The 110,356-nt window shown below is 72.0% G+C and carries 110 protein-coding genes, 1 tRNA gene, 2 pseudogenes and 1 riboswitch (1 of these 114 running past the window's edge); of the genes and pseudogenes, 55 read left to right on the top strand and 58 right to left on the bottom strand.

Features of this window, described 5'->3' with window-relative positions; translation table 11 throughout:
• From ACIA6T_RS14055 to ACIA6T_RS14110, 12 genes are all read right to left on the bottom strand, one after another.
• Nucleotides 1-45 carry the beginning of a hypothetical protein gene (locus ACIA6T_RS14055; RefSeq protein WP_399446755.1) on the bottom strand. 537 nt of this gene lie to the left of the window's left edge, so only the first 45 of its 582 coding nucleotides appear in the window; its start codon is at nt 43-45; its stop codon lies beyond the left edge, outside the window.
• A 34-nt stretch (nt 46-79) separates the two neighbouring features.
• Nucleotides 80-694 (bottom strand): TetR/AcrR family transcriptional regulator, encoded by a 615-nt coding sequence (locus tag ACIA6T_RS14060; protein ID WP_073934461.1) that lies wholly within the window; start codon nt 692-694, stop codon nt 80-82.
• Nucleotides 682-1,416, bottom strand: coding sequence for an enoyl-CoA hydratase family protein (locus ACIA6T_RS14065; protein ID WP_399446756.1), 735 nt, complete (start codon nt 1,414-1,416; stop codon nt 682-684). Before ACIA6T_RS14065 ends, ACIA6T_RS14060 begins: the two co-directional genes overlap by 13 nt.
• On the bottom strand, nt 1,413-2,993 hold the full coding sequence (locus ACIA6T_RS14070) for a 4-coumarate--CoA ligase family protein (RefSeq protein WP_399446757.1): 1,581 nt from the start codon (nt 2,991-2,993) through the stop codon (nt 1,413-1,415). The genes ACIA6T_RS14065 and ACIA6T_RS14070 overlap by 4 nt, the downstream gene beginning before the upstream one ends.
• 34 nt (nt 2,994-3,027) lie before the next feature.
• A complete protein-coding gene (locus ACIA6T_RS14075) occupies nt 3,028-4,167 on the bottom strand; it encodes an acyl-CoA dehydrogenase family protein (protein WP_399446758.1) in 1,140 nt (379 codons plus the stop codon).
• 108 nt (nt 4,168-4,275) lie between these two features.
• A complete protein-coding gene (locus ACIA6T_RS14080) occupies nt 4,276-6,126 on the bottom strand; it encodes an acetyl/propionyl/methylcrotonyl-CoA carboxylase subunit alpha (RefSeq protein ID WP_399446759.1) in 1,851 nt (616 codons plus the stop codon).
• Nucleotides 6,127-6,133: 7 nt separating this feature from the next.
• Entirely contained in the window at nt 6,134-7,732 is a 1,599-nt protein-coding gene (locus ACIA6T_RS14085) for an acyl-CoA carboxylase subunit beta (protein WP_399446760.1), read from the bottom strand.
• Nucleotides 7,729-9,414 carry an acyclic terpene utilization AtuA family protein gene (locus tag ACIA6T_RS14090; RefSeq protein ID WP_399446761.1) on the bottom strand — a complete coding sequence of 562 codons (1,686 nt, stop codon included), beginning with the start codon at nt 9,412-9,414 and terminating at the stop codon, nt 7,729-7,731. Before ACIA6T_RS14090 ends, ACIA6T_RS14085 begins: the two co-directional genes overlap by 4 nt.
• Complete coding sequence (locus tag ACIA6T_RS14095; RefSeq protein WP_399446762.1) at nt 9,411-10,205, bottom strand: TIGR03084 family metal-binding protein; 795 nt, start codon at nt 10,203-10,205, stop codon at nt 9,411-9,413. Before ACIA6T_RS14095 ends, ACIA6T_RS14090 begins: the two co-directional genes overlap by 4 nt.
• A 140-nt stretch (nt 10,206-10,345) precedes the next feature.
• Nucleotides 10,346-10,606 carry a hypothetical protein gene (locus ACIA6T_RS14100; protein ID WP_399446763.1) on the bottom strand — a complete coding sequence of 87 codons (261 nt, stop codon included), beginning with the start codon at nt 10,604-10,606 and terminating at the stop codon, nt 10,346-10,348.
• On the bottom strand, nt 10,603-10,965 hold the full coding sequence (locus tag ACIA6T_RS14105; protein WP_399446764.1) for a DUF6247 family protein: 363 nt from the start codon (nt 10,963-10,965) through the stop codon (nt 10,603-10,605). The genes ACIA6T_RS14100 and ACIA6T_RS14105 overlap by 4 nt, the downstream gene beginning before the upstream one ends.
• Before the next feature lie 112 nt (nt 10,966-11,077).
• Nucleotides 11,078-12,034 carry an EamA family transporter gene (locus ACIA6T_RS14110; protein WP_399446765.1) on the bottom strand — a complete coding sequence of 319 codons (957 nt, stop codon included), beginning with the start codon at nt 12,032-12,034 and terminating at the stop codon, nt 11,078-11,080.
• A 225-nt stretch (nt 12,035-12,259) separates the two neighbouring features.
• On the opposite strand from ACIA6T_RS14110, the gene ACIA6T_RS14115 reads away from it, so the two are divergent.
• Entirely contained in the window at nt 12,260-12,712 is a 453-nt protein-coding gene (locus tag ACIA6T_RS14115; protein ID WP_399446766.1) for an NUDIX hydrolase, read from the top strand.
• 25 nt (nt 12,713-12,737) lie between these two features.
• On the opposite strand, the gene ACIA6T_RS14120 is transcribed toward ACIA6T_RS14115, so the two are convergent.
• Nucleotides 12,738-12,977, bottom strand: a complete 240-nt coding sequence (locus tag ACIA6T_RS14120) for a GntR family transcriptional regulator (protein WP_399446767.1) — start codon at nt 12,975-12,977, stop codon at nt 12,738-12,740.
• Nucleotides 12,978-13,118: 141 nt separating this feature from the next.
• Here ACIA6T_RS14120 and ACIA6T_RS14125 point away from each other — a divergent pair, with 141 nt between their 5' ends.
• Together ACIA6T_RS14125 and ACIA6T_RS14130 are read left to right on the top strand one after the other, a co-directional pair.
• Nucleotides 13,119-13,370, top strand: coding sequence for a hypothetical protein (locus ACIA6T_RS14125; RefSeq protein WP_399446768.1), 252 nt, complete (start codon nt 13,119-13,121; stop codon nt 13,368-13,370).
• Nucleotides 13,367-13,651, top strand: coding sequence for a hypothetical protein (locus ACIA6T_RS14130; protein ID WP_399446769.1), 285 nt, complete (start codon nt 13,367-13,369; stop codon nt 13,649-13,651). Before ACIA6T_RS14125 ends, ACIA6T_RS14130 begins: the two co-directional genes overlap by 4 nt.
• A gap of 34 nt (nt 13,652-13,685) precedes the next feature.
• Here the strand turns inward: ACIA6T_RS14130 and ACIA6T_RS14135 are convergent, their stop codons facing one another.
• Nucleotides 13,686-16,550, bottom strand: coding sequence for an FAD-binding and (Fe-S)-binding domain-containing protein (locus ACIA6T_RS14135; protein WP_399446770.1), 2,865 nt, complete (start codon nt 16,548-16,550; stop codon nt 13,686-13,688).
• 300 nt (nt 16,551-16,850) lie between these two features.
• Between ACIA6T_RS14135 and ACIA6T_RS14140 the strand changes: the two genes are divergently transcribed.
• The 7 genes from ACIA6T_RS14140 to serC all read left to right on the top strand — a co-directional run bounded on the left by ACIA6T_RS14140 (nt 16,851) and on the right by serC (nt 24,094).
• Nucleotides 16,851-19,001: an ATP-binding protein gene (locus ACIA6T_RS14140; RefSeq protein ID WP_399446771.1), complete on the top strand. Its 2,151-nt coding sequence runs from the start codon at nt 16,851-16,853 to the stop codon at nt 18,999-19,001.
• Nucleotides 18,998-19,405, top strand: coding sequence for a roadblock/LC7 domain-containing protein (locus ACIA6T_RS14145; RefSeq protein ID WP_385054428.1), 408 nt, complete (start codon nt 18,998-19,000; stop codon nt 19,403-19,405). The genes ACIA6T_RS14140 and ACIA6T_RS14145 overlap by 4 nt, the downstream gene beginning before the upstream one ends.
• Nucleotides 19,402-19,749, top strand: a complete 348-nt coding sequence (locus ACIA6T_RS14150) for a DUF742 domain-containing protein (protein ID WP_030835307.1) — start codon at nt 19,402-19,404, stop codon at nt 19,747-19,749. The genes ACIA6T_RS14145 and ACIA6T_RS14150 overlap by 4 nt, the downstream gene beginning before the upstream one ends.
• Nucleotides 19,730-20,347 (top strand): GTP-binding protein, encoded by a 618-nt coding sequence (locus tag ACIA6T_RS14155; protein WP_399446772.1) that lies wholly within the window; start codon nt 19,730-19,732, stop codon nt 20,345-20,347. Before ACIA6T_RS14150 ends, ACIA6T_RS14155 begins: the two co-directional genes overlap by 20 nt.
• Nucleotides 20,344-21,579 (top strand): cytochrome P450, encoded by a 1,236-nt coding sequence (locus ACIA6T_RS14160; RefSeq protein ID WP_399446773.1) that lies wholly within the window; start codon nt 20,344-20,346, stop codon nt 21,577-21,579. Before ACIA6T_RS14155 ends, ACIA6T_RS14160 begins: the two co-directional genes overlap by 4 nt.
• Nucleotides 21,576-22,826, top strand: a complete 1,251-nt coding sequence (locus tag ACIA6T_RS14165) for a cytochrome P450 (RefSeq protein ID WP_399446774.1) — start codon at nt 21,576-21,578, stop codon at nt 22,824-22,826. Before ACIA6T_RS14160 ends, ACIA6T_RS14165 begins: the two co-directional genes overlap by 4 nt.
• A 149-nt stretch (nt 22,827-22,975) precedes the next feature.
• Nucleotides 22,976-24,094: a phosphoserine transaminase gene (gene serC / locus ACIA6T_RS14170; protein WP_399446775.1), complete on the top strand. Its 1,119-nt coding sequence runs from the start codon at nt 22,976-22,978 to the stop codon at nt 24,092-24,094.
• A 60-nt stretch (nt 24,095-24,154) separates the two neighbouring features.
• On the opposite strand, the gene ACIA6T_RS14175 is transcribed toward serC, so the two are convergent.
• Genes ACIA6T_RS14175 through ACIA6T_RS14185 form a run of 3 tightly spaced genes read right to left on the bottom strand, consistent with a single transcriptional unit; the run spans nt 24,155 to nt 26,662 of the window.
• Nucleotides 24,155-24,853: a hypothetical protein gene (locus ACIA6T_RS14175; RefSeq protein ID WP_399446776.1), complete on the bottom strand. Its 699-nt coding sequence runs from the start codon at nt 24,851-24,853 to the stop codon at nt 24,155-24,157.
• Nucleotides 24,854-24,881: 28 nt separating this feature from the next.
• Nucleotides 24,882-25,703 (bottom strand): ABC transporter permease, encoded by an 822-nt coding sequence (locus ACIA6T_RS14180; RefSeq protein WP_399446777.1) that lies wholly within the window; start codon nt 25,701-25,703, stop codon nt 24,882-24,884.
• Nucleotides 25,700-26,662, bottom strand: coding sequence for an ATP-binding cassette domain-containing protein (locus ACIA6T_RS14185; RefSeq protein ID WP_399446778.1), 963 nt, complete (start codon nt 26,660-26,662; stop codon nt 25,700-25,702). The genes ACIA6T_RS14180 and ACIA6T_RS14185 overlap by 4 nt, the downstream gene beginning before the upstream one ends.
• Nucleotides 26,663-26,748: 86 nt before the next feature.
• On the opposite strand from ACIA6T_RS14185, the gene ACIA6T_RS14190 reads away from it, so the two are divergent.
• Nucleotides 26,749-27,528, top strand: a complete 780-nt coding sequence (locus tag ACIA6T_RS14190) for a TetR/AcrR family transcriptional regulator (protein WP_399446779.1) — start codon at nt 26,749-26,751, stop codon at nt 27,526-27,528.
• Here the strand turns inward: ACIA6T_RS14190 and ACIA6T_RS14195 are convergent, their stop codons facing one another.
• Nucleotides 27,529-28,503 carry a WD40 repeat domain-containing protein gene (locus tag ACIA6T_RS14195; protein ID WP_399446780.1) on the bottom strand — a complete coding sequence of 325 codons (975 nt, stop codon included), beginning with the start codon at nt 28,501-28,503 and terminating at the stop codon, nt 27,529-27,531.
• A gap of 88 nt (nt 28,504-28,591) precedes the next feature.
• Between ACIA6T_RS14195 and ACIA6T_RS14200 the strand changes: the two genes are divergently transcribed.
• From ACIA6T_RS14200 to ACIA6T_RS14210, 3 genes are all read left to right on the top strand, one after another.
• The gene (locus ACIA6T_RS14200; RefSeq protein ID WP_399446781.1) at nt 28,592-29,269 is read left to right on the top strand and encodes a GDSL-type esterase/lipase family protein; all 678 of its coding nucleotides are present in this window, start codon (nt 28,592-28,594) and stop codon (nt 29,267-29,269) included.
• 109 nt (nt 29,270-29,378) lie between these two features.
• Complete coding sequence (locus tag ACIA6T_RS14205; protein ID WP_399446782.1) at nt 29,379-29,981, top strand: Uma2 family endonuclease; 603 nt, start codon at nt 29,379-29,381, stop codon at nt 29,979-29,981.
• Between the two features lie 30 nt (nt 29,982-30,011).
• Nucleotides 30,012-31,004: an aldo/keto reductase gene (locus ACIA6T_RS14210; RefSeq protein ID WP_399446783.1), complete on the top strand. Its 993-nt coding sequence runs from the start codon at nt 30,012-30,014 to the stop codon at nt 31,002-31,004.
• A 133-nt stretch (nt 31,005-31,137) separates the two neighbouring features.
• Here ACIA6T_RS14210 and thpR read toward each other — a convergent pair whose 3' ends face one another.
• From thpR to ACIA6T_RS14225, 3 genes are read right to left on the bottom strand one after another with little or no spacing between them, the layout of a single operon-like run.
• On the bottom strand, nt 31,138-31,710 hold the full coding sequence (gene thpR / locus ACIA6T_RS14215) for an RNA 2',3'-cyclic phosphodiesterase (RefSeq protein WP_399446784.1): 573 nt from the start codon (nt 31,708-31,710) through the stop codon (nt 31,138-31,140).
• Between the two features lie 15 nt (nt 31,711-31,725).
• Nucleotides 31,726-33,090, bottom strand: coding sequence for an MFS transporter (locus ACIA6T_RS14220; RefSeq protein ID WP_399446785.1), 1,365 nt, complete (start codon nt 33,088-33,090; stop codon nt 31,726-31,728).
• A gap of 46 nt (nt 33,091-33,136) precedes the next feature.
• The gene (locus ACIA6T_RS14225) at nt 33,137-33,574 is read right to left on the bottom strand and encodes a MarR family winged helix-turn-helix transcriptional regulator (RefSeq protein WP_399446786.1); all 438 of its coding nucleotides are present in this window, start codon (nt 33,572-33,574) and stop codon (nt 33,137-33,139) included.
• Nucleotides 33,575-33,729: 155 nt separating this feature from the next.
• Between ACIA6T_RS14225 and ACIA6T_RS14230 the strand changes: the two genes are divergently transcribed.
• Nucleotides 33,730-33,912 (top strand): ribbon-helix-helix protein, CopG family, encoded by a 183-nt coding sequence (locus tag ACIA6T_RS14230; protein WP_344555332.1) that lies wholly within the window; start codon nt 33,730-33,732, stop codon nt 33,910-33,912.
• A gap of 16 nt (nt 33,913-33,928) precedes the next feature.
• On the opposite strand, the gene ACIA6T_RS14235 is transcribed toward ACIA6T_RS14230, so the two are convergent.
• Nucleotides 33,929-35,380, bottom strand: a complete 1,452-nt coding sequence (locus tag ACIA6T_RS14235) for an NCS2 family permease (RefSeq protein WP_399446787.1) — start codon at nt 35,378-35,380, stop codon at nt 33,929-33,931.
• A 227-nt stretch (nt 35,381-35,607) separates the two neighbouring features.
• Here ACIA6T_RS14235 and ACIA6T_RS14240 point away from each other — a divergent pair, with 227 nt between their 5' ends.
• Both ACIA6T_RS14240 and ACIA6T_RS14245 read left to right on the top strand, forming a co-directional pair.
• On the top strand, nt 35,608-35,943 hold the full coding sequence (locus tag ACIA6T_RS14240) for a DUF2530 domain-containing protein (RefSeq protein WP_399446788.1): 336 nt from the start codon (nt 35,608-35,610) through the stop codon (nt 35,941-35,943).
• A 118-nt stretch (nt 35,944-36,061) separates the two neighbouring features.
• A complete protein-coding gene (locus ACIA6T_RS14245; RefSeq protein WP_399446789.1) occupies nt 36,062-38,464 on the top strand; it encodes an HAD-IC family P-type ATPase in 2,403 nt (800 codons plus the stop codon).
• A 14-nt stretch (nt 38,465-38,478) separates the two neighbouring features.
• Here ACIA6T_RS14245 and ACIA6T_RS14250 read toward each other — a convergent pair whose 3' ends face one another.
• Nucleotides 38,479-38,748 carry a hypothetical protein gene (locus ACIA6T_RS14250; protein ID WP_399446790.1) on the bottom strand — a complete coding sequence of 90 codons (270 nt, stop codon included), beginning with the start codon at nt 38,746-38,748 and terminating at the stop codon, nt 38,479-38,481.
• 752 nt (nt 38,749-39,500) lie between these two features.
• Between ACIA6T_RS14250 and ACIA6T_RS14255 the strand changes: the two genes are divergently transcribed.
• Nucleotides 39,501-40,622 (top strand): glycosyltransferase, encoded by a 1,122-nt coding sequence (locus ACIA6T_RS14255; RefSeq protein ID WP_399446791.1) that lies wholly within the window; start codon nt 39,501-39,503, stop codon nt 40,620-40,622.
• Between the two features lie 39 nt (nt 40,623-40,661).
• Here the strand turns inward: ACIA6T_RS14255 and ACIA6T_RS14260 are convergent, their stop codons facing one another.
• Nucleotides 40,662-41,441 carry a calcium-binding protein gene (locus ACIA6T_RS14260; protein ID WP_399446792.1) on the bottom strand — a complete coding sequence of 260 codons (780 nt, stop codon included), beginning with the start codon at nt 41,439-41,441 and terminating at the stop codon, nt 40,662-40,664.
• A gap of 167 nt (nt 41,442-41,608) precedes the next feature.
• Nucleotides 41,609-44,734, bottom strand: a complete 3,126-nt coding sequence (locus tag ACIA6T_RS14265) for a sacsin N-terminal ATP-binding-like domain-containing protein (protein ID WP_399446793.1) — start codon at nt 44,732-44,734, stop codon at nt 41,609-41,611.
• 458 nt (nt 44,735-45,192) lie between these two features.
• Between ACIA6T_RS14265 and ACIA6T_RS14270 the strand changes: the two genes are divergently transcribed.
• Complete coding sequence (locus ACIA6T_RS14270; RefSeq protein ID WP_399446794.1) at nt 45,193-45,798, top strand: M23 family metallopeptidase; 606 nt, start codon at nt 45,193-45,195, stop codon at nt 45,796-45,798.
• Nucleotides 45,799-45,872: 74 nt separating this feature from the next.
• Here the strand turns inward: ACIA6T_RS14270 and ACIA6T_RS14275 are convergent, their stop codons facing one another.
• The gene (locus ACIA6T_RS14275) at nt 45,873-46,082 is read right to left on the bottom strand and encodes a DUF397 domain-containing protein (protein ID WP_399446795.1); all 210 of its coding nucleotides are present in this window, start codon (nt 46,080-46,082) and stop codon (nt 45,873-45,875) included.
• Nucleotides 46,079-46,963, bottom strand: coding sequence for a helix-turn-helix domain-containing protein (locus ACIA6T_RS14280; protein ID WP_399446796.1), 885 nt, complete (start codon nt 46,961-46,963; stop codon nt 46,079-46,081). Before ACIA6T_RS14280 ends, ACIA6T_RS14275 begins: the two co-directional genes overlap by 4 nt.
• Nucleotides 46,964-47,122: 159 nt before the next feature.
• On the opposite strand from ACIA6T_RS14280, the gene ACIA6T_RS14285 reads away from it, so the two are divergent.
• The 3 genes from ACIA6T_RS14285 (at nt 47,123) to ACIA6T_RS14295 (ending at nt 49,758) form a co-directional block, all read left to right on the top strand.
• On the top strand, nt 47,123-47,542 hold the full coding sequence (locus tag ACIA6T_RS14285) for an ATP-binding protein (RefSeq protein WP_399446797.1): 420 nt from the start codon (nt 47,123-47,125) through the stop codon (nt 47,540-47,542).
• Nucleotides 47,543-47,941: 399 nt separating this feature from the next.
• Nucleotides 47,942-48,829: a helix-turn-helix domain-containing protein gene (locus ACIA6T_RS14290; RefSeq protein WP_399446798.1), complete on the top strand. Its 888-nt coding sequence runs from the start codon at nt 47,942-47,944 to the stop codon at nt 48,827-48,829.
• 8 nt (nt 48,830-48,837) lie between these two features.
• A complete protein-coding gene (locus ACIA6T_RS14295) occupies nt 48,838-49,758 on the top strand; it encodes a hypothetical protein (RefSeq protein ID WP_399446799.1) in 921 nt (306 codons plus the stop codon).
• Between the two features lie 114 nt (nt 49,759-49,872).
• Here the strand turns inward: ACIA6T_RS14295 and ACIA6T_RS14300 are convergent, their stop codons facing one another.
• Nucleotides 49,873-50,799, bottom strand: coding sequence for a DUF3027 domain-containing protein (locus ACIA6T_RS14300; RefSeq protein WP_399446800.1), 927 nt, complete (start codon nt 50,797-50,799; stop codon nt 49,873-49,875).
• 342 nt (nt 50,800-51,141) lie between these two features.
• Here ACIA6T_RS14300 and ACIA6T_RS14305 point away from each other — a divergent pair, with 342 nt between their 5' ends.
• The 4 genes from ACIA6T_RS14305 (at nt 51,142) to ACIA6T_RS14320 (ending at nt 54,718) form a co-directional block, all read left to right on the top strand.
• Nucleotides 51,142-52,575 (top strand): MFS transporter, encoded by a 1,434-nt coding sequence (locus ACIA6T_RS14305; protein ID WP_399446801.1) that lies wholly within the window; start codon nt 51,142-51,144, stop codon nt 52,573-52,575.
• A gap of 64 nt (nt 52,576-52,639) precedes the next feature.
• On the top strand, nt 52,640-53,140 hold the full coding sequence (locus ACIA6T_RS14310) for a DUF2771 domain-containing protein (protein ID WP_399446802.1): 501 nt from the start codon (nt 52,640-52,642) through the stop codon (nt 53,138-53,140).
• A gap of 8 nt (nt 53,141-53,148) precedes the next feature.
• Nucleotides 53,149-53,871, top strand: coding sequence for a futalosine hydrolase (locus ACIA6T_RS14315; RefSeq protein WP_399446962.1), 723 nt, complete (start codon nt 53,149-53,151; stop codon nt 53,869-53,871).
• Nucleotides 53,858-54,718, top strand: coding sequence for a 1,4-dihydroxy-6-naphthoate synthase (locus ACIA6T_RS14320; RefSeq protein ID WP_399446803.1), 861 nt, complete (start codon nt 53,858-53,860; stop codon nt 54,716-54,718). The genes ACIA6T_RS14315 and ACIA6T_RS14320 overlap by 14 nt, the downstream gene beginning before the upstream one ends.
• A 4-nt stretch (nt 54,719-54,722) precedes the next feature.
• Here ACIA6T_RS14320 and ACIA6T_RS14325 read toward each other — a convergent pair whose 3' ends face one another.
• On the bottom strand, nt 54,723-55,106 hold the full coding sequence (locus ACIA6T_RS14325; protein ID WP_030864536.1) for a cold-shock protein: 384 nt from the start codon (nt 55,104-55,106) through the stop codon (nt 54,723-54,725).
• A 164-nt stretch (nt 55,107-55,270) separates the two neighbouring features.
• Here ACIA6T_RS14325 and ACIA6T_RS14330 point away from each other — a divergent pair, with 164 nt between their 5' ends.
• A complete protein-coding gene (locus tag ACIA6T_RS14330; RefSeq protein ID WP_399446804.1) occupies nt 55,271-55,549 on the top strand; it encodes a hypothetical protein in 279 nt (92 codons plus the stop codon).
• An 11-nt stretch (nt 55,550-55,560) separates the two neighbouring features.
• Here the strand turns inward: ACIA6T_RS14330 and ACIA6T_RS14335 are convergent, their stop codons facing one another.
• The gene (locus tag ACIA6T_RS14335) at nt 55,561-56,226 is read right to left on the bottom strand and encodes an HAD family hydrolase (protein WP_399446805.1); all 666 of its coding nucleotides are present in this window, start codon (nt 56,224-56,226) and stop codon (nt 55,561-55,563) included.
• A gap of 343 nt (nt 56,227-56,569) precedes the next feature.
• Nucleotides 56,570-57,760 (bottom strand): hypothetical protein, encoded by a 1,191-nt coding sequence (locus tag ACIA6T_RS14340; protein WP_399446806.1) that lies wholly within the window; start codon nt 57,758-57,760, stop codon nt 56,570-56,572.
• A gap of 117 nt (nt 57,761-57,877) precedes the next feature.
• On the opposite strand from ACIA6T_RS14340, the gene ACIA6T_RS14345 reads away from it, so the two are divergent.
• From ACIA6T_RS14345 to ACIA6T_RS14355, 3 genes are all read left to right on the top strand, one after another.
• A complete protein-coding gene (locus tag ACIA6T_RS14345) occupies nt 57,878-60,697 on the top strand; it encodes a helicase-associated domain-containing protein (RefSeq protein ID WP_399446807.1) in 2,820 nt (939 codons plus the stop codon).
• Between the two features lie 452 nt (nt 60,698-61,149).
• On the top strand, nt 61,150-61,335 hold the full coding sequence (locus tag ACIA6T_RS14350; protein ID WP_399446808.1) for a hypothetical protein: 186 nt from the start codon (nt 61,150-61,152) through the stop codon (nt 61,333-61,335).
• A 96-nt stretch (nt 61,336-61,431) separates the two neighbouring features.
• Entirely contained in the window at nt 61,432-63,075 is a 1,644-nt protein-coding gene (locus ACIA6T_RS14355; RefSeq protein ID WP_399446809.1) for a DNA repair helicase XPB, read from the top strand.
• A gap of 4 nt (nt 63,076-63,079) precedes the next feature.
• On the opposite strand, the gene ACIA6T_RS14360 is transcribed toward ACIA6T_RS14355, so the two are convergent.
• The 4 genes from ACIA6T_RS14360 to ACIA6T_RS14375 all read right to left on the bottom strand — a co-directional run bounded on the left by ACIA6T_RS14360 (nt 63,080) and on the right by ACIA6T_RS14375 (nt 66,069).
• Complete coding sequence (locus ACIA6T_RS14360; protein WP_399446810.1) at nt 63,080-63,463, bottom strand: hypothetical protein; 384 nt, start codon at nt 63,461-63,463, stop codon at nt 63,080-63,082.
• 165 nt (nt 63,464-63,628) lie between these two features.
• The gene (locus ACIA6T_RS14365; RefSeq protein ID WP_399446811.1) at nt 63,629-64,420 is read right to left on the bottom strand and encodes an ABC transporter permease; all 792 of its coding nucleotides are present in this window, start codon (nt 64,418-64,420) and stop codon (nt 63,629-63,631) included.
• A complete protein-coding gene (locus ACIA6T_RS14370; protein ID WP_399446812.1) occupies nt 64,417-65,373 on the bottom strand; it encodes an ATP-binding cassette domain-containing protein in 957 nt (318 codons plus the stop codon). The genes ACIA6T_RS14365 and ACIA6T_RS14370 overlap by 4 nt, the downstream gene beginning before the upstream one ends.
• A 30-nt stretch (nt 65,374-65,403) precedes the next feature.
• Nucleotides 65,404-66,069 carry a DUF4097 family beta strand repeat-containing protein gene (locus tag ACIA6T_RS14375; protein ID WP_399446813.1) on the bottom strand — a complete coding sequence of 222 codons (666 nt, stop codon included), beginning with the start codon at nt 66,067-66,069 and terminating at the stop codon, nt 65,404-65,406.
• Between the two features lie 221 nt (nt 66,070-66,290).
• On the opposite strand from ACIA6T_RS14375, the gene ACIA6T_RS14380 reads away from it, so the two are divergent.
• Nucleotides 66,291-67,046 (top strand): helix-turn-helix domain-containing protein, encoded by a 756-nt coding sequence (locus tag ACIA6T_RS14380; RefSeq protein ID WP_399446814.1) that lies wholly within the window; start codon nt 66,291-66,293, stop codon nt 67,044-67,046.
• 51 nt (nt 67,047-67,097) lie between these two features.
• Here the strand turns inward: ACIA6T_RS14380 and ACIA6T_RS14385 are convergent, their stop codons facing one another.
• Nucleotides 67,098-67,283, bottom strand: a complete 186-nt coding sequence (locus ACIA6T_RS14385) for a hypothetical protein (protein WP_399446815.1) — start codon at nt 67,281-67,283, stop codon at nt 67,098-67,100.
• 271 nt (nt 67,284-67,554) lie between these two features.
• Here ACIA6T_RS14385 and ACIA6T_RS14390 point away from each other — a divergent pair, with 271 nt between their 5' ends.
• Nucleotides 67,555-69,636, top strand: a complete 2,082-nt coding sequence (locus ACIA6T_RS14390; RefSeq protein WP_399446816.1) for a HelD family protein — start codon at nt 67,555-67,557, stop codon at nt 69,634-69,636.
• Between the two features lie 289 nt (nt 69,637-69,925).
• On the opposite strand, the gene ACIA6T_RS14395 is transcribed toward ACIA6T_RS14390, so the two are convergent.
• From ACIA6T_RS14395 to ACIA6T_RS14415, 5 genes and pseudogenes are all read right to left on the bottom strand, one after another.
• Nucleotides 69,926-70,615 (bottom strand): copper homeostasis protein CutC, encoded by a 690-nt coding sequence (locus ACIA6T_RS14395; protein WP_399446817.1) that lies wholly within the window; start codon nt 70,613-70,615, stop codon nt 69,926-69,928.
• Nucleotides 70,616-70,710: 95 nt separating this feature from the next.
• The gene (locus ACIA6T_RS14400; RefSeq protein WP_399446818.1) at nt 70,711-71,391 is read right to left on the bottom strand and encodes a maleylpyruvate isomerase family mycothiol-dependent enzyme; all 681 of its coding nucleotides are present in this window, start codon (nt 71,389-71,391) and stop codon (nt 70,711-70,713) included.
• 87 nt (nt 71,392-71,478) lie between these two features.
• A complete protein-coding gene (locus ACIA6T_RS14405; RefSeq protein ID WP_399446819.1) occupies nt 71,479-71,895 on the bottom strand; it encodes a DUF3800 domain-containing protein in 417 nt (138 codons plus the stop codon).
• Between the two features lie 243 nt (nt 71,896-72,138).
• Nucleotides 72,139-72,342: a DUF397 domain-containing protein gene (locus tag ACIA6T_RS14410; protein WP_399446820.1), complete on the bottom strand. Its 204-nt coding sequence runs from the start codon at nt 72,340-72,342 to the stop codon at nt 72,139-72,141.
• Nucleotides 72,339-73,185 (bottom strand): annotated as a pseudogene (locus ACIA6T_RS14415) (Scr1 family TA system antitoxin-like transcriptional regulator). The gene ACIA6T_RS14410 and the pseudogene ACIA6T_RS14415 overlap by 4 nt, the downstream one beginning before the upstream one ends.
• Nucleotides 73,186-73,294: 109 nt before the next feature.
• Between ACIA6T_RS14415 and ACIA6T_RS14420 the strand changes: the two are divergent.
• The 5 genes and pseudogenes from ACIA6T_RS14420 to ACIA6T_RS14440 all read left to right on the top strand — a co-directional run bounded on the left by ACIA6T_RS14420 (nt 73,295) and on the right by ACIA6T_RS14440 (nt 77,033).
• Complete coding sequence (locus ACIA6T_RS14420) at nt 73,295-73,795, top strand: ATP-binding protein (protein ID WP_399446821.1); 501 nt, start codon at nt 73,295-73,297, stop codon at nt 73,793-73,795.
• Between the two features lie 175 nt (nt 73,796-73,970).
• Nucleotides 73,971-74,942 (top strand): annotated as a pseudogene (locus ACIA6T_RS14425) (MerR family transcriptional regulator).
• The gene (locus ACIA6T_RS14430; protein WP_399446822.1) at nt 74,939-75,166 is read left to right on the top strand and encodes a hypothetical protein; all 228 of its coding nucleotides are present in this window, start codon (nt 74,939-74,941) and stop codon (nt 75,164-75,166) included. The pseudogene ACIA6T_RS14425 and the gene ACIA6T_RS14430 overlap by 4 nt, the downstream one beginning before the upstream one ends.
• Before the next feature lie 108 nt (nt 75,167-75,274).
• Complete coding sequence (locus ACIA6T_RS14435; RefSeq protein WP_399446823.1) at nt 75,275-75,937, top strand: hypothetical protein; 663 nt, start codon at nt 75,275-75,277, stop codon at nt 75,935-75,937.
• Between the two features lie 10 nt (nt 75,938-75,947).
• Nucleotides 75,948-77,033: a GNAT family N-acetyltransferase gene (locus ACIA6T_RS14440; RefSeq protein ID WP_399446824.1), complete on the top strand. Its 1,086-nt coding sequence runs from the start codon at nt 75,948-75,950 to the stop codon at nt 77,031-77,033.
• Here the strand turns inward: ACIA6T_RS14440 and ACIA6T_RS14445 are convergent.
• Both ACIA6T_RS14445 and ACIA6T_RS14450 read right to left on the bottom strand, forming a co-directional pair.
• The gene (locus ACIA6T_RS14445) at nt 77,015-77,293 is read right to left on the bottom strand and encodes a DUF4031 domain-containing protein (RefSeq protein WP_399446825.1); all 279 of its coding nucleotides are present in this window, start codon (nt 77,291-77,293) and stop codon (nt 77,015-77,017) included. The two genes, ACIA6T_RS14440 and ACIA6T_RS14445, sit on opposite strands and share 19 nt — an antisense overlap.
• Nucleotides 77,290-77,703: a hypothetical protein gene (locus ACIA6T_RS14450; RefSeq protein WP_399446826.1), complete on the bottom strand. Its 414-nt coding sequence runs from the start codon at nt 77,701-77,703 to the stop codon at nt 77,290-77,292. Before ACIA6T_RS14450 ends, ACIA6T_RS14445 begins: the two co-directional genes overlap by 4 nt.
• Before the next feature lie 57 nt (nt 77,704-77,760).
• Here ACIA6T_RS14450 and ACIA6T_RS14455 point away from each other — a divergent pair, with 57 nt between their 5' ends.
• The 3 genes from ACIA6T_RS14455 (at nt 77,761) to ACIA6T_RS14465 (ending at nt 80,376) form a co-directional block, all read left to right on the top strand.
• Nucleotides 77,761-78,702: a MurR/RpiR family transcriptional regulator gene (locus tag ACIA6T_RS14455; protein WP_399446827.1), complete on the top strand. Its 942-nt coding sequence runs from the start codon at nt 77,761-77,763 to the stop codon at nt 78,700-78,702.
• Nucleotides 78,703-78,818: 116 nt separating this feature from the next.
• On the top strand, nt 78,819-79,754 hold the full coding sequence (gene murQ / locus ACIA6T_RS14460) for an N-acetylmuramic acid 6-phosphate etherase (RefSeq protein WP_399446828.1): 936 nt from the start codon (nt 78,819-78,821) through the stop codon (nt 79,752-79,754).
• A gap of 49 nt (nt 79,755-79,803) precedes the next feature.
• Nucleotides 79,804-80,376 carry a hypothetical protein gene (locus tag ACIA6T_RS14465; protein ID WP_399446829.1) on the top strand — a complete coding sequence of 191 codons (573 nt, stop codon included), beginning with the start codon at nt 79,804-79,806 and terminating at the stop codon, nt 80,374-80,376.
• A 181-nt stretch (nt 80,377-80,557) separates the two neighbouring features.
• On the opposite strand, the gene ACIA6T_RS14470 is transcribed toward ACIA6T_RS14465, so the two are convergent.
• Nucleotides 80,558-82,030 (bottom strand): MFS transporter, encoded by a 1,473-nt coding sequence (locus ACIA6T_RS14470; protein WP_399446830.1) that lies wholly within the window; start codon nt 82,028-82,030, stop codon nt 80,558-80,560.
• A gap of 284 nt (nt 82,031-82,314) precedes the next feature.
• Nucleotides 82,315-83,445, bottom strand: a complete 1,131-nt coding sequence (locus ACIA6T_RS14475; protein ID WP_399446831.1) for an NADH:flavin oxidoreductase — start codon at nt 83,443-83,445, stop codon at nt 82,315-82,317.
• Nucleotides 83,446-83,602: 157 nt separating this feature from the next.
• On the opposite strand from ACIA6T_RS14475, the gene ACIA6T_RS14480 reads away from it, so the two are divergent.
• On the top strand, nt 83,603-83,959 hold the full coding sequence (locus ACIA6T_RS14480) for a hypothetical protein (RefSeq protein ID WP_399446832.1): 357 nt from the start codon (nt 83,603-83,605) through the stop codon (nt 83,957-83,959).
• Nucleotides 83,960-84,042: 83 nt separating this feature from the next.
• Here the strand turns inward: ACIA6T_RS14480 and groL are convergent, their stop codons facing one another.
• From groL to thrC, 4 genes are all read right to left on the bottom strand, one after another.
• Nucleotides 84,043-85,665, bottom strand: a complete 1,623-nt coding sequence (groL, locus tag ACIA6T_RS14485; RefSeq protein ID WP_399446833.1) for a chaperonin GroEL — start codon at nt 85,663-85,665, stop codon at nt 84,043-84,045.
• A 337-nt stretch (nt 85,666-86,002) separates the two neighbouring features.
• Nucleotides 86,003-86,206 (bottom strand): cold-shock protein, encoded by a 204-nt coding sequence (locus tag ACIA6T_RS14490; RefSeq protein ID WP_004929928.1) that lies wholly within the window; start codon nt 86,204-86,206, stop codon nt 86,003-86,005.
• 430 nt (nt 86,207-86,636) lie between these two features.
• Nucleotides 86,637-86,912 carry a ubiquitin-like small modifier protein 1 gene (locus tag ACIA6T_RS14495; protein ID WP_030864454.1) on the bottom strand — a complete coding sequence of 92 codons (276 nt, stop codon included), beginning with the start codon at nt 86,910-86,912 and terminating at the stop codon, nt 86,637-86,639.
• An 81-nt stretch (nt 86,913-86,993) separates the two neighbouring features.
• Nucleotides 86,994-88,283, bottom strand: a complete 1,290-nt coding sequence (thrC, locus tag ACIA6T_RS14500; protein ID WP_399446834.1) for a threonine synthase — start codon at nt 88,281-88,283, stop codon at nt 86,994-86,996.
• Nucleotides 88,284-88,300: 17 nt separating this feature from the next.
• Nucleotides 88,301-88,448: riboswitch (SAM riboswitch) on the bottom strand.
• A gap of 140 nt (nt 88,449-88,588) precedes the next feature.
• On the opposite strand from thrC, the gene ACIA6T_RS14505 reads away from it, so the two are divergent.
• From ACIA6T_RS14505 to otsB, 3 genes are read left to right on the top strand one after another with little or no spacing between them, the layout of a single operon-like run.
• Nucleotides 88,589-89,533, top strand: coding sequence for a glucosyl-3-phosphoglycerate synthase (locus ACIA6T_RS14505; RefSeq protein ID WP_399446835.1), 945 nt, complete (start codon nt 88,589-88,591; stop codon nt 89,531-89,533).
• 58 nt (nt 89,534-89,591) lie between these two features.
• Nucleotides 89,592-90,989: a trehalose-6-phosphate synthase gene (locus tag ACIA6T_RS14510; RefSeq protein ID WP_399446836.1), complete on the top strand. Its 1,398-nt coding sequence runs from the start codon at nt 89,592-89,594 to the stop codon at nt 90,987-90,989.
• A 60-nt stretch (nt 90,990-91,049) separates the two neighbouring features.
• A complete protein-coding gene (gene otsB, locus ACIA6T_RS14515; RefSeq protein ID WP_399446837.1) occupies nt 91,050-91,913 on the top strand; it encodes a trehalose-phosphatase in 864 nt (287 codons plus the stop codon).
• Between the two features lie 171 nt (nt 91,914-92,084).
• Here otsB and ACIA6T_RS14520 read toward each other — a convergent pair whose 3' ends face one another.
• Nucleotides 92,085-92,339 (bottom strand): DUF3263 domain-containing protein, encoded by a 255-nt coding sequence (locus ACIA6T_RS14520; protein ID WP_399446838.1) that lies wholly within the window; start codon nt 92,337-92,339, stop codon nt 92,085-92,087.
• 10 nt (nt 92,340-92,349) lie between these two features.
• Nucleotides 92,350-93,618, bottom strand: coding sequence for an extracellular solute-binding protein (locus ACIA6T_RS14525; RefSeq protein WP_399446839.1), 1,269 nt, complete (start codon nt 93,616-93,618; stop codon nt 92,350-92,352).
• Between the two features lie 120 nt (nt 93,619-93,738).
• On the opposite strand from ACIA6T_RS14525, the gene ACIA6T_RS14530 reads away from it, so the two are divergent.
• The 3 genes from ACIA6T_RS14530 (at nt 93,739) to ACIA6T_RS14540 (ending at nt 96,882) form a co-directional block, all read left to right on the top strand.
• Complete coding sequence (locus tag ACIA6T_RS14530) at nt 93,739-94,692, top strand: ROK family protein (protein WP_399446840.1); 954 nt, start codon at nt 93,739-93,741, stop codon at nt 94,690-94,692.
• Complete coding sequence (nagA, locus tag ACIA6T_RS14535) at nt 94,692-95,837, top strand: N-acetylglucosamine-6-phosphate deacetylase (RefSeq protein ID WP_399446841.1); 1,146 nt, start codon at nt 94,692-94,694, stop codon at nt 95,835-95,837. The genes ACIA6T_RS14530 and nagA overlap by 1 nt, the downstream gene beginning before the upstream one ends.
• A 115-nt stretch (nt 95,838-95,952) precedes the next feature.
• Nucleotides 95,953-96,882: a 1-phosphofructokinase family hexose kinase gene (locus ACIA6T_RS14540; RefSeq protein ID WP_399446963.1), complete on the top strand. Its 930-nt coding sequence runs from the start codon at nt 95,953-95,955 to the stop codon at nt 96,880-96,882.
• A 6-nt stretch (nt 96,883-96,888) separates the two neighbouring features.
• Here the strand turns inward: ACIA6T_RS14540 and ACIA6T_RS14545 are convergent, their stop codons facing one another.
• Complete coding sequence (locus ACIA6T_RS14545; RefSeq protein ID WP_399446842.1) at nt 96,889-97,824, bottom strand: carbohydrate-binding protein; 936 nt, start codon at nt 97,822-97,824, stop codon at nt 96,889-96,891.
• Nucleotides 97,825-97,941: 117 nt separating this feature from the next.
• Complete coding sequence (gene cdgB, locus ACIA6T_RS14550; protein WP_399446843.1) at nt 97,942-99,651, bottom strand: diguanylate cyclase CdgB; 1,710 nt, start codon at nt 99,649-99,651, stop codon at nt 97,942-97,944.
• 316 nt (nt 99,652-99,967) lie between these two features.
• Here cdgB and ACIA6T_RS14555 point away from each other — a divergent pair, with 316 nt between their 5' ends.
• Both ACIA6T_RS14555 and ACIA6T_RS14560 read left to right on the top strand, forming a co-directional pair.
• On the top strand, nt 99,968-100,549 hold the full coding sequence (locus ACIA6T_RS14555; protein WP_399446844.1) for a flavin reductase family protein: 582 nt from the start codon (nt 99,968-99,970) through the stop codon (nt 100,547-100,549).
• 64 nt (nt 100,550-100,613) lie between these two features.
• Complete coding sequence (locus tag ACIA6T_RS14560; RefSeq protein WP_399446845.1) at nt 100,614-101,093, top strand: GNAT family N-acetyltransferase; 480 nt, start codon at nt 100,614-100,616, stop codon at nt 101,091-101,093.
• 233 nt (nt 101,094-101,326) lie between these two features.
• On the opposite strand, the gene arfB is transcribed toward ACIA6T_RS14560, so the two are convergent.
• Nucleotides 101,327-101,755 (bottom strand): alternative ribosome rescue aminoacyl-tRNA hydrolase ArfB, encoded by a 429-nt coding sequence (gene arfB / locus ACIA6T_RS14565; protein ID WP_399446846.1) that lies wholly within the window; start codon nt 101,753-101,755, stop codon nt 101,327-101,329.
• 168 nt (nt 101,756-101,923) lie between these two features.
• Between arfB and ACIA6T_RS14570 the strand changes: the two genes are divergently transcribed.
• The gene (locus tag ACIA6T_RS14570; protein WP_073934377.1) at nt 101,924-102,499 is read left to right on the top strand and encodes a TerD family protein; all 576 of its coding nucleotides are present in this window, start codon (nt 101,924-101,926) and stop codon (nt 102,497-102,499) included.
• Nucleotides 102,500-102,568: 69 nt separating this feature from the next.
• On the opposite strand, the gene ACIA6T_RS14575 is transcribed toward ACIA6T_RS14570, so the two are convergent.
• Nucleotides 102,569-103,972, bottom strand: a complete 1,404-nt coding sequence (locus tag ACIA6T_RS14575; protein ID WP_399446847.1) for a M1 family metallopeptidase — start codon at nt 103,970-103,972, stop codon at nt 102,569-102,571.
• Between the two features lie 50 nt (nt 103,973-104,022).
• Here ACIA6T_RS14575 and ACIA6T_RS14580 point away from each other — a divergent pair, with 50 nt between their 5' ends.
• Nucleotides 104,023-104,523 (top strand): hypothetical protein, encoded by a 501-nt coding sequence (locus ACIA6T_RS14580; RefSeq protein ID WP_399446848.1) that lies wholly within the window; start codon nt 104,023-104,025, stop codon nt 104,521-104,523.
• A gap of 7 nt (nt 104,524-104,530) precedes the next feature.
• On the opposite strand, the gene ACIA6T_RS14585 is transcribed toward ACIA6T_RS14580, so the two are convergent.
• On the bottom strand, nt 104,531-105,208 hold the full coding sequence (locus ACIA6T_RS14585; protein ID WP_399446849.1) for a pentapeptide repeat-containing protein: 678 nt from the start codon (nt 105,206-105,208) through the stop codon (nt 104,531-104,533).
• Nucleotides 105,209-105,340: 132 nt separating this feature from the next.
• Between ACIA6T_RS14585 and ACIA6T_RS14590 the strand changes: the two genes are divergently transcribed.
• From ACIA6T_RS14590 to ACIA6T_RS14600, 3 genes are read left to right on the top strand one after another with little or no spacing between them, the layout of a single operon-like run.
• A complete protein-coding gene (locus ACIA6T_RS14590; RefSeq protein WP_399446850.1) occupies nt 105,341-106,501 on the top strand; it encodes an FAD-dependent oxidoreductase in 1,161 nt (386 codons plus the stop codon).
• Between the two features lie 55 nt (nt 106,502-106,556).
• The gene (locus ACIA6T_RS14595) at nt 106,557-107,531 is read left to right on the top strand and encodes a zinc-binding dehydrogenase (RefSeq protein ID WP_399446851.1); all 975 of its coding nucleotides are present in this window, start codon (nt 106,557-106,559) and stop codon (nt 107,529-107,531) included.
• Between the two features lie 14 nt (nt 107,532-107,545).
• Nucleotides 107,546-108,442: an aminoglycoside phosphotransferase family protein gene (locus ACIA6T_RS14600; protein ID WP_399446852.1), complete on the top strand. Its 897-nt coding sequence runs from the start codon at nt 107,546-107,548 to the stop codon at nt 108,440-108,442.
• Nucleotides 108,443-108,484: 42 nt separating this feature from the next.
• On the opposite strand, the gene ACIA6T_RS14605 is transcribed toward ACIA6T_RS14600, so the two are convergent.
• Nucleotides 108,485-108,558: transfer RNA gene (locus tag ACIA6T_RS14605), tRNA-Thr, on the bottom strand.
• An 86-nt stretch (nt 108,559-108,644) separates the two neighbouring features.
• Nucleotides 108,645-109,055 carry a DUF3224 domain-containing protein gene (locus ACIA6T_RS14610; protein ID WP_399446853.1) on the bottom strand — a complete coding sequence of 137 codons (411 nt, stop codon included), beginning with the start codon at nt 109,053-109,055 and terminating at the stop codon, nt 108,645-108,647.
• A 93-nt stretch (nt 109,056-109,148) separates the two neighbouring features.
• Between ACIA6T_RS14610 and ACIA6T_RS14615 the strand changes: the two genes are divergently transcribed.
• A complete protein-coding gene (locus ACIA6T_RS14615) occupies nt 109,149-110,120 on the top strand; it encodes a helix-turn-helix transcriptional regulator (protein WP_399446854.1) in 972 nt (323 codons plus the stop codon).
• Nucleotides 110,121-110,356: the final 236 nt, after the last annotated feature.

Consider the following 110,356-nt stretch of genomic DNA (forward strand, 5'->3'; position numbering starts at 1 on the left):
GGGGCCGGCGTCGAGGTCGACGATCGTCTGGAAGTGATCACCCATGCGGAAACCGTAGACCCCGCCACCGACAACGCCCTCAGCCCAGCGCCTCGTCCAGCAGCACCGCCCACTGCGCCACCACCCGTTCCCGGCGGGCCCCGTCGTCGGTGAGGAGGGTGGCGAGGCCCAGGCCCCGGGCCATGTCGAGGAGGCCCTGGACGGTTTCGCGGACGCCGGGGCGGGACTCGTCGGCGCCGAGGAGTTCCACGGCGGTGCGGTGGGACTCGCGGCCGACGCGCAGCTCCAGCTCGGTCACGCGCGGGCGCAGCTGTTCCTCGTTGGAGGCGGCGACCCAGAGGTGGAGCGCCGCGCGGAAGACGGGGCCGGTGTAGAGGTCGACGAGGGCCGCGATCACCGCGCGGCGGTCGCCGGCCGCGGCGCCCTCCGGGAAGAGGGCGCGCAGGGCGGTGGAGCGCTCCTCGGCGACGTACTCGACGGCGGCCGTGAAGAGGTCCTCACGGGTCGGGAAGTGGTGCTGGGCGGCCCCTCGGGAGACGCCCGCGCGTTCGGCGACGACGGAGACCGTGGAGCCCGCCCAGCCGTGTTCGGCGAGGCAGGCCACGGCGGCCTCCAGGAGCCGCTGCCGGGTGGCCCGGCTGCGGTCCTGCTTGGGGACTCGTTCCGCACGGTCGGCCGTGCTCACACCACCCATTCCGGATCCCGTCGTTCGAGGAAGGCCGTCATTCCCTCGCGCGCGTGGGCGGAGGCGAAGAGGCGTGCCGAGAGCGCGGTCAGGTCGGCCGCGTCCCGGTCGAAGGTCTCCAGCACCCTAGCCGTGAGCAGCCGTTTCGTCTCGGCCAGGGCTTCGGGGGCGGATCTGCGCAGGCCGTCGAGGATCGGCGCGAGGACCTCGTCCACGTCGTCTCCGGCGGCGGTGAGCAGGCCGATGCGGGTGGCCTCGGCGGTGTCGAGGCGTTCGCCGGTGAGGTAGTAGCGGGCCAGGGCGCGCGGGTCGGTGCGGGGCAGCAGCGGCAGTGAGATCACGGCGGGTGCGACCCCGATACGGACCTCGGTGAAGGCGAACGTCGCCGCGCGGGACGCGACGGCGACGTCACAGGCGGCGAGCAGACCGAGGCCGCCCGCGCGGACGTGCCCGGTGACCCGCGCGAGGACCGGTTTGGGCAGCTCGACGATCCCCCGCAACAGGCCCACCAACGCCTCGGGGGCGGGCGGGTCCCGCAGGTCGGCGCCCGCGCTGAAGGTGTTGCCGGTGTGGGTGAGGACCACCGCGCGGACGCCGGTGTCCCCGCCCGCGTCGGTGAGCGCGTCGGCCAGTTCGCCGACGAGGGCGGCGGACAGGGCGTTGCGGCGCTCCGGGGCGTCGAGGGAGAGCGTTTCGACGCCCCGCGCGCGGGTGCGGCCGATCAGGGTCACGAGGGCTCCTCGTGCGCCGCGCGGAGTTCACGGCGCAGGATCTTTCCGGAGGCGGCGCGCGGGACGCCGTCGATGAAGGTGACGTGCCGGATGCGCTTGTACGGGGCGACGTGCTCGGCGACGTACATCATGACCTCGCCCGCGGAGAGCTCCGGGGCGGACGGCTGACGGACGACGTGGGCGTGCGGGACCTCGTTGCCGTCCTCGTCGTAGACGCCGATGACGGCGGCGTCCGCGATACCGGGGTGGGTGAGGAGCAGCGCCTCGAGTTCGGCGGGGGCGACCTGGAAGCCCTTGTACTTGATCAGTTCCTTCACGCGGTCCACGACGAAGAGCCAGCCTCCCTCGTCGACGTGGCCGACGTCGCCGGTGTGCAGCCAGCCGTCCTCGTCGATCATCGCGGCGGTGGCGTCGGGGCGGCCGAGGTAGCCCTTCATGATCTGCGGCCCGCGGATGAGGATCTCGCCGGACTCGCCGGGGCCGAGGTCCTTGCCGGGGTCGTCGAGGGAGACGATCCGCATCTCGGTGCCGGCGATGAGCTTGCCGACGGTGCCGGGTGGCGCGTCGCTCATGGCGTCCAGGGGGACGACGTGGGTGCCGGGCGACAGTTCCGTCATGCCGTACGCCTGGCCGACGGGCGGCAGCCCGAGCCGCCGCGAGCAGGCGGCGGCGAGGCTCGCGTCCAGGGGTGCGGCTGCGCTGACGACGTGCTTCAGGGACGACAGGTCGTACCGGTCGACCAGCGGGTGCTTGGCGAGGGCCAGCACGATCGGCGGGGCCACGTACAGGCCGGTGATGCGGTGGTTCTGGATGGCCGCGAGGAACGTCTCCAGGTCGAAGCGCGGCAGGACGACGACGGTGGCGCCCTGACGGAGCGGGGCGTTCATCAGGGCGGTGAGCCCGTAGATGTGGAAGAACGGGAGGACGGCGAGGACGCGGTCGCCGGGGCCCGCCGTGATCAGCGGCTGGAGCTGGGCGAGGTTGGTGGCGATCTGCCGGTGGGTGAGCATCACGCCCTTGGGGACGCCGGTGGTGCCGGAGGAGTACGGCAGGGCGGCGACGTCCTCGGTGGGGTCGATGACGACCGCCGGCTCGGGCGCGGTGGAGGCCAGCATGTCGATCAGGGAACGGTGTCCGGGCGCGCTGTCGCAGACGAAGATCTCCTCGATCCCGCCGGCCAGCTCGGCGGCCCTCCGCGCGGTCTCCAGCAGCGGTGAGACGGTGACGATCCAGCGGGCCGCGCAGTCCCCCAGCTGCTTGCCGAACTCCTCGGCGGTCGCGAGGGGGTGCACGGTGGTGACGGAGGCACCCGCGCGGGTGGCCGCGTAGAACGCGAGGGGGAAGGCGACCGTGTTGGGGCTGTGCAGGGCGAGCACGTCCCCCTTGCGCACGCCCGCCTCGGCGAGGGCGGCGGCGACCCGCCGGTGGAACCGGTCCACCTGCTCGTAGGTGAGGGTGGTGCCGTCGGTGCCGTCGATCAGCGCCGGGGTGCTCCCGAACTCGGCGGCCCGCGCGAGCACCGCGTCGTGGATGGGGAGTTCTACCGGCGGGACGTCTGCGTACTCGCTTCGGAACATGGTTCCTCCAGGACGGGCGAGAAGCCGAGCGGGCCTAGTACGACTTGGGCAGGCCCAGGGTCTGGTGGGAGACGTAGTTGAGGATCATCTCCCGGCTCACCGGGGCGATACGGGACACGCGCGCGGCGGTTATCAGTGAGGCGAGCCCGTACTCGCGCGTGAGGCCGTTCCCGCCGAGGGTGTGCACGGCCTGGTCGACGGCCTTCACACAGGCCTCGGCCGCCGCGTACTTGGCCATGTTGGCGGCCTCGCCCGCGCCCATGTCGTCACCGGCGTCGTAGAGGTGGGCGGCCTTCCGCATCATCAGGCGGGCCAGTTCGAGGTCGATGTGCGCCTGGGCGAGGGGGTGGGCGATCGCCTGGTGGGAGCCTATGGGGGCGTTCCACACCGTGCGCTCACGCGCGTACTCGACGGCGCGGGCGAGCGCGTGGCGGCCCATGCCGATCGCGAAGGCGGCCGTCATGACGCGTTCGGGGTTGAGGCCGGCGAAGAGCTGGAGCAGGCCCGCGTCCTCGTCGCCGACGAGCGCGTCGGCGGGCAGCCGTACGTCGTCGAGGACCAGCTCGAACTGCTTCTCCACGGCGGTGAGTTCCATGTCGATGGGGCGCCGCTGGAAGCCCTCGGCGTCGCGCGGGACGATGAACAGGCAGGGCTTGAGCTTCCCGGTGCGGGCGTCCTCGGTGCGGCCCACGATGAGGGTGGCGTCGGCGATGTCGACCCCGGAGACGAACACCTTGCGACCGGTGAGCAGCCAGTCGGTGCCGTCGCGGCGTGCCGTCGTGGTGATGCGGTGGCTGTTGGAGCCGGCGTCGGGTTCGGTGATTCCGAAGGCCATCAGGCGGCTGCCGTCGGCCAGGGCGGGCAGCCACTCCCGTTTCTGGGCATCGGTGCCGAAGCGGGAGATGACGGTGCCGCAGATCGCCGGGGAGACGATCATCATCAGCAGGGGGTTGCCTGCGGCGCCCATCTCTTCGAGGACGAGGGAGAGTTCCGTGATGCCGCCGCCGCCACCGCCGTATGCCTCCGGCAGGTTGACGCCGATGTAGCCGAGCTTGGCGGCGTTCTGCCAGAACTGTTTGCTGTCCGTACCGGAGATGGTGCGGGGGTGGTTGTTCGCGAACGCGGCGACCGCTTCGCGGAGAGCCTTGTGTTCCTCGGATTCGATCACGGGCATGAGCGCTCCTAAGGGGGAGGTGCTTCGCGTCGTGTGGAGGGTGCGGGTCCGTTGTGGTTTCTCGCGCCCACGCGGCGGTAGCCGCATATCGGGCACAGCCCCGCGCCCCTAGGTGGGTTGCACCACGGCCAGCAACACGCCGGGCTCCACCTGTTGTCCCGTTACGGCGTGGAGGGCGCTCAGCGTCCCCGTGACCGGGGCTGTGATCTTGTGTTGCATCTTCATCGCCTCCAGCCACAGCAGGGGCTGTCCGGCCTCCACCGCTGTCCCCTCGGTCAGGTTCTCCGCGATGCGGACGACCGTGCCCGGCATGGGGGCCAGGAGGGAGCCGGGGGCGTGCTGGGCGGTGGGGGCGGGGAAGCGGGGCAGGGCGGTGAGGGTGGTGGTGCCGACGTACACGCGGTCGCCGTAGCGGCTGACCTCGTAGCGGCGTCGCACGCCGTCCACGTCCAGGATCACCAGCCCCGCGTCGGCGTGCACGACGTGCACCCCGTCGGCTGCGAGGCCGCCGCGCGTGTGCCGGTAGCGGACCTCGTGTTCCTCGCCCCCCATGGCGTACCGCTTGACCTGTGGCTGTGAGGCGACGTTGCGCCAGCCGCCGAAGCGGGAACGGCCGTGGGCGTCGGCGAGGGCGGCGGCGAGCGGGGCGTACCGGTCGGGGGCCGGGGCGGTCAGTCCGGGCAGGTGACGGTCGTAGAAGCCGGTGTCCATGCGGGCCTCCGCGAACTCCTCGTGCCGCAGGGAGCGGACGAGGAGGTCCCGGTTGGTGACGGGGCCGTGGATCACCGCGCGGTCCAGCGCCGAGGCCAGCTTGCGGACCGCCTCCGCGCGGGTGGGGGCGTGGGCGACGACCTTGGCGAGCATGGGGTCGTAGTGGACGCCGATGTCGTCGCCGTCCGTGTAGCCGGTGTCCAGGCGCACGGCGCCGGGAACGGCGAGGCGGTGCAGGCGGCCGGTCTGCGGTGCCCACTCCTGGGACGGGTCCTCGGCGTAGAGGCGGGCCTCGACGGCGTGTCCACGCGCGCGTGGGGGGTCGTCCGGGAGGGCGTGCCCCTCGGCGACGCGGATCTGCTCGGCGACGAGATCCACACCGAACACGGCTTCCGTCACCGGGTGCTCCACCTGGAGGCGGGTGTTCATCTCCAGGAAGTGCGCCCGGCCGTCGGCGACGAGGAACTCGACGGTCCCGGCACCGACGTAGGAGACGGCACGTGCGGCGCGTACGGCGAGGGCGTGGAGCTCCTCGGTGAGCGGGCCGGTGAGACCGGGTGCCGGGGCCTCCTCGATCACCTTCTGGTGGCGGCGCTGGAGGGAGCAGTCACGGGTGCCCAGCGCCCACACGGTGCCGTGCGTGTCGGCGAGCACCTGCACCTCGACGTGCCGGCCGCCCGCGTCACCGCCGAGGTACCGCTCGACGAACACCTCGCCGTCACCGAAGGCGCTCGCGGCCTCCGCGCGGGCGGCGGCCAGTTCGCCGTCCAGGTCCGCGAGGCGCCGTACGACGCGCATCCCGCGCCCGCCGCCGCCCGCCGCCGCCTTCACCAGCACCGGCAGGTCGGACTCGGTGACGTCCCGCAGGGGCTCGATGCCCATCAGCTCCTTGGCGCGCGTCTTGGACGCCATCGCCTCGATCGCCTCCGGGGGCGGCCCGATCCACACCAGGCCCGCGTCCTGGACGGCCCGCGCGAAGTCGGCGTTCTCGGAGAGGAAGCCGTAGCCGGGGTGCACGGCGTCCGCGCCGGACGCGAGGGCGGCCTTCACGATCAGGTCGCCGCGCAGGTAGGTGTCGGCGGGCGCCGACCCCGGCAGTCGTACCGCCGTGTCCGCCACGCGCGCGTGGCGGGCGCCCTCGTCGGCGTCCGAGTGCACGGCGACCGTCCGGATTCCCAACTCGGTGCAGGTGCGGGCGACGCGGCAGGCGATCTCGCCCCGGTTCGCGATCAGCAGGGAAGTGATCATCGGTCCCTCACATCCGGAAGACGCCGAAGCCACCGCGCGCGCCCTCGTAGGGCGCGGTGTGGACGGCCGACAGGCACAGACCGAGGACGGTGCGGGTGTCGCGCGGGTCGATGACGCCGTCGTCGTAGAGCCGCCCGGACAGGAACATGGGCAGCGACTCGGACTCGATCTGCTGCTCCACCATGGCGCGCAGCGCCGCGTCCGCCTCGTCGTCGTACGGCCGTCCCTTCGCCGCCGCCGACTGCCGCGCGACGATCGACAGCACGCCGGCGAGCTGCTGCGGGCCCATGACGGCGGACTTGGCGCTGGGCCAGGCGAAGAGGAAGCGGGGGTCGTAGGCGCGGCCGCACATGCCGTAGTGGCCGGCGCCGTAGGAGGCGCCCATGAGGACGGACAGGTGGGGGACGCGGGAGTTGGAGACCGCGTTGATCATCATCGCGCCGTGCTTGATGATGCCGCCCTGCTCGTACTCCTTGCCGACCATGTAGCCGGTGGTGTTGTGCAGGAACAGCAGGGGGATGTCGCGCTGGTTGGCGAGCTGGACGAACTGGGCGGCCTTCTGGGACTCCTCGCTGAAGAGGACCCCTCGGGCGTTGGCGAGGATGCCGACGGGATAGCCGTGGAGAGCCGCCCAGCCGGTGGTGAGGCTGGTGCCGTAGAGGGGTTTGAACTCGTCGAAGTCGGAGGAGTCGACGATCCGCGCGATGACCTCGCGCGGGTCGAAGGGGATCCTGAGGTCGCCCGGGACGATGCCCAGCAGCTCGTCCTCGTCGTACTGGGGCGGTGCGGCCGGTCCCGGGTCGTCGTAGGCCTTGCGGTGGTTGAGGCGGGCGACGACCCGGCGGGCCTGGCGGAGCGCGTCCGGTTCGTCGACGGCGAAGTGGTCGGCGAGGCCCGACACGCGCGCGTGCATCTCGGCGCCGCCCAGGGACTCGTCGTCGCTCTCCTCCCCCGTCGCCATCTTCACCAGCGGCGGACCGCCGAGGAACACCTTCGCCCGTTCCTTCACCATGATCACGTGGTCGGACATGCCGGGGATGTACGCGCCCCCGGCGGTGGAGTTGCCGAAGACGACGGCGACGGTGGGGATCCCGGCCGCCGAGAGCCGGGTGAGGTCCCGGAAGATCGCGCCGCCGGGGATGAAGATCTCCTTCTGGGAGGGCAGGTCGGCGCCGCCGGACTCGACGAGGCTGATGCAGGGCAGCCGGTTGGCGAGCGCGATGTCGTTGGCGCGCAGGGCCTTCTTCAGCGACCAGGGGTTGCTCGCGCCGCCGCGCACGGTCGGGTCGTTGGCGGTGATCAGGCACTCCACGCCCTCGACGACCCCGATGCCGGTGACGAGCGAGGCGCCGACGGTGTGGTCGCTCCCCCACGCGGCCAGCGGGGAGAGCTCCAGGAAGGGTGTGTCCGGGTCGAGGAGCAGCTCGACGCGTTCGCGGGCGAGCAGCTTGCCGCGCTTCCGGTGCCGTTCGACGTACTTGTCGCCGCCGCCCGCGAGGGCCTTGGCGTGTTCGGCGTCGAGTTCGGCCAGCTTGGCGAGCATGGCGTCGCGGTGTGCCCGGTACTCCGGGTCGGCCGTGTCCAGGGCGGATTCGAGGACCGTCACAGGAGGACCTCCGGGATGTCGAGGTGCCGGGAGCGCAGCCATTCGCCGAGCGCCTTGGCCTGCGGATCGAAACGGGCCTGCGCGGCGACGCCCTCGCCGAGGATCCCCTCGACGAGGAAGTTCAGGGCGCGCAGGCGGGGCAGTACGTGCCGGGTGACCGGCAGGTCGCGGGCCTCGGGGATCAGCTCCCGGAACCGCTCGACGGTCAGCTCGTGCGCCAGCCACCGCCAGGCGTCGTCGGAGCGGACCCAGACGCCGACGTTGGCGTTCCCGCCCTTGTCGCCGCTGCGGGCGCCGGCGACGAGGCCGAGGGGGGCTCTTGTCGTGGGCCCTGTGGACAGCGGCTCGGGGAGCGCGGGGTGGTCCGGTACATCGGCGAGTACGGCGGTGTCGCGAGGTGCGTCCATGGCGATACGGCGTCCGTCGTGGAGGACGGCCACATGGCCGACGTCACCCTGGGGGACGTACACATCCTCGAAGACCCCATACGGTGAACCCTTCCCGGGTGGCGCCATGACATGGAACCCGGGATAGCTCGCCAGTGCCAGCTCGATGGCGGCCCCGCTCAGCACCCGCCCGACCGCTTCCCGCGCCGGATCCCGTACGACGAGCCGCAGCAGCGCGCTCGCGGTCTCCTCGGTGCCGGCGTCGGTCCGGTCGGTGCGGGCCAGCTCCCAGCGCACGTCGGCGGGCGGCGACTTGGCGAGCGCGTCGCCCATCTGCTCCTTCACGAGGTCGGCCTTGGCCTCGATGTCGAGCCCGGTGAGCACGAACACGACCTCGTTGCGGAAGCCGCCGAGCCGGTTGCGCCCGACCTTGAGCGTGGGCGGCGGGGCTTCTCCCCGGACGCCTTCGACGCGCACCCGGTCGGGCCCGTCCTGCCGCAACCGCACGGTGTCGAGGCGCGCGGTGACGTCCGGCCCGGCGTACCGGGCCCCGCCGGTCTCGTACAGCAGTTGCGCGGTGACCGTGCCGACGTCGACGAAGCCGCCGGTTCCGGGGTGCTTGGTGATGACGCTGCTGCCGTCGGCGTGGATCTCGGCGAGCGGGAATCCGGGCCGCCGGAGGTCACCGGGGCGGCGCTCGCCGAAGAAGGCGTAGTTCCCGCCGGTCGCCTGTGTCCCGCACTCCAGCACGTGGCCGGCGACGACGGCCCCCGCGAGCCGGTCGTACTCCGTCGGTGCCCAGCCGAAGTGCGCGGCGGCGGGCCCGGTGACGAGGGCCGCGTCGGTGACCCGCCCGGTGACGACCACGTCGGCGCCCGCGCGGAGGCACTCCGCGATCCCGGAGCCGCCGAGGTAGGCGTGGGCGGCGAGGCTGCCGGGGTACCGCGCGGTGAGGTCGTCGCCCTCGACGTGGGCGACCCGTACGGGGATGCCGAGCCGGTCGGCGAGGGCGCGTACGGCGTCGGCGAGCCCGGCGGGGTTCAGCCCGCCGGCGTTGGTGACGATCCTGACGCCCCGCTCGTGGGCGAGCCCGAGGGTCTCCTCCAGTTGCCGCGGGAAGGTGCGGGCGTACCCGGCGGAGGGGTCCTTCAGCCGGTCGCGGGCGAGGATGAGCATGGTCAGCTCGGCGAGGTAGTCGCCGGTGAGGACGTCGACCTCGCCGCCGGCGAGCATCTCGCGCGGGGCGTCGAAGCGGTCGCCGTAGAAGCCGGAGAAGTTCCCGACGCGCAGGGTCACCGGGTGCCCTCCTTCGACGGGCGTCCACCGCCGGGGGGCCCGGCGAAGGCCTGGGCGATGTCCAGCCAGCGGTCGGCGTCGGGGCCGTCGGCGGTGAGGGCGAGGTCCGCGCGGTGGGCGCGCTGGGTGACGAGGAGGCAGAAGTCGAGCGCGGGGCCGGTGACCCGCTGGGGCGCGTCCTCGGGACCGTACGCCCACACCTCGCCCCCCGGCCCGACGAGCTCGACCCGGAAGGGATCGGCCGGCGGGGTGAGCCCGTGCGCCCCATGGGCGAAGTCCCGCGTCCGCACCCCGAGCCAGGCCACATGCCTGAGCCGGTCGCTGGGTGGCCGCATCACACCGATCGTGTCGGCCACGTCCTGTCCGTGGGCCCAGGTCTCCATGAGACGGGCGGTGGCCATGGAGGCGGCGGACATGGGCGGCCCGTACCAGGGGAACCGCGCCCCGGCCGGCGCCTCCCGCAGCGCCTTCTCCAGCGCCGCGCGTCCCTCCCGCCACCGCGCGAGCAGTTCGGCGGGCGCGGACCTGGCGTACTCCTCGGCACCCTCGTCCACGAAGGTGTGCGGTGCGGCGAGGGCCTTCTCCACCAGCGCCCGGAACCCGTCCGGGTCGGTGACGGCGAGCAGCGCGGAGCGGTCGGTCCAGGCGAGGTGGGCGATCTGATGGGCCAGGGTCCAGCCGGCGGCGGGCGTCTGCAGCGCCCACTGCCCGGTGTCGAGTCCGGCCACCAGCCGGTCGAGGTCGTCGCTCTCCTCACGCAGATCGTCGATCACGGGCGTCGGATCGGACACGAGGCGCTCCCCTCGGGACACGGACACGGCGGTATGCGGCACGGTTGCGTGGAGCATCGCAGCGGGGTCTTAAACAAGCAAGCATGCTTGCATGAATTTTCCGGCCGACCGAACACCGGCCGCCCTCTCCCACCGAGCCGTCAGGCGAGAGGATCGGGCGTGACCTGCCAGATGGTGACCAGCTCCGAACGTGGCGTGATCATGTAGACGAAGAATCCGCCGGAGACGAAGGCGTGCTTCGCCCCTTCGTCCATTCCCTGGTACGCGGGCCCGTGAAGGTAGAGCGCTTCCGCCGCTCTGACCAGTTCGTCAGCCGCCTTCTTCACCTCGACAAGGAATTCCGTCGGAGCACCGTCCGCGACGGTCTCCTCGTCGGGGACGTATTCCCAACGCCAGGTCACTCCGCGTGCACCGCCTTGGCGGCGGCGCGGTACAGGGAACTCGCCGTTGCCAGATGTGTGCGTGCCTCGTCCGCCGTAGTGGCGATCCGGGCGAGGTACTCGGCGCGGTGGTAGGCCTGGGCCATGGCCGGGTGTCGCTCGATCTCGATCAGAGCGGCCCAATGACTGAGGTAAGCATGCACCGGCTTGAGCGAACCGTGCTCCACTGCCTCCGCGAGCGCTTGATCCTTCGCCTGGTCGTACGCCGCCAGGAGGCCGGGAGCGACGACCGTGCAGGCGGCCCGCAGGGCACCCGGTGTCCGCTCGGGACGAGGGATCAGTGGACGATCACCGGCGGTCTCATTGTGCTGCACACTCATGGCGGTGTTCCCTTCGTGTCTCCGGAGACGTGCCGGTCACGCAACGAGGCCGGTTGCTTCGAGAGACGAGAGCGACTCTAGCCCTGACGCGCCTCGCCGCGCCCGGCGTTCGTCAGGAGACAGCCCCCGCCCCCTTCGCCCTCCCCCGCCCCACCTGCGTCCGCACCGCCCCCATGCTCGCCGCGATGACCAGGGCGATGGCGGCGGCCTCGGCGGTGGAGAGGGCCTGGTCGAGGATGAGGAAGCCGGCGGCCGCGGCGAGGGCCGGTTCCAGGCTCATCAGGATCGCGAAGGTGGAGGCGGGCAGGCGGCGCAGGGCGAGGAGTTCGAGGGTGTACGGGAGGACGGAGGACAGCACCGCGACCGCCGCGCCCAGGCCGAGAACCGTCGGGTCGAGGAGCTTCGTACCGGACTCGACGACACCCAGCGGCAGGAAGAGGACCGCCGCCACGGCCATGGCGAGGGCGAGACCGTCCGCCTGGGGGAAGCGGCGCCCCGTACGCGCACTGAAGACGATGTACGCCGCCCACATGGCGCCGGCGCCCAGTGCGAAGACCACACCGAGCGGGTCGAGGCTGCTGAAGCCGCCGCCACCCAGGAGGAACACACCGGCGAGGGCCAGGGCGGCCCACACGAGGTTGACCGCCCGCCGAGAGGCCAGCACGGACAGCGTGAGCGGGCCGAGGACCTCCAGCGTGACCGCCGGGCCCAGCGGGATGCGGGCGACGGACTGGTAGAACAGCCCGTTCATCGCCGCCATGGCGACGCCGAAGACGATCACCGTGCCCCAGTCGGCGCGCGCGTGTCCGCGCAGCTTCGGCCGGCACAGCACCATCAGCACGAGCGCCGCCACCAGCAGCCGCAGCGTCACGACCCCGAGCGCACCGGCCCGCGGCATCAGCGTCACGGCCAGCGCCCCGCCGAACTGCACGGAGACCCCACCGGCGAGGACCAGCCCGACCGGCCCGAGGGAACCCCGTCCGCGCGGGGCGCCGGCCGGGGTGGGCGCGTGGCCGTGTTGTCCCGTCCCTGCTGTGGTGGACGGGGTGGCGGCGCTGGGGGTGGTCACGGAGCCTTCCAGGGACGTCGGAGCGGACACTTGCCTGTACCGAGTGTGCATCCTGGTGAACTCTCCAGTCCATAGTATTGGACTGAGTCAGCACCGTGGAGCACTTACATACCTGACCATGCGGTCCCCGCACCGCTCAGGTCAACTCCGTTCACTCCATGGACCCGGCGGGTACCGTTCCCACTGGTGATCACCCGCGTCCGCCCCCACACCGTCCGAGGTCCCGTGCGCCGACTCATTGCCCGTCTCTGGCGACTCCTGCGCCCCCTGCAGAGCCGCATCATGTGGTTGCTGCACGCCAAGTTCGTGGTGGGCGTGACCGGCGTGGTGCGCGACGACGAGGGGCGGGTGCTGCTGCTCCGGCACCGGATGTGGCCGCCGGGCCGTCAGTGGGGTCTGCCGAGCGGTTTCGCCCGCAAGGGCGAGGACTTCCGGGCGACGGTGGTGCGCGAGGTCAAGGAGGAGACGAACCTCGACGTGGAGGTGGGCCGCCTGGTCATGCTGAACAGCGGCCTGCGGACCCGCATGGAGGTGGCCTACGAGGCCCGCCTGCTGGGCGGCGAACTGCGCCTGGACCCCTTCGAGATCCTGGAGGCCCGCTGGTGCCGGCCGGACGGCCTCCCGGAGGGCGTCCAGCCGGTGTGCCACCCGCTGGTGCGGGGCGAGACGGCTCCCTGAGGGCGCCGGCCCGTACGCGCGGACCTTACGTCCCGGGCCGCTCGGCGACGAAGGAGCCGAGGCCGGGTTCCGTGTAGGTCAGTCCTTCCTCACGCAACGCCCGGAGCACCTTGTGTGCTGTCGCGTTGGCGATCCCGAACTCCGCCGTGAGTTGCACGACGGAGGGGACGCGCGTACGCGGCGGGTAGGTGCCGTCGGCGATGCGACCACGCACCACCTCGGCAACCTGGCGCCAGCGGGGGATGTCCGGAGCGAACTCGATCACCGATTCAGGATGAGCATACTTAGCGCGATAGGCGATCCATGGCACCCCTAGCATGCCTAGAATGCCTCACAGAAGGCCCCCGCGACGGATGCCGCCGTCCGGGGGCGTGGCCACCAGTGAGTACTGATCGGAGCTGATGACATGACCGACCCTATCGGCCGCCTCATCACATGGGTGAGCGTGCTGCTCCGCCCGCGCGGGATGCACCGCCGTACCGGCCCCCACGCGGTTTTCGCGCCCGTGTCGTTCCCGCCTCCTCCGGCGGCGACCCGGCGGTCCCGCCCCTCCCACCGCAGCCCCTACGGCCTGCCCTCCGTACTGGACGGAGCCGAGACCGTCGCCGTACGCCCGTACGTCACCGCGTCCTGGTTCCGGGAGAGGCAGGCGGCATGAGGGAACCGCGCGAGCCGCGTCTGCTGCCCTGGACCGGGGACGGGGGCAAGGCCTGCCATCTGATCGGCGACGGTCACGGCGGACCCGTCTCCCGGCTGGCCGACACCACCGAGGCCGTGCAGCTCGGGATGGGCCGGGAGCTGCTCGCCCACGCCCGGGAACTCCTCCCGGGCGCACCGCGCGGTGAACTCCGCCATCTCGCCGAGTGCCTCACCGACGCCCTCGCCGACGCGCTGCGGGTGGCGGAGAACCGGGGACGGAGGCTGGGGAGGCTCAATTGAGCGCGTCAAGGACACCGAGGCGGCGACTGCTCACCTATTTCTCCAGAGCAGCCGCCAGGACCTCCGCCAGGTGCCGTCCCCGTACGCCCGCCAGTTGCTCCAGCTGCGTCCGGCAGGAGAAGCCGTCGGCCAGGACCACCGCGTCCTCCGGGGCCTCGCGCACCGACGGGAGGAGCCGGTCCTCCGCGCAGGCCCTGGAGACCTCGTAGTGGCCCTCCTCGAAGCCGAAGTTGCCCGCCAGGCCGCAGCAGCCGCCGGCCAGTTCACCGGTGAGGCCGGCCGCCGCGCGGAGTCGGCGGTCGGGGTCCTCGCCCAGGACCGCGTGCTGGTGGCAGTGGGTCTGGCCGGTGACCGGGCGGTTCAGCGCGGGTGGGGTCCAGTCCGGGGCGTGCCGCTCCAGCGTCTCCGCGAAGGTCAGTACGCGTGCGGCGAGCCGCGCCGCGCGGGGGTCGTCGTGGAGGAGTTCCGGCGCGTCCGTGCGCAGGGCCGCCGCGCAGCTCGGTTCCAGGACGACCAGGGGCGCGTCCGTGGCCAGGACCGGTTCCAGGAGGTCGAGGGTGCGGCGCAACACCGCGCGGGCGCGGTCCAGCTGGCCCGTGGAGATGTACGTCAGGCCGCAGCAGACCCGGCCCCTGCGGGCCGTCAGCAGGGACAGGGCCGAGCGGCTGCGGGCGTCGCCCACCGGGCGGCTCCCCGGCCGCAGTGTGGGCGGCAGCGCCACCCGCAGGCCCGCCGCCTCCAGCACGCGTACCGCCGCACGGCCCACCGACGGCGACAGGTGCTCGGTGAACGTGTCCGGCCAGAGGACCACCAGTTTTCCCTCACCGGAGGGCCCTCCCCGCCTCCGCCACCACCGCGTGAACGTCTCCCCCGCCACCCGGGGGATCTCCCGCTCCCGCGCGATCCCGCCCAGCCGTTTCGCCGCGCTCGCGAGCGGGCCCACCGACGCCAGGGCGTTCACCGCCCCCGCGGCCCGCGTCCGCGCGACCCAGCCCAGCCACACCGGCAGCCACCCCATCGCGTAGTGCGCGGCCGGGCGGCGACGGCCCGCGTAGTGGTGGTGCAGGAACTCCGCCTTGTACGTGGCCATGTCGACCTCGACCGGGCAGTCGGACCGGCAGCCCTTGCAGGACAGGCACAGGTCCAGCGCGTCCCGCACCTCCGTGGAGCGCCAGCCGTCGGTCACCAGCTCACCCGCGAGCATCTCGTGCAGCAGGCGGGCGCGCCCCCGCGTGGAGTGCTGTTCCTCGCCCGTCGCGCGGAACGACGGGCACATCACCGCCGGCCCCGACACGGACGTCGTACGGCACTTGGCGACGCCCACGCAGCGTCGTACCGCCGCCGGGAAGTCACCGCCGTCGGCGGGGTAGCCGAAGGCGACGTCGACCGGTTCGCGCGGGAGGACGGAGAAGCGGAGGCCGGCGTCCAGCGGCGCGGGGCGGACCAGCATGCCGGGGTTGAGGAGGTCGTCCGGGTCCCAGACGGCCTTCACGCGTTCGAAGAGGGCGACCGTGTCCGCGCCGTACATGCGCGGGAGGAGCTCCGCGCGGGCCCGGCCGTCGCCGTGCTCGCCGGAGAGCGAGCCGCCGTGCGCCACGACCAGGTCGGCCAGGTCCTCCGAGAAGCGCCGGAAGCGGGCGATGCCCGGCCCGGTCAGCAGGTCGAAGTCGATACGGACGTGGATGCAGCCGTCCCCGAAGTGCCCGTACGGGGTGCCGCGCAGCCCGTGGTCCGCCATGAGGGACCGGAAGTCCCACAGGTAGGCGCCGAGCCGGGCGGGCGGCACCGCGCAGTCCTCCCAGCCGGGCCAGGCCTCCGTCCCGTCCGGCATGCGCGTCGCCGTACCGCTCGCGTCCTCCCTGATGCGCCACAGCGCGCGCTGCCGCGCCGGGTCGGTGACCACCAGGGCGTCCGTGACGTCCGCCGCGCGGACGATCGTCTCCGCACGCGCGCGTGCCTCCGCCTCCGTGTCCCCGCCGGTCTCCACGAACAGCCAGGCGCCCCCGCGCGGAAGGTCCGCCGCGGACGGCACGAGGTCCGCCGCCATGCCCTCCACGGTCAGCGGGCCGTGCTCCAGCAGCCCCGCCGCCGCCTCCGCGGCCCCGCCCTCGTCCGCGTACGCCAGCACGGCGAGCGCACGCGCGCGTGGAGCCCGTACGAGATCCACGACCGCCTCCGTGAGCACGCCCAGGGTGCCCTCCGAGCCGCAGAGGGAGCGGGCGACGTCCGCACCCTTCTCGGGCAGCAGGGCGTCCACGGCGTATCCGGAGATACGGCGGGGGAGGTCGGGGAAAGCCGTGCGCAGGCGGGCCAGTTCGCCGTCCACCAGGTCCCGCAGCCCGGCCGGGGCGCCCGCCCACGCCCGTCCCGGCCGCAGCCGGTCCCCGCGCGGGGTGACGACCGCGAGCTCTCGCACACTGTCGGCCGTCGTGCCCCAGGCCACCGAGTGGGAGCCGCAGGAGTTGTTGCCGATCATGCCGCCGAGCGTGCAGCGGCTGTGGGTGGAGGGGTCCGGGCCGAAGCGCAGGCCGTGCGGGGCGGCGGCCTCCTGGAGGCGGTCGAGGACGAGGCCCGGCTGGACGACGGCCGTGCGCGCCTCGGGGTCGAGGGAGAGCAGGCGGTTCATGTGGCGGGTGAAGTCGAGCACCACACCGGTGCCGGTCGCCTGCCCCGCGATCGACGTGCCGCCGCCGCGCGGCACCACGGGGACGCCGTACGTCCGGCACACCGACAGCGCCGCCGCCACGTCGTCGGCGTCCCGCGGGGCCACCACACCGAGCGGTACCCGGCGGTAGTTGGAGGCGTCCATCGTGGTCAGCGCGCGTGCGGTCACGGTGAAGTCGACCTCGCCGCGCACGGCCGTCCGCAGTCCGGCCAGCAGTTCCCGGTGATCCGTCATGCCCTCAGGATGCCTCCGCGAAGGCCGGGCGCGGGCGACGGCGCCCGCATGTCCCACGGCGCCGCGGAAGCCCCCGACGCACGCCCGGGATGGGGTGATTGACGAAAACGGAAGCGGAATCTTCCCAAGTCGAACACGAACTCTCATATAGTGACCGCGAGTTGCGCGCAGTTGTCGGCCTCGTTCGAAAGTGACCCCGAAAACCGAGTCCGGCATTCCCGTGAAACCGCCCGAGGGCCGCGCAGACACGACGACGCACGCCCGCGGACCGACCGAGGACCCGAACGAGGACCCTGATTGATGACCTCCCCCCTGCTCCCCGGCGACCGTCCCACCCCCCGCAGCATGCTGCCCGTTCCCGTGCTCACCGCGGCAGTCGCCGCGACCGGGGTCCTCGCCGCCCTCTTCCTCGTCCCGGACGACGCGATCGGCTCCGTCGTCGTGGTCGGGACGATCGCCGCCGTGCTGCTGTGCGCGGCGGCCACGGTGGCCACGTACGCCGTCCTGTCGGCGCGGGCCGCCCGGGCACGGCTGGACGCCGTCACCCAGGACGTCGGCCGGCTGCTCCAGGAACGCGCCCGGCTGGCGGAGGAGTCCCGCCGCCAGCACGAGCGGCTGACCGGTGAACTCACCCGTGAACGCGCCCGGTTGTCCGCCGAACTGGACCAGGAGCGCAACCACCTCGCCGAGACCCTGGCCGCGGAGCGCGACCGTCTCGCCGAGACCCTGGCCGCGGAGCGCGACCGTCTCACCGAGCAGCACGCCGCCGACACCGCCCGCCTGACGCGGGAGCACGCCGACGAGCGGGCCCGGCTCACGGACGACCACACCGCCGTACTGAAGCGGCTCGCCGAGGAACACGCCGGGAAACTGCGCCTCATCACCGAGGAACACGGCGCCCACACCGCCCGGTCGGCCCGCGACCACGCGGAGGAGCGCGACCGGCTGGCCGAGGAGCGGGACCGGATCAGGGCCGACCGGGACCGGCTCACCGCGGAGAACGCGCGGCTGACCACCCGGCTGCGCGAGGCCGACGGCGCCCGGGCCGCCGCGCTGTCCGCGACCGCCAACGCGGCCGGACGCATGCAGGCCCTGGCCACCGGCATGCTCGCCGACCTGCGCGCGATGGAGGAGAAGCACCACGACGAGGAGGTCCTCGCCGACCTGCTCCACCTCGACCACCGCACCGCGCAGGCGGGCAGGCTCGCCGACTCCGTCGCCGTCCTCACCGGCGCCCGCTCCGGCCGCCGCTGGGCCCGGCCCATCGCCATGGAGTCCATCCTGCGCGGCGCCATGGGCCGGATCAGCGGCTACCAGCGCGTCAGGGTCCACTCCGCCAGCGACACCGCGGTCGCCGGGCACGCCGCCGAGGGCGTCATGCACGCGCTCGCCGAACTCCTCGACAACGCAGCGAACTTCTCGCCGCCGACCGCCGAGGTCCACGTGTACGTCGAGGAGGTCCCGGCCGGGGTCATCGTCTCCGTCGAGGACAGCGGGCTCGTCATGGGCGAGGCGCAGCTGCGTCGCGCCGAGCGCGCGGTCTCCGGCGAGTCCGCCGAACTCGGGGGCCTCACCGGCACCCGGCTCGGGCTCGGCGTGGTCGGCCGGCTGGCCCGGCGGTACGGGCTCCGGGTCTCCTACCGGCCCTCGGCCCGCGGCGGCACGGGCGTCCTGATGCTCGTCCCGCAGGACATCCTCGTACCGCCGGACGGGCCCACGGCCCCGTCGGCGGGCACCCCGACGACCGGCATCGCCGCCGCGCCGACGGCCCGCACGACGACACCGGCCACCGCTCCGTCCGCCACCGCCACCCCGGCGACGGGCACCGCGCCGACGGCCCGCAGCGCCACCCCGGCCGGCACACCGTCCGTCCCCGCCACCCCGGCCGGCCTCACCGAAACGCCGGAGCACGTCCTGCCCCAGCGCCGGAGCGACCGCCCGAAGACCGACCCGGCCTCCACCACCGACCGGCCGGAATCGGAGACGAGCCACGTCACCGCGCACGACGGCGACACCGCGGGCGGCAGCAGGGGCGACGGCGGCACCGGCACCGCCGCGGCGGACCGGACGACACCCTCCGGGAGCACCCGTCCCGCCCCCTCCTACGCGGCCTCCCGCGCGGGCGCCGACCTCGACCCCGACCCGGTGCCGACACACGAGTCCCCGGACCGGACCGCCGACGCCCCGCCCCTCGTGCTGCCCCGCCGCCGCCGGGGCCGGACCCTCGCCGAGGCGGAGCGCACGCGTCCGGGCGGACGTGGCACCACGCCCCGGCCCGCCCCGACCGCCGAGGAGACCAAGGCGCGCACCGCCCGCTTCAGCAGCTTCCGCCAGGCCGTACGCCCGCCCACCCCGGACGACACGGCCGACCCGGACACCGGCACCACCGCCGACCCGACCCCTGAAGCACACCCCACCCCCGCTACCCCGGAAGGCGACACCACCTCATGACCGGCACGACGACCGCCGACGAGAAGCTCACCTGGCTGATAGAGGGCCTGCTGGAGCGCACGCCGGGCGCACGGCACGCGCTCGTGCTCTCCCGTGACGGCCTGAAACTGTGCCGCACCCCGGAGCTGTCCGCCGACCAGGCCGACCAGCTCGCCGCGATCGCCGCCGGCATCCAGTCGCTGTCGCACGGCGCCTCCGTCGAGTTCGGCGACGGCAGCGGCGGCGTGCGCTCGGCGATGACCGAGTTCTACGGCGGTGTGCTGTTCATCGTGGAGGCCGGCGAGGGCGCGCACCTGGCCGTGATCACCACCGAGGACGCGGACGCCGGGCTCATCGGTCACAACATGAGCGAGCTCGTGGAGCAGCTCGGCGAGCACCTGACCGCGCAACCGCGCACCTCATGAGCAGGCCCGGCAGGGACGACTCCCCCGACCGGCTCTACACCCTCACCGGGGGGCGCAGCCGGTCCGGTCCCGACAACCCCTTCGACCTGGTGACCCTGGTCGTCGCCGAGTGCGATCCGGTGCCCGGCATGCAGTCCGAGCACGCGGCGATCCTGCGGCTGACCGAACGCCCCACGGCGGTCGTGGAGATCGCGGCCGAGCTGAAGCTGCCCGTGAGCATCACCCGGATCCTGCTCTCCGACCTACAGGCGGCGGGCCGGGTCAGCGCCCGTCACCCCCGCAAGGCCGCCGTACCCGACCCCGACATCCTGGAGCAGGTGCTCGTTGGACTCCGCAACCTCTGAGACGCGTACGCCGCTGGGCGCGTCGGCCGACAACGGCCTGAAGATCGTGGTCGTGGGCGGCTTCGGCGCCGGCAAGACGACGATGGTCCGCTCGGTCAGCGAGATCCGTCCCCTCAACACCGAGGAGACGATGACCCAGGCCGGGGAGGCCGTCGACGACACCAGCGGGGTGAGCGGCAAGACCGCGACCACCGTCGCCTTCGACTTCGGCCGCATCACCCTCGACACCCACAACGTGCTGTACCTGTTCGGGGCGCCCGGACAGGAGCGCTTCTGGTTCCTGTGGGACCGGCTGTTCTCCGGCACGCTCGGCGCCGTCGTGCTGGTCGACACCCGGCGCATCGACGACTCCTGGTACGCCATCGACCGCCTGGAGAAGCACGGCACGCCGTTCATCGTGGCGTGCAACGACTTCGGCGGCGCCACCTTCACCCCCCAGCAGATCCGCGAGGCCCTCGACCTCGATCCGCACGTGCCGCTGGTCAACTGCGACGCGCGCTCCCGGGAGTCCAGCAAGATCGTGCTGATCACACTGGTGGAGCACATCCAGGCCCTGTACGCCGACCCGGCCCGAGCCCCCCGTCAGGAGCTGGTGTGAGTCCCGCCTCCGTCCCCAAGGCCGTCCGTTTCCAGGGGTCCCTGCTCCAGGACGACCCGTCCCGCGTGTACCGGGAGATGCGGCGCGAGCACGGCAGCGTCGTCCCGGTGGTGCTGGACGGGGACGCGCCGGCGTGGCTGGTGCTCGGCTACCGCGAGCTGCACCAGATCACCGGCGACCCGGTGCTGTTCAGCCGCGACTCCGACCTGTGGAACCAGTGGGAGAACATCCCCGACGACTGGCCGCTGCTGCCGATGATCGGCCGCAGGCAGCCGTCGATCCTCTACACCGTCGGCGAGCGGCACCGCGAGCGGGCCGGGATGCTGGGGAACGCGCTGGAGGCGGTCGACCCGTTCGAACTGCGCGGGTACGCCGAGAAGTTCGCGGACGAGCTGATCGACGGCATCTGCCCCAAGGGCACCGCCGACCTGATCGGCGAGTTCGCGATGCTGCTGCCGGTGCGGGTGCTGGCCCGGCTCTTCGGCTTCTCCGACGAGGAGGGCCCGGCCCTGGTCACCGCCCTCAACGACATGATCGACGGGCGGGAGCGGGCCCTCGCGGGCCAGAGCCACCTGTTCACGTCGATGACGGAGCTGGTGACCGCCCGCAAGAGCGCGCCCGCCGAGGACGTCGCGTCCCGGATGCTCGCCGACCCCTCCGGCTTCACCGAGGAGGAGATCCTCCAGGACCTGATGGTGATGCTGGCGGCCGGGCACCAGCCGACCGCCGACTGGATCGGCAACTCGCTGCACCTGATGCTCACCGACAGCCGCTTCGCGGCCTCCCTGTTCGGGGGCCGCAACAGCATCGCCGAGGCGATGAACGAGGTGCTGTGGGAGGACACGCCGTCCCAGGTCGTCGCCGCGCGCTGGGCGTCCCGTGACACCCAGCTCGGCGGTCGCCGCGTCCGCGCCGGCGACATGCTGCTGCTCGGCCTGCAGGGCGCCAACTCCGACCCGCAGGTGCGGACCGACGGCTCGGCGCTGACCGGCGGCAACAGCGCGCACTTCTCCTTCGGTCACGGGGAGCACCGCTGCCCGTTCCCGGCGCAGGAGATCGCCGAGGTGATCGCCCGGACCGGCATCGAGGTCGTACTGGACCGGCTGCCGGACATCGACCTCGCGGTGCCGGCCTCGAAGCTGGCCCGCCGCCCGTCGCCGTGGCTGCGCGGACTGTCCGAACTCCCGGTCACGTTCACACCCACTCCCGCCCTTGGAGGCTCGCTCGCATGACGGCTGGTACGGACACCACGACGACCGACACCGGACAGACCCGTATCCCCCTCGACCCCTTCGTCTCCGACCTGGACGGGGAGAGCGCGGCGCTGCGGGCCGCCGGGCCGCTGGCCGCCGTGACGCTGCCGGGTGGTGTGCCGGTGTGGGCGGTCACCCACCACGCCGAGGCGAAGAGGCTGCTCACCGACCCGCGCGTGGTGAAGGACATCAACGTCTGGACCGCCTGGCAGCGCGGCGAGATCGCCCCCGACTGGCCGCTGATCGGGCTGGCCAACCCGCCCCGCTCCATGCTCACCGTGGACGGCTCCGACCACCGCCGGCTGCGCACGCTGGTCGCGCAGGCGCTCACGCCGCGCCGGGTGGAGCGGATGCGGGAGCGGATCACGGAGCTGACCGAGGGCCTGCTGGACCAGGTGGCCGCGCAACCCGGCGACACGGTGGACCTGAAGGCGGCGTTCGCCTACCCGCTGCCGATGTACGTCATCGCCGACCTGATGGGGCTTGCGGAGGAGCGGCTGCCGCGGCTGAAGGAGCTCTTCGAGAAGTTCTTCTCCACGCAGACCCCGCCCGAGGAGGTCATCGCGACGCTGACCGAGCTGGCCGGGATCATGGCCGAGACGGTGGCGCACAAGCGCGAGAACCCGGGCGACGACCTGACCTCCGCGCTCATCCAGGCGTCGGAGGACGGCGACAGCCTCACCGACGAGGAGATCGTCGCCACGCTCCAGCTGATGGTGGCGGCCGGCCACGAGACGACGATCTCCCTCATCGTCAACGCGGTGGCCAACCTGTCCCTCCACCCCGAGCAGCGGGAACTGGTGCTGTCCGGTGAGGCGGACTGGTCGGCGGTGGTCGAGGAGACGCTGCGGTACGCCACGCCGACGTCCCACGTGCTGATCCGGTTCGCGACCGAGGACATACCGGTGGGCGACAAGGTCCTCCCGGCGGGTGACGCGCTGATCGTGTCGTACGCCGCGATCGGCCGCGACGAGCAGGCGCACGGCCCGACGGCCGGCGACTTCGACATCACCCGCGAGATCACCAACCGGCACATCTCCTTCGGCCACGGCCCGCACGTGTGCCCCGGCGCGGCCCTGTCCCGCCTGGAGGCGGGCGTGGCCCTCCCGGCCCTGTACGCCCGCTTCCCGAAGCTGGACCTGGCGGTCCCGGCGAGCGAACTGCGCAACAAGCCGGTGGTCACCCAGAACGACCTGTTCGAGCTCCCGGTGAAGCTCGGCGGGTGAACGACGCGGGTGGTGGACGGACCTCCCCCCGGTCCGCCCACCACCCGTCCCCCTTCCGTCCCGGCGCCAGTCTCACTCCCGTCCCCCCGCTCGTCTCAGCGGACGGACGATGTTTCGCCGGGGTTTCCCGCAGCCGCTAGGCTCCGGTCGTGGCTGAGATCCGGATTCCTGCTGACATCAAGCCCGCCGACGGTCGTTTCGGTGCGGGTCCCTCCAAGGTGCGGACGGAGGCGCTGGACGCCCTGGCCGCGACCGGCACGTCCCTGCTCGGCACCTCCCACCGCCAGGCCCCGGTGAAGAACCTGGTCGGCAAGGTGCGCGAGGGCATCCGCGAGCTGTTCCAGCTCCCCGACGGCTACGAGGTCGTCCTCGGCAACGGCGGCTCCACCGCGTTCTGGGACGTCGCGACCCACGGCCTGATCGAGAACAAGTCGCAGCACCTCACCTTCGGCGAGTTCAGCTCCAAGTTCGCCAAGGCGTCGAAGCTCGCCCCCTGGCTCGCCGACCCCACGGTCATCTCCGCCGACCCGGGCACGCACCCCGAGGCCGCCGCCGAGGCGGGCGTGGACGTCTACGCCTTCACCCACAACGAGACCTCCACCGGCGTCGCCATGCCGGTCAAGCGCGTCGCCGGCGCCGACGAGGGCTCCCTCGTCCTGGTGGACGCCACCTCCGGCGCGGGCGGCCTCCCGGTCGACATCGCCGAGACGGACGTCTACTACTTCGCCCCGCAGAAGTCCTTCGCCTCCGACGGCGGCCTGTGGATCGGCGTGTTCTCCCCGGCCGCGATCGAGCGCGCCGAGCGGATCCACGCCTCCGGCCGCCACGTCCCGGAGTTCTTCAGTCTCCCCACGGCGATCGACAACTCCCGCAAGAACCAGACGTACAACACCCCGGCGCTGGCCACCCTGTTCCTGCTCAACGAGCAGCTGGAGTGGATCAACGGCCAGGGCGGCCTCGCCTGGTCCGCGGCCCGTACGAAGGACTCCTCGACCCGCCTGTACACCTGGGCGGACGAGTCCAAGCACGCCACCCCGTTCGTCACCGACCCGGCCAAGCGCTCCCAGGTCATCGGCACGATCGACTTCACGGACGAGGTCGACGCCGCCGCCGTCGCCAAGGCCCTGCGCGCCAACGGCATCGTCGACACCGAGCCCTACCGCAAGCTCGGCCGCAACCAGCTCCGCGTCGCGATGTTCCCGGCGATCGACCCGGCGGACGTCGAGGCCCTGACGAAGTGCGTGGACTACGTCATCGAGCAGCTGTAGTCACGCCTCGCACGACACGGAAGAGGGTGCCCGGCGAACCGGGCGCCCTCTTCCGTCGTCTCACCCGCGGTGCGCCGCGCGCCAGGCCTCCGCCAGCGCGTCGTACCGCCGGCGCTGCTCCTCACGCGCGTCCCGCGCCTCTTCGGTGGCGGGGTCGAGGAGGTACCCCAACGGCCGGGGGCGGCGCCGGAAACCGATGGACCCGCACAGGGCCGTGATCTTCTCGTTGGCCCGGTCCCACTCCTCCGCCGACAGCCGGCGCCCCTCGTCGCCGACCACGGGTGCCGTCGTCGCGGCGGCCACCGCGCCGCACCCGGCGCCCAGGGTCCACAGCGCCCGGGAGGCGAGCACGGGGCCCAGGCCGACCCCGCGCCACTCCGGGTCCAGCCGAACGTCCCACAGGACGAGCAGGTCGCCGTCGGCGGACGTCACGCTGTCCCGGAACTCCTGCCGGTAGCCGCCCCGCCCGAGGTCGTAGCAGCCCATGACCACGTGGAAGAGACCGCGGTCGTACCCCTCCGCGTCCCCACAGGGGGACGGGCTGAACCGCTCGTCCTGCCGCAGCCGGAAGAGGGTCAGGGAGCCGACGACACCGCCGACGGTGCGGTTCCGGAACCGCTCCACCCGCACGGACACGCTCCACTCGTCGAGACCGTCCTGGTCCTCGACGCCGCTCAGCGGCTGCCGCTGGTGGTACTCCAGCGACAACCGCCACGGGTCACCGGGCAGTTCCTCGATCGGACGTCCGTACGGTTCCATGTGACCGCATGCTGGCCGCGGCCGCCCCTCACCTACTGAGCCGCTGGAACCTGCGTACCGCGAGCGGCAGGAAGACCGCCGTCAGGATCACCGGCCACACCCCCGCCATCAGCAGCGCGTGCTGCTCGACCCAGGAGTCGCCGCCGCCGACCGGCGTGCCGAACAGATCGCGGGCCGCGGCGGCCGTGGAGGAGATCGGGTTCCAGGCCGCCACCCAGCCCAGCCAGTTGGGCATGAGCTGCGGGGCGACGAAGATGCTGGAGATCATCGTCAACGGGAACGCGACCGCGAACAGCCCGCCCGCCGCCTCCGGGTTGGGCACCAGCAGCCCCAGCCAGACCCCGGTCCAGATCAGCGCGAACCGCAGCCACAGCAGCAGCCCGAACGCCGCCAGGAAGCCCCAGCCGCCGTCCGGCCGCCAGCCCATGGCCAGCGCGGTCAGCATCATGATGGCCAGCTCCGCGCAGGCGACGACCAGATCGGTCACCCCGCGCCCGGCCACCACCGCGGACGACGCCATCGGCATGGAGCGGAACCGGTCGATGACCCCCTTGGTGGAGTCGTACACCACCACGGTCGCCGTGTTGATGAAGCCGAACGCCATGGTCATCACGAACATGCCCGGCATCAGGAAGTCCTTGTAGTCCCCACCGCCGGGCACGGTCATCGCGCTGCCGAAGACATAGCCGTAGAGGAGGACCGACAGGATCGGAAAGCCGAGCTGCCAGGCGATGTTGACGGGCTGACGCCGGTAGTGGGTGAGGCCGCGGCGGACGATGTTCCAGCAGTCCGCGAGCATCCAGTACGTACGGCCGTGCTCGGCCGGTCCGGTCAGTTCGGCCGTGCTCATGCCGCCGCCTCCTTCTCCGCGCGGTGTCCGGTCAGGCGCAGGAACACGTCGTCGAGGCTGGGCCTGCGCAGTCCGAGGTCCTCCACCCGTACGCCCTCGTCCTGGAGGGTGCGCGCCACCTCGGTGAGCGCGGCCACCCGGTCGGTCACGGGCGCGTGCACCCGCAACTCGGTTTCGTCCGACTCGGGTTCGCCCTCGGCGACCCGCGCGACGACCTTCACCGCGCGCGGGATGTCGGAGCGCTCGGCGACCACGACCTCGACGCGGTCGCCGCCGACCAGGTTCTTCAGCCCGTCCGGGCTGTCGTCGGCGATGGCCCGCCCCTGGTCGATGACGGTGATCCGGGAGGCCAGCCTGTCGGCCTCCTCCAGGTACTGCGTGGTCAGCAGCACGGTCGTACCGTCCGCCACCAACGCCCGCACCGAATCCCAGACCTCGCCGCGGCTACGGGGGTCGAGTCCCGTGGTCGGCTCGTCCAGGAAGAGCACGGCCGGGGCGAGGATCATCGAGGCGGCGAGGTCGAGGCGCCGGCGCATGCCGCCGCTGTAACCGCCCACACCCTTGTCGGCGGCGTCGGTCAGGTCGAACCGCGCCAGCAGCTCGACCGCACGCGCCGCGGCCCGTTTGCCGCCGAGGTGGAACAGCCTGCCGAACATCTCCAGGTTCTGCCGCCCGGTGAGCACCTCGTCCACCGCCGCGTACTGCCCGGTGAGCCCGATCCGCGCCCGCACCTCACGCGCCCGCCGGGTGACGTCGAGCCCGGCGACCGTGGCACGGCCGCCGTCGGGCCGGACCAGCGTCGACAGGATGCGTACGGCGGTGGTCTTGCCGGCGCCGTTCGGCCCGAGGAGTCCGTGCACCGTGCCCTCGCGGACGGCGAGGTCGAAGCCGTCGAGGGCGCGCTTCTCGCCGTACCGCTTCTCCAGGCCCTCCGCCCGGACCGCGTAGCCGTCGTCCATGAGTCCCCCTTCCAAGAACTGAGTACACCGTACTCGATTGCGCGTACACCGTACCCAGTTTTTTCGGGCGGAATTAAACTGCCCTCATGAGCAGCGGTTCGGGCGGTACGGAGACCAGTGGCGGCGGCGACATCGCCCGCACCCTCGACCTGCTGTGGGACACCGGCCCGCGGCCCAGCCGGGGGCCGAAGCCGGGGCTGACGCTGGACCGCATCGTGGAGACCGCCGTCGGGGTCGCCGACCGGGACGGGCTCGGCGCGCTGTCGATGCGCCGGATCGCCACGGAGCTCGGCACCGGCACGATGTCCCTGTACCGCTACGTCCCCGGCAAGGCCGAGCTGCTCGACCTGATGCTGGACCGGGTGCAGCGGCCCTCGGAGGACCCCGCGGACCTCGGTGACGGCGGCTGGCGCGCGGCGCTGGAGGCCCTCGGTCACGCCACCCTCGCCCTGTACCGCCGGCACCCGTGGCTGATGGAGGTCAACCAGTCCCGTCCGGTCCTCGGCCCGGGCGCGCTGGACGGCATGGAGAAGGTGCTCTCCCGGATCAGGCCGATGGGCCTGTCCGACCCCGAGCTGCTGTCGGCGATCATCATGATCGACGGATATGTCGTCGGGGCCGCCCGGACCCAGCTCTACCAGGAGCAGGCCGAGCGCGGCTCCGGGCTGACGGACGCGCAGTTCTGGGAGGCGCAGCGGCCGGCCCTGGAGAAGGCCATGCTCAGCGGGCGCTACCCCGTCCTGGCCGGGCTGTCCGAGGACACCTTCGGCACCGGCTTCGACCACTTCGAGTTCGGGTTGCAGCGCATCCTGGACGGCCTCGAGGTGTTCGTCGCCGGGCGGGCCCCGGAGGGACAGGGCGGCTGATCAGCGGTCGCGGCGGCGCAGCAGCCGGAAGAGGAGCACGCAGAGGAGGGCCGCCGCGGCGGCGGCGCCGATCTTGATGTCGCTCCCGGTGCCGTCGGCGGCGGTGCCGCCGCTCCCGCTCTTCCCGCCCTCGGCGCCCGCACCCGGCTCTCCGCCGCCCCCGGGCGCGTCCTCGGCCTCGACGGGGCTCTCGACCCCTTCCATGCCGAGCAGCAGCTTCCTGCCGTCGGTGGTGTAGGTGGCGGACTCGCCCTGCCCCAGGGGCACGCTGATCCGCCCCCCGCGCCGGATCTCGCCGCCGTTCCAGTCGTACCAGATGCCTCCGAGGTAGCCGCGCACGGCGAGCCGCTCGCCGTCCGGGGAGAACGCGGCGTCGGTGGCCCAGAGTTCGACGGGGACGGTGGGCCGGAAAACGTTCGTCCCGGAGGCCGAGAGCTTCGCCGGGCCCTCGTACAGGTGTCCGCCGTCCTCGTTCTTGTCGATGATGTAGACCCGTCCGGTCTTCGGGTGGACGACCATCGACTCCGCGTCGCGGGCACCGTCCTCGTACTTCACGACGTACTGCGTCGCCCGGACCGTCTGGTCCTTCAGCTCCGTCGGCTCGGGCAGCTCGTAGATCCACACGTGGGGCCAGGTACCGCCGAGGTTGTCCCCGATGTCACCGACGAGGATCCGGTTGCCCGGTCCGACGGCGATCGCCTCGACGTCACGGGGCGTGCCGACGCCGGAGAGCGCGACGCGCGCGACCGTCTCGCCGGTGCCGCCGTCGACGGCGTACAGGTAGGGCCCGTCGTCCTGGTCGTTGTGGGTCCAGTAGACGCCGGGGTGGAGGCGGGAGGCGGCGAGTCCGCTGGACTCGGTGATGCGCGGGTCCTTGATGGTGAAGCCCTCGTCGCCGTCGACGGCGGAGGCGGCGGGCACGGCGAGCGCGCCCGTGAGGAGGGTCGCGGCGATCAGGGCGAAGGGTCGGCGCATGTGCCAAGAGTGCCATCGATCAACGCACTTCAGGGCGGGTGTCCGGACTCACATCGCGGCGGCCGGGCCGATCGTCCATGATGATCGGGTGCTCAGGTTCATGCCCGTAGGTGACTCGATGACGATCGGGAGCGCGGGTGAACACACCTGGCGCTACCGGCTGTGGCAGCACCTGTGCACGGCGTACGGCGGTCCCTTCACGCTGGTCGGCCCGCGCGAGACGCTGCACGACCCGGTGACGGACGCCCCCACCTCACACGCGTACGCCGACCCCGACTTCCCCCGCGCCCACCTGGCCGGCTGGGGCGAGGGCTGGCAGCACATGGTCCCGCTGATCGGCGAGGCCGTGCGCTCCTGCCGCGCGGACGTGCTGCTGGTGTCGCTGGGCCTGATCGACCTGGGCTTCTACACGAACGCCGAGCAGACGGCGGAGAACGTCCGCGCGTTCGTCGCCGGGGCGAGGGCGGCCGACCCGCGCGTCCGCGTGGCCGTGCTGCCGGTGGTCCGCAACATCCGGGTGGAGGCCGACCCGGCCTTCGCCGAACAGGTCGCCCACTTCAACGAACTCCTGGCGAAGACCGTCGCCGACCTGGACGAGGCGGACTCGCCGCTGCTGCTGGTCCCGCCGCCGGCGTCGTACGACTTCCACACGGACACGTACGACGGCACGCATCCCAACGAGAGCGGCGAGCACAAGCTCGCGGGGGCGTTCGCGGAGGCGATGTGGCGGGGGTGGGGGCTGGGCGGGCCGTACGGGGCGGCGTAGCGGCCGGGGAGTTCTGGCATATGCGCCCCGTCCCGTGTCCTGCTCACCGTGCGTATCGTTGTACCGCGCGGCCGCACTCGTCCGTGGGCGGCCGGGGAGGAGCGCCACGATGACCGTCCTTGAAGACAGGATCGCCATGGCCGACGTCAACACTCAGCGCTTGGACGAGTGGTTCGAGCGGCTGGAGCGGATGCCCGTCCCCGAAGGATTCAGGGTCGAGATCGTCGGGGGCAACGTCTACATGACACCGCAGCGGGACACCCATTGGGCCATCATCTTCAAGCTCGCAATGGCTGTTGAAGCCCGGTTCGGAGAGGACGTCAAGGTGTTCTCGGACGTCCGCATCGACTTCCCCGGCCACGAGAACGGTCTCTGCCCGGACGTCGCCGTACTCCGCGCCTCCGCCGAGAAGGACGACGAGGGCCACTGGCGCTACGAGGACGTCGAGTTCGTCTTCGAGGTCATCTCCGAGGGCACGGCCGCCAACGACTACGGTCCGAAGAAGGCCGCCTACGCGACCGCCGAAGTGCCCCTCTACGTCATCGCCGACCCCTACCAGGGCCGCTGCTACGTCTACACCGACCCCAAGAACGGCGACTACGTCACGCGGACGCGGGTGGACTTCGGCGACGACATCGACCTGACGGGCACGGTGGCCGACCTGACCGTGAGCACCGGCGCCTTCCCCCGGGACCGGTCTCCTCTTGCATAGAGCGCACTCCAAGCCGTTGGCTTGATGACCATGAAGTACACGCAGCTCGGACGCACGGGACTCAAGGTCAGCCGGCTCGTCCTCGGGACGATGAACTTCGGTCCGCAGACCGACGAGGCCGACAGCCACGCCATCATGGACGCCGCGCTGGACGCGGGTCTGAACTTCTTCGACACGGCCAACGTCTACGGCTGGGGCGAGAACAAGGGCCGTACCGAGAGCATCATCGGGAACTGGTTCGCGAAGGGCGGCGAGCGCCGCGACAAGGTGGTCCTCGCCACCAAGGTGTACGGCAACATGGCCGCCGACGGCGAGGCATGGCCCAACCACGACAAGCTGTCCGCCGTGAACATCCGCCGGGCCGTCGACGCCAGCCTGAAGCGGCTCCGGACGGACTACATCGACGTCTACCAGTTCCACCACGTCGACCGGAACACCCCGTTCGAGGAGATCTGGCAGGCGATCGACGTCCTGGTCCAGCAGGGCAAGATCCTCTACGTCGGTTCCTCGAACTTCCCCGGCTACAAGATCGCCCAGGCCAACGAGATCGCCGCCCGGCGCGGCGGCACCATCGGCCTGGTCAGCGAGCAGTGCCTGTACAACCTCGCCGAGCGCCGCGCCGAGATGGAGGTCATCCCGGCCGCGCAGGAGTACGGGCTCGGGGTCATCCCGTGGTCGCCGCTGCACGGCGGACTGCTGGGCGGTGTGATCAAGAAGGAGGTCCAGGGCGGCCGGCGCGCCTCCGGACGGGCCGCCGACACGCTCGCCGATCCGTCGTCCCGCGCGCAGATCCAGGCCTACGAGGACCTGCTCGACAAGCACGGCGTCGAGCCCGGCGAGGCCGCGCTGGCCTGGCTGCTCACCCGGCCCGGCGTGACCGGCCCGATCGTCGGTCCGCGCACGTCCGAGCAGCTCGCCTCCGCGCTGCGCGCGGTCGAGCTGGAGCTGGGCGAGGAGCTGCTGACCTCGCTGGACGAGATCTTCCCGGGTCCGGGTCCGTCGCCGGAGGCCTTCGCCTGGTAGCGGCGCGTACGGGGACGGGGGCGGGCGGCGGCGCTATTGGCCCAGCGCCGCCGCCAGCGCCACCACGACGAACATCAGCACGAGCGCACCGGCCATGATCCGGTTACGGGTCTTCGGGTCCACGCCACCGAGCCTAACCGGCCGCGCCCAGTGCCTGCCGGGCGACCGCCTCATAACGGGGCTGCTCGCCCGGCACCCCGGACGTCGGCAGGTGGCTGCGCATCAGCACCACCTCGCCGACGGTCCAGGTACGGCTGCGGAACGCGTGCAGGGCCTCCACGTACGGCCGTACGTCGACGGCGTCCCGGCTGCGGGCGACGGTCAGGTGGGCCTTGTGGCGGCGGTGCTCGTCCCTCGGCACGCCCGCCTTCCGCGCCGCCGCCTCGGCCCGCTCGGCCAGCAGCCGCATCGTGCGCAGGTCTCCTTCCGCACCGGCCCACAGCGCCCTGCCGTGCCCGAACTGGCCGCCGCCGGACAGCGCCAGCCGGAACGGCTCGGTCCGGGACGCGGCCCGCCCCAGCCGCGCCGTCAGCTCCGGTACGAGCCCGTCGTCGACCTCGCCGTAGAAGGCGAGCGTGAAGTGCCACCCGGCCCACTCGGTCCACCGCATCCCGTCCGCCCCGGGCAGCCTCCGCAACTCCGCGACCTCGGCGGCGAGCTCCTGGACCACGTCCTCGGGCGGCAGTACGGCGGCGAAGAGTCTCATGGGGCCAGTCTGCCGTCAGACCGCGGGAGCCAGGGCCTCCTGACGCTCACGGGGCACGAAGCGGACACTGGGGTGGCCCCGGTGCCAGCCGACCGACAGGCGCAGGCCGCCGACCCTGGCCAGGATCAGGCCGATGACGGCCGCCGCGGCCACCGCGACCGCGCCGCCGGCCGCGAAGCCGACGCGGGCGCCGTAGGTGTCGGTGATCCAGCCGACGATCGGGGCTCCGACCGGGGAGCCGCCGAGGAAGACCATCATGTAGAGGGCCATGACCCGGCCGCGCATCGCCGGGTCGGTGGCCATCTGGAGGCTGGTGTTGGTGGTGACGTTGACCGTCATCGAGAACAGACCCAGCGGGACCATGAGCAGGGCGAACATCCACAGCCGCGGTGAGGCGGCGGCCAGGATCTCCAGGCCGCCGAAGGCCAGCGCGGCCAGGATCAGCAGCCGCAGCCGGGCCGTGCCGCGCCGGGCGGCGAGCAGGGCGCCGGAGACGGAGCCGACCGCCATCAGGGTGTTGAACATGCTGTAGACGCCCGCGCCCCCGTGGAAGACGTCGTCGGCGAAGGCCGAGAGGTAGACGGGGAAGTTGAAGGCGAAGGTGCCGATGAAGCCGACCAGGACGATCGGCCAGACCAGCTCGGGCCGCCCGGCGACGTAGCGCAGGCCCTCCCGCAGCTGTCCCTTGCCGCGCGGGGCGCGCTCGACGGCGTGCAGCTCGCGGGCGCGCATCATCATCAGGCCGGCGAGCGGCGCGACGAAGGACAGGCCGTTGAGGAGGAACGCCCAGCCGGTGCCGACGCCGGTGATCAGCAGGCCCGCGACGGCGGGGCCGACCAGGCGGGCGGACTGGAAGTTCGCGGAGTTCAGGCTGACCGCGTTCTGCAGCTGGCCGGGGCCGACGAGTTCGGAGACGAAGGACTGGCGGGCCGGGTTGTCGACGACGGTCGCGAGACCGAGGGCGAAGGCGGCGACGTAGATGTGCCAGACCTCGACCCGTCCCGTCAGGGTGAGGGCGGCGAGCGCGAGGGCGGTGAGGGCCATCGCGGTCTGGGTGACGAGCAGCGTGGGACGCTTGCGCAGGCGGTCGACGAGGACACCGCCGTACAGGCCGAACAGCAGCATCGGCAGGAACTGCAGGGCCGTGGTGATGCCGACGGCGGCCGAGGAGCCGGTGAGGCTGAGCACCAGCCAGTCCTGGGCGATGCGCTGCATCCAGGTGCCGATGTTGGAGACGACCTGGCCTATGAAGAACAGGCGGTAGTTCCTGACCCTCAGCGAGGCGAACATCGAGGTCTTGCGGGCGGGGGTGTCGGGGGCGGCCAGGGTGTCGTGGGGGTCAGGTGCGGGGGCGGAAGCTGCTCCGGATCCCGTACTCAAAAGGGTTCGCCTCCTATGCTTGCTGCCGTACTGCCGTACTGCGTGCTCAGACGTGCGCCAGTTTCTCCAGCACGGGGGCGGCGGCACGCAGTTTCGCCCACTCGTCGTCGTCGAGTTCCTCGACCAGCGAGGCCAGGAACGCGTTCCGCCTGCGGCGGCTCTCCTCGAGCATCGTCTCGGCCCGCTCGGTCTGCGTGACGACCTTCTGGCGCCGGTCGTCGGGGTGCGGCTCCAGGCGGACCAGTCCCTTGGCCTCCAGCAGGGCCACGATGCGGGTCATCGACGGCGGCTGGACGTGCTCCTTGCGGGCGAGCTCGCCCGGGGTGGCCCGGCCGCAGCGGGCCAGGGTGCCCAGCACCGACATCTCGGTGGGGCTGAGGGACTCGTCGACGCGCTGGTGCTTGAGCCGACGGGACAGCCGCATCACGGCGGATCGGAGGGCGTTCACGGCGGCTGCGTCGTCGCCATGGCTGAAGTCCGGCATGTTCTTTAGCGTAACTCATTACTCTCGCTAAGGACCACCCGGGAGGCGCGTACGCGCCCGTGACCCCCGCCACTGTCACGTCGCATCACCCGTACGAGTGATCCATCCGCGAATCGTGGCGCGGCGCACCGTGGTGTGCAGGGACCCTCATGCGCATGGGGACCGACGTGCTCAGCCTGCGTATCGACCACGAACTGCTCGAACGGCTCCGGGAGCATGCCGCGAAACGCGGCATGAGCGTCCAGGACTATGTCGTCCGGACGCTCATGCGCGATGACTTCGACCAGCGGTTCCGGACCGCCGTCGAGGAGACGGAGAAGTTCTACGGGGTCACGTGAGCCCCCGCGGGCACGGTCAGGTCAGGCCCAGCGCCGGCATCAGGTAGTAGAAGGCGAAGACCGCCGACACCACGTACATCGCCACCGGGACCTCCCGGCCGCGCCCGGCCGTCAGGCGCAGCACCACGAAGGTGATGAAGCCCATGCCGATGCCGTTGGTGATCGAGTAGGTGAACGGCATCATCACCATCGTCACGAAGGCCGGGATGGCGATCGTGTGGTCCGCCCAGTCGATCTCCTTGATCGAACCGGCCAGGATCAGGAAGCCCACCGCGACCAGCGCCGGGGTGGCCGCCTGGGACGGGACCATCGTGGCGATGGGCGTGAGGAACAGCGCCACCGCGAACAGGGAGCCGGTGACGACGTTGGCGAAGCCGGTCCGCGCGCCCTCGCCGACGCCGGCCGTGGACTCCACGAAGGCGGTGGTGGCCGAGGCGGAGGCGGCACCGCCCGCGGCGACCCCGACGCCGTCGAGGAACAGGACCTTGTTGACGCCGGGCATCTGGCCCTGGGCGTCGGTCAGCTTGGCCTCGTCCGAGACGCCCATGATCGTGCCCATCGCGTCGAAGAAGCTCGACAGCAGCACGGTGAAGACGAACAGGATGCCGGTCAGCACGCCGACCTTCTCGAAGCCGCCGAACAGGCTGACCTGGCCGATCAGGCCGAAGTCGGGGGTGGCGACCGGGTTGCCGGGCCACTCGGGGGTCGTCAGGCCCCAGGTGGGGATGTCGGCCACGGCGTTGATGATCAGCGCGAGGACCGTCATCGCGACGATCGAGACGAGGATCGCGCCGGGCACCCTGCGCGCGATCAGCACCAGCGTGAGCAGCGCGCCGAGGACGAAGACGAGCACCGGCCAGCCGGTGAGGTGACCGGTACCGCCGAGCTGGAGCGGGACGGTGGTGTGGGCGGCGTCCGGGATGCGGGAGACGAACCCGGCGTCGACCAGGCCGATCAGCATGATGAACAAGCCGATACCGATGGCGATGGCCTTGCGCAGACCGTAGGGGACGGCGTTCATCACGCGCTCGCGCAGACCGGTGGCGACCAGCAGCATCACGATGAAGCCGGCCAGCACCACCATGCCCATGGCGTCCGGCCACGACATGCGCGGCGCGAGCTGGAGCGCGACGACGGAGTTGATGCCCAGGCCCGCGGCCAGCGCGATCGGGACGTTGCCGATGACGCCCATGAGCAGCGTGGTGAACGCGGCGGTCAGGGCGGTCGCGGTGACGAGCTGGCCGTTGTCGAGCTGATGGCCGTACATGTCCTTCGCGCTGCCCAGGATGATCGGGTTCAGCACGATGATGTACGCCATCGCGAAGAAGGTGGCGAAACCGCCGCGGATCTCACGGGGCAGGGTGCTGCCGCGCTCGGAGATCCGGAAGTAGCGGTCGAGGGCGCCGGACGCGGCACCGGACCCCGGCTGCTCGGGGGTGGGGGCCTTGGTGGTGGCCGACGGGGACATGCGGGGACCTCATCACCGGTGGGCGCCCCCCGAAGCCCTTTGGTGTTTTCTACGAATGAAAGCGGTCAGAGACAAACGGATTCAGTATGAACATATAACGCCGTCCGCGCTATCTCCGCGCGTAGACCCATGTGGCTCCTTGCGGTTCCCGTCACGCGGGTCGTGCGGTCCCCGTCACATACCCCTGCGGCCCCCGTCACGCCCGGGACCCCTCGTAAGCTGTCCGCATGGCCGGGTTTTTTTCGGGATCCCCCGAGCACGAGGCGCCGGAGCCCCTGGAGGGCCCCGTGGTCGCCACCATCGTCGGCGGCACGATCATCTGGTTCGTCCTGTTCCTGGTGCAGCTGCCGTTCTACGGCTGGTTCGACGACCACGGCCACACCTGGTGGCTGTGGACCTGCCTGGCCGGCGGCGGGCTCGGCTTCATCGGCATCTGGTACGTCCGCAGGCGCGACGCCGCGATCAAGCGGGGGCGGCCGGCCGACGGGGAGCCGGACCGCTCCCCCGCCCCTCGGCCGACTGAGCCCGACGGGCGTCCGCTCCCCCGCCCCTCGGCCGACTGAGCCCGACGGGCCTTTGCGCCACCGCCGTACGACCACGGCACTACGGCCGTCCTACCCCGGTCGGATCTTCCGCCGATCTGGTGGGTGAACCGCCGGATCCACACGTACCGTCGAATGCATGACGCATCTCGAGGCGGGCGACCGGATCGATGCCGAACACCCCGCCGGGGTCACCTCGCCGGTGACCGGGCTGACGGCCGCGGAAGTGGCCGAACGGGTGGCGCGCGGACAGGTCAACGACGTGCCGGTGCGCAGCAGCCGGTCCCTCGCCGAGATCGTCCGCGCGAACGTCTTCACCCGGTTCAACGCGATCATCGGCGTGCTCTGGCTGATCATGCTGGTCGTCGCGCCCATCCAGGACAGCCTGTTCGGCTTCGTGATCCTCGCCAACACCGGCATCGGCATCGTCCAGGAGTGGCGGGCCAAGAAGACCCTCGACTCCCTCGCGGTGATCGGCGAGGCACGGCCCACGGTGCGCCGGGACGGGACGGCGACGGAGGTCGGCACCTCGGAGATCGTGCTGGACGACCTGATCGAGATCGGGCCGGGTGACAAGGTCGTCGTCGACGGGGTGTGCGCCGGGGCGGACGGCCTGGAGATCGACGAGTCGCTGCTCACCGGCGAGGCCGACCCCGTGGTGAAGCGGCCCGGGGACCAGGTCATGTCCGGCAGCTTCGTCGTCGCGGGCGGCGGCTCCTTCCAGGCGACCCGGGTGGGGCGCGAGGCGTACGCGGCGCAGCTCGCCGAGGAGGCCTCCCGGTTCACGCTGGTCCACTCCGAGCTGCGCTCGGGCATCTCCACGATCCTGAAGTACGTGACGTGGATGATGGTCCCGACCGCGATCGGCCTGGTCATCAGCCAGCTCGTGGTCAAGGACAACGAGCTGAAGAACTCGGTCGCCCGCACGGTCGGCGGGATCGTGCCGATGGTCCCCGAGGGGCTGGTGCTGCTCACCTCCGTCGCCTTCGCGATCGGGGTGATCCGGCTGGGCCGCAAGCAGTGCCTGGTGCAGGAGCTGCCGGCGATCGAGGGACTGGCCCGCGTCGACACGGTCTGCCTGGACAAGACGGGCACGCTCACCGAGGGAGGCATGGACGTCACCGGGCTGCGGGTGCTGGGTGACGGCGACGAGGCGTACCTCCGCAGGGTGCTGGGCGAGCTCGGCTCGGCGGACCCCCGCCCGAACGCCTCCCTGCAGGCGATCATCGACGCGTACCCGGACACCACCGGGTGGCGCCTCACCGACACGCTGCCCTTCTCCTCCGCCCGCAAGTACAGCGGCGCGACGTTCGAGGAGGGCGCGGGCGGGGCGGCCGTGACCTGGCTGCTGGGGGCGCCCGACGTGCTGCTGGACCCCGACGATCCGGCGCTGGCCGAGACGGAGCGGATGAACGAGCAGGGGCTGCGGGTGCTGCTGCTCGCCCGGGCCCGCGACGGCGTGGACGTCGACGACCCCGGGGCCGCCGAGGGCGTACGGCCGGCCGCGCTGGTGGTGCTGGAGCAGCGGCTGCGCCCGGACGCGGCCGACACCCTGCGCTACTTCGCCGAGCAGGACGTCCGGGCCAAGGTCATCTCCGGGGACAACGCGGTGTCGGTCGGGGCGGTCGCGTCCAAGCTGGGCCTGTCCGGTACGACGGTGGACGCGCGCCGGCTGCCCGCCGACCCGGACGGCATGGCGAAGGCGCTGGACGACGGCACGGTGTTCGGGCGGGTCACCCCGCAGCAGAAGCGGAACATGGTGGGCGCGCTCCAGTCGAACGGCCACACGGTCGCGATGACCGGGGACGGCGTGAACGACGTGCTGGCGCTGAAGGACGCCGACATCGGCGTGGCGATGGGCTCCGGTTCGGAGGCCACGCGGGCGGTCGCGCAGATCGTGCTGCTGAACAACAGCTTCGCCACGCTGCCGTCGGTGGTGGCGGAGGGGCGGCGGGTGATCGGCAACATCACCCGGGTCGCGACGCTGTTCCTGGTGAAGACGGTGTACTCGGTGCTGCTGGCGGTGCTGGTGGTGGTCTCGCAGGTGGAGTACCCGTTCCTGCCGCGCCATCTGACCCTGCTGTCCACGCTCACCATCGGCGTCCCGGCGTTCTTCCTGGCCCTCGCCCCCAACAAGGAGCGGGCGCGGCCGCACTTCGTACGGCGGGTCATGCGGTACGCGATCCCGGGCGGGGTGCTGGCCGCGCTGGCGACCTTCGCGTCGTATCTGGTCGCGCGGGATCACTACACCGGTGCGGGCGCGCTGGAGGCGGAGACGAGCGCGGCGACGCTGACGCTGTTCCTGATCTCGATCTGGGTACTGGCGATCATCGCCCGCCCGTACACCTGGTGGCGGATCGGGCTGGTGGCGGCGATGGGCGGGGCGTTCCTGGTGGTGCTGGTGGTGCCGTGGTTGCAGGAGTTCTTCGCGCTGAGGCTGGTCGGCATGACCATGCCGTGGGTGGCGACCGGCATCGCGGTGGTGGCGGCGGCCACCTTGGAACTCCTGTGGAGGTGGGTGGACCGCCGCTTTCCCGCTTGAGGGTCCTCGAACGGCTACGCGGTCTCCGTGGGGTTCCACACCCCGTCGCAGTCGAGCGTGTCCGGTGTGCCGGGAACGATGTCGCACTGCGTCTCGTACAGGTCCCCCTCCGTGGTGATCACCTGGACCGACACGAGGTTGGCCTGTGAGGCGACGGACACGGCGCAGGCGTTCTCCGGGTACGACGGGTCCGTGGTCAGGTCGTAGAAGATGAACGGCGTGACGTTCGGCTGGGTGTCCCGGATGCCGACGGCCGTGGAGCCGTTGGACGTGGTCGCCTTCACCTCGTTCGACGCGGAGGGGTTGTAGGAGTCGACGTCGACGCAGGGCCCGGGGGGCCCCGTCGGACCGGTGGGTCCCGTCGGTCCCGTCGGTCCCGTCTCACCGGCAGGCCCGGGGGGCCCTGTCGGACCGGTGGGTCCCGTCGGACCTGTCGGGCCCGTCTCACCGGCAGGCCCGGGAGGTCCCGTCGGACCCGTCTCACCGGCAGGCCCCGTCGGACCGGCAGGCCCCGTCGGGCCCGTCGGACCCGTCGGACCCGGAGGGCACTTGTCGCAGGGCTTCTCCGGCTTTCCGTCACCGCTGTCAGAGGGATGGGACGCGGTCTTGTCGACGGAGCGTTCGGTGCCGGCGGGGCGCTCGTCTCCCTCCGCCGCGAGTGCCGGAGTGGCGGTGACACCTGTCAGTGCGAGGACGAGCGCGGCCATACCGCCGCCCATTCCCCAGACGATCCGTCTGGGGAGCGGGCCGGGCGGATTGATTCGGTCTCGGCGTTTCATACGCTGTTCCTTTCCCCTTTCCGATACCAACTGGAAAGCGCGATCGAGAGAAGCGGCGGCCGATCCATGAATCGCCGATCCGTGAATTCACCACGCGGTATCCGCGCGATCTGTCAGCCGATCAGCCGACTTCGGACACCTGAATGCCCCAGTGAGACGAACCTCGGACACGGACCGGCACGCCACGACCCGACCGGGCCGGTGCGCTGATACGGTCGCCGCACTGGGAATCCGGGGACGGAAGTGCAGGTCGCCTCGTGAACTCGTCCATCTGCCTTTGCATGATCGTCAAGAACGAAGCCCGTGTCATCGAGCGGTGCCTGTCTTCGGTGCGGGACCTCGTGGACACCTGGGTGATCTCCGACACCGGCTCGACCGACGGCACCCGGCAACTGATTCGCGCAGCACTTCACGGGCTCCCGGGTGAGCTCCACGAGGAACCGTGGAAGAATTTCGGCCACAATCGGACACTCAACATCGAGCATGCCCGGGGGAAGGCCGATTACCTCCTTCTTCTTGACGCCGACCAGGTGCTGCGGCAGGACGTCCCCCTGCCTCCCTTGACCGCCGATTCCTACATGTTGCGGCATGAGGGGGTAACCGAATACCGGGTCAAGCGTCTGGTGCGAGGTGACATTCCTTGGCGTTATGAGGGAGTCACGCACGAGTACCTCACCAGTGACCAACGGCACGACCAGGCGAACCTCGACGCGCTCGTCGTCGAGCACTTCGCCGACGGGGGATCGCGGCAGGACAAGTTCGAGCGCGACGCCCGCCTGCTGAGCGCGGAACTGGAGCGGGACCCCGGCAACGCACGCACCGTCTTCTACCTGGCCCAGACGATGCGCGACCTCGACCACACCGAGGAGGCGATCCGCCTGTACGAGCGCCGCGCGGGGATGGGCGGGTGGGACGAAGAGGTCTACTACTCGCTGCTGCAGGCCGGGATCCTCAGAGCCCGGTCGGGCGACTGGCCCCGGGCCATGGACGCCCTCACCCGCGCCTGGGAGGCGCGCCCGCACCGGCTCGAGGCGTGCTACGAGCTGGCCTCGCGGCTGCGCTCGATGCGCAGGTACCGCGCCGCGCACGCGGTCGCGTCCGCCGGGCTCGGCCGGCGCCGGCCGGACGACCTGCTGTTCGTCCAGCCCTGGGTGTATGAGTGGGGGCTGCTGTTCGAGTTCTCGATCAGCGCCTACTGGGTGGGGGACCTGGCCGGCTCGGTCCGGGCCTGCGACGACCTTCTGTCGATGCCCGGACTGCCCGACCGCTACCGCCGGCAGACCCTCGCCAACCGCGAGTTCGCCACCCGCCGACTCGCCGGTTTCACCGGGCCGGCCGCCCCGGCCGGCCGGGCACCGAGGGCGACTCGGGTGGGGTGACCGCGCCCCCTTGAAGGGGGCGCGGGGCGCCGTACGCCTTTACTTCACGTCGACGAAGTCACCGGCGGCGTTGACCGCCGGGGTGGTCGAGGTGCCCGCGAAGGAGTAGCGGTAGTAGCCGTCGGCGGAGGCCTTGACGGTGGTCTTCAGCTCGCCCTTGGAGTTGGTCTTGATGGTCTTGACCGTGGTGTAGGTGCTGGAGCTCTTCTTGCGGAACTGGAGCTTCACCGACTGGCCGGTGTAGCCGGCGTACTTGCCGGTCTCCCAGTTGGCGCGGGACAGCTTGCCCGTGACGGTGATGGTCTTGCCCTTCTTCACCGGCTCGGGGGAGGCGTTGACGGTGAGCTTGGAGGCACGCTGGACCTTGAAGCTCTTGACGTTGTCCTTCTGCGTGAAGTCGTAGTCCTTCGCCGCGGCGATGGCCCACACCTTCCAGGTGCCGGCGACCGAGTTGACCAGGTTGGAGCCCGGGTCCAGGGTGAAGCTGGACGTGCAGGTCGACTTCGTGGCGTTGACCTTGGCGCACTTGGCCTCGCCGTCGCTGCTGTCGGCGACGGCTCCGCTGTCGGACTTCTCGATGCTCGGACCGTGGTACAGGATGGCCTGCGCCCAGTCGGCACCGGAGTTGTCGGTGACGGTGAAGGTCACGGTGACCTTCTTGTTGGCGGTGGCGCCGACGACGACGGACTTGCCGCCGTTGACCACCACGTTGGAGATCTTGGTGTCTCCCTCGGAGTCGTCGGCCTGGGCGGCCGGGACGGCGAGGGCTGACAGGGCCAGGGCGCCGGAGACGGCGGCCACGGTGGCGCGAATACGCATGTGTTCCCCACGTTGGAGAAGGGGGCCCCGACGCTGGTCGTTTCGTACGGCTCGTCGTCGGCCGGGGCCCCGAATGATCGTGGAGTCTGTTGACTCGCATGATCAGATGCACCACTCGGTCACATGGTTGTACGAGAAGTGGAAAATTCGTGCAGGATTTCCCGGGCTCAGTCGAACCAGCGGTCCCGCGCCAACTCCTGGGTGCGGGAGGGGTCTTCCAGCAGTGCCGCCACCTCGAAGCGCCGGGGCCACTGGCCCGCCGCCCAGGCGAGGCCCGCGGCCACGCCCTCCAGGGTCGCGGCGTGCAGGACGCCGTCGTTCGTCAGCCGCCAGTCGATCTCCACGCCGTCGACGACGAGTTCCTCGTGCTCCACGTACACGGCCGGGGTGCGCGGCCCCAGCAGCACCCGCACCGGATCCGGTACGTCGTGCTCCGTGCCCTCGGAGTCCACCTCCCCGGTGACGGACTCGCTCAGCCGCCGCACCTGGAACAGCTCCGCCAGCTCGGCCGCCCGCGCCGGCCGTACGGGCAGCAGCGGCACCCCCGACGTGAACGGCAGCAGGTCGGGCGAGTCGACGACCACCGCGTCCGCGGCGTCCACCACCTCGACCCGGCCGTCGACCACGGCCCGCAGATCGTCCGGCAGGGTCACCTGCTCGGGGTCCAGCTCCGCCAGCGCGCCGTAGAGCGCGTGCAGCTGGGCCGCCGTGACCGGCCGGTCGGGGTCGGCGAGCCGGTCCAGCAGCTCGGCGGCGCCTCCCGGCTCGTCGAGCAGCGCGGCCACCGAGGTCCGTACGCCCAGCGCCCGCAGCACCTGCTCGTCCTCGAACCCGGTCGCGTCGGCCTCGTCGTACAGGCCCCGCAGCAGCGGGTCGCCGCCGGCCGCGCGCAGTCCGGCGGGGCGGCGCCCGCCGATCACCGGGTGCCCGCGCAGCCACCACGCGGTGTACGGCCGTACGATCTCGTGCGTGCCGTCGTGCAGCAGGATCCGTACCGGCTGGACGAGCGCGTCGCGCAGCGGGGGCCGCGACAGCAGGGCGAGGGCCCGGGGCCAGTGGTCGTCGTCCACGAGGTCGAGGTCGCGCACGGCGACGATCTCGGTGGCGACGGGCGGGACGGGGCTGTCCGGGAAGCGGTCGAGGACGTCCTCGCTCCACACGTCCACGGCGTCGAGCAGACCGGCGTCGTCCGGCTCGGCGAAGTCGCCTTCGCGCGGCTCCAGTTCGTCCGGGTCGAGGACGACGTCGGTGGCGCGGATCAGCGCGAAGTCCACCAGCACCCCGCAGGCGGCGAGCGGCTGTTCGCCCCACTTGTCGGCCAGTTCGCCGTCCACGAAGGCGAGTTCACCCTCGCGCATGACCTGGGCGAACGGTCCGCCGGGGAAGACCAGCTCGCAGGCCGGGGAGAGTTCGCCGTCCTCGTCGGGGAGGGCGAGGGCGCCCAGCCACGGCTCGTCGCCGGGTTCGAGCCCGGCGTCGCGCACCAGCCCCAGCACGGTGTCGGCGAGTTCCTCGGCGTCCGGGGTGTCCTCCTCCCAGTTCACCGGGCCCTCGTCGTCCAGGGACGCGGCGACGGCGGCCCGCACCTGCGGGGTGGTGAGGACGGCGCGCGGGGTGGCGGGGAGCGCGCCGAGCTTCTCCAGGAGGGGGTGGGCGGCGTCCGGGTGGGCGACCTTGAGCCCGAGCCGGGCCAGCACCTCGGGGTCGATCCGGGTGGCCTCCGCTCCGGGCAGCAGCACCTGCCGGGGGCCGATCGTGGTCCTGCCGTCGGCCAGCGGCACCGGCAGCCCGGACAGCCGGTCGGGGTCGACCCCGGCGAGGCTGTCGTACAGCCGCCGCCACCAGTCGGGGGACTTCTCCAGACCGGCCAGCCGGTCGACCGCGTCGGCGAGCGGGACGCGGGCGACACCCAGCGTGCGCAGCTCCACATGGCGTTCGAGACCTGCGGGCAGGAGGGTGGGGAGGACTTCGGCGAGCACCCGTACGGTGTCGGCGCCCGCGCCCTCGACGACCTCGGCGTCGCGGGGACGCAGGGACTCGGGGAGCTCGTCGGTCTCCGGGTCACCCGGCGCGGCCGGGGGCAGGAAGGACGTACGGGGCAGCCGTTCGAGGATCGCCCGGCGCAGGGCGCCGTCCAGTTCGCCCTTGCCGAGCGGGCCCGGCACGAGGTCGATGATCCCGGGGGCCACCGGGCGCCAGTCGGCGAGGAGCCCGGCGTAGGCGTCGGCGGCGCGCTGCACGAGGAAGTCGGTGAGCGGGCCGGGGGCGGCGTGCCGGCGGGTGGAGTCCAGCGGGAGGGAGGCGATGAGCAGCGCGGGCACGCCGAGGGGCTCGTCGCTGGGGGTGGGCGCGTGCACGACGGGGCTGGTGCGGGGCCGGGCGGGGCCGCCGTCGGCGTCCACGGGGACGGCCCAGGTGACCGACCAGTACGGGCGCAGCCGCTCCTCGACCGGCCGGTCGGCGAGCAGCTCGGGGGTGAGCGGGCCGTGCGCGACGGCGGTGCGCCAGCGGGTGGCGCCTTCCCGGCTGTCCTCGACGACGGTGAGACCGTCCTCGTCGCGGCGGCTCACGGTCCGGGGTTCCGCGTCCCCGATCTCGACGACCACCTCCTCCAGGCCCGGCAGGGCGAGCAGCAGGGCGTCGTCGACGGCGTGCAGCAGCCGCTCGGCGAGGTCGGCGGCGGCGGTGTCGCGCAGGGGGAGGATGACGGCGGTGTCGTACGGGCCGGGCGCGGTGCCCTCGGCGGCGAACGGCAGCCGGAGCAGGGGCACGTGCCCGTCGCGCCGCCGGATCTCGTCCCCGAGGCCGGGACTGTGCCGTGCGGTGTCGCCCGCGAGGTCCCGCGCCTCGGCCAGCGACCAGCGGACCCCGCCGTGCCGTCCGACGACGGCGGGCTCGTCGGTGACGGCGAGGACGGCGGCGAAGCCGACACCGAACCGGCCCACGGCCCGGTCCGGCGCGTCCCGCTTGGCGGAGGCCCGCAGCGTGGACAGCGACTCGACACCGGCCGCGTCCAGCGGGGCCCCGGTGTTCGCGGCGACGAGGACCCCGTCGCGCAGGGTGAGCCGCAGCCGTCCCGGTACGCCGGCGCGAGCGGCGGCGTCGGCGGCGTTCTGGGCGAGTTCGACGACGAGGCGGTCCCGGTAGCCGCCGAGGACGAGGTCCTCCTCGGCGTTGGCGTCCTCACGGAAACGGGCGGGGCTGGTGACCCAGGCGTCCAGGACACCGCGCCGCAGACGCGCGGTACCGAACGGATCGGCCCCCTCGGCGGCGGGCCGCACGAACTTGCTCACGTTCATCTCTCCTCATCGGCCCCGCATCGGCGCATCGGCGTGAGGTCGAAGGTACCGCCCCGGCGAGAGGGGGCGCGCACGGCCGGACGGATGCCCTCCGGGCCGGCGGGTGAAGGCGGTCCCCGGAGACCCACGCCACATTCACGCGGGCGCCGGGCCGGGCTCCCGGTGACAAGCGGCACAGGCGTTCCGGCCGGTACTACCCGGAATAGTGGAAAAGTGGTTGACCCCAAAAGGGGCATTTAGGTCGTAAGACTGATCGATCAGCTTGAAACGGGGGGTTCCGCCCCGTCCGGACCCACCGGTCAAGAGACGTGCGTCTCACGCCCGATGTACGACCTTTCGTCGTAGGTCACACCTTTGCGGCTTCCGTCCGGGTCCGGTTACCAAGGAACGGCCAGCACGGCACGGACCCGTTCCGCCGATGGCTTCCCCGTCCCCTCACCCATGAGGTCTCCATGCTCCAGCGCGTCACGTCCCGCTTCCCCCGTACGTCCCTGACCCGGACCCGCGCGGCCGTCCTGGCCGCCGGCATGGGCGCCACGGTCGTCCTGGGAGTCGGGGCCGCGGTCGCCGCCGAGAACACGGCCGCGCCCGGCGCCGCCACCACCGCCCAGGCGCAGGCCGCCGCCAAGAAGGCGACCGCCTCCTGGGTCTCCCCGGTCAAGAGCTACAAGCTGTCCGCGAGCTTCGCCCAGAACGGCGGCATGTGGGCGTCCAAGCACAGCGGCCAGGACTACGCCGTCCCGACCGGCACCACCGTGATGGCCGCGCACGGCGGCACCGTCGTCAAGGCCGGCCCCAACGGCGCCGGCGACGGCCCCGCGTACGGCAACGCCGTCGTCATCAAGCACGGCAACGGCACGTACTCCCAGTACGCCCACCTCTCGCAGGTCGACGTGAAGGCCGGCCAGATCGTCAAGACCGGCCAGAAGATCGCCCTGTCCGGCAACACCGGCAACTCCAGCGGCCCGCACCTGCACTTCGAGATCCGCACCACCCCGAACTACGGCTCCGCCGTCGACCCGGCGAAGTTCCTGCGCGCCAACGGCGTCACGCTCTGACCCAGGGCGCGTAAGCAGCACCCGAGCGACCCCGAGAACGGCCCCGCGCCGCCCCTCGGGGTCGCTTTCGGCGATCAGCCCTCGGACACGTACGGGACGAAGCGGGCCCAGGTGCCGGGGGCGAAGGCGAGGCGGGGGCCCTCGGTGTCCTTGGAGTCGCGGACGTGGACGGTGCCGGGGGTGAGGGCGAGTTCGACACAGGACTCGCCGTTGGTACCACCGCTGTAGCTACTCTTGAACCACGCCAGTTCCGAGGTTCCCCCGGCGGAAGCCTTACGCATCATGTCTCTCCCAGCAGTTTCTCGATGAAGGCGAACGACTCCCTCGACGGGAGGGCTTGTGCCCGGATGGTGCCATATTGCAGCTCCAAGACACGGAGCTGCCTGGGGTCGGAGACTGGGCGACTGTTGAACAGGCCGTCGGCACGCCCCACAGCCGTGCCATCCGGGAACTTCAGCAGCTCGATCCTGCCATCCAAGCCCGGGTGGGCCTCGGTGTTCGTCGGCATGATCTGAAGCGTGACGTGACTCAACCGCCCCACCTCCAGCAGGTGTTCGAGTTGCTGTCGCCACGCCATTGTGCCCGCAATCTGTCGACGCAGAGGTGCCTCTTCCACCACGAAGTGGATAGAAGGAGCGGGATCGCGCTCGAAGACCGATCGTCTGGCCAATCGTGCGGCCACCATGCGTTCCACGTCATCGGACGAGTAGGGCGGCTGTGCTGCCGTGATCAGGGCCCGCACATGCTCCGGCGTCTGCAACAAACCCGGGATGATGTTGCACTCGTACAGACCGATCTCGACTGCCTTGCCTTCCAACTTCCCCAGCGCCCGAACCTTCTTCGGATACCGGACCTTCTTCACGTCCTCCCAGGCCGCCGCGATCAGCCCACCCGCGCCCAGGACCTCGTCCGCCTTGTCCAGGAACTCCTGCCGGGGGATCCGCTTGCCGCCCTCGATCTTGTACACCATGTCCTCGCCGTAGCCGACGATCCGACCGAACTCTGCGGCCCGCATCCCCGTCGCCTCGCGGCGCAGTTTCAGCTGGCGCCCGACGGTCGTGATGACCGCGACGCCCCACTCGTCGTCCGGGTCGACCTCCCAACCCGGCTCGTCCGCCTCGGTCTTGAGTTGCCCCGTCTCCGTCTCCGTCTCGACCGCCGTCATGCCGCACCTCTCCCTCGTCGTGGCCCGTGACGCACCCGGCGTCCTGCCCGTACCAACCGTCGGCACAGCCACGACAGCACCGGACAACCACCGGACAGTGACTGTACGTACGCGCTAAGTGACATTCCACGGTACGCGGATCCGGCCACGCTGAGTGATGTGAATCAGCAAACCGCCGAACCCGCCACCCCCGTCCGCAACTTCAGCGTGCTGCTCTCCCCCACGCCACGCGGTGCCCATCAAGCCCGGCGACTGGGAGCGGGCCAACTGCGTTCCTGGGGGCTGCCCGTGGACCCGGCCCGCCAGATCATCGCGGAGCTGGCCGTCAACGCGGCGACCCACGGTCGCGTCGCGGGCCGGGACTTCCGGCTCACGCTCTACGTCGTCGCCGACACCCTCCGTATCGAGGTCACCGACACGCGCGGCGAACGCCTGCCCGACCCGCGACCGGCCGCCCCCGACGCCGAGTCCGGCCGGGGCCTGCTGCTGGTCGAAGCGCTCGCGGACCGCTGGGGTGTGACCGAGGGCCGCTTCCCGCGCAAGACCGTCTGGGCCGAACTGCTGTTCCCCTCCGGTTGAGCGCTACAGGTCCATCGGCCGGCGATTGGCGCGTTTCTCCGTCCGAGGAGCGCGAAAACCGAGGTGAGCGGGCCATTCCGTTGGAGATCCGCTCCACTGCCCCACCCGAACCGGGCAGGTCCGCATGTGCTTCACGGCACCGGAACCCGATTCCTCGTGCTCCGGTGCCGTCGGCGCCTTCCCTAGGAAAGAACCTGGGGGAAAGCACCCCACCAAACCCCACCCTTTCCCGCCCGAGGCGTGTCGTCACTCGGGCGGGTGAACATCACCGGCTCAGCTGGATTTTCGGACCCCCAACGCCTCTACGCTCAGCGCACACCACCCGAAAAGACTTCGGCCCCCGCCGGGACTGGCATCCCGGTGCGAGGGCCTAGCCACCCAGGAAGAGGAAGCTTCCCGATGGATACCCAAAACCCTAGCGCGCCCCCGCGCCCCCAGTCAGCCCCCGCCGGCAATCCGACCCGATCGCGTCACCACACCGGCGGCGTCATCCACGACAACACCCGCCACACCACCCGCTTCGTGGTGATCGGCAACCACCTCACCCAGCACCCCGAGCTGTCCCTGGTCGCCATCGGCCTCGCCTGTCACATCCAGTCACTGCCCACCGGCACCCCCGTGGACATCAAGAGCCTCGCCGCCCGCTTCAAAGAAGGCACCACCTGCATCGCCGCCGCCCTGCGCGAACTGGAGACCCACGGCTACCTCCGCCGCGAACGCGTCCGCACCCCCACCGGCCGCATCATCACCCGCACCACCTCCTGCAACCAGCCCGGCCACCGACGCCAAGCAGCCCCCACCGACTGCCCCGCCCCACCACCCCGGCCACCAAGGGAACGCACCCCCCAGCCACCCCGCCCCCGCAAAGCACTACCGACCGTCCCCCAGCCCAGCTACCCCGCCCCGGCCCTCCTCCAGCAGGCCACCGACCTCCTCACCACCCTGCGCCGCCACGACCCCCGCCTCCTGCTCTCCGCGACGGACACCGCCCACCTGGCCCCCGGAGTCGCCGCCTGGCTGGAACGCGAGGCCACCCCCACCGCCGTACGCCACGCCCTCACCACCGACCTCCCCGACGAACCCCTCCACCGCCCCGCCGCCCTCCTCGCCCACCGCCTGGCAGCGCACCTGCCGCCCCCTCCCCCGTTCCGCGCCCCGGCCGACCCGCCACCCACCCGTCACGGCCTCCGCACCTGCGACGGCTGCGACCGCGCCTTCCGCGCCCCCGAAACCGAAACCCACTGCCGCGACTGCCGTGCAGCCACCGCTCGCCCCGGAAGCCAGTAAGGAAACCCATGGTCAGCCCGCCCCACGAGGCGATGCACCGCATCTTCCAGCACGACCCCGGACTCTTCAGCCGCGTCTCGCGCTTCCTCGGAGTCGACATCCCCACTCCGGTGAAGGCCACAGCCCTACCGACCGACCTGACGGAGACCAACCCCGTCGAACGCCGGGTCGACACACTCCTCCGCTTCGAGACCGCGGAGCAGGGCCCGTTCCTCCTGGCCATCGAGGCTCAGGGCAGGAAACACCCGGACAAGCCGGCGAGCTGGGCGTACTACACCGCGTATCTGTGGTCGAAGTACCGGCTGCCCACGGCCCTCCTGGTCGTCTGCCAGGACCACGCCACGGCCAAATGGGCCCAGCAGTCGGTGAGCTGCGGACCGCCCCAGATGCCCACCCTCACCCTTCGCCCCATGGTCGCCGGTCCGCACAACATGCCCGTGATCACCGATCCGGAAGAAGCCCGCGCCGACCTGGCCCTGGCCAGCCTGGCGGCCATCACACACGCTGCCGAACCGGTCGTCGATGCGATACTGAAGGCCCTGTCCACCGCACTGCGGGACGAGCCCAAAGACATCGCGAGTCCCCTGATCGAATTCACCGCACAGGGCCTGGTCAAGAACCCGGCCAAGCACCTCTGGAGGAACCTGGTGGCCGTGGACCTCTCCTTCTACACGTCCTACCTCGCCGAAGAAGTCCGGGAAAAAGTCCGAAAAGAAGTCCGCGAGGAAGTCCAGCGCGAAGTCCGCGAAGAGGCCCGCGTCAAGGACCGTGCCGAGGACATCCTGTTCGTCCTGGAGCAGCGCGGCCTCGACATCTCCGACGACGTCCGCAGCCGCATCACGGACTGCACCGACCCCGAACTCCTCCGCCTCTGGCTCGCCCGCGCCCTCGCCGCCCCGAAGGCCGAAAAGGTCTTCGAGGACGCGTGACCGAACCCGTTCCACGCCCCGAGCAGGCGCCCGAAGCCCTGCGGGAGCCGAGTACCGCCCCGGGCGAGGCCCTGAGGGCGGTACGCGTCTGAGCCGTGCCGCCCCCGGCCGGTGCTACGAGTGCCCCAGGTCCGCCGACGACGTGTCCTCCGTCGCCGGGACCGAGCCGGAGTCCGCGGACGGGCGGAGGGGGAACGGGTCGACGCGGGTCTCGTCGATGACCGGCGGGGCCGGCTGCGGGGGCTTCGGCATGACCGCGGCCTCGGAGTGGCCGCCGCAGCCGTAGGCCAGGGAGACGACGTGGCCGTCGGCCGGGGAGAACTCGTTGGCGCACACGCCGAACGCCTGGCCCAGCGAGCCGCCGATGGGGGTGAGGAAACCGCACGACACACAGGAGGCGGGGGCCGCCTGCGCCATCGGGGTCTTCGCTCCGAACCCCTCCTCCCAGCGGTCGGCGGCGCTGTGCAGGCCGTAGCGGGACAGGACCCGGGCGCGGCGCATGCCGAGTTCCTCGGCGACCGCCGCGATCGAGCCGCGGGACGGGGCGACGGGCAGACTGGCCGGGGCGCCGGCCGTGACCTCGGCGTCCTCCGCCTCCACCAGGTCGGCCATCTCGTGGGAGACCGCGGAGCTCGGCGGCGGCTCCTCCTCGCCGGAGAAACCGGGCTCCAGACGCAGGTCATCGGCCTCGGTGGGGAGGAGGTCGCCGGGGCCCATGTCGCCGGGGCGCAGCCGCTCGCTCCACGGCACCCACTCCGGGGCGAGGACCGCGTCGGGGCCGGGCAGCAGCGCCGCCTCGTCGACCGTGACGATCTTGGCGCGGGAGGCGCGGGCCACCGTGACGGCCCAGCGCCAGCCGCGGTAGCCGGGCTCGTGACACCCGAAGAAGTGGGTGACGACGCGGTCGCCCTCGGAGACCAGCCCCTCGTGTTCGCCCACGACCCCGGGCGCGGCGGCCTCCTCGGCGGCGGCGCGGGCGAGGTCGACGGCCTCGGCGCACAGGCGGTCGGGGGTGCGGCTTCGCGTTGTCGCTGCGCTCACAGGTATCGCTTCTCTCCTACGCCGTCTCACGAGTGCGCCACTCCCAGCACGGGGGGCGGACGGAGCGGACAGTGGGACCGCGTCGACGTCCGCGCCACAACGTGCTCGGGCGCGCCTCCATCCATTCTGCGGGATGGCTGAGATACGCACGCTACCTTCTCGCGTGCGCTGGGCCTACACCGACGGTTGTTACGGAGTCCCGCGCGCCGGTTTCCGGGGCCGGCCGGCCACCCCCGGCGGCGTGTTCCCGTCGGCCTCCGGTGTTCGGCCGTACAGCCGCACCACGGCGGTGTCCACGGCGATACGGCATTACACACGGCCTTCTCGGGGCACTATGGCGTCGTGGCTACCGCGAGGACACCCCAGGGCGCCACCGGGACCGGTGGGCCGAAAGGGGTCAGGGGCAGCGGCCGACGCTTCGGGACGAGCCGGGCGGGCGGCCGTCTTCGCGCGTTCGGGCGCGCCCTGCACTTCCCGGTGACCAGAACCGCGCGGGGGATCCGCAAGGCGACCCACGCGCACGGCGCCGGGGAGTCCGGGCTCGGCAAGCTGATCGAGCTGCACGGCGTGAACGGCGCCGGCGACGTCATGATCACGGTCGCGCTGGCGTCCACCGTGTTCTTCTCGGTGCCGACCGACGAGGCACGCGGACGGGTCGCCCTCTACCTCGCCATCACCATGGCGCCGTTCACCCTCCTCGCCCCGGTGATCGGTCCGCTCCTGGACCGTCTCCCGCACGGCCGCCGCGCCGCCATGGCGGGCGCGATGCTCGCCCGGGCGCTGCTCGCGCTGGTCCTGTCCGGCGCGGTGATCACCGGCGGGCTGGAGCTGTATCCGGCGGCGCTGGGCGTGCTGGTCTCGTCCAAGGCGTACGGGGTGGTCAGGAGCGCGGTCGTGCCGCGGCTGCTGCCGCCCGCCTTCTCCCTGGTGAAGGCGAACTCGCGCGTCACCCTCGGCGGGCTGCTGGCGACCGGGATCGCCGCGCCGATCGGCGCGGGCCTGCAACAGGTGGGGCCGCGCTGGCCGCTGTACGGGGCGTTCGTGATCTTCGTGGCGGGGATGTTCCTGTCCTTCCGGCTGCCGCCGAAGGTGGACTCCGCGAAGGGTGAGGACGTGGCGCTGCTCGCCGCCGACGAGCGGCATCTGCACGGCCCGCACCGGAAGGCGGAGAAACGTCCCGGCCTGCGGACGGTCGGTCCGGCCGTCACTCACGCGCTCGGCGCCAACGCCTCCATCCGCTGCCTCACCGGCTTCCTGATCTTCTTCCTCGCCTTCCTGCTGCGCGAGCACCCGATGACGGGGCAGAGCGCCGCCGTGTCGCTCGGCATAGTGGGCGTGGCGGCGGGAACGGGCAACGCGCTCGGCACGGCGGTCGGGGCGTGGCTGCGGTCGCGCGCCCCGGAGATCATCATCGTGACGGTGGTGGCGTGTGTGGTGAGTGCGGCGATCCTGGCCGCCGCGTTCTTCGGCGCGGTCCTGGTGGCGTGTCTCGCCGCGGTCGCCGGGTTCGCGCAGGCGCTGGCCAAGCTGTCGCTGGACGCGCTGATCCAGCGGGACGTGCCCGAGCTGGTGCGGACGTCGGCGTTCGCGCGCTCGGAGACGCTGCTGCAGATGTCGTGGGTGCTGGGCGGCGCGATCGGCATCGCGATGCCGCTGATCGGCACGCTGGGGCTGGCGGTGGGCGCGGCGATCGTCGCCGCGGGCTGGTTGACCACGGTCCGCGGGCTGATCCGTTCGGCCCGGCAGGGGAACGCGGGGCGGGCGCGAGTGGCGTAACGGCGCGGCCACGCCGTACCCCCGCATGGGAAGTACGGCGGACGCGCCAGATAGCCTTCGCCCCATGACCACGTTGCCCCGCGGCGCAGCCGCTCCGAGTCACCGCGCTGTGCGACGCCGCCGTGCCGTCGCCGCCGTCGGCGCCGTATCCGCCGGACTGCTCGTCCTGGCCGCCTGTGACAAGCCGACGTCGATGGCCACCATCACGGTGGGCGGCGACTCGGTGAGCTCCGAGGCCACCTGCGGTGGCGAGGGCGAGGCCCTGAACACCCAGACGCTCAACGAGTGCCTGAAGGACAAGGGCATCGACGAGATCGACGTCGACCCCACCAGGGAAGTGCGCTTCGGCGTCGACCCGGAGATCGCCGACAACGGCTGGACCATCCTGATGAACGGTCAGCCGCTGGTCGACTCCAGCAAGAAGACCTACCAGGTCATCCCGGGCAGCGTGTTCTTCAACGCCCAGTACGGCGCCCAGGGCGACTCGACCCTGGTGTCGATCAAGGAGGGTGAGGAGTCGACCACGGGCCTGTGGTCCTTCCGGCTGAAGAAGAAGGAAGACTGATCAGTCTGATCACGTCGTCCTCACGCGTTCTCGTGGCCACCGCGGTCCCCGTCGAGCGGGACGCGGTGGCCGGGGCGTTCCCCGGGGACGTGGAACAGGTGCACCTTCCCGGGGTGGGCCTGGTCCGGACGGACCGTGGGTGTGATCTGGTGGCCACCGGTGTCGGCCCCGCCTCGGCCGCCGCCTCCACCGCCGCCGCGCTCACCGCCGCCGCCCTCGACGGCGCCCCCTACGGTCTCGTCGTCTGCGCCGGTATCGGCGGGGGTTTCCAGCCCGAGGCGCCGGTCGCCTCGCTCGTCGTCTCCCGCACGATCGCCGTGGCCGATCTCGGCGCCGAGACCGCGGACGGTTTCCTCCCCGTCACCGAACTGGGCTTCGGGCGCGTCGCGCATCACTCCCCGAGGTCACTCGTGCGGGAGGCCGTCAGAGTGACGGACGCCCGCCCCGGCACCGTCCTCACCGTCTCCACCGTCACCGGCACCGCCGACCGTGCCGCCGAACTGCGCGCCCGGCACCCGAACGCCCTCGCCGAGGGCATGGAGGGCTTCGGGGTCGCCGAGGCCGCCGCCGCGCACGGCGTGCCCGTGCTGGAGGTGCGGGCGGTGTCGAACCCCGTCGGCCCGCGCGACCGCGCCGCCTGGCGCATCGGCGACGCCCTGACGGCCCTCACCGAGGGCTTCGGGAAGCTCGCGCCCGTCCTGGAGAGTTGGATACAGCATGACCACCCCTGAGCAGCAGCAGCGGCTGCGGATCGCCTACTCGCCCTGCCCGAACGACACCTTCGTCTTCGACGCCCTCGCCCACGGCCGTGTCCCCGGCGCGCCCGCCGTCGACGTGACGTTCGCCGACATCGACCTCACCAACGGCATGGCCGAGCGCGGTGAGCTGGATGTGCTGAAGGTGTCGTACGCGGTGCTGCCGTACGTCCTCGACGAGTACACCCTGCTGCCCTGCGGGGGCGCGCTGGGGCGGGGCTGCGGGCCGCTGGTGCTGACCCGGGAGGCCGGGGTGGACCTGACCGGCCGTACGGTCGCCGTGCCGAGCGAGCGGTCGACGGCGTACCTGCTGTTCCGGCTGTGGGCGGCGGACATCGTGCCGGGTGGCGTCGGGGAGATCGTGGTGATGCCGTTCCACGAGATCATGCCCGCCGTACGGGACGGGAAGGTCGACGCGGGACTCGTCATCCACGAGGCGCGCTTCACGTACCAGGACTACGGGCTGCACCGGCTCGCCGACATGGGTGAGCACTGGGAGCGGACCACCGGGCTGCCGATCCCGCTGGGCGCGATCATCGCGAAGCGGTCGCTGGGCGAGGAGACGCTGACACGGCTCGCCGAGTCCATTCGCACATCAGTGCGGATGGCCTGGGACGAGCCCGAGGTGTCGCGTCCGTACGTCATGGAGCACGCCCAGGAGATGGACCCGGCCGTCGCCGACCAGCACATCGGGCTGTACGTCAACGAGTTCACGGCCGGTCTCGGCGAGAACGGCCACGCGGCCGTACGGGGGCTGCTCACGCGTGCGGCGGCCGAGGGACTGGTGCCGCCCCTCGGCCCGGACGCGCTGCGGTTTCCCTGACCTCTCACACGTCCAGCTGGTCGGCGACCGCGCGGAGCAGGCCGGCGATCTTCTTGCCGGCCGCGCGGTCGGGGTAGCGGCCCCGCTCCAGTGACGGCGTGATGTTCTCCAGCAGGGTCGTCAGGTCCTGGACGATGGAGGCCAGCTCGTCCGGCTTCTTGCGCTGGGCCGCCGCGACCGACGGGGCCGGGTCCAGGACGGTCAGGGAGAGGGCCTGGTCGCCGCGCTGTCCGGCGACCACGCCGAACTCGACGCGCTGGCCCGGCTTGAGGGCCTCGACTCCGGCGGGGAGGACCGAGGAATGCACGAAGACGTCTCCGCCGTCGTCACGGGAGAGAAAGCCGAAGCCCTTCTCACTGTTGAACCACTTGACCTTGCCGGTGGGCACGTCTGTCCTCGTCCTCGTACTCGTCGGGAAAACTGCTTCGGAAAACGGCTCTTGATAGCACTCGGGCGGGCCCGATGACCCGCCGGTACCAAGGCTAATGGTCTTCGGGCCGGTGACAAGACGTCACCCGGTTGTTCCTTCGCGCTGGGAACTACCCTGGTCCGGTGCGTGACAAAACCCAAGCGAATTCCCCCGCGCCCGGTGACGGTCTGGTCCGTGCCGGTGCCATCGTCTTCTTCGTCGGCGCCGTGGCCACTCTGGTCACCGTGGCCCCGTTGTTCCTCGGGACGACGCCCTTTCCCACCTACATGTTCGGGCTGAGCATGTTCATGGCCGTCGGATTCCTGATGGCCGGCGCGGGCGTACTGCGTTCGGCCGCGGCGGGGCGCCGCCGGGCGCGGGCGGGGCAGGTTTCCCGGCAGGTTTCCGGTCCGGTTTCCTGAGCGGTTTCCGGTCAGTTGTCCGAGCGGTGGTCCGAGCAGTGGTCCGAGCAGTGGTCCGAGCAGTGGTCCGAAAACCACCGTGGGAATTCCGTCAGACCGGTGAGGACGATGTCCGCGCCGGCCTCGCGCAGCTCCGTGGCGTCGCAGGGGCCGCTGGCGACGGCGACGGACAGCGCGCCGGCGGTCCGCGCGCCGCGCACGTCGCCCACGTGGTCGCCGACGTAGACGGCGGCCTCGTGCTCGCGCAGCGCGAGCGCCTTCCGCTCGGCCCACAGGTTCCCGATCACGGCGTCCGGCTCGATGCCGAGGTGGGCCAGGTGCAGTTCGGCGTTGGGCTCGTACTTGGCGGTGACGACGATCGCGCGCCCGCCCGCCTCCCGTACGGCGGCTATCGCCTCACGGGCGCCGGGGAGGGCGGGCGTGGGGGTGATGGCGTACGTCGGGTACATGGCCCGGTACAGGTCCGCCATCTCGTCGACCCGCTCGGCCGGGAACCAGTTGACCAGCTCGTCCACCAACGGCGGCCCGAGGCGGCTGACCGCGAGATCGGCGTCGATGTACGTCCCGGTCCGCTCGGCCAGTGCGAGGTAGCAGGCACGGATGCCGGGGCGGGAGTCGATGAGCGTCATGTCGAGGTCGAAGCCGACGGTGGGCGGGAGGGGGGTGGTGATGGCCATGCGCGCCATTGTGCCCAACGCCTGCGGCGGGCAGGCGGACGCCCGAGACAGCCGCGGGCAGCTCCGGTAGCTGCGGTAGCTGCGGTAGCTGCGGTAGCTGCGGTAGCTGCGGTAGCTGCGGTAGCTGCGGTAGCTGCGGTAGCTGCGGTAGCTGCGGGCAATCGTGCCGCTGGGGCGGCGCGGGTGGGCGCAGCGGCACCTGGCAAGCGCCGTGAGCGCAACCAGTTGGATCGCCCCCGCCGCCCCTTCCCTTCCCGTCCCCGGGGGCGCCGCCCCCGGACCCCCGCTCCTCAAACGCCGGAGGGGCTGAGTGGTGTCGGACGGGCTGAGTTCGGCTGAAGGGTCAGCGTTGGCGCTGTGAGCGCCAGACCAGGAACAGCGCCGTGGTGAGAGCCGCAGCCCGGATGACCCACGGCCACGTCTCGGAGATCGCGGCGTTCATGTGCCCCTCGGCAATGGGCGTACCCCAGCGCCCCGCCGTCCTCCCCCAGAGCCACACGACACCGCCCGCGAGCGCGAGGCCGGGAAGGATGACCACCGCCCATTTGATCTCCGCCTGGGTCAGACGGCGGGAGGCGTAGGCGATGAGCCAGCCCAGGATCAGGGCCCGCCAGTCACCGATCACGGTCCCCGCGACCAGCAGCCCGGCGGCGAGCAGGAGCAGGGGGTTGCTCCAGCGACCCGACGGCAGGCGCGGGAGGAAGCGGCGGCGACGGGAAGCGGCGGGCTCCTCCTCGGCCTCGGGCGCGGGCACGGCAGCCGGTCCGGCCGGAGTTTCCTCCTTCTCCTTCGCCGGGGGCGGCTTGAGGAGTTCGGGGATCTCGACACCGCCGACGAAACCCGGCACCTCGTCACCGATGCCGAACGCGCTGTTGTCCACCCGCCACCAGTCCGGCTGGGTGGCGCTGTCGCCGAGTTCGTCCGTACCGGCCCGGTGCGGCGGGGACGGTACGCCGGCGGGGGCGGGACCGCTGTCCGGCGTCCCGGCAGGACGGGGGCGGGGGACGATCCGGCGCAGGATGCCCTTGGGGCGGTCGGTACGGGCGTCACCGCGGGCGTTGTCACGGGCATCACCGCGGGCGTTGTCACGGGCGTCACCGCGGGCGTTGTCACGGGCGTCACCGCGGGCGTTGTCACGGGCGTCACCGCGCGCGCCCCCACGGGCATCACCGCGGACGTCCTCACGGGCGTCGCCGCCCGCGTCCTCACGGGCGCTGCCGCGGGCCCCGGCGCCGCCCGCCCGCTCCCGCTGCGCCGGCACGGCGGCGGGCGGCGCGAGGCCGGTGGAGCCCGGGGCGGGGCCGGAGGTGTCCTCGGCCGCCGTGACGACCTCGGTCGGCGTGCCGATGCGGGAGATGATGCGGCGGACCGCCGCGGGCGAATCGACCACGGCCTTCGCCCGCCGCCGGTCGATCTCGTCGCGCAGCTCGGCGACCAGCCGCATGCGGGCCGCCGACGGCAGCTGCCGCTGCTGCGCCACGTCGCCGACGCGGCTCAGATACTCGTAGACGACCTGGTCGCTCTCGATACCCACGAAGTCCCCTCCGGGACGGATGCGTCGGGACACCGTCGCCCGACGGTACCGCGAGTGGGGCCGGCCGACCCAACTCCCGGCACGCCACCGGCGTACCCACCCGCTAACGTGAGGCGGATGAGCACCGAGGAGAAGCCCGCGGCGGCCCCCCGATCCCTCGCCGAGGCCCTCCGGGGGCGGGACGACGCGGCGCTGGCCGCGCTGCTGCGCAGCCGGCCGGACCTCGTCACGCCCGTGCCCACCGACCTCACCCAGCTCGCCACCCGTGCCGGCACCCGCGCCTCGGTGGTACGGGCGCTGGAACGGCTGGACCGGTTCACGCTGCAGACGGCGCAGGCGCTGGCCGTGGCGGCGGATCCGGCGTCGTACGACGAACTGCTCGGGCTGATGGCGGGCGACGACCGCGCCCCGGCGGTCTCCGCCGCGCTGCCGCACGCGCTCGGCGTGCTGCGCGGGCAGGCGCTGGTGTGGGGTGGCGACGACCGGCTGCGGCTGGTGCGCACCGCCCGTGAGCTGCTGGCGCCGTCGCCGCAGCATCCTTCGCCGACCGGGCTCGGTCCGACCGTGCGGGAGGCCACCGCCGGGATGTCGCCGGGGCGGATCCAGGAGATCGTGGCGACGGCGGGACTGCCCTCCACGCACGACTCGGTGTCCGCCGTGACCGCTCTGACCGCCCTGTTCGAGGACCCGGCGCGGATGTCCGCGCTGCTCGACGAGGCGCCGGCCGAGTCCGTGGAGGTGCTGGAGCGGCTGGTCTGGGGCCCGCCGTACGGGCAGGTCACCGCCGATCCCGCGCCCCGGCTGCGCTGGCTGCTCGACCGGGGGCTGCTGCTGCCGACGGCGCCCGGGACGGTCGTCCTGCCGCGCGAGGTCGCGCTGCGGCTGCGGGCCGGTCGGGCGCACCGGGCGGTGGAGCCGTCGCCGCCGCCCGTCGAGGCCGCCGCCACGCACCGTCCGCAGGTGGTGGACGCGACGGCGGCCGGGCAGGCGTACACGGCGCTGTCGACGGTCGAGGAGCTGCTGAAGGACTGGCACGAGGGCGGCCCGGCGGTGCTGCGGGCCGGCGGGCTGAGCGTGCGGGACCTGAAGCGGACCGCCGCCGCCCTGGACGTGCCCGAGCCGGTGGCCGCGTTCTGGGTGGAACTCGCCTACGCGGCCGGGCTGCTGGCCTCCGACGGGGGTGGGGGTACCTCCCACGCCCTTAAGGCAGTGGGGGACGACGAGCGGTACGCGGCGACCCCGGCGTACGACGAGTGGCGCGAGCGGCCGGACGCGGAGCGGTGGGCGCACCTGGTCACGGCGTGGCTGGCGGCGACCCGGACGGCGGGGCTGGTCGGCGGGCGGGACGCGAAGGACCGCACGCTGTCGGCCCTGGGTCCGGGCCTGGACCGCTCGGTGGCCCCGGAGGTACGGCACAGGGTCCTGACTCTGCTGTCCGGCCTCCCGGAGGGAGCCGCACCGGCCCCGGAGTCGGTCCTGGCACGCCTGCGCTGGGAACGCCCCCCGCGCGGGGGCGGGCGGGGGGCGGCCGGCACGGCCTCTTCGGCGGCGGAGGGCACTTGGCAGACGCCGGGCGGCCCGACGGCGAGGGCCGGTCGCGGCGCGGGCGACCCGGCGGCAGGGAGCCCACCCGGCACGGAGGGCACCCGCTGGGCGGGTGTGTCGGCGGCGGAGGGTGCTCGCGGTGCGGGAGCAGGGGGTGTTCGTGGTGTGTACGGCTCCGTCGCCGGAGGTGCTCGCGGGGCGGAGGGGGCCTCGGGAGTGGGGGACGGTGAGGATCTGCGGGCGCGGGTCGCGCGGTGGACGCTCTCCGAGGCGGAGATGCTCGGGGTCACCGGACGTGGCGCGCTGTCCGCGCACGGGCGCGCGCTGATCGGCGCGCCCGCGGCCAGGCGGGCGGAGGCGGAGCCCGAGGGGCCGGGTGACAAGCTGCCCGTGCACCACCGGCCCGCTCCGGCGCCGGTGCCGCTCTCCCCCGCCGAGCAGGCCACGGCCGCCGCTGCCGCCGCCCGCCTGCTCGCGCCGCTGCTGCCCGAACCGCTGGACCACGTGCTCCTCCAGGCCGATCTGACGGCGGTGGCGCCGGGCCCGCTGGAGCGTCCGCTCGCCGACATGCTGGGGGTCCTCGCGGACGTGGAGTCGAAGGGTGGCGCGACCGTCTACCGGTTCACGCCCGGCTCGGTACGGCGCGCCCTCGACGCCGGGCGGACCGCCTCCGACCTGCACGCCTTCCTCGCCGCGCACTCCCGTACACCGGTGCCGCAGCCGCTGGCGTACCTCATCGACGACGTCGCCCGCAGGCACGGGCACCTGCGGGTCGGCGCCGCCTCGGCGTACGTCCGCTGCGACGACGACGCCGTGCTCAGCGAGATCCTCGCCGACAAGCGGGCCGCGGGGCTGGGCCTGCGCCGGCTGGCCCCGACCGTGCTGGCCGCGCGGGCCGATCCGGCCGGCCTGCTGGAGGGGCTGCGCGCGATGGGGTTCGCGCCGGCCGCCGAGTCGGCGGAGGGCGATGTGGTGATCGCCCGCGCCGACGCCCACCGCACCCCGCCGTGCACCCCTCCCGCGCCGGTCCCGGACGGGCCGCCGGTCCCGGACGACACCTTGCTCACGGCGGCGGTCCGCGCCGTCCGCGCCGGCGACCTCGCCTCCACCGCCCCGCGCAGACCGGCCGCCGGGGGCGAGCCGGACCACGGGGAGCCTCCCCGTACGACCGCCGCCGAGACCCTCGCCACCGTGCAGGCCGCCGTCCTCACCGGCGAGGCGCTGTGGATCGGCTACGTCAACGCCGAGGGCGGCGCCAGCCAGCGCGTCATCGCCCCGGTCCGGGTCGAGGGCGGCTTCGTCACGGCGTACGACCACACCGCGGACGAGGTGCGTACGTATCCGCTGCACAGGATCACGGGGGTCGCGGAGCTGGCGGACGACGAGGGCTGAGCCGTTCGGGTGTACGGCGGACTTCATGCACGCCACGCCGGGGCGTTCCCCCCGATGAGCGAGGTTGTGGGGCGTCGCGCATCCCGTGGCGGGCCGTTGGGCAGCCACCGGGTGTCCTGAACGGGCCCGGAAGCCACCGTGGTCCGTTCGCACGCAACAGAAAGGAAGTCCCATGCGTGCCGTTCGTCGCGTCGCCGCCGTACTGACCTCCACGGCCGTGCTGCTCGGAGCGTTCGCCGCCGAGGCCGCCGCGGTCGGGATCGACCTCGGCGGGGGCCTGACCCTCTGACACGTATCCGTGTCATGACTCGTCTCGCGTTCTGATCCGTTCCGTTTCTCGTTCACGGCGGGCCGGTCCCTCGTCCCCGGGACCGGCCCGTTCCCGTCGTCCGAAGCAGTCCGAAGCAGTCCGAAGCAGCCCGAAGCAGTCCGAAGAGAATGAAGGGTGTCCCGTGGCTTCCTTGTTCCGTGCGGTGGCCGTCTGTCTCTCCGCTCTCGCGCTCGTCGCGGTGCTCGCCCCGGCCGCCGCCGCGCTGCCGCTGCCGGTCCCGGCCGCCGGAGGGGATCCGCTCCTCACCGAGGGGGTGTTCGTCGAGGGGCCGCTGGTGAACAACCTCACGCTGCCCGCGCCGATGTAGCCCGGTCCGCTCGGGACCGTGAGCGCGCGCGATCGGGCAGACTGGAGGTTTGGCCGCAGTGCCCGTGCCGAGCCCGTCACAGAAAGGCAGCCGCGCGTGAATGGTCCGCTCATCGTCCAGTCCGACAAAACCCTGCTCCTCGAAGTCGACCACGAGCAGGCCGACGACTGCCGTCGTGTCATCGCGCCGTTCGCCGAACTGGAGCGGGCGCCCGAGCACATCCACACCTACCGGGTGACCCCGCTCGGCCTGTGGAACGCGCGGGCGGCCGGGCACGACGCCGAGCAGGTCGTGGACGCGCTGGTGCAGTACAGCCGCTACCCGGTGCCGCACGCGCTGCTCGTCGACATCGCCGACACCATGGACCGCTACGGCCGGCTCAGCCTGCACAAGCACCCGGCGCACGGCCTCGTCCTCACCAGCACCGACCGGCCCGTGCTGGAGGAGGTACTGCGCTCGAAGCGCATCGCGCCGCTGGTCGGCGCCCGTATCGACCCCGACACGGTGGTCGTGCACCCCTCGGAGCGCGGGCAGATCAAGCAGACGCTGCTGAAGCTGGGCTGGCCGGCCGAGGACCTCGCCGGGTACGTGGACGGCGAGGCGCACCCCATCGAGCTGGTCGAGGACGGGTGGGCGCTGCGCCCGTACCAGAAGCAGGCCGTGGAGAACTTCTGGCACGGCGGCTCCGGTGTGGTCGTCCTGCCCTGCGGCGCGGGCAAGACGCTGGTCGGCGCGGGTTCGATGGCGCAGGCGAAGTCGACCACGCTGATCCTGGTCACCAACACCGTCTCGGCCCGGCAGTGGAAACACGAGCTGGTGAAGCGGACCTCGCTGACCGAGGACGAGATCGGCGAGTACAGCGGGACGCGGAAGGAGATCCGCCCCGTCACCATCGCCACCTACCAGGTGCTGACGACGAAGCGGAAGGGCGTCTACCCGCACCTGGAGCTGTTCGACTCCCGGGACTGGGGCCTGATCCTCTACGACGAGGTGCACCTGCTGCCCGCTCCGGTCTTCAAGTTCACCGCCGATCTCCAGGCCCGGCGGCGGCTCGGCCTGACGGCGACCCTGGTGCGTGAGGACGGCCGTGAGTCGGACGTGTTCTCGCTGATCGGCCCGAAGCGGTTCGACGCGCCGTGGAAGGAGATCGAGGCGCAGGGCTACATCGCCCCGGCCGACTGCGTGGAGGTCCGGGTCAACCTCACCGACTCCGAGCGGCTGGCGTACGCGACGGCGGAGCAGGAGGAGAAGTACCGCTTCTGCTCGACGACGGCGACCAAGCAGAAGGTGACGGAGGCGATCGTCCGGCGGTTCGCGGGGCAGCAGATCCTCGTCATCGGGCAGTACATCGACCAGCTCGACGAGCTGGGCGAGCATCTGAACGCGCCGGTGATCAAGGGCGAGACGTCGAACACCCAGCGGGAGAAGCTGTTCGACGCGTTCCGGGAGGGCGAGATCAACGTCCTGGTGGTGTCCAAGGTCGCGAACTTCTCGATCGACCTGCCGGAGGCGACGGTCGCCATCCAGGTGTCGGGCACCTTCGGTTCCCGGCAGGAGGAGGCGCAGCGGCTCGGCCGGGTGCTGCGGCCCAAGGCGGACGGGCACCAGGCCCACTTCTACTCCGTGGTCGCCCGGGACACCATCGACCAGGACTTCGCGGCGCACCGCCAGCGGTTCCTGGCGGAGCAGGGGTACGCGTACCGGATCATGGACGCGGACGAGCTGCTCACCGACGGCTGACCGGTCACCCCTCGGGCAGGTTGAACACCAGCAGCAGGACGAACAGCCAGGGCAGGAGTGACAGGACCGCCAGCCAGATCCGCGGCACCGACCAGCGGCGGGTCCAGGGCAGCAGCCAGGAGGCGAGCCAGGCGCCGACCGCGAGGATGCCGCCGTAGAACAGGGTTCCGAAGATCACGGTCAGGGTGTCGGTCAGCGCCTGCGAGCAGTCGTCGGGTCCGCAGCTGTCGGTCGCCATGACGGACAGCCCGCCGAACAGGAACGCCACGGGTGCCAGCAGCGCCCCGAGCACGGTCGCGACGGTGGGCGCCACCCAGGCGCGGGGGTCCCGTTCGGCCCGGTGCTGCCAGGCGGACGGGACGGGGGCGGCGGCGTGGTGGTGGCTCATACGGCCAGTGAAGCGGCCGGGCGGTGGCCGGCGCACCGGCGCGGGTACTCAGCGGGACGTGTCCGCGTACTCAGACGCCGAGGGGGCGGCGTGCACCGACGCGGTGTCGGAGTACGCCGCCCCGGAGTCGGGGCGCGGGGCATGGTTCGTCCCCTCGCACGAGGGCTACTTCGGGTCCTGGCCGAACTTGGCGGCCGACCAGAAGTAGCCGAGCACCGCCAGGCCCAGGCACCAGGCCACGGCCAGCCATCCGTTGTGGCCGATCTCCGTGCCGAGCAGCAGCCCGCGCAGGGTCTCGATGGCGGGCGTGAAGGGCTGGTACTCGGCGATCGGCCGGAACCAGCCCGGCATCCCCTCGACCGGGACGAAGGCGCTGGACAGCAGCGGCAGCAGGATCAGCGGCATCGCGTTGTTGCTGGCGGCCTCGGCGTTCGGGCTGATCAGGCCCATGCCGACGGCGATCCAGGTGAGCGCCAGGGCGAACAGGACCAGCAGCCCGAACGCCGCCAGCCACTCCAGGGCCGTGGCGTCCGTCGAACGGAAGCCGATGGCCACGCCCACGGCGCCGACGAGGACCACGCTCGCGACCGACTGCAGCACGCTGCCGACGACGTGCCCGATGAGCACCGATCCCCGGTGGATGGCCATGGTGCGGAAGCGGGCGATGATGCCCTCGGTCATGTCGTTGGAGACGGAGACCGCGGTGCCGATCGTGGTGGAGCCGACGGTCATCAGCAGCAGGCCGGGCACGATGTAGGCGATGTACGCGGACCGGTCGCCTCCGCCGTCCCCGAGGCCGGCGCTCATCGCGTCGCCGAAGATGTAGACGAAGAGCAGCAGCAGCATGATCGGCGTGAGCAGCAGGTTCAGGGTGAGCGACGGGTAGCGCCGGGCGTGCAGGAGGTTGCGGCGCAGCATCGTGGACGAGTCGCGCACGGCGAGGGCGAGGTTGCTCATCGGACGGCCTCCTTGGGCTGGGCGGGGACGGCGGCGCCGCCGGTCAGGGCGAAGAAGACGTCGTCGAGGTCGGGGGTGTGCACGGTCAGTTCGTCCGCCTCGACGCCGGCGGAGTCGAGCCGGTCGAGTACGGCGCGCAGTGCGCGCTGGCTGCCGTCGCTGGGAATTTGGAGGGTGAGGGATTCGTCGTCCTCGGTCGCCTCGCGCAGTGCGGAGACGGCGGACCGGTAGCCGGCCGGGTCGGTGAAGCGGAGCCGGACGTGTCCGCCGGGGACGATCCGCTTGAGTTCCTCGGCGGTGCCCTCGGCGGCGATCGTGCCGTCGTGGAGCACGGCGATGCGGTGGGCGAGTTCGTCGGCCTCCTCCAGGTACTGGGTGGTGAGGAAGACGGTGACGCCGCCCGCGACGAGCTCGCGGATGATCTGCCACATGGTGTGGCGGCTGCGGGGGTCGAGTCCGGTGGTCGGTTCGTCGAGGAAGATGATCCGCGGGTCGCCGACCAGGGTCATGGCGATGTCGAGGCGGCGTTTCATGCCGCCGGAGTAGGTGGAGGCGGGCTTCTTCGCGGCCTCCGCCAGGTCGAACCGCTCCAGCAGCTCGGCGGCCACCCGCCGCCCCTCGCGCTTGGGGAGGTGGTGCAGGTCGGCCATGAGGAGCATGTTCTCCTCACCGGTGATCAGGCCGTCCACGGCGGAGAACTGACCGGTGACACCGATCGCCGCCCGCACGGCCTGGGGGTCGGCGGTGAGGTCGTGGCCGCCGACGCGCAGGTCGCCCGCGTCCGCGGTGATGAGGGTGGAGAGGATCTTGACGACGGTGGTCTTGCCGGCGCCGTTCGGGCCGAGCAGGGAGAAGATCGTGCCTTCCGGGACGGTCAGGTCGACGCCGTCGAGGACGGTCTTGTCGCCGTAGGACTTGCGCAGCCCGTTCGCCGCGATGGCCAAGCCGGTCATGAGGGGTTCTCCTTTACGGGCAGCGGGCGGTCACAGGCTGCGGGCGGTGATGTCGCCGTAGGCGGTGGTCGCGTGGACGGTCAGGCCGGCGGCGCCGTCGGCGTTCCTGAGCGTGTTGTGGACCCGGCCGTAGCCGGTGCCGGCGTCGAGGGAGGCGGAGACTCCACGGGCGGCGCCGACGGCGATGTCACCGTGCTCGGTGCGCAGCGCGACCGTGCCGCGTACGGCCTCGGTGACGCGGATGTCGCCCTTCTGGGTGCTGATCTCGGCGGGGCCGCCCAGACGTCCGACCGAGATGTCGCCGGCGAGGACGGTGAGGCGGGCGCTCGCGGTCTCGTCGAGCTTGACCGGTCCCTGCGCGCCCTCGAAGACGACGTCGCCGAGCCGGCCGACGCCCCGCAGCTCCGCGTCGGCGGCCTTCGCCTCGACGTGGGAGCCGGCGGGCAGCTGGACGGTGATCTCGACGGATCCGGACGGGCCGAGGATCTGGTTCTTCGCCGGCGGGCCGTCGATCCGCAGGACTCCCCCGCCGTATTCGACCCTGATCCGCTCCGCGGCCTTCGTGTCGCGGCTCTTCGTGGCGTCCGCGGGCAGGACCTCGACCACGGTGTCGGCCCGGTCGGCGGCGATGAACCGGATGCGGCCGGCGGGGATGTCGAGGACGACCGAGACGGGGGTGGGGGTGTCGAACTGCATCGTGCGCTCCTTCGGGCTGTCGTTTCTGACACCGGAAACGCTACGTTGCGTTCATGGTTACGGCAATGCACTTGTTGCATAAGAACGTTATTTATGCAGCTCAGAGCAGCAATATCGTTGCAACGGCTTGAGATCTAATGCAACAAGCGAACTCGGCTCGTTGCAATGAATTGAGAGTGAACGCTATGCTGGAGCCACCACGGACCACGAAGGAGACCGCGTTGCCAGGAGGCAGGCTCACCCAGCAGGAACGCCAGCAGATCGCGACGGGGCTGGCCGACGGGCTCGCCTACGCGGAGATCGCCAGACGTCTGGACCGCCCCACCTCGACGATCACGCGCGAGGTGATGCGCAACGGCGGACCCACCGCCTACCGCGCGGACCTGGCCCACCGCGCCACCGAACGCCGCGCCCACCGGCGCAGGCAGGCGGCGCCGCGGGGGCCGAAGGCCCATACGGAGGACTACGGCCGCGACGCGGAGGCCGTGCGCGCGTACGAGGAGACGCTCACCACCGTCTTCATAGCGTCGGGCACGCCCAAGATGATGGCCAGGGTCATGGCCTGCCTGACCCTTTCCGACAGCGGCAGCCTCACCGCCGCCGAACTCGCCCAGCGCCTCCAGGTCAGCCCGGCGTCCGTCTCCAAGGCGATCACGTTCCTGGAGAGCCAGGGCCTCGTCCGCCGGTACCGCGAGGAGGGCCGCCGTGAGCGCTACGGCTTCGACGAGGACATCTGGTACCAGTCGATGATCGCCAGCGCCCGGTCCACCGCCCAGGTCGCCGAGACCTCACGGCAGGGCGTCGGCGTCATGGGGCCCGGCACACCGGCCGCCGTGCGTCTGGAGAACGCCGCCCGCTTCCTCGACTTCGTGGCCGAGACCATGATCCGCGCCGCCGAGCAGGCCCGCAAGGTCCTGTACACGAAACCCGGAGCGACCCCGGACGACACCGCCGGACCGGATCCGGATCACGGGTAGCCTGCCGACCGCGGGCGCGACGGCCGCCGTGCGGGGCGGAGGGAACACCGCCTACCCGCGGCGGACGCCCGCCTCCTCGTCGTACTCGCCGAGGAGGATCACGTCGAGGGCGGCGCCGAGGAACACCTTCACGGCGCGCAGGGCACCGCCGAGGCGGTGCGGACGACGGCCCTGGACCGAGGGCGCGCCGGTCGGCCGCACCGGCGGTGTGGTGGGGTGGAGGGTCGCTGCGCTCATGCCTCCATGGTTGTTCCCCGGCCGCGGTACGGGCATCGGCCGAAGGGACCGGTCCGCGAGGCCTCCGTGTACGCCTCCGGGGCGACCCGTACTCCTCAGGCAGGAGTCTTCGCCCCTAGGGGGAGGGCGGTAAACGGTTTGGAGCGCACCGGCCCTGCGCCCTAGAATCTCCGCTCTTGCCCGCCTCCTCTCACGGAGCGCCGCCGCCCGGACGGAAACCGGCCGGTATTCCGCCGCAGCAATCCCAGCAGCAGGCCCCGGAGGCACCCCCTTGTCCGCGTCCACGCCGGTAGACGAACCCGTAGATAATCCCGCGACCACCCCCGCGGACGATCCGCTCGCCCGCGAACGCTCCCACCTCGCCGCGTCCCGTTCCGCGCTGCGCGCCATGCGGGAGGACGTCGAGGCCCTCGACATCAGCGACGTCACGGCGAACTGGGTCAACGCGGCCGCGCTGGCACACCAGATCGAGGAGCGCATCAAGGCGCTGGCCGACCTCAGCGACACCCCGCTGTTCTTCGGCCGTCTCGACTATCTGCGCTCCCCCGGCGCCGAGCAGGCCGAGGGCGCGGAGGGGGAACTCTTCTACATCGGGCGCCGGCACGTGCACGACGCGGACGGCGACCCGATGGTGATCGACTGGCGTGCGCCGGTGTCGCAGCCGTTCTACCGGGCGTCCAAGAAGGACCCGATGGACATCGCGCTGCGCCGCCGCTTCGGTTACACCGGCGGCGACCTCACGGCGTACGAGGACGAGCGCCTCTCCGACCCGTCCGAGGCGGCGACCACCAGCAAGCTGCTCCAGCAGGAGATCGAGCGTCCGCGCGTCGGCCCGATGCGGGACATCGTCGCCACGATCCAGCCCGAGCAGGACGAGATCGTACGGTCCGGGCTGTCGGGCAGCGTGTGCGTGCAGGGAGGCCCGGGCACCGGGAAGACCGCCGTCGGCCTGCACCGGGTCGCCTACCTCCTCTACGCCCACCGCGAGCGGCTGGCCCGCACCGGCACGCTGGTCGTCGGGCCGAACCGCTCCTTCCTGCACTACATCGAGCAGGTGCTGCCCGCACTGGGCGAGCTGACGGTCGCACAGGCCACGGTGGACGACCTGGTGGCACACGTGGAGGTGCGCGGGACGGACGACGCGCCGGCGGCGGTGGTCAAGGGCGACGCCCGGATGGCACAGGTCCTGCGCAGGGCCCTCTACGCACACGTCACGATGCCCACCGAGCCGGTCGTGGTCGTACGGGGTTCACGCCGCTGGCGGGTCCCGGCGTACGAACTGGAGGAGATCGTCCGGCAGTTGCTCGACCGCGACATCCGCTACGGTGCCGCCCGCGACGCTCTTCCGCAGCGCGTCGCGCACGCCGTGCTGGTGCGGATGGAGCGGGCGGGCGAGGCACCGGACGACCGTGTGCAGGACGCGGTGGCCCGCGACAGCGCGGTGAAGGCGGCGGTGAAGACGGTCTGGCCGGCCGTCGACCCGGCGAAGCTGGTGCTACGGCTGCTGAGCGACCCGGAGTTCCTGGCGGAGCACGCGGAGGGCCTGCTCGACGAGCAGGAGCAGAAGACGATCCTGTGGGCGAAGCCCGCGCGGTCGGTGAAGTCGGCGAAGTGGTCGGTGGCGGACGCGGTACTGATCGACGAGGCGACGGACCTCGTCCAGCGCACGCACTCCCTCGGACACGTGGTGCTGGACGAGGCGCAGGACCTGTCCCCCATGCAGTACCGCGCGGTGGGCCGCCGCTGCACGACCGGTTCGGCGACCGTCCTCGGCGACCTGGCCCAGGGCACCACACCCTGGGCGACCCGCAGTTGGGAAGAAGCCCTGCTCCACCTGGGCAAACAGGACGCGGTGATCGAGGAGTTGACGGCCGGTTTCCGCGTCCCCACGGACGTCATCACCTACGCCTCCCGGCTCCTGACGCACATCGCTCCGGGGCTGACCCCGGTGGCGTCGATCCGCGAGAACCCGGGCTTCTTCGAGGTCCGCCGGTCCGGGGGGACGGACGACGTGGTGTCCGCGTGCCGCGAACTCCTGCGCAACGAGGGCTCGGTGGGCCTGATCGCGGCGGACCCCCACATCCCGGAACTGGCGAAGGCACTGACGGCGGCGGGCATCACCTACATCGCCCCCGGCGAGGAGACGACCCGTGAAACCCGCCTGACCCTGGTCCCGGCCTCCCTGGCGAAGGGCCTGGAGTACGACTACGTGCTCCTGGACGAACCCCGCGCGGTCGTCACCGCCGAACCCGACGAACGCACAGGCCTCCGCCGCCTCTACGTAACCCTGACCCGAGCGGTATCGGGCCTGGTCGTCACGCACGCGACACCCCTACCGGACCAACTGACGTAACCCCTGCTCCCCCGCTCCCGCAGGCAGCCGCCTACCGCCGCTCCCGCGGACAGCCGCCTGCCGCGTTTCCGCGGGCAATCGTGCCGCAGGGCGGCACGGGTGGGCGAGGGGGGCACCTCCCGCTCGAGCGAAGCCGAGAGTGGGGGAGGCACCCCGCAAGCGCCGGGCGGCGCGACCCACCCCCGGCCGACTCCAGCGCGGGCCCCCGGAAGGCGCCGGGCAGCGCGACCCACCCCCGCCCGACAGCAGCACCGCCCAAACCGCAGCGCCGCCCAGCCGCACCCCCCGCTCAGCCCCCCAGCACCCGCCGCCACTCCGCGACGGCCTCCGCCGACACGGGCCCGGCCCACCCCCCGGGCCGGGCCGCCCCACCGATGTGGAACCCGTCGATCCCCGCGTCCAACAGCGTCGGCACATGCCCCAGCCCCAGCCCGCCCCCCACCAGCAACTGCTGCTCGTACCCCGGCTCCCCCCGCCGCCGCGCCTCCGCGAGCAGAACCGGCAACCCGGCGTCCACGCCATCGGCCGACCCGGCCGTCAGGTAGGTGTCCAGCCCCGGGAAGTCCGCGAGCTGCTTGCGCAGAGCACCCCGGTCGGCGGCCCGGTCGATCGCCCGGTGGAACGTCCACCGGCACCCCTCCAGCACACGGGCGACCCGCTCCACCGCCCCCAGATCCACATCACCGTCCGGGCCGAGGAACCCGAGCACGAACTCCTCCGCCCCGGCCTCGCGCATCTCGCACGCGGCCCCCACCAGCCGCTCGACGTCCCCCGCCGCGAACCCGTCCGCCAGCCGCAGCATCACCCGCGCCGGAATGTCCACCGCCGCCCGGATCCCCGCGACGGTCGCCGCCGAAGGCGTCAGCCCGTCCGCCGCCATGTCGGTCACCAGCTCGAGGCGGTCCGCACCTCCGGCCTGGGCGGCCACCGCGTCCTCGACGTCGAGGGCGATCACCTCCAGGACTGCACGCTTGCTCATGGGACCCCATTCCTCGGCATCAGACGGCGACTACAGGTCTAGTCCAATCCAAGACTACGCCCGACCGCCCGCCCGAGGCCGCCCCGCCCCTCCGCTCAGCCCCCGAAGATGTTCAGCTCCGCCGCCTCCACCCCGGCCAGCTCGTACGCGGCACCGTCCACCGGACGACCCGCGTACAGCCGTACGAGGGTCGGCCCGTCGCCGATGTAGCGGGCCGGGGGACGTTCCCCCGTGGCGTCGCCCAGCCGCAGCGGCTCGTCGGCGTCGTCGAGGTCGGCGTGCAGCGGCAGATGACCCTTCCCGCTGGTCACCTGCCCCAGCAGAGTGAGCGCGTACGGCAGCCCCGCGCCCGCGTACGCCCCCGTCTCCCCCAGGGCGACCCGTACGTCCCCGGCGTGCACCCACTCGCCCAGCGCGAGCCCGTCCAGCGCCCCGCCCGCCCTGGCGATCACGGGCCCCGCCCCGCTCATCCCGTGCTCCAGCTCGTCCACGACCCGGGCGTTCGTCCACCCGGCCCGCTCGGCGATGTCCCGCTCGTTGCTCTCGGGCGAGAACACCCCGTCCTCGAACCGCCGCTCCAGCACCCGGGTGAACGCGGCCGAGCAGTGCGCCAGCACATCCCGCACCGTCCACCCCGGACACGCCGCCACCGGCAGCGCGAAGTCCCCGTCGGCCCTCCCCCGCAGCAACGGGATCAGCGCGTCCCGCTCGACGGTCAGCAGCCGGCCGGGCAGTTCGGGGTCTCGTACGTTCCGCACATCCGCAGGAGTCGTCATGCCGTCCACGCTAGTGGTGGATGAGCCTCGACGTCCGTACCAACCGTGGTACGCCGATGGTGCGCTGCCAGCCGTAGCGGGCACGCACTACAGCGTGCTCGGCACATCACCTTTGTCGGTCTGTTGCGCGGGAATGGCCGGCTTCCGCCCTGTGGTCTTACCGAGACCGAACATCAGACTCGACGGCCGCGCGGTCCGCCGGTCGGACACCACGATCCCGCCACGCCACTTGCCCGCCGGGTCCTGGTACCGGAACTGGAGCTTCTTCAGCCGCTCCCCGAACTCCTCTCGCAGCGGACGGTACGCGTCGTCGCAGTGCACGTTCCACGTCACGTCGCTGAGGTAGGCGTGGCACGCGATGGGGAACAGCAGGGAGGAGACGACGAGGTCCGAGAGCTGGAGCAGCGTGTGGGTGTCGCTGTGCCCGAAGACCGGCGACTCGATGATGCCCTTGAGGAGGTCGCCGCCCGCGCGGTACTTGCGCGTCTTGAACGGTGAAGCCACCGACGACGAGGACCGGCGGGGCGTCCGGTCTGGCGGGGTCGAGAGTCTGGCCGTTGCCCGCCTCGTCGATGTAGCACAGGTACAACGATCCCTCCCGGAAAACACTCGGGCCGCTCCCGAAGGAGCGGCCCCAGGACCTGGTGCAGCCATATGCACCGTGTTTTGTTTGCTACCGCCGATGCTGCCAAGACCGACGGAAGCCGGTCAAGCCGACCGTCACGCCGTGTTGACGTCCGTTTTCGGTCAGTGAGCGTGACGCGCGTGAGCGACGAAGGCGGACCATGCGGCGGGGGCCACTGTGAAGGTGCCCTGGCCTGTGTCTTTGGAGTCACGGACATGGACGGAGGCGGGGAGGGTGGCGACCTCGATGCAGTCGCCTCCAGAACCACCGCTGTAGCTGGACTTGAACCAGTCGAGCGACTGGCCCTTGGACTGCTCGCTTGTCATGAGTCTCCTTGCAGCAGCTTCTCGATGCGGCGCAGGGACTCCTTCGGGGTCAGCGCCTGAGCCCGGATGATTCCCATAGCGCGCCGCAATGCCACGGACGATTTCCCTCTCAGTGATCACCCGACCGCTGCCCTGACTCTCCAAGTAGGCCACCTGCTCCCCTCCTTCCGGCACCATCAGCGTGAACGGACCGTCCACACAAGCGTGGTCGGCTGCTCCGGTCGGCATCACCTGAATCTCTGCGTTCGGGTCCTGGCCGGTGAGGAGCAAGTGTTCAAGCTGCCCTCGTAGCACCTCGGAACCGCCGATGGGCCGCTGAAGAACAGCCTCCTCCAGGACAAAGCTGAGTACTGGCGCGGGCATGCGGCCGAAGAGCGCGTGCCGCGCGAGCCGCGCCGACACCATCTGCTCGATCTCCGCCTCGTTCCGGCGTGGGCGCCACACCGTGAACATCGTCCTGGCGTGGGCCTCGGTCTGAAGCATGCCCGGCACGATCAACGGCGCGTACTGATGGAACTCGACTGCGGTCTCCTCGATCCGCGCAGCATCCCGGAAGAAGGCCGGGTACCGCGTCAGGGCGACCGCTCACTTCATCGCAAGCAGAACCCCGTCCGCCTCAAGCAACGTGTCCAGTTTCTCGATGGTGTCCGGCCTGGCGATACGTCGGCCCTGCTCGATCGCGGCGATCTGCGCCTCGCTGTATCCAAGGAGCGGACCGAGGGCGGCCTGGGTGAGACCAGCACGTTCCCGAAAGAGCTTGATCTGCCTGCCGAAGCACCGCAGGAGCTCGTCGGCAGGATCCTGGCCGCGCGCCGCGATCGCCTGTTCCGGAACCTGCACCATGGGCCACCCCTGTTCCTGCCCCTACAGACACGTTCGGCGCCCTTACAGCCACACTGTGTAAGGACGCGGTTGCTGGTCACCGTACGTACGCCGCACAAGGCTCACCTCCATGACCACCGAAGTTCCCCCCATCGAGCACACCGGACAGTCCGCAGCCCATACCGAAGAGTTCTCGATGTGCTTCACCTCCACCCCGCGGGGCGCCCGCCTGGCCCGGCGGCTCGCTTCCCACCGCTTGGACGTCTGGGGCTTCCCGTACGAGTCCGAGGTGAACGAGACCGTGACGCTGGTCGTGGCCGAGCTCACCGCCAACGCGGTGACCCACGGCCGTGTTCCGGGCCGCGACTTCCGCCTGAGCCCGACACTGGCGGCCGCCCGCGACCTTGTGCGCATCGAGGTCACCGACACCCGGGACGGTGGCTTGTCGCCGACCTGGCCCTGCGCTCCTCAGGATGCCGAGGCGGAGGGAGGCCGCGGCCTCTGGCTGGTGTTCCGCCTGGCGAGCCGACTGTCCGTCGAGCCACGCACGGAAGGAGGGCCGGGCAAGACGGTACGCGCGGAACTGGTTCTCTGCGGCGAAGTTCCCGTGATCGACAAAGTTCCGGAGTGACCGGACGACCGTACGGTCATGACGTGAGCGGTACGGGTCCGCGCCGAGGCGTGCACGGCTCCGGCGTCGGCTGTGACCACGAGGGTGGACGACACCGGCCCGGTGCTGACGAGGCCCCGCAGCGAGTTCTGTTCCCGGTTGAGTCTCCCGCGGGGGGAGACACCAGGCTGGGGGCATGGACAGCGACACGCTCCATTCCATCGGAGAGCTATCCCGCCGGACCGGTCTGACGGTGAAGACCATCCGGTACTACTCCGACAAGGGCATCGTCCCGGCGACCGACCGGAGCCCGGCAGGCTACCGGCTGTACGGCCCCGACGCTCTCGCCCGCCTGAACCTGGTCCGCACGCTGCGCGATCTCGGGCTCGACCTGGCGACCGTGCGCAAGGTGCTGGACCGGGAGGCGACCGTACCGGAAGTCGCGGAAGCACACGCCGACGCCCTGGACGTACAGATCCAGGCCCTCCGTCCGCGCCGGGCGGTACTACGAGCAGTCGCCAGAGGCTGAACCACGACCATGGAGATGGACCTCATGCATCGGCTCGCCACGCTTTCCCGGACCGAACAACGGCGACTGGTGGCCGCCTTCATCGACGACACCTTCAACGGCCTCGACGTCAACCCCGAGTTCGTGGCGCTGATGCGGTCCGTCACGCCCGAGCTCCCCGACGACCCCACGCCCGAACAGGTCGAGGCCTGGGTGGAGCTCGCCGAGCTCTGCCAAAACGCGGACTTCCGTACCGCGGTGCGGCGCATGGCCGAGGAGCAGGCGGAGGAAGTTTCCCGGCAGGACGTGGCCGACCTGCATGACGGCCTCGACCGAGCGGTGCGCGAGCGAATCGAAGGAGCCGTGTCCGCCGGCGTTCTGCCCGCCTCCGCCACGACCGCACCCCCGGCCGACTCACTGGGCGGCCTGTACGGCCACGCCTTCGCGAGTGCCGGCGACGGCGATCTGCGCCGCTGGCTCGTCGCCCGCCTGGAGATGACCGCCGACCCGCACGCCAAGCGCTACTGGCAGCTCCTGGCAACGGTCAATGGATGGCCCGCGTCACCGACACTCGCCCCCGTTTACACCTGGTTCACCACCGCCCCGTGCGGTGCTTCCGTCGCGGCAGCGACGTCTTGGACCCCGGAGGGCATCCCGTGAAGTACGCCGTCTTACAGACCCTCGGTGTGGCTCTCGTCGTCCTCGGAGGGCAGGGAGCGATCCGCCTGCTCGTCGACCACGACAACGCCGGCCTGCTCGCCTGGCTGCCGGGCGGATTCGCGGCCGGCGTCACCGTCCACTTCGTCGCCGTCGCCGTCGCCGTCGGGGCGGTTGTCGCGGGCTGGGCGCACAGCCGAGCGAAGGAAGTCGGGCGCAGGAGCTGAAGGGGCGACCGGAAAGCGCACGCCGGACAGCCGCCGCGGCAGGGTGGACAAGGCGCGAAGATCCCAGAGCCGTGGAACGGGCCACCCGCGGGAGGGAAGAATGACGGTATGGCCGACACCGAAGCCCTGCGTGCCCGCTTCGCCCGCGCCCTGGAAGGGGCCCGCGGGCCCGGTGGCGGTTCGGACCCGTCGCCGTACGCCGACAACCTGATCGGGCGCTGGCAGGAGCCCCAGCGGCACTACCACACGCTCACCCACCTGACCGCCGTCCTGGACCACATCGACGTGCTGGAGGAGTACGCCGACGACCCGGACGTCGTACGGCTCGCCGCCTGGTTCCACGACGCGGTCTACCTGCCGGACCGGTCCACCAACGAGGAGCGTTCCGCCCGGCTCGCCGAGCGGGCGCTCCCCGAGGCCGGGGTGTCCGCGGAGAGGACCGCCGAGGTGGCCCGGCTGGTGCGGCTCACCGTCACGCACGATCCGGCCGACGACGACCGGGACGGGCAGGTGCTGTGCGACGCCGACCTCGCGGTCCTCGCCGCGTCGCCGTCGTCGTACGCCGCCTACACCGCCGCCGTCCGCGAGGAGTACCACTTCGTGCCGAACGACGCGTTCCGCGCGGGACGGGCCGAGGTGCTGCGGCAACTCCTCGCCCTGCCACGCCTGTTCCGTACGCCGTACGGGCGGGAGCACTGGGAGGCCACCGCCCGCCACAACATGCGCGGCGAGCTGGAAATGCTGTCGACCCCGGCGGCGCCGCCCGCCTAGCCTGCCCCGCATGCATGCCTTGGGAGCGGAACAGGTCGAGGAAGCCGTCGCGGACTGCGTGGCGGCGCTGGGGGCGGTCACCGACCGGGACTGGACGGGGGTACGGGCCGGGCGGCTGGAGTGGGACTGCCGGGAGACGGCGGCGCACATCGCGAGCGATCTCATCGCGTACGCGGGGCAGATCGCCGGGCGGGCGCAGGACGCGTACGTGCCCTTCGAGATCACCCTCGACGGCAGCGAGGACGGCCTGGACGCCGCCGACAACGCGGGTGCCCTCCAGGTGATCACCACGACCGGCGCCCTGCTCGCCGCCGCCGTCCGCACCACCCCGCGCGCGGTCCGCGCCTTCCACCCGTTCCCCTTCCGGCACGCGAACCGCGAGGGCTTCGCCGCGATGGGCATCGCCGAGGTGCTGCTGCACACGCACGACATCGCCGAGGGAATGGGCATCGGCTACGAGCCGCCGGCCGAGCTGGCCGCCTTCGTCCTCACCCGGATCTTCCCGCGGGTCAAACCGGGGCCCACGCCGTGGCGGACGCTGCTGTGGGCCACCGGGCGCGGCGATCTGCCGGGCCGGGAACCCGTCACCGAGTGGAAGTGGAGCAACAACCCCGTGCTCCGGTCGGAGCGGCTCCTGCTGGAGGGCGTCACCCCCGCGGTCGCGGCCGAACTGTCCCTCGCCGGTGACGGCGGGTTCCACTGGGTGGACTCGGGCCCTTTCGAGGGGACGCGGGAGGGCGCCGGGATGCTGCTCAAGCAGTACGAGGAGGGTGTCTTCCACCCGGAGTGGGCCATGTACGTACTGGTCCGGCGCGAGGACGACCGCGCGGTGGGCGCGATGGGGTTCCACGGCGTCCCGGACGAGGACGGCAGGGTGGAGATCGGCTACGACCTCTCCGTGGACGCCCGCGGCAACGGCTACGCCACCGAGGCGCTGCGCACCCTGTCGGCGTGGGCGCTCGCGCGGGACAGCGTACGGACGGTGGCCGCCGTGGTCGACGAGGAGAACGTGCCCTCACAGAAGGTCGTCACCCGGGCCGGTTTCACCGAGGTGTCCCGGCAGGAGGGGCAGGTCTCCTACGAACTCCGCGGCTGAACCGCGCCCTTGCGGCGCCGCAGCCCCGCCCCGTGCAGCAGCCGCACCACCTCGCGGCTGCTGACCTCGACCGCCCCCGCGCGCACCGCGTCGGCGTACCGGTGGGCGGGGACGTCGTAGTGGTCGCGTTCGAAGGCGCGGCGGGGGACGCCCAGGCCGTCGGCGAAGGTGTGCAGTTCGTCGTAGGAGAGGTCGCTGACGAGGTGGGACCACATCCGGCCGTGGCCCGGCCAGGTGGGCGGGTCGATGTAGACGGTCACGAGGGGACCGCTCCGCCCAGCCGGCCCACCGCCGCGACCTTCACGCCCGCCTTGTGGCACACCCAGTGCGGATCGGGGCCGAGTTCCGGTTCCACGTCCAGCGCGTGCGGGTCGCCGGTGCCGCAGACCGGGCACAGCGGCCAGCGCCCGTGCCGCTCCAGCAGGGCGTCCTGTACGTCCTGGGCGACCAGGCCGGCGAGGAACCCGGAGCCGTCCGGCCACTGCTCCACCCACCAGCGCCGGTGCGTGACGGACTCCTCGACGAGGGACACCACGTCCGCCTCGGCGACCTCGCGCGCGGCCAGATCGGCGAGCACGAGGGCGCGCGCCGCGTGCAGGGCTTGTTCCAGGGGGCTGACCGGACGGGGTCCGGGGGTGCCGGGTTCGCCGGGCGGATCGTGGGGGTCCATGCCCCCTATTGTGCGCACCCTTGACCGCACGACCGGAACGAAAATATCTTTCATGCCGTGACCCGTGAAGTGAAGGAAATTTTCGGGAACGGTCCGGGCGGCGGTACGCCCTCCCCTCCCGCGCCCGCCGCCCTGGCGGCCAAGGTGCGCACGCTGGCTCCGTCGATGACCCGCTCCATGCGGCGGGTCGCCGAGGCCGTCGCCGACGACCCGGCCGGCTGCGCGGCCCTCACGGTCACCGGACTCGCCGAACTCACCGGCACCAGCGAGGCCACCGTCGTACGCACCGCCCGTCTGCTCGGCTACCCCGGCTACCGCGATCTGCGCCTCGCGCTGGCCGGGCTCGCCGCCCAGCAGCAGTCCGGGCGCGCGCCCGCCATCACCACCGACATCGCGGTGGACGACCCCATAGCCGACGTCGTGGCGAAACTCGCCTACGACGAACAGCAGACCCTCGCCGACACGGCGGCCGGACTGGACACCGTGCAGCTCGCCGCCGCCGTGACCGCCCTGGCCGGCGCCCGCCGCACCGATGTGTACGGGGTCGGCGCGTCGGGGCTCGTCGCCCAGGACCTCACCCAGAAGCTGCTGCGCATAGGCCTGATGGCGCACGCCCACAGCGACCCGCACCTCGCCGTCACCAACGCGGTGCAGCTGCGGTCGGGAGACGTGGCGATCGCCGTCACGCACTCCGGGTCGACCGGGGACGTCATCGAACCGCTCCGGGTGGCCTTCGAGCGCGGGGCGACGACGGTGGCGGTCACCGGACGCCCGGACGGTCCCGTCACCCAGTACGCCGATCACGTCCTGACCACGTCCACGGCACGGGAGAGCGAGTTGCGGCCGGCCGCGATGTCGTCCCGGACGGGGCAGTTGCTGGTGGTGGACTGTCTGTTCGTGGGGGTCGCCCAGCGGACGTACGAGTCGGCGGCGCCGGCGCTGTCCGCTTCGTACGAGGCTTTGGCGCACCGGCACCGGGTGGTTCGCAAAGGACCGTAGGACCGCTCCAGCGTGGTGATCTGCGGGTCGTCTGTGGCTGTTCGCGCAGTTCCCCGCGCCCCTAGGGATGTTGTACTGCCCCACACCGGGAAGAAACCGAAGAAAGCCGCACTGCCATGACTTCCGCCTCCCACCACCGCGACCTCCGCTCCCAGTTGGAGACCCTCACCACCGAGGCGTTCCGGCCCGAGTTGGCCGATGTCGACCGGTTGCCCACCCTCGACATCGCCCGGCTGATGAACGGCGAGGACGCCGCGGTGGCCGGGGCCGTGGGCGAGCGGGTGCCGGCCATCGCCGCCGCGATCGACGCCGTCGCCGAGCGGATGGGCCGGGGCGGGCGGCTGATCTACGCGGGTGCGGGTACCGCCGGCCGGCTGGGGGTGCTGGACGCCTCCGAGTGTCCGCCGACCTTCAACACCGATCCGGCGCGGGTCGTCGGCCTGATCGCGGGCGGTCCCGACGCCATGGTCACCTCGGTGGAGGGGGCCGAGGACTCGCGCGAGCTGGCCGAGGCCGACCTGGCCGCGCTGGAGCTGACCGCCGACGACACGGTGGTCGGTGTCTCCGCCTCCGGCCGGACCCCGTACGCGGTCGGCGCCGTCGCGTACGCCCGTGCGCGCGGTGCCCTCACCGTGGGCCTGGCCTGCAACCGGGGCAGTGCGCTGGCGGCGGCGGCCGAGCACGGCATCGAGGTCGTCGTGGGCCCGGAGTTCCTCACCGGTTCCACGCGCCTGAAGGCCGGTACGGCGCAGAAGCTGGTGCTGAACATGCTGTCGACGATCACGATGATCAGGTTGGGCAAGACGTACGGGAACCTGATGGTCGACGTGCGGGCCTCCAACGAGAAGCTGCGCGCCCGTTCCCGCCGTATCGTCGCGCAGGCGACGGGCGCGGCGGACGACGTCGTCGAGCGGGCCCTGACCGCCACGGACGGCGAGGTCAAGCACGCGATCCTGGTGATCCTGGCGGACGTGGACGGTCCGACGGCCGCCCGCCTGCTCGCGGAGTCCGACGGCCGTCTGCGCGCGGCACTCGCCAGGGCGCGGGAGTAGAAGGAGTCCGTGGGCGGATACTGGAGAGCACCCGACCCGGAGACGAACCATGAACCACGCGCAGCTCACCGCCCTGGGCCGCGCCCTGCGCGTGCTCGGGGAGCACGGCGAGGCGCTGTCCGCCGACACCCCGGACGCCCGGCTGCACGAAGTGAAGGACGACCTGCGGCGGGCCCTGGACCTGCTGGAGGAGAGCGTCACCACGGCCGTGCCCAGCACGCGCTGCGCCGAGCACCCGACCGGACCGGTCGACAAGAGCGCCCCCGACCTGTGTCTGCTCTGCGAGACCCGGCGCCGCACCGCCCGCCGCTCCGAGTTCAACGGCCCGGCCCCGCAGGCCCGGCCCGCCGGGCCCGTGCAGTCCCGGTACGGGGTGCGCGGTGACCGGCCGCAGCCGCAGCAGCGCTGGCTGCCGGAGCTGTGGAACGGGCAGACGTGGCAGCTGTGCGGCACCCCGCGCCGGGACCGGCGCGAGGCGGAACTGTTCGTCGCGGCGCAGCGACGCGGGCCCCGGCCCGCCATGGCGTACCGGATCGTCCACGAGTTCACCGACTACGAGGTGCTGCGCGTGTGGGGAACACCGGCCAGGATCGACATCGAACCGATGGGCGGCAATCCCTGAAGGGGCGCGGGGAACTGCGCACGGGGGTCTGGGGGCGAAGCCCCCAGGGACGGGAAGGGAAGGGGCGGCGGGGGCGAGAAACACCACCGCGGGCAACCGCGGCTCCCGGACCCACCACGGCAACGGCCGCCGCCCCGGCATCCCCGGGACGGCGGCCGTCCTTCGGCTGCGCCGACCGTCCCTACGCCTTCGACGGCTCCACCGCACGCCCGGCGACGACCGCTTCCTCCGCCCCCGCGGCCCGCTGCCGCGGAATGAAGCCGGCGATGACGAAGCCGAGCAGCGCCGCCCCGGCCCCGAGCGCCAGCACCGTACGGAAGGCGTCCTCGGACGGCAGCGCGAACCCGCCGAACTCCGTGGTCATCTGGGCCAGGACGACACCGGCGACGGCACTGGCGACGGAGGTGCCGATGGACCGCATGAGGGTGTTGAGGGCGTTGGCGGCACCCGTCTCGGAGGCGGGCACGGCGCCCATGATCAGCGTGGGCATCGCACCGTAGGTGAAGCCGATGCCGGCGCCGATGACGCAGGACGCCAGCACGAAGTGCCAGACCTCGCTCATGAGCAGGACGTTCAGGCCGTAGCCGACGGCCACGATCAGGGCGCCGATCATGAGCGTCACCTTCGGGCCCTTGGCGCGGGTGACGAGCGCGGAGACCGGGGCCAGCGCCATCATCACCAGGCCGGACGGCGCCATGACCAGACCGGCCGTCAGCAGCGACTGGCCCAGGCCGTAGCCGGTCTCCTCCGGGAGCTGCAGCACCTGCGGGATGACCAGGGACATCGAGAACATCGCGAAGCCGATGGCGATCGAGGCGAGGTTGGTGATCAGCACCTGGGGGCGGGCCGTGCTGCGCAGGTCCACCAGCGGCTGGTCGTTGCGCAGCTCGTAGAAGCCCCAGGCCAGCAGGACCACGACGGCCGCCGCGAACAGGCCGAGGGTGGTGCCGCTCGCCCAGCCCCAGTCACCGCCCTTGGAGATCGCCAGCAGCAGGCAGATCAGTCCGGCCGCCATGCCGAGCGAGCCGGGCAGGTCGAACCGGCCACCGGTGCGCACCTTCGACTCCGGCACCATGATCAGCACCAGGACCAGCGCGACCACGCCCAGCGCGGCCGAGATCCAGAAGAGCATGTGCCAGTCGAAGTTGTCGGCGATGAGCGCGGCGACGGGCAGGCCGAGGGCGCCGCCGACACCGAGCGAGGCGCTGATCATCGCGGTGGCCGAGCCCAGCTTCTCCGCGGGCAGTTCGTCGCGCAGGATGCTGATGCCGAGCGGGATCACACCGGACGACAGGCCCTGCAGGGCGCGTCCGACGATCATCGGGACCAGGGAGTCGCTGAGTCCGGCGACCACGGAGCCGACCACCAGCATGGCCATGCTGACCAGCAGCATGCGGCGCTTGCCGTACATGTCGCCGAGGCGGCCCATGACGGGCGTGGCGACGGCGGCGGCGAGCAGGGTGGCGGTGATGGCCCAGGCGGTGTCCGCGGCGGAGGCGTTCAGGTACTGCGGCAGTTGCCCCACGATCGGGATCACCAGGGTCTGCATCAGCGAGACCACGATGCCGCCGAAGGCCAGTACGGGCACTACGGCACCGGTCTTGGGCGGCGCGGCGGTGCCGGGCGTGGGGGAACGGTCGAGTGCGTCGGACATGAAGGAGGTCTCCGTCGGGACTCAGGCCAATACTTGACTCAGGCAACTTTAAGGCGATTGATTGACTTAAGCAAATTAAAAGCGGGTGACGTGCGGATGGCGCCCCCGCTTCCGGGAGCGCCATCGACCGGCTCGGCCCGGCATCCGCACGGACCCCGCCCCGTACGACGCCAGCTCAGCGTCCGCACGGACGCCGGCTCGTACGGCGCCAGCTCAGCGTCCACACGGACCCCGCACCGTACGACGCCAGCTCAGCGTCCACACGGACCCCGCACCGTACGACGTCAGCTCAGCGTCTGCATGGACGCCGGCTCGTACGGCGCCAGCTCGTCGAAGCGGCCGGCCAGCACCTTGGCCGCCCAGTTCGGGTCCTGGAGCAGCGCGCGGCCCACGGCGACGAGGTCGAACTCGTCCCGCTCCATCCGGTCGAGCAGGTTGTCGATGCTGCCCAGCTCGGCGCCCTGCCCCTGGAAGGCCTTGAGGAACTCGCCGTTCAGCCCGACGGAACCGACGGTGATGGCGGGCCTGCCGGTCAGCTTCTTCGTCCAGCCGGCCAGGTTGAGGTCGGAGTCCTCGAACTCGGGGAGCCAGTAGCGGCGCGTGGACGCGTGGAAGGCGTCGACACCGGCCGCTGCGAGCGGGGCGAGGATCGCCTCCAGTTCCTGGGGCGTCTCGGCGAGCCTGGCGTCGTAGGCGTCCTGCTTCCACTGCGAGTAGCGGAAGATCACGGGGAACTCGGGCGACACGGCGGCACGCACCGCCGCCACGACCTCCGCCGCGAACCGCGCGCGGGCCACCGGGTCACCGCCGTAGGCGTCGGTGCGGCGGTTGGTGCCGGACCACAGGAACTGGTCGATGAGGTAGCCGTGGGCGCCGTGCAGCTCCACGCCGTCGAAGCCGATGCGCTCGGCGTCGGCGGCGGCCCGGGCGAACGCGGCGACGACGTCGTCGATGTCGGTCTGCGTCATCGCCTCGCCCTTGCCCTCGGTGCCGTCCGTGCGCACCCCGGACGGGCCGACCGCCGGGGCCTCGGGGTACGGCGCCTGGCCCTGCTCGCGGACCATGCCGATGTGCCAGAGCTGCGGCACGATCGTGCCGCCCGCCGCGTGCACCGCCTCGGCGACCTCCGCCCAGCCCGCGAGCTGCTCCTCCCCGTGGAACCGCGGCACCCGGTCGCTCAGCCCGGCCGACTCGTGCCCCACGTACGTCCCCTCGGTGACGATCAGCCCGACACCGGCCGCGGCGCGACGGGAGTAGTACGACACCACGTCCGCACCGGGCACGCCGCCCGGCGAGAACATCCGGGTCATCGGTGCCATGGCGATGCGGTTGGGGACGGTCAGGCCGTTGATCGTGACGGGCCGGGAGAGGATCCCGGCGGCTCGGGCGGCGGTGTCCGGGGAGGTGGTGGTCACGTGGGGGCTCCTCTGTTTCGAATACCGATCAGTATGTGTACGTGCATTAAATGCACGCTCAGCATCAACCGGGAAGCGGGGAGGGGCATTCCCCTCGGGCCCCGGACGTGACCCCGGTCACGGGACGCCTTCCCGCGCACCGGGGTACGGTCGCCCGATGAGAGCACGCCTCCTGCGCTTCGGCCTGTACGCGGACGAGGAAGGGCTGGCGTGGGCCGGCTCGGTCGTCGACCGGGCCACAGCGCTCCGGAACGCCCGGGCCGTCGGCCGGGACGTCGTCCGCACGCTCCCCGGCAGCGGGACGACGACCGCCGACCTCTACGACCACCTGGCGGAACAGTGGGCCTGGGAACACCCGGGCCAAAGCAGCGGCGCGCGAAAACCGGTCGAGCTGCGCGTCCGTCTGGTGTGCTCGCTGCGGACCTGGCGGGCGGTCCGCAAGGCGGTGCTGCGGGGCCTGTGCCCGCGGGGCGCGGCGCCGCACGTCTGCCGCGTGCCGTGGTGCGCCGCCTGAAACGCCCGAGGGCGGCACCCCCTGTCGGAACAGGGGGTGCCGCCCTCGGTCGTACGACGGACTGATCCGATCCTCGAAAAGGATCAGAAGTCCATGTCACCGCCCGGCATGCCGCCGCCGGCCGGGGCCGCGGCCTTCTCCGGCTTGTCGGCGATGACGGCCTCGGTGGTGAGGAACAGCGCGGCGATGGAGGCGGCGTTCTGCAGCGCGGAGCGCGTCACCTTCGCCGGGTCGATGATGCCCTCGGCGATCATGTCGACGTACTCGCCGGTCGCGGCGTTCAGGCCGTGGCCGACCGTGAGGTTGCGGACCTTCTCCACGACGACGCCGCCCTCGAGACCACCGTTGACGGCGATCTGCTTCAGCGGGGCCTCCAGGGCGAGCTTCACGGCGTTGGCGCCGGTCGCCTCGTCACCGTCGAGCTCCAGCTTCTCGAAGACCTGGGAGGCCTGCAGCAGGGCCACGCCACCACCGGCGACGATGCCCTCCTCGACGGCCGCCTTGGCGTTGCGCACGGCGTCCTCGATGCGGTGCTTGCGCTCCTTGAGCTCCACCTCGGTGGCGGCACCGGCCTTGATGACCGCGACACCGCCGGCGAGCTTCGCCAGGCGCTCCTGCAGCTTCTCGCGGTCGTAGTCCGAGTCGCTGTTCTCGATCTCGGCGCGGATCTGGTTCACGCGGCCCTGGACCTGGTCGGCCGAGCCGGCACCGTCGACGATGGTGGTCTCGTCCTTGGTGATGACGACCTTGCGGGCCTTGCCCAGCAGGTCGAGCGTCGCGTTCTCCAGCTTGAGGCCGACCTCCTCGGAGATGACCTCGCCGCCCGTGAGGATGGCGATGTCGCCGAGCATGGCCTTGCGGCGGTCGCCGAAGCCCGGGGCCTTGACGGCGACGGACTTGAAGGTGCCGCGGATCTTGTTGACGACCAGGGTCGACAGGGCCTCGCCCTCGACGTCCTCGGCGATGATCAGCAGCGGCTTGCCGCCCTGCATGACCTTCTCAAGGAGCGGGAGCAGGTCCTTGACGTTGGAGATCTTGGAGTTCGCGATCAGGATGTACGGGTCGTCGAGGACGGCCTCCATACGCTCCATGTCGGTGGCGAAGTACGCCGAGATGTAGCCCTTGTCGAAGCGCATACCCTCGGTGAGCTCCAGCTCCAGACCGAAGGTCTGGGACTCCTCGACGGTGATGACGCCTTCCTTGCCGACCTTGTCCATGGCCTCGGCGATCAGCTCGCCGATCTGGGTGTCGGCGGCGGAGATGGAGGCCGTGGAGGCGATCTGCTCCTTGGTCTCGACATCCTTCGCCTGCTCGAGCAGGGCACCGGAGACGGCCTCGACGGCCTTCTCGATGCCGCGCTTCAGAGCCATCGGGTTGGCGCCGGCGGCCACGTTGCGCAGACCCTCGCGCACCAGGGCCTGGGCGAGGACGGTCGCGGTGGTCGTACCGTCACCGGCGACGTCGTCCGTCTTCTTGGCGACTTCCTTGACCAGCTCGGCGCCGATCTTCTCGTACGGGTCCTCGAGCTCGATCTCCTTGGCGATGGACACACCATCGTTGGTGATCGTGGGGGCGCCCCACTTCTTCTCGAGGACGACGTTGCGGCCCTTGGGGCCGAGCGTCACCTTGACGGCGTCCGCGAGCTGGTTCATGCCGCGCTCGAGGCCGCGCCGCGCCTCCTCGTCGAACGCGATGATCTTGGCCATGTGAAGTGGTCCCTCCAGGACTGGGGGTGATTCCTTCGGACCGCGCCCGCGCCCGCGACGGACGGCTCGCCGGCCCCGTGGTTCCTTGCCCCACACGGCCCGCGGGCCTCACCGACCCGGTCCTTCGTTGTCACTCTCACCTTCAGAGTGCTAACGCAATGATTAGCACTCGACCCATGCGAGTGCAAGCGCCTATGGGGAGTACACGGGGGCGCTCGGCCGTACGCGAACACCGCTCGGCCGCGCGCGGGCACGGCGCGCGGGCACGGCGAAGGGCCCGCACCCCTGGAGGTGCGGGCCCTTCGTCGGCAGAAGATGCTTGCGGCTGGTAGCGCGTTCAGGCGCTGAGACGAACCATGTCGGCCTGTGGGCCCTTCTGACCCTGCGAGATCTCGAACTCGACCCGCTGGCCTTCTTCGAGGGTGCGGTAGCCGTCCATCTGGATCGCGCTGTAGTGGACGAAAACATCCGCACCACCGTCGACCGCGATGAAGCCGTACCCCTTCTCCGCGTTGAACCACTTGACGGTGCCCTGAGCCATGCCTAACTCCCCTATTACTGGCCCTTGCACAGATCCGCACTTCGCGGATCCGGGTCAGACCTCACTCCCCAACGGTTGGGGGCGTGCGCCGGAACGCGTCGACCGCGGCTGAATGTATCTGTCCAACTGCCGTCTGCAACAGGTCAATCGGACGAGAAATCTGGACGACGCCGGTCCGGAATGTGGCGAGAATTCGCCTCAATCCAGGGCAAGTCGGGCCGCGCAAAGGTCACAAATGCCGCGAAGGGTGCCCACACTTTGGCTACATCCAGTCGGGCCCGCGGCAGGAATTCAGTGTTTCCGATCAGTGGATCGGGAGCGCGTTCCCCAACTCTATCGCGCTCAACCCCATGGAATTGCCCCCTCCGCTTCTCTTACGGAGGGGGCGAAGTCCCAGACGCTCGGTAATCGTCATTACCGAAGGTAATGATCAGCCGCCGGCCACCGCGGGAATGATCGACACACCGGCCCCGTCCGGGGTGGCCGTCTCGAGCCCCTGCTCGAACCGCACGTCGTCGTCATTGACGTAGACGTTCACGAACCGCCGCAACTTGCCCTGATCATCCAGCACCCGGGCGGCGATCCCGGTGTGGTTCTTCTCCAGGTCCGAGATGACCTCGCCAAGGGTCGCCCCTTCGGCGCTCACTTCGGCCTGCCCACCGGTGTACGTACGCAGGATGGTGGGGATACGAACAGTCACGCTCACGACAAAACCTCCGGAAGGGACAGCGCCCTAGGGGCGCGGGGAACTGCGCGACCAGCCACAACGGCCCCGCAGACGAACGACTCAGACAAGCCCGGCTTCACGGAACGACTCGAGGCTCGGACGGATCGTCGCGGTCAACCCCGTGCCGGCGACCGCGTCCAGCGTCTTCAGACCATCCCCGGTGTTGAGCACAACGGTGGTCAGAGACGGATCGAGCGCCCCGCTCTCGAGAAGCTTCTTCGTCACGCCGACCGTGACACCCCCCGCGGTCTCCGCGAAGATCCCCTCCGTACGCGCCAGCAGCTTGATCGCGTCGACGATCTGCTCGTCGTTCACGTCCTCCACCGCCCCGCCCGTCCGGCGGGCGATGTCCAGCACGTACGGCCCGTCCGCCGGGTTCCCGATCGCCAGCGACTTGGCGATCGTGTCCGGCTTCTGCGGACGTACGACGTCGTGCCCCGCCTTGTACGCGGTGGACACCGGCGAGCACCCCTCGGCCTGCGCCCCGAAGATCCTGTACGGCTTGTCCTCGACCAGCCCGAGCCTGATCAGCTCCTGCAGTCCCTTGTCGATCTTCGTGAGCTGGGAGCCGGAGGCGATCGGGATCACGATCTGGTCCGGGAGCCGCCAGCCGAGCTGCTCGCAGATCTCGTACGCGAGGGTCTTGGACCCCTCCGCGTAGTACGGCCGCAGGTTGACGTTGACGAAGCCCCAGCCCTCGCCGGCCGGGTCGCCGATCAGCTCGGAGCAGAAGCGGTTCACGTCGTCGTAGTTGCCCTCGATGCCGACGAGCTCACCGCCGTAGACGGCGGCCATGACGACCTTGCCCTGCTCCAGGTCGTGCGGGATGAACACGCAGGACCGGAAGCCCGCCCGGGCCGCGGCGGCGCCGACGGCGCCGGCGAGGTTGCCGGTGGAGGAGCAGGAGAGGGTGGTGAAGCCGAAGGCGCGGGCGGCCTCGATGGCTTGGGCGACGACGCGGTCCTTGAAGGAGTGCGTCGGGTTGCCGGAGTCGTCCTTGACGAACAGCTTGCCGGCGTCGACGCCCAGCTCACGCGCGAGGTTGTCGGCCTGGACGAGCTTGGTCCAGCCGGGGTTCAGGTTCGGCTTGGTCGCCACGTCCGCCGGGACGGGCAGCAGCGGCGCGTAGCGCCAGATGTTCGCGGGTCCCGCTTCGATCCGCTTGCGGAGCTCCTCGGTGTCGTGGGCCGAGAAGTCGTACGCGATCTCCAGCGGGCCGAAACACTCCTCGCAGGCGAAGACGGGGCCGAGGGGGACGCGGTGCCCGCATTCGCGGCAGGAGAGCGCCGCGGCCGGACCGAGGTCTACGACGGCGGAATCGGTGGTGCTTGCAACAGTCTGCACAGCCATGGAGGCGAGGCCCTTTCTCCTCATCTTCCTCACGACGCACTTCGCCGTGAGACGGATTTGGCACCTTCCCTAGCCGGGAGCCTCGCCACGTCCGTGTGACAAGAACCGACTGGAGGGTTGCCGGGGCTTCATCGGGCCGTATCCCTCTGCCCCTCTGGATGAGCGGTGTTCAGTTGTCGTCCGCGCGGTGACCCCGGCATGCGGTGGTCATCGGCGTTGTTCAAGACTGTAACCGAAGGCCTGCATGGTTGAGATAGTCGTCCGTACCGCGAGATGGATCACAGGCCAGTGAGGAGCCCGGGACCGTGCTGGAAGAAGTCGAGCGCTGGCTGACCGACCGTTCCTGGTCCGTGGCCGACCGCCCGCTCCACCGGATCCTGGCGGCGAAACGCGCGACGGGTCAGACGGTGAGCGTGGTGCTGCCCGCGCTCGACGAGGAGGCGACGGTCGGCGAGATCGTGTCGGTGATCCGGCACGACCTGGTGCTCCAGGTCCCGCTGGTCGACGAGGTGGTGGTGGTCGACTCGGGCTCGACCGACCGCACGGCCGAGGTGGCGGCGGCGGCGGGCGCGAGAGTGGTGCACCGGGACGCGATCCTGCCCCGGATACCGGCGGTGCCCGGCAAGGGCGAGGTGCTGTGGCGCTCCCTGCTCGTCACCCGCGGGGACATCGTGTGCTTCGTCGACGCGGATCTGCGGGAGTTCTCCTCCGACTTCGTCTCCGGCATCGTCGGCCCGCTGCTCACCGAGCCGGACGTGCACCTGGTCAAGGCGATGTACGACCGCCCGCTGGGCTCTGCCGCCGGTCAGGGCGGCCGGGTCACGGAGCTGATGGCCCGCCCGCTGCTGAACATGCACTGGCCCCAGCTCGCCGGCTTCGTCCAGCCGCTCGGCGGCGAGTACGCGGCCCGCCGGAGCCTGCTGGAACAGCTCCCGTTCCCGGTCGGGTACGGCGTCGAGCTGGGCATGCTGGTCGACGCCCTGCACCTGGTGGGCCTGGACGCCCTCGCCCAGGTGGACGTCGGCGTCCGCATCCACCGCCACCAGGACGGCCAGGCCCTCGGCCGGATGGCCGCCGCGATCTACCGCACCGCCCAGCTCCGCCTGGCCCGCGGCCATCTGATCCGCCCGTCCCTGACCCAGTTCGAGCGCACCGGCGACAACTTCGAACCCCGTACGTACTCCGTGGACACGGAGGAACGGCCGCCGATGGCGGAGATCGCGGAGTACCAGGCGCGAAGGGTGGCCTGACCCGTACACGGCCGATCCGTGCGTTTGAGGCCCCTGGGACCGGGCTAGGTTGCAGCGTATGGCTGTCACGCAGGGTGCTCAGGTGCTGGTCGCGTCGAATCGCGGGCCCGTCTCGTACACGGTGGAGGACGACGGTTCGCTGCGGACCGGGCGGGGCGGTGGCGGGCTGGTGTCCGGACTGTCGGCGATCGGGCCGGACGCGGGGGCGCTGTGGGTGTGCTCGGCGCTGTCCGACGGCGACCGCGAGGCGGTGCGGCGCGGGGTCGGCGAGGACGGCGTGCGGATGCTGGACATCCCGGCGGACGTGCACGCGGACGCGTACAACGGGATCGCCAACTCGGTGCTCTGGTTCGTGCACCACATGCTGTACCAGACGCCGCTGGAGCCGGTCTTCGACGCGGAGTTCCGCCGGCAGTGGGCGTCGTACGAGGCCTACAACCGGGCGTTCGCCGAGGCGCTGGCCGAGGAGGCGGCGCGGGGTGCGGCGGTACTGGTCCAGGACTACCACCTGACGCTCGTCCCCGGGATGCTCCGCGAACTCCGCCCCGACCTGCGCATCGCGCACTTCTCGCACACGCCGTGGGCGCCGCCGGAGTACTTCGCGATGCTGCCCGACGACATCGCGCGGCAGGTGCTGCGCGGGATGCTCGGCGCCGACCGGCTCGGCTTCCTCACCCACCGCTGGGCGGACGCGTTCACCGCGTGCTGCGAACGCTTCGCGGACGGCCTCGGGGACACGCGGATCGGCGTGCACGGTCTGGGGGCCGACGCGGACTTCCTGCGCGCCCGCGCCCACGAGGCGGACGTCGAGGAGCGGATGACCGCGCTCCGGGAGGAGATCGGCGAGGGGCGCCGGACGATCGTCCGGGTCGACCGGACCGAGCTGTCGAAGAACATCGTGCGGGGCCTGCTGGCCTACCGGCAGCTCCTGGAGGACCGTCCCGAGTGGCGCGAGCGCGTCGTGCACGTCGCGTTCGCCTACCCCTCCCGGCAGGACCTCGCCGTGTACCGCGACTACACCGCCGAGGTGCGGCGGGTCGCGGAGGAGATCAACGAGCGGTACGGCACACCGGGCTGGCGGCCGGTCGTCCTGCACGTCAAGGACGACTTCGCGCGCTCGCTCGCCGCGTACCGGATGGCGGACGTGGCGCTGGTCAACCCGATCCGCGACGGCATGAACCTGGTCGCCAAGGAGGTCCCGGTCGTCTCCGACGCGGGCTGCGCGCTGGTGCTGTCGCGGGAGGCGGGCGCCCACGAGGAGCTGGGCGAGGACGCGCTCACGGTCAACCCGTACGACGTCGTCGGGACCGCCGAGGCCCTGCACGAGGCCCTGACGATGGGCCCGGACGAACGCGCCGAGCGCGCCGAGCGCCTGTCCGCGGCGGCGACCGCGCTGCCTCCGGCCCGCTGGTTCCTGGAGCAGCTGGACGCGCTGCGGGACGGAACGCCCGGCTGACCGGAGGTATGGCCGGTCACACAGGCGTGCGAGGGGGCGGGCGCGGATAGGTTGGACGGTATGGCCAGCCATACGGATTCCACGGAGCCGAACGCCACGCCGACGCCCGCCACGCAGGCCGGGCGGGAAGGGCTGGAGGCGCTTCTCTCCCGCCCGGGGAAGGCACTGATCGGGCTCGACTTCGACGGGACGCTCGCGCCGATCGTGGCCGATCCCGAGCAGGCCCGCGCGCACCCGGACGCGGTCGGCGCGCTCGCCGCGCTCGCGCCCAAGGTGGCCGCGGTCGCGGTCGTCACCGGCCGGCCGGCGGGGGTCGCGGTCCGCCATGGGGGCTTCGCGGGCGTTCCCGGCCTCGGACACCTCGTCGTTCTCGGCCATTACGGAGCCGAGCGCTGGGACGCCGTCACCGGCACGGTCACCGCGCCCGCCCCGCACCCCGGGGTCGCCGCCGTCCGCGCGGAGCTGCCGGGGGTGCTCGACCGGGTCGGCGCGTGGCAGGGCACGTGGATCGAGGAGAAGGGTGGCCGGGCGGTGGCGGTCCACACCCGCCGGGCCACCGACCCGCAGGCCGCGTTCGAGGCCCTGCGCGAGCCGCTCGCCGACCTCGCCACCCGGCACGGTCTGATCGTCGAGCCCGGCCGCATGGTGCTGGAGCTGCGTCCGCCCGGGATGGACAAGGGCGTCGCCCTGATGGAGTACGCCCGGGACATCGGCGCCGAGTCGGTCCTGTACGCGGGTGACGACCTGGGCGACCTGCCCGCCTACACGGCCGTCGACAAGCTCCGCTCCGCCGGCACTCCGGGGCTGCTGGTGTGCAGCGGGAGCGACGAGGTGGCGGAGCTTCGGGAACGGGCGGACCTGGTGGTCGACGGGCCGGCGGGGGTGGTGGGGCTGCTGCGGGGGTTGGCGGGGCGGATGCGCTGACCGGGTTTTTTCGCCCCCGCCGCCCCTTCCCGTCCCGAAACTGGGGCTCCGCCCCGGACCCCAGCTCCTCAAACGCCGGAGAGGCTAATTTTCAGCCCCTCCGGCGTTTGAGGAGCGGGGGTCCGGGGGCAGCGCCCCCGGGGACGGGAACGGGAAGGGGCGGCGGGGCGATCAACGCTCGGTGCGGCGGGTCTCCCGTACGCGGCGCAGACGGTTGACCGTCACCGGGTCGTGGGCGAGGGCCCGGGGATCGTCCAGGAGCGCGTTCAGGAGCTGGTAGTACCGGACGGGAGCCAGCCCCAGCTCCTCGCGGATGACGCGTTCCTTGACGCCGGGACCGGAGAAGCCCCGACGTTCCAACGCGAGGATGTCCTGCTCGCGCCGGGCGAGCCCCCCGGCTCCCTGCTCCTCGTCCCCCGTGCCCATGCCCCGCAGACTACTCCGCGCTCTCCGCGCGCGTCGCCGTCGCCTGGAGTGCGCCGAGGACGCCGGCGGGGCTGCCGCCCGGGGCGACCGCCTTGCCGATCTGCTTCTTGACCGCCGCGTTGACCACCGCCCAGGAGGTGTTGCCGACCGGGTAGAGCTCCGAGGTCACCAGCTGGTCGAGGAAGGGCTTGAGGTCCTTGTCCTGGTCGGACGCGGCCATCGTTTGGGACGCGGAGGTGGTGACCGGCAGCAGGTTGTACTCGCGGGAGAAGTCGAGCACGTTCTCCTCGCTGTAGACGAAGTCGAGGAACTCGCCGACCTGGTCGCGGTGGCCGTTCTTCTTGAAGGCCATCATCCAGTCGGCGACACCGAGCGTGACCGGGCTCTCGCCGTCGACGCCCGGCGTCGGCACCATGCCGAACTCCACGCCCTTCGCCTTCGCCGTCTCCATCAGCGAGGGGTGCCCGTTGAGCATGCCGACGTCCCCGGCGGCGAACGCCGCGAACGCCTCGGCCCGGTCGAGCTTGCCGGGCGCGACGGGACCGGTCAGGCCCTTGCCGACCAGCTCGTCCTTCAGCCAGGAGAAGGTCTCGACGTTCTGCGCGGAGTCGATGCTGTACGTGCCCATGAGGTCGGTGTAGCCGCCGTCGCCGCTGAGCAGCCACTGCATGGTCTCGGCCTGTGCCTCCTCCGGGCCGAGCGGCAGCGCGTACGGGTACTCGACGCCCTCCGCGTCGAGCGCCTCGGCGGCCTCGGCGAGCTCGTCCCAGGTCTGCGGCGGGGTGATGCCGGCCTCGGCGAACAGCTTCTTGTTGTAGAACAGCACGCGCGTGGAGGAGGCGAACGGCAGGCCGTACTGCACGCTGTTGACCTCGCCCGCGGTGGTCAGCTGGGCGAGGAAGTCCGCCTGGACGGGGATGGAGAGCAGGTCGTCGGCCTTGTAGAGCTCGCCCTCGGCCGCGTAGTCGGCGTACGCGCCGATCTGCGCCATGTCCGGCGGGGTGCCCGCGTCGACCATCTCCTTGACCTCGCGGTCGACGTCGTTCCAGGAGTAGACGTCCACGTCGATCTTCACATCGGGGTGCTTGGACTCGTACCGCTCGACCAGGTCGGCCCAGTACTTCTCGGAGCTGTTGGCCGCGCTGTCGCCGTAGTCGGCGGCGACCAGCTTCAAGGTCACTTCGGAGGACCCGCCACCGAGTCCGCATCCGCCGAGGACTCCCGTCAGCCCCAGTGCGGACACCACCGCGATCGTCCTTGTTCTGACCCGCCGCTGCACTTGCCTCGCCCCTGCTCCGGCGCGTCCGCGCCATCCGAAACGTTTTCGATAATCGGAATAAGGTCTACACCACGTAAGTGGACTAGACCTCTTGCGGGTCCGGGGGCCACACTGTTCCACGTGAAACACGTCATCGCCCTCGATGTGGGCGGCACCGGGATGAAGGCCGCCCTGGCCGGGGCGGACGGCACACTGCTGCACCAGGCCCGCCGGGCCACCGGCCGCGAACGCGGCCCGGACGCGGTCGTCGCGGACATCCTCGACTTCGCGGCCGAACTGCGCGCCCACGGCGTACGGCGGTACGGCGAGGCCGCGTCCGCCGCCGGCGTCGCCGTCCCCGGCATCGTCGACGAGGCTCAGGGCGTCGCCGTCTACGCGGCCAACCTCGGCTGGCGCGACGTCCCGCTGCGCGCGCTGCTCACCGAACGCCTCGGCGGCGTCCCCGTCGCCCTCGGTCACGACGTGCGCGCCGGCGGTCTCGCCGAGGGCCGTATCGGAGCCGGCCGGGGCGCCGACCGCTTCCTGTTCGTGCCGCTGGGCACCGGTATCGCGGGCGCCATCGGCATCGACGGCCGGGTCGAGTCGGGCGCGCACGGCTTCGCGGGCGAGATCGGCCACATCGTCGTAAGGCCCGGAGGCGCCCCCTGTCCGTGCGGGCAGCGCGGCTGTCTGGAGCGGTTCGCGTCCGCCGCCGCGGTGAGTGAGGCGTGGGCGGCGGCCTGCGGGGATCCGGGCGCGGACGCGGCGGACTGCGCGAAGGCCGTCGAGTCCGGGGACGTACGGGCCCGTCAGGTGTGGCAGGACGCGGTGGACGCGCTCGCCGACGGGCTGGTCACCGCGCTCACCCTGCTGGACCCCCGGGCGCTGATCATCGGTGGCGGGCTCGCCGAGGCGGGGGAAACCTTGTTCACACCGCTGCGGGAGGCCGTCCGGCGGCGGATCACCTTCCAGAAGCTGCCGTCCCTGGTCCCCGCGGCCCTCGGGGACACCGCCGGATGCCTGGGCGCGGGGCTCCTCGCCTGGGATCTGATCGACACCACTGACCCCTCGTACCCCTCGGAGGTAACCACCTGATGGCCCCCACCAAGGTTCTCGCCGGTGCCCGGGTGGTCCTGCCCACCGGGACCGTGGACGACGGCCGCGTGACCGTCGAGGGCACGCGGATCGCGGACACCGCGCCCGCCGGTGCCGAGACGGTCGACCTGAGCGGCCATTGGGTGGTCCCCGGCTTCGTCGACCTCCACAACCACGGCGGCGGAGGGGCGTCCTTCGCCGGCGGCACCGCCGAGGACGTCCTCAAGGGCGTGCACACCCACCGCACGCACGGCACCACCACCGTGGTCGCCTCCGCCGTCACCGGTGACCTGGACTTCCTCGCCCGGCACGCCGGGATGCTCGCCGAGCTGGCCCAGCAGGGCGACATCGCCGGCATCCACTTCGAGGGGCCGTTCATCTCCCCGTGCCGCAAGGGCGCGCACGACGAGGAGCTGCTGCGCGACCCCGACCCGGCCGAGGTGCGCAAGCTGCTCGACGCGGCGCACGGGCAGGCGAGGATGATGACGCTGGCGACCGAGCTGCCGGGCGGCCTGGACTCCGTACGGCTGCTCGCCGAGCACGGGGTGATCGCGGCGGTCGGGCACACGGACGCCACGTACGAGCAGACGCTCCAGGCCATCGACGCGGGCGCGAGCGTCGCCACCCACCTGTTCAACGCGATGCCGCCGCTCGGCCACCGCTCCCCCGGCCCGATCACCGCCCTCCTCGAGGACGAGCGGGTCACCGTCGAGCTGATCAACGACGGCACCCATCTGCATCCGGCCGCGCTCCAGCTCGCCTTCCACCACGCGGGGGCCGCGCGGGTCGCCTTCATCACCGACGCGATGGACGCGGCCGGCTTCGGCGACGGCCGCTACATGCTGGGCCCGCTGGAGGTCGAGGTCGCGGACGGGGTGGCCCGGCTGGTGGAGGGCGGCTCGATCGCCGGCTCCACGCTCACCCTGGACCGCGCCTTCAAGCGGGCGGTGACGCTGGACGGTCTGCCCGTCGAGGACGTCGTACGGGCGATCTCCGCCAACCCGGCCCGCCTGCTCGGCCTGGGCGACCGGATCGGCTCCCTGGAGCCCGGAAAGGACGCCGACCTGGTGGTTCTGGACGCCGGCTTCGACCTGGTGGGCGTCATGCGCCGGGGGGAATGGGTGGTCGATCCCGGACTGGGCTGATCCGTCCCTCCGTCGACGGACGGGGCCTTAGGGGTGGGCCGACCGCCGTCCGTTTGGCATGATCGTGACCACGGGTTCCACGGCAAGCGCAGGCACCAAGGGGGAGGTCGGCCCGGTGATCCTCACGGTCACGCTGAACACCGCTCTCGACATCACCTATCGCGTACCGTCCCTGCGGCCGGGGGCCTCCCACCGGGTCGCCGAGGTGACGGAACGCCCCGGCGGCAAGGGCGTCAACGTGGCGCGGGTGCTCGCGGCCCTCGGCCACGAGGTGACGGTCACCGGCTTCTCGGGCGGCGCGACCGGCCGGATCCTGCGGGAGCGGCTCACCGGGGTCCCGTGCCTGACGGACGCGCTGGTCCCGGTCTCCGGCACGACCCGGCGCACCGTCGCGGTCGTCGACGGGCGCTCCGGCACCACCACCCAGCTCAACGAGCCCGGCCCGGTGATCGGCCACGCCGAGTGGTCCGCGTTCCAGGAGGTGTACGAGGATCTGCTGGCCGCCGCCTCGGCGGTGGCCCTGTGCGGCAGCCTGCCCCCGGGCGTCCCGGTGGGCGCGTACGCGGGCCTGATCCGCACGGCCCGTGCGGCCGGGGTCCCGACCCTCCTCGACACCAGCGGCGCGGCGCTGCGCCGCGGGGTCGCGGGGCGGCCCGACATCCTCAAGCCGAACGCCGAGGAACTGGCCGGACTCACCGGCTCCCACGAGCCGCTGCGCGCCACCCAGGAGGCCCGCCGGCGCGGCGCGGGCGCGGTGGTCGCCTCCCTGGGCCCGGAGGGCCTGCTCGCGGTGACCGGCGAGGGCCGCTGGCGCGCGGCCCCTCCGCGGCGGCTGCGCGGCAACCCGACCGGCGCCGGCGACTCGGCCGTCGCGGGACTGCTCTCGGCCCTGGTGGAACACCGTCCCTGGCCGGACCGGCTGGCCCGCGCGGTCGCCCTGTCGACGACGACGGTCCTGTCCCCGACGGCCGGCGACTTCGACCGGGCGGCCTACGAGGAGCTGCTGACCGGGGTCACGGTGACCGGGGAAGCGACCGCGGCGTAGGGCGGGTCACTTCTTGACCTGGCCCTCCTTCAGCCACAGCTGGTCCAGCAGGACGTTGCACTTGTCGCCGTCGGCACAGGAGACCGAGATGGTGTTGGAGCCCTTGTTGAGGGTCGGCCAGGCGTAGGTCTGGGTCCAGCCCTTGGAGAAGTCCCCGTCCTCGGCGCGGGCGAAGTTGTCCATGTTGAGCTTGGAGCCGAACTCCTTGCCGTTGACGGTGAGCGTCATCGACTGGGGCTCGTCGGTGGTGCTGTAGCGCACGAAGACGGTGTAGGCACCGTCCTCCGGGATGTCGTTGACGGTCCAGGTGACCGAGTTCCCCGGCTGGTTGAGGTTGGCGACGTAGCTGCCGCCGTCGGACTGCGCTCCCTCGACGTCCGACGCGAGGGCGGCCGAACCGCCCAGCCGCATCGCCTTCGCGTCGGCGGTGGGCAGCTCCGCCGCCTCCCCCTCGTCCGCGCTCTTGCTCGCCGACGGGGTCGGCTCGCCGCTCTCCTGGGACCGGGTCGGCGTGGAGTCCGCCTGGTTGCCGCCGCTGTCCTCGTCGTCGCCGCCGATCATGGCCACGCTGATGCCGATCACGACCGCGGCGACCACCGCGATCGCGCCGATGAGCAGGCCCTTGGTGTTCGGGCCGCGGCCCCGGCCGCCCCCGCCGCCGTGCGACGCCTGGTGCGACTGGACGGTGGTGGCGCCGCCGGGCAGCGTCTCCGGGGCGGCGTAGTGGGCGTTCGCCTGGCCGTACGCGCCCTGCTGCTGCGGAGCGGGCTGTGCCTGCTGGCCGTACTGGCGGGTCCCGACCGGCCGCACCCGGTTGACCGAGTTCGGGTAGCCGTAGCCCCCGGACGGCGGCTGGGCCCCGTTGGCCTGCCCGTCGGCGTAGAGGTAGCCGAACGGGTCGTCGTCCTCCGGCGTGCTCGCGCCGTTGTTGCCGGCCGTCATCCCTTGGTGCTCCTAGCTGCGGATCGGGTGCGGTACGAGTGGTGGAGAGAACGAGCCTACCCGCTTCCCATGGCCCGAACGGGTGACCCGCACCGCGTCAACCCACTGACCTGCGCTTCATCCCGCACGTCTGTGCTGTTTGGGACGAGATCGTTTCTCGACGTACATCCGTTCGTCGGCTGACTTCAGCACTTCGTCCGCCGTCATCCCGCAGTGCGCCCACCCGATGCCGAAGCTGGCGCCGACCCGCACGGCCCGTCCCTCGGCCCGGATGGGCTGGATGATCTCGTTGCGCAGCCGCACGGCGAGGTCCTGGGCGTCGGCCCGGCCGAGCCCGTCGGCGAGGATCACGAACTCGTCGCCGCCGAGCCGGGCGACGGTGTCGCCGTCGCGTACGCCGTTGCCGAGCCGGCGGGCGACCTCGATGAGCACCGCGTCGCCCGCGTTGTGCCCGAACCGGTCGTTGATCGACTTGAAGCCGTCGAGGTCGCAGAAGAGCACCGCGAGCCCCTTGGCGCCGTCGTCGAACTCGGCGGCGGGCGCGACGGTGTGCACGTGGTGGTCGTAGCCGTCGTAGCCCCCGCGCCCCTCCGTGCCCGGCGGGAAGTCGAAGTCGTACCCCCGGTCGAAGACGGCGGGCGGACCGTAGGCGGCGTCGAAGGAGTCCGCGGAGTCGAAGGACTCGAAGGGTTCCATGGAGTCGACGGAGGCGGGCAGCACGCCCTGCGGCTGCTGCCGGCACAGCCGGGCGGACAGCCGCGCCCGCAGCTCGGCGGAGTTCGGCAGTCCGGTGAGCGAGTCGTGGGAGGCGCGGTGGGCGAGCTGGAGCTCGCGGCGCTTGCGCTCCTCTATGTCCTCGACGTGGGTGAGCAGGAAGCGGGGGCCGTCGGCGGCGTCGGCGACGACGCTGTTGCGCAGGGACACCCAGACGTACGTGCCGTCACGGCGGCACAGGCGCAGTTCGGCCCGGCCGCCCTCGGCGGAGGTGCGCAGCAGGGTGCCTATGTCCTCGGGGTGGACCAGGTCGGAGAAGGAGTAGCGGCGCATCGCGGAGGCGGGGCGGCCGAGCAGGCGGCACAGGGCGTCGTTGGTGCGCAGGATGCGGCCGTGCTGGTCACCGCCCATCTCGGCGATGGCCATGCCGGAGGGGGCGTACTCGAAGGCCTGCCGGAAGCTTTCCTCGCTGGCCCGCAGCGCCTGCTGGTCGCGCTCCAGGCGGACCAGGGCGCGCTGCATGTTGGCACGCAGACGCGCGTTGCTGATCGCGATGGCGGCCTGGAAGGCGTACATCTGGAGGGCTTCGCGGCCCCAGGCACCGGGCCGGCGGCCGTTGCGCGGGCGGTCCACGGAGAGGACGCCGACCAGTTCCCCTGAGGTGCCGCCGCCCTGCGGGCCGGGGGCGTACATCGGGGCGAAGAGCCGGTCGGAGGGGTGCCACTCGTCCTCGAAGCGGGGCGCGGGCCCGTCGGTGTACCACTGCGGGACGTCGTCGTCGTCGAGGACCCAGCCCTCGGTGTGCGGTATGAAGACCAGGTCGCCCCAGCGTTCGCCCATGTGGAGGCGGCGGTCCCAGGACTCGCGGGAGCCGGTCCGGCCGGTGATGAGGGCCTCGGCGGCGGAGTTCCCGGCGAGCGCGGCGACCACGAGATCACCGTCGGGGCGTACGAGGTTGACGCACGCCAGCTCGTAGCCGAGGGCGCCCACGACGCCGTCGGCGACCGTCTGCAGCGTGTCCGCCAGGCTGCGGGCCGTGTTCATGTCGGCCATGGCTTGGTGGAGTTGCCGCAGTGACGCAAGACGGACGTAGGGTTCCGACTCGGTCTCCATCCTCGCCCTCCCCCCGAGACCTCGCAGCGAATCAAGGGTTGTCTTCGGCGTATCGTCCCAGCAGCTTCCCCGCCACTGAATCACAGCGCGCTGCCCACTCGGTACACAGGGTCAACAATTCTTGCCCCTTGTGACTCAAGTCACAGGTAAACGTGAACAATTGCGTGGGCTTTCCGCGGTTTCCCCTTGTTTTCGACGAACGCAGTTTTTGTGGTGCTTGTGCAGGGATTGTGCCCGACTCGGGCGTTGGTCCTAGGTCCCGGCTCGGGCCGGGGTCCGATGCGGTGCCCGTGGAGCGGAGATTAGCGTTTCCGGCGTGCCGAACACTTCCGCCCCGTCCACGATCACCGTTCCGCCCGCCGCCCGGCATGCTGAGGGGGTGAGCAACGACGAGTTCCGAGCCGCCCTGTCCCGGCTGGCCGCCGGCGTGGTCCTGGTGACCGCGCAGGAGCCGCCCCTGGATCCCGACGACCCTTCGGCGCCGGCCGGCGAGGACGTCGGCATGACGGCCACCGGGTTCCTGTCGGTCTCCCTGGACCCGCCGCTGGTGCTGGTCAGCCTGCGCAACGGCTCCCGCATGGACGAACTCCTCGACGAACAGCCCCTGTGGGCGGTGTCCGTACTCTCCGGGAGCCAGCGGCACGTCGCGGGCCGCTTCGCGATGAAGGGCCGGGTCAGCGACCGCCTGCTCTTCGCGGACATCCCGTACCTGCGCGGCGAGCACAGCGGGGCGCCACTGGTGGGCGGCGCGCTGGCGACCCTGGAGTGCCGCACCGAGCAGCGGGTCCCGGCCGGGGACCACACCCTGGTGATCGGCCGCGTCCTGACCGCCCGGGTGCCGAGCGCGGAGGGCGGTCCACTGACGTATTTCCGGGGCCGTTACCGGCAGTTGGGCTGAACGCATTGCCGCCGTGGTCGAAATCCCTTTTACCGGGCGGTATTTACCTGCTTAGGGTGCCCGGGTGACGACGACCACCGCACTCCGCCTCGAAGAGATCACCCCGAAGAACCTCAAGGCCGCCCTCGGCATACGGGTCCGTCCCGACCAGGAATTCGCGGTCGACCCGGTGGCGAACTCCCTCGCCGAGGCCTATGTGCATCCCGGCAGGGCCTGGCCCCGCCTGATCATGGACGGCGACCGCGCGGTCGGCTTCCTGATGGCCTTCCTCGACATCGACTGGCACGAGGACGGCGGCAGCGTCATCCGCTCCGGCCTGTGGCGCCTGAACATCGCGGCGGAGGAACAGGGCAAGGGCTACGGCCGCTTCGCCGTGGAATCGGTGGCCGAGGAACTCCGCCGCCGAGGCGTACGCGACCTCTACGTCACCTGGCACCCCGGCGACAACGGCCCCGAGAACTTCTACCTGGGACTGGGCTTCCACAAGACCGGCGAACTCGCCGGGGAAGAGACGGTGGGCGTGCTGAAGCTGGAGCTGGACTGAAACACCGGGATCCTGTCAGGGCGCGGGGCTGTCCCAACATGCGGCTACCGCCGCGCGAGCGCGCCCCGAAAGGGGCGCGGGGCTGTCCCAACATGCGGCTACCGCCGCGCGAGCGCGCCCCGAAAGGAGCGCGGGGGAACTGCGCGACCAGCCACGACGGACCCGCAGGGACACCGATCCCGAGGCCGGGGCCACACCTCGGGGGCCGGGGCCACGCCCAAGGGGAACCGGGGTCACCCCCAGTCCCGCGCGGAGCGCCCCTTCTTCGTCTCGGACCGCTGCTTCTTCTCCCGCAACCGCCGCTCATTGATCCCCCGCGGAATACGCGTGGGCCTACGCGGCTTCGGCGGCGGCGCACTCGCCTCCGCGAGCAGCGCCGCCAGCCGCACCGCCGCCGTCTCCCGGTTGCGCCACTGCGAACGGTGCTCCGAAGCGCGAACAGTGATCACACCACCGGTCAGCCGCCCGGCCAGCCGCTCCAGCGCCCGCTGCTTCCACACCTCGGGCAGCGCCTCGGTACGGGCGAGGTCGAAGCGCAGCTCGACCTGGGAGTCACTGGTGTTCACATGCTGCCCACCGGGCCCGGACGACCGCGAGAAACGCCACATGAGCTCGGCCTCGGGCAGGGAGACGGAGCCGCGGATGAGATAGGGACCGGACATGCCCTACAGGTTCCCGCGCCTGACCGGGCCACGTCACCCGAATATCCCGGATCGCGGGACACGGGTAAAGAAAGTAAAGAGACCTGGAACCTCTCGCACCCCTCTCCGCGTTCAATGGGGTAGCTGTAGTTTCTAGCCGTACGTAAACGAGGGAAGGGACTCCCAACAATGGCTGTAAGCCTGTCCAAGGGTGGCAACGTCTCGCTCACCAAGGAGGCTCCGGGCCTGACCGCCGTCACCGTGGGCCTCGGCTGGGACGTCCGCACCACCACCGGCACGGACTTCGACCTCGACGCCTCGGCGATCGCGGTCAACACGCAGGGCAAGGTCTACTCCGACGCCCACTTCGTGTTCTTCAACAACAAGCAGACCCCGGACAACACCATCGTCCACACGGGTGACAACCGCACGGGCGAGGGCGCCGGCGACGACGAGGCGATCAACGTCAACCTGGCCGCGCTCCCGGCCGACATCGACAAGATCGTCTTCCCGGTGTCGATCTACGACGCCGAGAACCGCAGCCAGAACTTCGGCCAGGTGCGCAACGCCTACATCCGCATCATCAACCAGGCCGGCGGCACCGAGATCGCCCGCTACGACCTGTCGGAGGACGCCGCCACCGAGACCGCCATGGTCTTCGGCGAGCTGTACCGCAACGGCGCGGAGTGGAAGTTCCGCGCGGTCGGCCAGGGCTACGCCTCGGGCCTCGTGGGCATCGCCCAGGACTTCGGCGTGAACGTCTGACGGACGCCCCACTCGTGACGCGGTCCCCGGCCGGGCGGCAACCGCCCGGCCGGGGACTCCGGCACGCCGTCAGGGCCGCTCCGGCCGCCCCTCCCCGTACAGCCAGTCCTCCCAGATCCCGGTGAAGTCCTCACCCGGCGCCGACTTCTCCACGTACGCCGTGAAATCACCGGTGTCCGCGTTGCCGTGGCGGTGCTCCCGCGCCCAGCCCCGGAGCAGGGCGGAGAAGGCCTCGTCGCCGACCGTCCGCCGGATCTTGTGCAGGACCATCGCGCCACGCCAGTACACAGGGGTGGCGGAGACACTCGCCGCGTCCGGCGGCTCGGCAGGCGGGAAGGACCAGAGGGCCTCGTCGGTCCCCGCGTCCGGGAAGTACGAACCGGCGTACAGCGAGTCGAAGGTCCGCTGCGCGCTGTCGCCGCCGTGCTCCTCCTGCCACAGCCACTGCGCGTACGTCGCGAAGCCCTCGTTGAGCCACATGTCCCGCCAGGTGCGCGGAGACACGGAATTGCCGTACCACTGGTGGGCGATCTCATGGACCAGCAGCACGGTGTCGGGGGCGCCCGGGAAGACGGGCCGGTTCTGGGTCTCCAGGGCGTACCCGGCGTCCTCGGGGCGCTCGACGACCGCACCCGCGGAGGAGAAGGGATACGGCCCGAAGGTCCGCTCCGCCCACTCCAGCACCTCGGGAATCCGCGCCAGGACCGCACGGCTCGCCTCCGCCTGCTCCGGATCGACGGCCGTGTACACGGGCAGCCCGCCGGCCGTCACCGTGCGGCGGACGTCGTACCTGCCGACGGCCAGCGTCGCGAGATAGCTCGCCATCGGCTCACCGGTGCGCCAGCGGTACGTCGTACGGCTCCCCTTCCGCACCTCACCGGCCGGCTCCCCGTTGGACACCACCCGCAGCCCCTTCGGCACCGTCACCGCGACGGCATACGTCGCCTTGTCGGAGGGATGGTGATTGCCCGGGAACCACGCCATCGACCCCACCGGCTGCCCCAGCGCCAGCGCCCCGTCGGCGGTGCGCAGCCAGCCCTCCTCGGAACCGTCCGGGTCGGTGACGGTCACCGGGGCGCCGCCATAACGGACGGTCACCCGGAAGGTGCCGTCCACCGCCTCGCGCGGACGGACGGTCAGCTCCTGCCCCGCCCGGCTCCAGCGGGCGGCCACACCGTCGACGGAGACCTCCTCGACGTCGAGGCCCTTCAGGTCGAGGTTCAGCGCGGAGAGGTCCTCCGACGCACGGGCGGTGATCGTCGCGGTGCCGGTGAGACGGTGCGCGCGGGGATCGTAGACGAGGTCGAGGGCGTAGTGGCCGACGTCGTAGCCACCGTTACCGGCCTTCGGGAAGTACGGATCACCCGCACCGGAACTGCCGGCGGAAGCCCCCGGACCACCCCCGCAAGCAACCACGGACACCACGAACAGGACGGCGACGGCACTGCGGGAACCAGGGCGGTGGAGGCGCACCCCAGGATCCTATGAGGGCCGGCGCACCACGACGTGACACCATCACCCCCGTGCTCGACATCGGCTACGCCCTCTCCAACCGCTTCCCCGACCCCCCGCAGACCGACTACCGCCGCGCGGACGTCCACGCCCTGCGCCACGACCTGTTCTGCGGGGACGTCTACCTCGCCGACACCAAGTCGGACCGCGAGCTGTCCACGGCCTGGGGATGGGTACCGGTACTCGACTTCGCATGGGCACTGTGCGACATCGTCGAACGCGTCGACCGGGACCCGGCCGGCTCCCGCGCCTCCCGTCCCCAGCACGCGGAACTGGACTTCACCGAGTCCACCGACCGCCTGCTCTTCGAGCGCCGCTTCGGCTGGGTGGACATCGAGGCGGAATGGCTGCCCGCCTCCGAACCCCCGCTGACCTTCTCCCACACCGAACTCCGCCGCGAAGCCCGCGACTTCCTCCACGACCTCCTCGCCGACCTGACCGACCTCCACGAGGACCTCGGCGAAAACCCGGCCATCTGGACCCTCCAGGCCCGCTACCCCCGCGTGAAGTAACCCCCTCTCACCCCTCCACCCTGATCCCCAGCTCCCCCGCCAGCACCGGCGCCAGATCCAGCAACTGGCCCGTGCTGATCACCGCCCCCGACAGCCGGTCCACCCCCCGCGCGATCTCCAGCGACGCGGCACCCCGCAGGTCCACGTCCTTCAGCGCGGCCCCCGAAAGGTCCACGTCCTTCAACACGCAGTCCACGAACTCCACGCGCTCCAGCCGCGCCCCGCCGAAGTCCGGCTCGACCAGGACACAGCCCTCGAAGACGACATCCTTGAGCCGGGCCGAGCGCAGGTTCAGAAAGTCGATCTTCCCGCCCCGGACCAGCACCCGCTCCAGCACCGCCCCGTGCAACTGCGTCCCCCCGAGCCGCGCGTCGGTCAGCTCGACGTCGCGCAGCGTCGCCTCGGCCAGGTCGGTGCCCACACCCCGGACACCGGCCAGCGCCGAATCCAGCACCCGCACCCGGGACAGCCGCGTCCCGTCCAGCGCGCACCCCGTCAGCGCGCAGTCCATGAAGCGCGCCCCACCGCCGTCCTGCCCGGCGAAGTCCGTCTCCCTGAACTCCAGCCCGTCGTAATCCCCGTCCGGCTCCAGCCCGCCCCCCTCGTAACGCTCCAGCGCGGGCAGCCGCAGCTCAGGTCGCCTCGCCCCCTTCACTCCCGTACCGCCCGCCGCTCTCCTCACCATGGCCCCATGCTGCACCCCACCACTGACAATCCCCCCGACCTGCGAAAACGCCGCGCATGTCACATTCCCGCACCCTCGCTCCGTCGTACGCGCAAAGCCGGAAGGCGACCCCGACCGAGGGAGACCCCAGCCATGCACCGCATCACCGTCATCGGCGGCGGATTCGCCGGACTCACCGCGGCCATCACCGCCGCCGAGGCCGGCGCCAAGGTCACCGTCCACGAAGCCCACCACACCCTGGGCGGCCGGGCCCGCACCGCCGAAGGCCCCTACCGGACCAACGACGGACCCCACGCCCTCTACAACGGCGGCCCCCACTGGACCTGGCTCCACCAGCGCGGCCTCATCGGCCCCCTCGCCCCCCTCCCGCCCCTCGAAGCAGCCCGGCTCCGACTCCGCCACCGGGGCGCCCTCCGCCGTACCCCGCCCTTCGCCCTGCTGAAACTGCTGCGCCGCGGTGGTACCGAGGCGCCCGTCGACACCGACTTCCTCACCTGGGCCACCGCAATCACCGGCGAGGAGGGCGCACGGGCCGCCGCCCACTACACCGCGGTCGCACTGTTCCACCACGACCCCGGCTCCCTGTCCGCCGCGTTCGTACAGGAACGCCTGCGCCGCGCCACCAAACTCCCCCCGGAAGCCCACTACCCGCGCGGCGGCTGGGGCGGCCTCATCGACCGGATGGCCGCCCGCGCGTGGAACCTCGGCGTACGCATGGAGACGCTGTCCCGCGTCGACACCCTGCCCACCGACACCCCCGTCGTCGTCGCCACCTCACTCGACTCCGCCCGCCGCCTCCTCGACGACCCCTCACTGACCTGGCCGAGCGGCCGTACCGTCCTGGTCGACCTCGCCGTACGCACCCGGCGCGGCGACGCGTTCGCCGTGTCCGACCTCGACGCACCCGGCTGGCTGGAGCGCTTCACCGCCCAGGACCGCACCCTCGCCCCCACCGGCGAACAGCTCGTCCAGGGCCAGATCCCCATCGGCCCCCACGAGTCCAAGGCGGACGGCACCGCCCGCGCGGAGGAACTCCTGGACCTCGCCTTCCCCGGCTGGCGGAAGCGGACCACCTGGCGGCGGGACGCCGTGGCGAACGGCCGCACCGGCGCCGTCGACCCGCCCGGCACCACCTGGCGCGACCGCCCCGCCGTCGACCGGGGCGACGGCGTCTACCTCGCCGGCGACCAGGTCGCCGCACCCGGCGTGCTCTCCGAGGTCTCCTTCAACAGCGCCCTGACGGCCGTCTCCCTCGCCCTCGGCCGGAACACCCTTGACCTCAAGCACGCTTGAGGTCGCACCGTGGGAGCCGTAACGGCGCACGACCCGACCCCCGGGGGGATCCCACATGCACGCCATCCGTCTGCACGCCTTCGGACCGGCCGAGAACCTCACCTACGAAGAGACCGAGGACCCCCGGCCAGGCCCCGGACAGGTCCGTATCGCCGTCCGCGCGGCCGGCGTCCACCTCCTGGACACAGCCCTGCGAGAGGGCGCCAAAGGCCCCGGCCCGGCCCCCGCCACCCTGCCGACCATCCCCGGCCGCGAGATCGCCGGAGTGGTCGACGCACTCGGCGAGGGCACCCCCGAAGACCTGCTCGGCCGCCGCGTCGTCGCCCACCTCGGCTTCGCACCCGGCGGCTACGCCGAACTCGCCGTCACCGACACCGACCGACTCCACGACATCCCCGGACGTCTCGACTTCGCCGAAGCCGTCGCCATGATCGGCACAGGCCGCACGACGATGGGAATCGTGCAGTTCGCCGAACCCGGCCCCACGGACGTGGTCCTCGTCCCGGCGGCGGCCGGCGGCATCGGCACCCTCCTCGTGCAGTACGCCAAGAACGCCGGCGCCACCGTCATCGGCCTCGCCGGCGGCCCCGCGAAGACCGCCCGGGTGACAGCCAACGGCGCCGACCTCGCCATCGACTACACGACCCCCGACTGGCCCGAACGACTCGACGCCCACCGCGGCAAGGTCACCATCGTGTACGACGGCGTGGGCGGCGACACCGCCCGCGCGGCGGTCGACCTCCTCGCCCCCGACGGCCGGCACGTCGTGTTCGGCTGGTCCTCCCAGGGCATCCGCAGCGACAACCCGTACGTCGCCGAGGGCGTCACCCTCAACGTCCTCGGCCCCGAGATGATGCGCAGGGCCGGCGGCCCCGACCCCGTCCGCACCCTCGAACTACGCGCCCTCACCCAGGCCGCCGAAGGCAGACTCACCCCCGCCGTGCACCGTTTCCCCCTCGCCGAGGCCGCCACCGCCCACCGGGCACTGGAGAACAGGCAGACGACCGGAAAAGTCGTCCTGGAACCGTAGCGGACACCACTACCGTGCGAAAGGTGATCGACATCCCCGCGGAACTCGCCGCCGCCCAGGAGAAGTACAACAAGGAGGCGGGCCGCGCCTTCATCGCCGCCCTCCCCGACCTCACCGCCGCCTTCCTGGACCGCTGGAACCTGCGCGTCACCGGAACACCCATGCACGGCGTGAGCGCCCTCGTCCTCCCCGTCACCCGCGCGGACGACACTCACGCGGTACTCAAGCTCCAGATCCGCGACCACGAGACCGACGGCGAACCGGTCGCCCTGCGCCTCTGGAACGGCGACGGCGCGGTCCGCCTGCTGGACCACGACGAACCCACCGGCACCATGCTCCTGGAACGCCTCGACGCCACCCGGATGCTCTCGCACCAGGAAGACGTCCACGAGACCGTCCTGGTGATCGCCCGCCTCCTCGCCCACCTCCACACCACCCCGGCCCCCGAAGGCATGCGCCACCTCCGCGACATCGCACCGGCCATGCTGGAACGGACCCCCGCCGCCCTGGACCGCGTCCCGGACCCGGCCGCCCGCCGTCTCGTCGCCGACTGCGCCGCCGCCGTACGCGAGGTCGCCGACGAACCCGGCGACCGCCTCCTGCACTGGGACCTGCACGACGAGAACGTCCTCGCCGCCGACCGCGCCCCCTGGCTCGCCATCGACCCCAAACCCCTGGCCGGCGACCCCGGCTTCGACCTCTGGCCCGCCCTCGCCAACCGCTTCGACCCCGACGACGTCATCTGGCGCTTCGACGCCATGACCGACGTCCTCGGCCTGGACCGCGCGCGGGCACGCGCGTGGACGTACGGGCGGCTGCTGCAGAACTGCCTGTGGGAGATCGAGGACGGCCGTCCGCTGGACGAGACGGACCTGGAGATCGCACGCCGACTGCGCGGCCGTACGGCATGAGAAATCCCAGGCCGGAACAGTTCCGGCCTGGGATTTCGCCAGAGCCCCCTGTCGGATTCGAACCGACGACCTACGCATTACAAGTGCGTTGCTCTGGCCAGCTGAGCTAAGGAGGCGCCGCGCGGCGCGCGCGAAGGCTGGTCCACTGTACACAGAGCCGGTTTCGCCGAGCCACGCACTTGTGGGAGTGGGGCCCTCCCGGTCACCCCAGGCCGTACTCGAAGGTGTACGCCACCTTCGTCTCCCCGTGCCGGTAGGTGAACCCGCCCGTGCCGCGCAGCCCCGCCAGTTCCCCGGTGCCCGAGCCCTCGACGACCTCGAAGGCGCAGTGGACGGTGCCGTCGCTCTCGAAGCGGCCGCGCTCCTCCAGGACGAAGGTGCCCGCGCGGCCGTCGACCCGGCCGCTGACGAGCTCCATGCCCGCGAAGGTGCCGGTGCCCCCGGTCAGGTAGGCGATCGAGTAGTCACAGGTGGTGGGCTCGGCCTCGATGCCGCCCGAGAAGGCGTTGGTGACCGTGGCGTTCGCGAGCCGGGGGAGGCCGTCCTCGCCGGTGACGGCGTTCTCCTTCCAGTCGGCGAAGGTGAAGTGGCCGGTGGTCTTGGTGGTGGGCATGGGTGTTCCCTTCCGGAATGGCCGACGATGTGTCCCCCACTCTTCCGGCCGTACCTGACACCTTCTGTCAGGTACGGCGGGACAATGGCTCCCATGCGTGCCGACCGGCTTCTCTCCCTGCTCCTGCTGCTGCAGAACCGCGGCCGGATGACCGCCCCCGAGCTGGCGGCGGAGCTGGAGGTGTCGGTGCGCACCGTCTACCGGGACGTCGAGGCGCTCGGCGCCTCCGGGGTGCCGGTGCGGGCCGAGCGCGGACCCGAGGGCGGCTACCGCCTGTTGGAGGGCTACCGCACGCGGCTGACCGGGCTGACGGACGCGGAGGCCGGTTCACTGGTGCTCGCGGGGCTGCCCGGACCGGCCAGGGACCTGGGGCTGGGTGCCGTCCTGGCGAGCGCCCAGCTGAAGATGGAGGCCGCCCTTCCGGGCGAACTGGCGGATCAGGCGCGGCGGGTGCGCGAGCGGTTCCACCTGGACGCGCCGGCCTGGTTCCGGGACGCCGACCCCGTGCCGCATCTGGAGACCGTCGCGCGGGCGGTGTGGGAGCGGAGGGTGCTGCGCACCCACTACCGGCGCTGGCGCGGTGACGTACACCGGGAGATGCGTCCGCTGGGGCTCGTGCTGAAGGGCGGCATCTGGTACCTGGTGGCGCTGGCGGAGGACTCGGTGCGCACCTACCGGGTGTCGCGGTTCCAGGCGGTGACGGAGACGGGCGGGGAGTTCACCCGGCCCGCGGGCTTCGACCTGGCCGCGTACTGGACGGAGTCCTCCCGGCGGATGGAGGCGGCCACGCGGCAGGGCACGGCCCGGCTGCGGCTGTCACCGCGCGGGCAGAAGCTGCTGCCGATGCAGTTCGGGGCGGCGGGGGTGCGGGCGCTCGCCGACGCGGGGCCGGCGGACGGGCGGGGCTGGGTGGAAGTGGAGCTGGCCGTGGAGTCGGAGCCGGTCGCGACCGGCGATCTGCTGCGGCTCGGCGTCGAGGCGGAGGTGCTCGGCCCGGCCGGGCTGCGGGAGGCGGTCGCGTCGACGGTGGCGGTACTGGCGGACCGGTACGCGGCCGGGCGGTGACCCTGTACGCGGCCGGGTACCACCTCGTACGGGGCCGACCGGTAACTCCGTACGTGGTCGGGTATCGCCCCGTACGCGGCCGACCGGCGATCACTTACGCAACCGGATCGTCATCCCGGCGGTCGAAAGTTTCCGCGAAATTCACAGCCCTGGAACTACTGACAAGCAGGTGAACGCCAGGTACCGTCCTGTGCCAGTTCACTCGTGTGGACCAACACCACAACGGAGCACCCGTC

It is taken from the genome of Streptomyces sp. NPDC051740, assembly GCF_044453165.1.
Taxonomy (GTDB): domain Bacteria; phylum Actinomycetota; class Actinomycetes; order Streptomycetales; family Streptomycetaceae; genus Streptomyces; species Streptomyces atrovirens.

What these genes read in the sequence shown, in the direction of transcription:
- ACIA6T_RS14060 (WP_073934461.1), bottom strand. Translation starts at nt 694, where the DNA reads ATGGGTGGTGTGAGCACGGCCGACCGTGCGGAACGAGTCCCCAAGCAG.
- ACIA6T_RS14070 (WP_399446757.1), bottom strand. Translation starts at nt 2,993, where the DNA reads ATGTTCCGAAGCGAGTACGCAGACGTCCCGCCGGTAGAACTCCCCATC.
- ACIA6T_RS14075 (WP_399446758.1), bottom strand. Translation starts at nt 4,167, where the DNA reads ATGCCCGTGATCGAATCCGAGGAACACAAGGCTCTCCGCGAAGCGGTC.
- ACIA6T_RS14080 (WP_399446759.1), bottom strand. Translation starts at nt 6,126, where the DNA reads ATGATCACTTCCCTGCTGATCGCGAACCGGGGCGAGATCGCCTGCCGC.
- ACIA6T_RS14105 (WP_399446764.1), bottom strand. Translation starts at nt 10,965, where the DNA reads ATGAGTGTGCAGCACAATGAGACCGCCGGTGATCGTCCACTGATCCCT.
- ACIA6T_RS14125 (WP_399446768.1), top strand. Translation starts at nt 13,119, where the DNA reads ATGACCGACCCTATCGGCCGCCTCATCACATGGGTGAGCGTGCTGCTC.
- ACIA6T_RS14130 (WP_399446769.1), top strand. Translation starts at nt 13,367, where the DNA reads ATGAGGGAACCGCGCGAGCCGCGTCTGCTGCCCTGGACCGGGGACGGG.
- ACIA6T_RS14135 (WP_399446770.1), bottom strand. Translation starts at nt 16,550, where the DNA reads ATGACGGATCACCGGGAACTGCTGGCCGGACTGCGGACGGCCGTGCGC.
- ACIA6T_RS14140 (WP_399446771.1), top strand. Translation starts at nt 16,851, where the DNA reads ATGACCTCCCCCCTGCTCCCCGGCGACCGTCCCACCCCCCGCAGCATG.
- ACIA6T_RS14145 (WP_385054428.1), top strand. Translation starts at nt 18,998, where the DNA reads ATGACCGGCACGACGACCGCCGACGAGAAGCTCACCTGGCTGATAGAG.
- ACIA6T_RS14150 (WP_030835307.1), top strand. Translation starts at nt 19,402, where the DNA reads ATGAGCAGGCCCGGCAGGGACGACTCCCCCGACCGGCTCTACACCCTC.
- ACIA6T_RS14165 (WP_399446774.1), top strand. Translation starts at nt 21,576, where the DNA reads ATGACGGCTGGTACGGACACCACGACGACCGACACCGGACAGACCCGT.
- ACIA6T_RS14175 (WP_399446776.1), bottom strand. Translation starts at nt 24,853, where the DNA reads ATGGAACCGTACGGACGTCCGATCGAGGAACTGCCCGGTGACCCGTGG.
- ACIA6T_RS14180 (WP_399446777.1), bottom strand. Translation starts at nt 25,703, where the DNA reads ATGAGCACGGCCGAACTGACCGGACCGGCCGAGCACGGCCGTACGTAC.
- ACIA6T_RS14185 (WP_399446778.1), bottom strand. Translation starts at nt 26,662, where the DNA reads ATGGACGACGGCTACGCGGTCCGGGCGGAGGGCCTGGAGAAGCGGTAC.
- ACIA6T_RS14190 (WP_399446779.1), top strand. Translation starts at nt 26,749, where the DNA reads ATGAGCAGCGGTTCGGGCGGTACGGAGACCAGTGGCGGCGGCGACATC.
- ACIA6T_RS14195 (WP_399446780.1), bottom strand. Translation starts at nt 28,503, where the DNA reads ATGCGCCGACCCTTCGCCCTGATCGCCGCGACCCTCCTCACGGGCGCG.
- ACIA6T_RS14205 (WP_399446782.1), top strand. Translation starts at nt 29,379, where the DNA reads ATGACCGTCCTTGAAGACAGGATCGCCATGGCCGACGTCAACACTCAG.
- ACIA6T_RS14210 (WP_399446783.1), top strand. Translation starts at nt 30,012, where the DNA reads ATGAAGTACACGCAGCTCGGACGCACGGGACTCAAGGTCAGCCGGCTC.
- thpR (WP_399446784.1), bottom strand. Translation starts at nt 31,710, where the DNA reads ATGAGACTCTTCGCCGCCGTACTGCCGCCCGAGGACGTGGTCCAGGAG.
- ACIA6T_RS14225 (WP_399446786.1), bottom strand. Translation starts at nt 33,574, where the DNA reads ATGCCGGACTTCAGCCATGGCGACGACGCAGCCGCCGTGAACGCCCTC.
- ACIA6T_RS14230 (WP_344555332.1), top strand. Translation starts at nt 33,730, where the DNA reads ATGGGGACCGACGTGCTCAGCCTGCGTATCGACCACGAACTGCTCGAA.
- ACIA6T_RS14235 (WP_399446787.1), bottom strand. Translation starts at nt 35,380, where the DNA reads ATGTCCCCGTCGGCCACCACCAAGGCCCCCACCCCCGAGCAGCCGGGG.
- ACIA6T_RS14240 (WP_399446788.1), top strand. Translation starts at nt 35,608, where the DNA reads ATGGCCGGGTTTTTTTCGGGATCCCCCGAGCACGAGGCGCCGGAGCCC.
- ACIA6T_RS14245 (WP_399446789.1), top strand. Translation starts at nt 36,062, where the DNA reads ATGACGCATCTCGAGGCGGGCGACCGGATCGATGCCGAACACCCCGCC.
- ACIA6T_RS14260 (WP_399446792.1), bottom strand. Translation starts at nt 41,441, where the DNA reads ATGCGTATTCGCGCCACCGTGGCCGCCGTCTCCGGCGCCCTGGCCCTG.
- ACIA6T_RS14270 (WP_399446794.1), top strand. Translation starts at nt 45,193, where the DNA reads ATGCTCCAGCGCGTCACGTCCCGCTTCCCCCGTACGTCCCTGACCCGG.
- ACIA6T_RS14275 (WP_399446795.1), bottom strand. Translation starts at nt 46,082, where the DNA reads ATGATGCGTAAGGCTTCCGCCGGGGGAACCTCGGAACTGGCGTGGTTC.
- ACIA6T_RS14280 (WP_399446796.1), bottom strand. Translation starts at nt 46,963, where the DNA reads ATGACGGCGGTCGAGACGGAGACGGAGACGGGGCAACTCAAGACCGAG.
- ACIA6T_RS14290 (WP_399446798.1), top strand. Translation starts at nt 47,942, where the DNA reads ATGGATACCCAAAACCCTAGCGCGCCCCCGCGCCCCCAGTCAGCCCCC.
- ACIA6T_RS14295 (WP_399446799.1), top strand. Translation starts at nt 48,838, where the DNA reads ATGGTCAGCCCGCCCCACGAGGCGATGCACCGCATCTTCCAGCACGAC.
- ACIA6T_RS14310 (WP_399446802.1), top strand. Translation starts at nt 52,640, where the DNA reads ATGACCACGTTGCCCCGCGGCGCAGCCGCTCCGAGTCACCGCGCTGTG.
- ACIA6T_RS14320 (WP_399446803.1), top strand. Translation starts at nt 53,858, where the DNA reads ATGACCACCCCTGAGCAGCAGCAGCGGCTGCGGATCGCCTACTCGCCC.
- ACIA6T_RS14335 (WP_399446805.1), bottom strand. Translation starts at nt 56,226, where the DNA reads ATGGCCATCACCACCCCCCTCCCGCCCACCGTCGGCTTCGACCTCGAC.
- ACIA6T_RS14345 (WP_399446807.1), top strand. Translation starts at nt 57,878, where the DNA reads ATGAGCACCGAGGAGAAGCCCGCGGCGGCCCCCCGATCCCTCGCCGAG.
- ACIA6T_RS14360 (WP_399446810.1), bottom strand. Translation starts at nt 63,463, where the DNA reads ATGAGCCACCACCACGCCGCCGCCCCCGTCCCGTCCGCCTGGCAGCAC.
- ACIA6T_RS14365 (WP_399446811.1), bottom strand. Translation starts at nt 64,420, where the DNA reads ATGAGCAACCTCGCCCTCGCCGTGCGCGACTCGTCCACGATGCTGCGC.
- ACIA6T_RS14370 (WP_399446812.1), bottom strand. Translation starts at nt 65,373, where the DNA reads ATGACCGGCTTGGCCATCGCGGCGAACGGGCTGCGCAAGTCCTACGGC.
- ACIA6T_RS14375 (WP_399446813.1), bottom strand. Translation starts at nt 66,069, where the DNA reads ATGCAGTTCGACACCCCCACCCCCGTCTCGGTCGTCCTCGACATCCCC.
- ACIA6T_RS14385 (WP_399446815.1), bottom strand. Translation starts at nt 67,283, where the DNA reads ATGAGCGCAGCGACCCTCCACCCCACCACACCGCCGGTGCGGCCGACC.
- ACIA6T_RS14395 (WP_399446817.1), bottom strand. Translation starts at nt 70,615, where the DNA reads ATGAGCAAGCGTGCAGTCCTGGAGGTGATCGCCCTCGACGTCGAGGAC.
- ACIA6T_RS14400 (WP_399446818.1), bottom strand. Translation starts at nt 71,391, where the DNA reads ATGACGACTCCTGCGGATGTGCGGAACGTACGAGACCCCGAACTGCCC.
- ACIA6T_RS14410 (WP_399446820.1), bottom strand. Translation starts at nt 72,342, where the DNA reads ATGACAAGCGAGCAGTCCAAGGGCCAGTCGCTCGACTGGTTCAAGTCC.
- ACIA6T_RS14420 (WP_399446821.1), top strand. Translation starts at nt 73,295, where the DNA reads ATGACCACCGAAGTTCCCCCCATCGAGCACACCGGACAGTCCGCAGCC.
- ACIA6T_RS14435 (WP_399446823.1), top strand. Translation starts at nt 75,275, where the DNA reads ATGGCCGACACCGAAGCCCTGCGTGCCCGCTTCGCCCGCGCCCTGGAA.
- ACIA6T_RS14440 (WP_399446824.1), top strand. Translation starts at nt 75,948, where the DNA reads ATGCATGCCTTGGGAGCGGAACAGGTCGAGGAAGCCGTCGCGGACTGC.
- ACIA6T_RS14450 (WP_399446826.1), bottom strand. Translation starts at nt 77,703, where the DNA reads ATGGACCCCCACGATCCGCCCGGCGAACCCGGCACCCCCGGACCCCGT.
- murQ (WP_399446828.1), top strand. Translation starts at nt 78,819, where the DNA reads ATGACTTCCGCCTCCCACCACCGCGACCTCCGCTCCCAGTTGGAGACC.
- ACIA6T_RS14465 (WP_399446829.1), top strand. Translation starts at nt 79,804, where the DNA reads ATGAACCACGCGCAGCTCACCGCCCTGGGCCGCGCCCTGCGCGTGCTC.
- ACIA6T_RS14470 (WP_399446830.1), bottom strand. Translation starts at nt 82,030, where the DNA reads ATGTCCGACGCACTCGACCGTTCCCCCACGCCCGGCACCGCCGCGCCG.
- ACIA6T_RS14480 (WP_399446832.1), top strand. Translation starts at nt 83,603, where the DNA reads ATGAGAGCACGCCTCCTGCGCTTCGGCCTGTACGCGGACGAGGAAGGG.
- groL (WP_399446833.1), bottom strand. Translation starts at nt 85,665, where the DNA reads ATGGCCAAGATCATCGCGTTCGACGAGGAGGCGCGGCGCGGCCTCGAG.
- ACIA6T_RS14490 (WP_004929928.1), bottom strand. Translation starts at nt 86,206, where the DNA reads ATGGCTCAGGGCACCGTCAAGTGGTTCAACGCGGAGAAGGGGTACGGC.
- thrC (WP_399446834.1), bottom strand. Translation starts at nt 88,283, where the DNA reads ATGGCTGTGCAGACTGTTGCAAGCACCACCGATTCCGCCGTCGTAGAC.
- ACIA6T_RS14510 (WP_399446836.1), top strand. Translation starts at nt 89,592, where the DNA reads ATGGCTGTCACGCAGGGTGCTCAGGTGCTGGTCGCGTCGAATCGCGGG.
- otsB (WP_399446837.1), top strand. Translation starts at nt 91,050, where the DNA reads ATGGCCAGCCATACGGATTCCACGGAGCCGAACGCCACGCCGACGCCC.
- ACIA6T_RS14520 (WP_399446838.1), bottom strand. Translation starts at nt 92,339, where the DNA reads ATGGGCACGGGGGACGAGGAGCAGGGAGCCGGGGGGCTCGCCCGGCGC.
- nagA (WP_399446841.1), top strand. Translation starts at nt 94,692, where the DNA reads ATGGCCCCCACCAAGGTTCTCGCCGGTGCCCGGGTGGTCCTGCCCACC.
- ACIA6T_RS14545 (WP_399446842.1), bottom strand. Translation starts at nt 97,824, where the DNA reads ATGACGGCCGGCAACAACGGCGCGAGCACGCCGGAGGACGACGACCCG.
- cdgB (WP_399446843.1), bottom strand. Translation starts at nt 99,651, where the DNA reads ATGGAGACCGAGTCGGAACCCTACGTCCGTCTTGCGTCACTGCGGCAA.
- arfB (WP_399446846.1), bottom strand. Translation starts at nt 101,755, where the DNA reads ATGTCCGGTCCCTATCTCATCCGCGGCTCCGTCTCCCTGCCCGAGGCC.
- ACIA6T_RS14570 (WP_073934377.1), top strand. Translation starts at nt 101,924, where the DNA reads ATGGCTGTAAGCCTGTCCAAGGGTGGCAACGTCTCGCTCACCAAGGAG.
- ACIA6T_RS14585 (WP_399446849.1), bottom strand. Translation starts at nt 105,208, where the DNA reads ATGGTGAGGAGAGCGGCGGGCGGTACGGGAGTGAAGGGGGCGAGGCGA.
- ACIA6T_RS14590 (WP_399446850.1), top strand. Translation starts at nt 105,341, where the DNA reads ATGCACCGCATCACCGTCATCGGCGGCGGATTCGCCGGACTCACCGCG.
- ACIA6T_RS14595 (WP_399446851.1), top strand. Translation starts at nt 106,557, where the DNA reads ATGCACGCCATCCGTCTGCACGCCTTCGGACCGGCCGAGAACCTCACC.
- ACIA6T_RS14610 (WP_399446853.1), bottom strand. Translation starts at nt 109,055, where the DNA reads ATGCCCACCACCAAGACCACCGGCCACTTCACCTTCGCCGACTGGAAG.
- ACIA6T_RS14615 (WP_399446854.1), top strand. Translation starts at nt 109,149, where the DNA reads ATGCGTGCCGACCGGCTTCTCTCCCTGCTCCTGCTGCTGCAGAACCGC.